Genomic DNA, 115,343 nt, shown 5'->3' with positions numbered 1-115,343 from the left:
GGTCGAGGCGGACGAGAGCGACAGGTCGTTCCTGATCTACCGCCCGTACGTGTCGATCATCACCAACATCGAGGCCGACCACCTGAACACCTACGGCGACCTGGCGACCCTGGAGGCGGCCTTCGCCGAGTTCGCCAGGCTCACCGACCCGGCCGGGTACGTCATCACCTGTGCCGACGACCCGGGCGGACGGCGACTGGCCGAGACGCTGCGCGCCGAGGGCCGGCGGGTCTGGACGTACGGCGAGGCGGCCGACGCCGACCTGCGGCTGTCCGGGATGGCCTCGTCCGCCCAGGGGGTGCGGTACCTGGCCGCGCTCGACGGCCGGTCGCTGGGCGAGATCCGGCTGCCGGTGCCGGGGCGACACATGGGGCTCAACAGCGCCGCGGCGGTGCTCGCCGCCCACCTGCTCGGCCTGCCGGTGGCCGCGGCGGAGGCGGCGCTGGCCGCGTTCCCCGGGGTACGCCGCCGCTTCGAGCGCAAGGGCGTCGCGGACGGGGTGCTGGTCTACGACGAGTACGCCTACCACCCGACCTCGATGACGCTGGCTCTGCAGACGCTGCGCGAGGTGGCCGGCGACGGCCGGCTGATCGTGGTCTTCCAGCCGTACCGGCTCTACCGCACCCGCGACCTCCAGGCGGAGATCGCCGCCGCCCTGGGCATCGCCGACGAACTGGTGCTGCTGGAGGTCTTCGGCCCCGGTGAGCTGCGCCAGCCGGGCGAGGGGTCGGCGGCGTTGCTGGCGGCGGTGGCGCTGGACCCGGCGCACAAGGTCTTCGTGGACTCGTTCGACGACGCGCCGGTGGAGGTGGCCCGCCGGGCCCGCCCCGGCGACGTGGTGGTGACCATGGGCGCTCCGCCGATCTCGCTGCTGGGTGACCAGCTGCTCGACGCGCTGACCGCACGGGCCACCGGGCCGGCGACGGTGTCGGGCCGGGACGGCACGGCCTCCACCGCCGGATGAGTCCGGGCCCGGCCCGGGGCCGGACCGGCCGTGCCACGGGCGCGGACGGCGGCCCCCGACGTGGCCCGGCGCGGCGCTGGCAGCTGGTGCGGGCCGGCAGCGACGCCGTCCCGCCGTCCACCAGGCGGTTCATGGCGCGGGCCCGGCAGCGGCGGATGCGGGCCGCGCTGCCCTGGGCGGTGCTGGCCGGGGTGTTGGTCCTCGCCGCCCTGGCGGCCTGGACGGTGCTCGGCTCCGGCCTGTTCGGGGTGCGCGAGGTCCGGGTGGAGGGGGCCCGGCTGGTCACCCCGGTCGAGGTGCGCGACGCGGCGGCGGTGCCGGACGGGGTGCCGCTGGCCCGGGTGGACCTGGCGGCGACGGCCCGGCGGATCGGCGGGCTGCCCCCGGTGGAGCGGGCCACGGTCCGCCGCGACTGGCCGGACACCCTGGTGGTGACGGTGGTGGAGCGCACCGGGGTGGCGGCGGTGCCGCGTGACGACCGGTTCGTGGTGCTCGACGCCAGCGGGGTGGTGTTCCGCGAGCTGCCCCGCGCCCCGCAGGGGCTGCCGCTGGTGCGGTTGGCCACGCCGGGGCCGGACGACCCGGGCACCCGCGCGGCGTTGCAGGTGCTGGCCGTGCTCACCCCGCAGTTGCGGGCCGTGCTGGTCGAGGTGGGCGTCGAGGGGCTGGCCCGGATCGGGTTGAGGCTGCGCGACGGGCGGACGGTGGTGTGGGGCGACGCGACCCGGGGCGAGGACAAGGCGCGGGTGGCCACGGCGCTGCTCGGTCGGAAGGCCGACACGATCGACGTGAGCGCGCCTGACGTGGTCACCTTCCGGTGAGGTCCGCAGCGAACGTGAGTCGTTACGCTCCCGGCGGCGACACGCCGGTGAGGTCCTTGGCTCTCGGCGTGGGGGCGCTTACGTTGCCCCGAAGAGGATCAGTGGTTGACATAACTGTAAGCCTCTAGTAGAGGGTTAGGGTTCACCGCTGATCCTCGCTGGTGACAGCTCGTCGACCACCGGTCGGGGCCACGCCGTACCGGGGCGCTGCGAGCCAATCTCGAAGGGAAAGGACCGGAGATGACACCTCCGCACAACTACCTGGCGGTCATCAAGGTCGTCGGCATCGGCGGCGGCGGCGTCAACGCCGTCAACCGCATGATCGAGGTTGGGCTCAAGGGCGTCGAGTTCATCGCGATCAACACCGACGCGCAGGCGCTGTTGATGAGTGACGCCGACGTCAAGCTCGACGTCGGCCGGGAGCTGACCCGGGGGCTCGGCGCGGGCGCCAACCCCGACGTCGGCAAGAACGCCGCCGAGGACCACCGCGACGAGATCGAGGAGGTGCTCAAGGGCGCCGACATGGTCTTCGTCACCTGCGGCGAGGGCGGTGGCACGGGCACCGGCGGAGCGCCGGTGGTGGCCAACATCGCCCGTAAGCTCGGCGCGCTGACCATCGGCGTGGTGACCCGGCCGTTCTCCTTCGAGGGCAAGCGCCGCCAGGTGCAGGCCGAGGCGGGGATAGACGAACTGCGCAACCAGTGCGACACGCTGATCGTCATCCCGAACGACAGGTTGCTCGCGCTGGGCGACCGGGGGATCAGCATGATGGACGCCTTCCGCACCGCCGACCAGGTGCTGCTCTCCGGTGTCCAGGGCATCACCGACCTGATCACCACGCCCGGCCTGATCAACCTGGACTTCGCCGACGTCAAGAGCGTGATGAGCGGGGCGGGCAGCGCGCTGATGGGCATCGGCAGCGCCCGGGGCGAGAACCGGGCGGTCGAGGCGGCCGAGGCGGCCATCTCCAGCCCGCTGCTGGAGCAGAGCATGGACGGCGCGCGGGGCGTGCTGCTGTCCATCGCCGGCGGCTCCGACCTGGGCCTGTTCGAGATCAACGACGCCGCGCAACTGGTCACCGACGCGGCCCACCCGGACGCCAACATCATCTTCGGTGCGGTCATCGACGACGCGCTCGGCGACGAGGTGCGGGTCACCGTGATCGCCGCCGGCTTCGACGGCGGCACGCCCGCGTACAAGGCCTCCGAGTCGCCGCGCAAGAGCAACCAGAACCAGCCCACCCCGCAGGCTCCGGCGGTCACCACGCCGGCCGCCATGCCGCCGCCGCAGCAGTCGCCGCGCCGGGTGCTCTTCGACGACGTCGACGTGCCCGACTTCCTCAAGAACGGTTCCTGAGCCCGCCGATGACGGACAACCACGCCACCCCGTCGGGCGGGTCCCCGGCTGGTCGCGTCACCGCGTCGCCGACCGGGCGGCCCGGCCGATGACGGCGGCACCCGATCCGGTGGGTGCGGACCGCCGCGCCGCGCTGGCGGCCGGGCTGGCCGCGGTACGGGCCCGGATCGCCGACGCCTGCGCGGCCGCCGGCCGGGACCCGGCCGGGGTGACGATGATCGCGGTGACCAAGACGTACCCGGCCGGCGACGCGGTCGCGCTGGCCGGGCTCGGGGTCACCGACCTGGGGGAGAACCGGGACCAGGAGGCCGCGCCGAAGGCGGCGGAGGTGGCGGCGGCCGGCGCGGACGTCCGCTGGCACTTCATCGGCCAGTTGCAGCGCAACAAGGCCCGCTCGGTGGTGCGCTACGCCGACGTGGTGCACTCCGTAGACAGTGTCCGGCTGGCCCGCGCGCTGGCCACCGCGGCCGAGTCCGCACGGGACCGTCCGTTGCAGACGTTGGTGCAGGTCAGCCTGGACGGTGACCCGGCGCGTGGCGGTGCCCTGCCGGAGGCGGCCGACCCCGAGCGGGGGCTGCGCCCGGTGGCCGAGGCGCTGGCCGGCGCGGAGGCGTTGCGGCTGGCGGGGCTGATGGCGGTGGCGCCGCTGGGCTGGGAACCGGAGCGGGCGTTCGCCCGGCTGGCCGAGGTGGCGGCGGCCTTCCGGGTCGGGTATCCGACGGCCACCGTGCTCTCCGCCGGGATGAGCGGCGACCTGGAAGCGGCCATCGGGTACGGCGCGACACATGTCCGCGTCGGCAGCGCGTTGCTCGGAATGCGTTCCACGCTGCGGTAGCCTGACCGCGGTAGAAGCAAATTACATCAGTGTTGTTCAGGGGTGGCGCCCCCGGTCGGGGGCCACGACGGGCGAGCCGCGAATCGCCAGTCGGGGATTGCCGCTCTGATCCGGTGGGCATGGATTCCACTCGCGATCATGGCGACACGGCACGGGGGTGCGTGCCGCACGGCGGACGGAAGGGCGCGGGATGGGTGCACTGCGCAAGGCGGGGGTCTGGCTCGGTCTCGTCGAGGAGGACGACGAGCGGGGCTACGACGAGGGCTACGACAAGCCCGGCTACCGCGAGTCGCGGTACCGGTCGAGCCGGTACGCCGAGGAGTTCGCCGACGACGACGAGGACGACGCGGAGGAGCCGCCGGCACCGCGTCCGCGCCTCGGTGACCGGGGTCGGCTGACGGACCGGTCGAGCCGGCTCGCCGAGGCCGACCGGGCCGACGACGAGCGTCCGGAGCGCCCCGAGCGTCCGGAGCGGGCCAGCGTCCGGTCGATCACCCGGTCGGGTGGCACGGACACCTCGGGCGCGCTGAGCTACCACACCCGGGACAATCTGGCGCTGGCGCCGCAGGCGTCGCCCCGGGAGCGGCCGGTGGTGGCCGAGGAGGAGCAGCGCTACCAGATCACCACCCTGCACCCGACCACCTACCGCGAGGCGCGGACCATCGGCGAGCACTTCCGTGACGGCGTCCCGGTGATCATCAACCTCACCGAGATGGACGAGGCCGACGCCCGCCGGCTGGTGGACTTCGCCGCCGGGCTGGCGTTCGGGCTGCGCGGTACGATCGAGCGCGTGACCAACCGGGTGTTCCTGCTCTCACCGGCCAACGTCCAGGTCACCGCGGAGGACAAAGCCAAGATCGCTGAGGGCGGCTTTTTCTCCCTGAGCTAAGTCCACCCGACCGAGGGACGTCGCTGCCGTGTTGTCGATCATGTTCCAGCTGCTCTACCTGATCTTGTACGTCTTTCTTATCGTGCTGTTGGCCCGATTCGTTCTCGGTGCCGTCCTCCAGTACGGTCGTCGGTGGCAACCGGGGCGTGGCGCGTCCGCCGGACTTGAGTCCGTGTGGAGCGTCACTGATCCGCCTCTCAAGGCGTTGAGGCGGGTGATCCCCCCACTGCGAATTGGTACCGTGAGCATCGACCTGGCCTCCCTTGTGCTCCTGGTTATCCTGTTCGTGCTGATGAGGTTTGTGTTAGATCCGCTGATCAGGAACTTCTCCTGACCAGCGCGCGCTTTCGCGGCCGCAACTGACCCGAGGAGTTTCGATGCCGCTGACACCGGCCGACGTGCACAACGTCGCCTTCAAAAAGCCGCCGATCGGCAAGCGGGGGTACGACGAGGAGGAGGTCGACGCCTTCCTGGACGAGGTCGAGCGTGAGCTTGCCCGTCTGATCGAGGAGAACAACGAGCTGCGCGCCCAGGTGGAGCGCGGCGGTCGTGGTGGGGCCCCTGCCGGCCCCGGTGGCGATGCCCGGCTGGCGGCGGAGCTCAACGACGTCAAGGCCCAGCTCGACCGGGTGCAGCGCGACAAGGCCGCCGCCGAGCAGGCCGCCCGCGCCATGCAGGCCGAGCTGGAGCAGGTCCGCAGCACCGGTGGCCCGGCCGTCGGCGGCGACGGCGAGCAGCAGGCGCTGCGGGTGCTGATGATGGCCCAGCGCACCGCCGACGACCACGTCTCCGACGCCCGTCGGGAGGCCGACCAGCTGCTCTCCGAGGCGCGTTCCAAGGCCGAGGAGGTCACCCGCGAGGCGCGGGCCAAGGCCGACGCGCTGGAGCGCGACGCCCGTCAGCGGCACCAGGAGGCCATGGGCGGCCTGGACGCCAAGCGGACCGCGTTGCAGAAGCACATCGAGGAGCTCAAGCAGTTCGAGCGTGAGTACCGCACCCGGCTCAAGGCGTACCTGGAGAGCCAGCTGCGGGACCTCGACGGTCGGGGCCAGGGCCTCGAAGCCGAGATGACCCGCGCCGAGGGCACCCGTGCCGTCGGTGGCAACGGCCTCGCCGCGGCCGGCCTCGCCGGCTCGTACGGCGGCGGTCGCTCCGGCGCCCTCGAAGCAGGTCGCTGATCCACGGTCGGCGGCCGTCCCCCGACGGTCGCCGACCCAGCCACGACCCACGACGCGGCGGGGGTGAGCCGTGCTAGTCGCCAGTCTGCTGCTCATCCTCGTCGCGGTCGTCCTGCTGGCGTTCGGTCTCGTCGACGGCTCCAGCACGCTGTTGACCAGTTCCATCGCGGCCAGTCTGTTGGCCGCCGTCGCGTTGGTGGCCGGTGCCCGCCAGGCAGCCGTCACCCGGGCGAGGGCGGCGGACCGGGCGCAGGCGCGGGGTCGGGGCGCGACGGAGTCCCACCCGACCACCCCGCCGGCCGCGTCCGTGCCGTCGGACGAACCGACGACGTACCCTGCGACGACGTTCGGCACCGGTGACGCCGGGTGGCGGCAACCACCCGGCACACCGGTGACCGGCGATCCCGTCGACGTTTCCACCCGCCCCGACGCCGGTGCCTGGGAGCCCGACGCGGAGGCCCCCTGGGAGCCCGTCGTCGTGTCCTCCGTGCCGGGCCGCACGGGCCCCGACCCGGTGGCCGGGCCCGGCGCGGACCCGGCCACCGACCCTCACCTGCCCGACCCGGACGACCCGCGTCGGGACCCGGCGGACGACCCGGCCTGGGCGGCCGGGGACGATCTCGCGCCGCCCTGGGAGCACTCGGACGACGCCGCGTCGCCGTGGGACCCGCCGGCCCAACGGGTCCCGCCCGCCGATGCCGCCCGGGTGGCCCAGCTCGACGCCGAGGTGCGGGTGGTCGACGGGCATCCCCGCTACCACCTGCTCTCCTGCGCCCACCTGATCGAACGGGACCACGAGCCGCTGCCGGTGCACGAGGCGGTCTCCCTCGGCTTCACCCCGTGCGGCCTGTGCAACCCGGACACCGCCCTGCTCGCCGACACCTACCCCCGCTGAGGTCGGCGTCGATGCCCACTGACGACACGGTGACCGTCGCGGTGCGGGTCAAGCCCGGCGCGTCCCGGCCCCGGGTCGGCGGCTGCTTCACCGGCCCGCACGGGCCCGCCCTGGTGATCGCCGTGACCGCGCCGGCCGTGGACGGCCGGGCCACCGAGGCGGCCCGTCGGGCGTTGGCCGGGGCGCTCGGGGTCCGCCCGGCGGCGGTGGCGCTGCGTACCGGCGCAGCCAGCCGGGACAAACTCTTCCTGGTGGACGGGGTGACGCCGGAGGTCACCGCGCTGCTGCGGCGGCTGCGCGACGGATCGGCCGGGTGACGGTGCCCCGGGTGGGGCGCCCGTGACGCCGGGACTGGATCTGGCCCTGCTCCTGGGGGCGGCCGTACTGCTGGTGGCGATCGGCGCGGTGCGGTTCTCCACCCGGCTGGGCGTGCCGAGCCTGCTGGTCTATCTCGCGCTCGGGGTGGCGATCGGCGAGGCCGGGCTGGGCATCCGGTTCGACGACGCCGAGCTGACCCGGGTGCTGGGGTTCTGCGCCCTTATCGTGATCATCGCCGAGGGCGGGCTCACCGCCCGGTGGAGCACCCTGCGCCCGGTGCTCGGGCTGGCCGGCGCGTTGTCCACCGTCGGGGTGCTGGTCAGCATCGTCGTCGTCGGGCTGGTGGTGCACCTGCTGCTCGGGCTGGACTGGCGGTTGGCGCTGCTCTACGGCGCGGTGCTCTCCTCCACCGACGCGGCGGCGGTGTTCGCCACGCTGCGCCGGTTGCGGCTGCCGCCCCGGCTGGTGGCCGCCCTGGAGGCCGAATCGGGCATGAACGACGCCCCGGTGGTGATCCTGGTGGTGCTGCTGTCGCGCACCGGGCCGGTGGAGCACCCGTGGTGGTTCGAGGTCTTCCTGGTCGGCTACGAGCTGGGGGTGGGTGCGGCGGTGGGGTTGGCCACCGGGCTGGCCGGCCGGTTCGCGCTGCGCCGGGCGGCGCTGCCGTCGTCCGGGTTGTACCCGATCGCCGCGGTCGGGTTCACCGTGCTGGCGTACGCGGCCGGCGCGGTGCTGCACGCCTCCGGGTTCCTCGCCGTCTACGTGGCCGGGGTGCTGCTCGGCAACGCCCGGCTGCCGCACCGGCAGGCCATCCTGGGGTTCGCCGACGGGCTGGCCTGGCTGGCCCAGATCGGGTTGTTCGTGCTGCTCGGGCTGTTGGCCACGCCGGAGCGGCTGCACACCGCGCTGGTGCCGGCGGTGGTCACCGGGCTGGCCCTGCTGCTGGTGGCCCGGCCACTGTCGGTGCTGGTGTCGGCGTTGCCGTTCCGGGTGGGCCTGCGCGAGCAGCTCTTCCTGTCCTGGGCGGGGCTGCGTGGCGCGGTGCCGATCGTGCTGGCCACCATCCCGTTGTCGGCCCGGGTGCCCGGGGCGGACCGGCTGTTCGACGCGGTCTTCGTCCTGGTGGTGATCTTCACGGTGCTCCAGGCGGGCACGCTCGCGCCGGCCGCCCGCCGGTTGCGGGTGACCGCCCCGGCCGAGCCGGCCGAGATCCGGGTGGAGACCGCCCCGCTGGAGCGGATGCGGGCGGACCTGCTCCAGCTGGAGGTGCCGGCGGGGTCCCGGCTGGCCGGGGTGCACGTGGACGAGTTGCGGTTGCCGGTGGGCGCGTCGGTGACCCTGGTGCTGCGCGACGGGGTGGGGTTCGTGCCGGGCGCGGACACCCGGCTCAAGACCGGGGACAGCATGTTGATCGTGGCGACCGCCGGGGTGCGGGACGAGGCGGAGCGGCGGCTGCGGGCGATCAGTCGGCGGGGTCGCCTGGCGAGGTGGTTCGGCGAGTACGGCGAGGATCGGGAGGGCTGATCTGCTAGTCTTCGTTTTGCCCCAATTAGCGGTTATTAGGGGCTGAATAGCGGTACGACAGTGCGGCACGTTGTCGGACGCCTGTACGTTCCGTATTCTTGCCAACCTCCGGAGTGCGCGGCCACCGTTGCCGTGCGCCCGTTTTGTTACCCGGGGACGCCACATCGGCGGACCCTGTCCGGGCACCGCCGAGCGCCGCGTCCCGCGGCTGAGGGAGCTGACGATGGCGAAGCCAGCCGACACCAGGACCGCCGGTCGCAAACCCGCGGCGAAGGCCACCGCGCAGGCCACCCGCAGCGCGGCGGAGACCGAGAAGATCCGGGCGGCCCTGGCAGCCCGACGGGACGAGCTGCGTGCCGAGTACGATCAGACGCTGAGCGAGATCACCGAGCTGCAGCGCGACCGGCTGACCGACTCGGCCGGGGACGACCAGGCCGACACCGGCACCAAGACGTTCGAGCGCGAGCAGGAGATCTCCCTCGCCAACAGCATCCGGGAACGGATCACCCAGGTCGAGCGTGCCCTGGAGCGGCTCGACGAGGGCGGCTACGGATGGTGCGAGCGGTGCGGGAACCCGATCCCGGTCGAGCGGCTCGCCGCCTTCCCGTCGGCGACCCTCTGCGTGACCTGCAAGCAGCTGGAGGAACGGCGCTGACGTCCGCTCCCCGGTGACCTCGCGAGACGGCGGACCTGCGTCGTCGGGACAGTCGATGGGGAGTCGATGACCACAGCACCGACCGCCGGATCCGGCACCACCGAGCCGGCCGGCCGTACGCCCCGCCGCAGGGCGGTCGTGCTCCTCGTGGGCATCGCGCTGCTCGCGCTGCTGACGGATCTGCTCACCAAGCATCTCGCCCTGCAACTGCTCGACGACCGCCCGCCGGTGCGCCTGCTCGGCGGGGCGGTCTACCTCACCCTGACCCGCAACAGCGGCGCGGCGTGGAGCATCGGCGCCGACCACACCTGGGTGTTCCCGCTGATCACCATCGGGGTGGTCGGCTGGATCGCCTGGATGGCGCTGCGGTTGCGCTCGCTGCCCTGGGCGGTCTCGCTGGGGCTGGTGCTGGGCGGGGCGCTGGGCAACCTCACCGACCGGATCTTCCGCGCGCCCGGCCACTTCGTCGGGCACGTGGTGGACATGGTCAGCCTCTTCGACCCGTACGGCCAGGTGTGGCCGGTGTTCAACCTGGCCGACAGCTGCCTGGTCTCCGGGGTGCTGCTGGCCGTGCTGCTGGAGCTGACCGGCCGGCAGCGCGACGGGCGGCGGGTCGGGGCCAAGGGCGACACCGCCACCCCGGCGACGACCGGACCACCCACCGGTCCGGTGTCCGCCGAGACCGCACCGACCGACGCCGAACCCCGGGAGCGGGCATGACCTCCACCTCCACCGCCACCGGTGGCGACCACCGCTCGCTGCCCGTCCCGGACGGCCTCGACGGCATGCGGCTCGACCAGGCGGTGTCCCGGCTGTTCGGGCTCTCCCGCACCGCTGCCGCCGCGCTGGTCGACGCCGGGGACGCCCTGGTCGACGGCGCGGCCCGGCAGAACTCGCACAAGGTACGCGCCGGCTCCTGGCTGGAGGTGACGCTGCCCGCCCCGGTCGCGCCACCGACCGTGGTGCCGCAGGCGGTCCCCGGGCTGACCGTGGTCTACGCCGACGACGACATCGTCGTGGTGGACAAGCCGGTGGGGGTGGCCGCCCACCCCAGCCCCGGCTGGACCGGCCCGACCGTCATCGGCGGCCTGGCCGCGATCGGCCACCGGATCTCCACCAGCGGGGCGGCCGAGCGGCAGGGTGTGGTGCACCGCCTCGACGTGGGCACCACCGGGATCATGGCGGTGGCCAAGAGCGAGCAGGCGTACACCGCGCTCAAGCGGGCGTTCAAGTACCGCGAGGTGGAGAAGCGCTACCACGCGGTGGTCCAGGGGCACCCCGATCCGTCGCGCGGCACCATCGACGCCCCGATCGACAGGCACCCGCACCACGACTACCGCTGGGCGGTGGTCTCCGACGGCAAGCCGAGCATCACCCACTACGACACCATCGAGGCGTTCCCGGCGGCCAGCCTGCTCGACGTCCGGCTGGAGACGGGGCGTACCCACCAGATCCGGGTGCACTTCTCGACCCTGCGGCACCCCTGCGTCGGCGACCTCACCTACGGGGCCGACCCGACCCTGTCGGCCCGGCTCGAACTGCGCCGGCAGTGGCTGCACGCCAGGTCGTTGACCTTCGCCCACCCACGCACCGGCGACGACGTGACCTTCGTCAGCGAGTACCCGGACGACCTGGCCCGCGCGCTGACGATCCTGCGCGACTGACCGTGCGGCACGACCCGTCGGGCGACCCCGGGCCGACCGACGCCCCGGCGGCCGGCGCGCCCCGGCCGGCCCGGTGGCTGGTCACCACGGCGGTGTTCGCCGTCGGCGCGGTGCTGCTCGCCGCCGGCTGGTCGGCCCGCCGGCCGGCACCCGTCGGTGACCGTACGGTCGGGCAGGTGACCCGGGTCGGGGTGCTGCCCGGGGACTCGCTGCCCGGCTACGCCACCGCCAGCCGGGCCGAACTCGCCGCGCTCACCGCCGGGGCGTACGCCCTGGTGAGTTTCGACGGGTACGCCGCGCCGGACCGGCTGCCGGCGCTGCTGGCCGGCGTCGAGGTGGCGGCGGTGGTGGTCCGGGTGCCGCTGCCCGACCGGCAGACCGAGGTGGTCCGGCTGCCGGCGCAGCGGCTGCCGCAGGACGTCACCGCCGGGATGGCCGGTCTCGCCGACCGCAAGGACCGGGAGGCCGCCGACCGGCGCAGCCGGGCCGCCGTCGCCGACGACCCGACGACCCGCCGAGAGTACGAGACCGGGGCGCAGGTCGCCGCGCGGGAGGCGGCCGGCTACCGGTCGGCGTGCGCCTGCGTCTACGCGGCGGTGGTCCGGGCCGAGCCGGCCGCCCTGCGTGCCACGGCCGGGCGGGACGGGGTCCGTACGGTCGACCCGGCCCCGGAGGTGACCCGGCTGGACCGGACGGTCTTCCTGCCGCCGCTGCCGGAGCAGCGGGACGTGGCCCGGCCCCCCGCCGACACCGACCAACCACCCGCCTGACCCCGCTCCCGCCCGCCGGCCGCCCGGCCCGGACGTCCGGCGGTGGGCGATTCGTCGGAAGGAGCACCCCGTGTGATCGTGCCGGTACCCGCACCGACCGGGGTGGGACCGGGCCGGCTGGTGCCGACCCCCGCTCCCACCTCCCCGGACTCCCGTCGCGGTGCGTCGCCCGTCCGATCGCGGTAAGTATTGTCCCCGGCAGATGTGTGCAGACCGGTGTGGTCCGAATAGGGTTTCGTTCGTAGCCTGTCAGGCGGAGATCGACGGCGCGGGAGGGCGAGCCTTGGACGGCACCGAGACCGGCTGGGGCCGGTCGGCCGAACCGGCACCGCGATGGCGGACGCTCTTCGAGCGCGCCCGCCTCGGTGGACGCGCCGCCGAACCGGCGGAGCCGGACCGCCGTGGCGGCGACGCGCCCCGGGAGCCGCTGCCCGGCCGGGCACCCGGTGGCGGCTGGTCCGGCCGGGGGTCGGCCGCCGTGCCGCCACCGCCCGACCCGGGCTACGGCCCCGATCCCGGGTACGGCCCCGATCCGGGCTACCGCCCCGGCGTCAGCTACCCGGTGGACCCGGGCCGTCCGACCGACCAGGGCTACCGGGCTGCCCCGGGCTATCCGGCCGCCCCGGGCCGTCCCGCCGACCAGGGCTATCCGGCCGATCCCGGCTACCGTGCCCCCGGTGGCTACCCGGCCGACCCCGGCTACCTGCCGGAGCCGGCCCGGCCGCCGGAGCCGCCGGTCGTCCCGTCCCGCTACGCGCTGCTCGACAACGGTTACCGGGCCGAGCCGCCGCCCACCGAGTCCCGCTACGCGCTGCTGGACAACGGCTACCGCACGCCCGGCTACGCGCCCCCGGAGCCGACGTACCAGCCGCCGCAACCCGCCTACCCCGAGCCGGCGGCGTATCCCGAGCCCGGATACCCGGCGACGCCGACGTACCAGCCGGAGCCGGTCTACCAGCCCGAACCGACGTACCAGCCCGAGCCCGCCTACCAGCCGGAGCCGACGTACCAGCCGGAGCCGGTGGCGTACCCGCCGGCGGTGACCGCCGACCGGGGCTACCCGGCCCGGATCGAGCCGGCCCGCATCGAGTGGCGTCAGCAGGGTCCCCAGGACGAGCAGGAACGGGCCGCCGGCATCCTCCGCCGCGACCTGGGCACCCCCCGGGTGCTCGCCTTCGCCAACCCCAAGGGTGGGGTGCACAAGACCACCGCCACGGTGCTCGCCGCCGCCACCGTCGGCAGCGTCCGGGGCCGGGGGGTGCTCGCCTGGGACGACAACGAGCTGCGCGGCACCCTCGGGCTGCGCGCCGGCAGCGCCCGACACGCCCGGACGATCAGGCATCTGATCAGCGATCTGGCGCACATCGAGATCCGGGACGGCGCGGAGCTGCTGGAGTCCCTCGACGACTATCTGCGGCACGCCTCCGACGGCTCGTACGACGTGCTGGCCGGGGAGGAGAGCCCCCGGTTCGCCCAGCGGCTCGACCAGTTCACCGTCAAGCGGGTGCTGGAGCTGCTGCGCCGCACCCACGACGTGGTCTGCGTGGACACCGGCAACAACGTGGAGAGCCCCAACTGGCGCACCGTCATGCACGCCGCCGACCAGCTCGTGGTGACCACCGTGCCCCGCGAGGACGCCGCGTTCAGCGCCGACTGGATGCTGGACCTGCTGCACGAGGAGGGCATGGGCGAGCTGGCCGACAACGCGGTCACCCTGATCTCCTGCCCCACCCCCGGCCGGTCCACCCTCCAGGACGACCTGGAGCGGCACTTCGCCACCCGGACCCGGGCCGTCGCCGTCGTGCCGTACGACCCGGTGCTGGAGACCGGCTCGTCGATCGAGTACCACCAGCTCCAGGCGGAGACCCGGGCCGCGTGGCTGCGGGCCGCCTCGGTGATGCTGGAACCGTTCGCCCGGTGAGGGGTGGTACGGGCTCCGCCGCCCCGCCGTGCCACCACGCCTGAGAGGATCATCGGGTGAGCCCGGACACCCCCGATCCGTACCGCCCCGCCGACACCCCGGCGGGTGCCGCGCCCACCCCGCCCGCCGGGCCGTCCGCCGATGGGCCGCCCGCCGCCGAGTCGGCTGCCGCTGAGTCGCGCGGCGACGAGTCGTCTGCCGCCGGAGCACCGGCCGGGCCCGGCCACGACCCCGGTGGGTCGTACCTGCCGTGGCCGCCGCCGTCCGGCTGGCCGGCGCAGCCGGGGGAGCCGGGGGAGCCGCGACCCCGGCACACCCCGGCGGTGGCGGCCGGCCTGGTGCTGGGCCTGACCGCGCTGGGGGTGCCGCTGGGACTGCTCTGGGCCGCGCTGGCCCCGGACACCCCGGTGCTCAAGACCGCCGAGGGCGCCGTCTACGCCCAGCCCCAGCCGGAGCAGCCGATCGCCGCGGACGGCTGGTTCAGCCTGCTCGGGCTCGGGTTCGGGGTGCTCGCCGCGATCGCGGTGTGGATGCTGCTGCGTCGCCGCCGGGGCCCGGTGAACCTGGTCGCGCTGACCGTCGGCGCGCTCGGCACCGCCCTGGTCGCCTGGCAGGTGGGCCGCCGGGTCGGGCTGGACGGCTACCAGCGGCTGCTCGCCACCGCCCCCGCCGGCACGTCCTTCGACAAGCCGGCCGACCTGCGGGCCGGGGGCATCGACCGGCTCTTCGGCGTGCTGCCCGTGCCGTACGGCAACCTGCTGCTGGCCGCGTTCGCCGCCGCCGTCGCGTACACCCTGCTGGCCGGCTGGTCGCGGTGGCCGTCGCTGCGCCCGGAGCCGGAGCCCGGCGGACCCGGCTGGCCGGACGCGTCGGGCGCGGCCGGTGCGCCCGACGGGGGCGGCCCGCCGGGTGCGGTCGGCCCGCCGGGCGAGGTCGGCCCGGCGGGCGGGGTCAGTTGGGGGCCGGCGGGGACGCCAGCTCCGACAGCGGCACCGGAACCGCCCGCACCTGACGCAGCAGGGCCGACTCGCGGTTGAGCAGCCGCAGCTCGGCGCGCAGCCGGGCGGCGGTGTCGTCGATGGCGAGCAGCCGTTGCCGGTCGGCCACGGTCAGCACGGCGGTGGCCGCCACCAGGTGCGACAGCACCGTCGGGTCCTCCGGGAGCTGCTCGGACAGCTCCTGCGGGTCGTCCCGGATCAGGCCCAGGTACTGCCGGAACACCGCGATCACCCGGGCCGCCAGCAGCTCGGCGGCCTCGTCCGGGCCGGTCGGCTCGGGCAGCCACTCGACGTCGGCGGTCAGGTAGGGGGCGGCCTCCCGGTCGACCCCGGCGACCCGGAACCGCCGCCGGCCCACCGTGACGATGTCGAAGCCACCGTCGTCCAGCTCGGTGACCTGACGCAGCTCGGCGGTGCAACCCACCTCGTGCAGGGTCACCTCGCCGCCGCCCGGGGTGGCCCGGCCCCCGGCCGGGGCGACCTCCCAGCCGGAGCGGATGGCCACCACACCGAACTCGCGGGGCATCCCCTCGGGGCGCCCGACCAGGTCCCGTACCAGGTGGCGGTAGCGTTCCTCGAAGATGTGCAACGGCAGCACCAGACCCGGGAAGAGCACCGTTGCGAGGGGAAACACCGGCAGCCGTGCGGTCACGCGTCCGAGCGTAGCCCGATCCGGCGCGGTCGGCGTGTCCCGGCTCACCGTCCCGCGGTACGGGCGGCCCGGGTCGCCCTCCGGGCCGCCGCCTAGACTCGGGGGCGTGTTGAAACGGATCGACCTGCGCGGCGGGGTTTCCGACCCGCGTCGCCTGCTGCCCCGTGCCCAGCTCGACGTCTCCGTGGCGGTCGAGCGGATCCGCCCGCTCGTCGAGGCGGTCCGGGATCATGGGTACCCGGCGATCCGGGAGGCCAGCGAGCGGTTCGACGGCATCTGCCCGCCGGTGCTGCGGGTCCCGACCGAGGCGATCGCCGCGGCCGAGGGGGTGCTCGATCCCGACGTGCGGGCCGCGCTGCTGGAGTCGATCGCCCGCGCCCGCCGGGTGCACGACGACCAGCGCCGCACCGACCACACCACCCAGGTCGTGCCGGGCGGCACGGTCACCGAGCGCTGGGTGCCGGTCGACCGGGTCGGCCTCTACGTCCCCGGCGGGCTGGCGATGTACCCGTCGACCGTGGTGATGAACGTGGTGCCGGCCCAGGCGGCCGGGGTCCGCTCGCTGGTGGTGGCCAGCCCGCCGCAGCAGGACAACGGCGGTCTTCCCGACGCCCGGGTCCTGGCCGCCTGCGCGCTGCTCGGCGTCGACGAGGTGTACGCCGTCGGCGGTGCCCAGGCGGTCGCCATGCTGGCGTACGGGTCGACGGTCGACGCCGCGGGCACCCTGCGCTGCGCGCCGGTCGACATGATCACCGGGCCGGGCAACATCTGGGTGACCGCCGCCAAGCGGCTGCTGCGCGGCGTGGTGGGCATCGACGCCGAGGCCGGCCCGACCGAGATCGCCGTGCTGGCCGACGACACCGCCGACCCGGCGCACGTCGCCGCCGACCTGATCAGCCAGGCCGAGCACGACCCGTTGGCGGCCAGCGTGCTGGTCACCCCGTCGGTCGAGCTGGCCGACGCGGTCGACCGGGAGCTGGCCCGGCAGGTGCCGGCGACCAAGCACGCCGAGCGGGTCGGCACCGCGCTCGGCGGGGAGCAGAGCGGCGTCGTGTTGGTCGACGACCTGGCCGACGGGCTGCGGGTGGTCGACGCGTACGCCGCCGAGCACCTGGAGATCCAGACCCGCGACGCCCGCGACTGGGCGCTGCGGGTGCGCAACGCCGGGGCGATCTTCATCGGGCCGTGGGCGCCGGTGTCGCTCGGCGACTACTGCGCCGGCTCCAACCACGTGCTGCCCACCGGGGGCTGCGCCCGGCACTCGTCGGGGCTGTCCGTGCAGTCCTTCCTGCGCGGGGTGCACCTGGTGGAATACACCCGCGAGGCGCTGCGTGACGTCGCGCCTTACGTGGTGACCCTGGCCACCGTGGAGGACCTGCCGGCGCACGGCCAGGCGGTCGCCGCGCGCTTCGCCGGGGAGGCGTCGTGACCACCCTCGACGACCTGCCGATCCGCGACGACCTGCGGGGCCGCTCGCCGTACGGGGCGCCGCAGCTGGACGTGGCGGTCCGGTTGAACACCAACGAGAACTCCTACGCCGTGCCCGAGCCGGTGGTGGCGGCGATCGGCAAGGCGCTCGCCGCCGAGCTGCGCGGCCTCAACCGCTACCCGGACCGGGAGGCGGTGGCGTTGCGCGCCGACCTGGCCGGCTACCTCGGGCACGGGATCACCGCCGAGCAGGTCTGGGCGGCCAACGGCTCCAACGAGATCCAGCAGCAGCTGCTCCAGGCGTTCGGCGGGCCGGGGCGCAGCGCGTTGGGCTTCGTGCCGGCGTACTCGATGCACCCGTTGCTGTCCCTGGGCACCGGCACCCGGTGGGTGCCGGCGCAGCGGGGGGTGGACTTCGGGTTGACCGCCGACGAGGCCGTCGCCGAGGTCCGGGCGCACCGCCCCGACGTGGTCTTCCTCTGCTCCCCGAACAACCCGACGGGGACCGCGCTCGACCCGGCGGTGGTCGCCGCCGTGCTCGACGTCGCCCCCGGCATGGTGGTCCTCGACGAGGCGTACGCCGAGTTCGCCCGACCCGGCACGGCCAGCGCCCTGGCCCTGCTCCCCGGGCACCCGCGGCTGGTGGTGACCCGGACGATGAGCAAGGCGTTCGGGTTCGCCGGTGGCCGGCTGGGCTACCTGGTCGCCGACCCGGCGGTGGTGGCGGCGGTGCAGCTGGTCAGGCTGCCCTACCACCTCTCGGCGCTCACCCAGGCCGCCGCCCGCGCGGCGCTGGCCCACCGCGACGTCCTGCTGGGCACCGTCGACGCGATCAAGGAGCAGCGGGACCGGATCGTGACGACCCTGCGGGCCCGGGGGCACCGGGTGGCCGACAGCGACGCCAACTTCGTGCTGTTCGCCGTCGGCGACGACCAGTCGGTGGCCTGGCGGACCCTGCTCGACGCCGGGGTGCTGGTCCGGGACGTGGGTCTGCCCGGCTGGCTGCGGGTCACCGCCGGCACCCCCGCCGAGACCGACGCCTTCCTCACCGCGATGGAGAAACTGTCATGAGTCGCACCGCCCGGGTGGAGCGGATCACCAAGGAGACCAAGGTCCTCGTCGAGATCGACCTCGACGGCACCGGCCGGGCCGAGATCAGCACCGGGGTCGGCTTCTACGACCACATGCTCCACCAGATCGCCCGGCACGGCGGCTTCGACCTGACCGTGCGTACCGTCGGCGACCTGGAGATCGACGCCCACCACACGATGGAGGATACCGCGCTGGCCCTGGGGGCCGCGTTCGACCAGGCGCTGGGGGACAAGGCCGGCATCCGGCGGTACGGCTCGGCCACCGTCCCGATGGACGAGGTGCTCGTCCGGGCCGCCGTCGACCTGTCCGGCCGTCCGTACGTGGTGCACGACGAGCCGGCGCTGGCCCCGTACATCGGGCCGGTCTACCCGACCAGCATGACCCGGCACATCTGGGAGTCCTTCGGCCAGGCGGCCCGGGTCACCCTGCACGTCGACGTGCTGCGCGCGGCCCGGCCGGGCGGCCACCCGGATGCGCACCACGTGGTGGAGGCCCAGTTCAAGGCGGTCTCCCGGGCGCTGCGGGAGGCCACCGCGCTCGACCCGCGTAACGCCGGTGTGGTGCCCAGCACCAAGGGCGCGCTGTGAGCGGCCCGGCCCGGGGCGGAGGGCGGCGCTGATGGGCCCGGTGCTGCCGACCCTGCTGCTGATCCTCGCCGGCATCCTGGTCGGTGGGGCCTGGTCGTTGTACCGGCAGGACGCGCCGCGTGGTGCGATCGTGGTCACCGGGCTGCTCGCCGTGCTGGCCACCGCCGGCGGGGTGCTCTGGCTGCTACCCGGGGAGGGCTGATGGGCGCGCACGGCACCGGCAAGCGGATCGTGGTGCTCGACTACGGCTCGGGCAACCTGCGCTCGGCGCAGCGGGCGCTGGCCCACGCCGGGGCGGACGTGACGGTCACCGCCGACCTGGCCGCCGCCGCCGCGGCCGACGGCCTGGTGGTGCCGGGTGTCGGCGCGTACGCGGCCTGCATGGCCGGGATCGAGGCGCTGGGTGCCGGCCCGGTGATCGCCGAACGGGTCGCCGCCGGTCGCCCGGTGCTCGGCATCTGCGTCGGCATGCAGGTGCTCTTCGCGCACGGCGACGAGCACGGCGTGGTGACCAAGGGGCTGGGGCTGCTGCCGGGCGGGGTGACCCGGCTGCCCGCCGAGCGGCTGCCGCACATGGGCTGGAACACCGTCGCCCCGCCGGACGGGTCGGTGTTGTTCGCCGGGTTGCCCGCCGACAGCCGGTTCTATTTCGTGCACTCCTACGGGGTGCTCGACCAGGCGTCGTTGCGTGAGGTGGGCGCCCGGGTGACCACCGCCCACCACGGCACGGACTTCGTCGCGGCGGTGGAGTGGGGTCCGCTGTCGGCGGCCCAGTTCCACCCGGAGAAGTCGGCCGAGACGGGTGCGGTGCTGTTGCGCAACTGGCTGGCCACGGTTGGCTGAGACCCGGGGCGGGGCCGGCCGGCGCGGGCCGGGTGCGCGGTGAGCAAGGAGCGGGCCCGGCGGCGGGCCGCCCGGGAGGCGCAGGCCGCCCGGGAACGGGTCGTTCGGGAACGTCGGATGGCCCGGCGTCGTCGTCGGCGTGCCCTGGTCCGCCGGGTCACCCCGCAGTGGCGGCGGGGCCGGACGGGCCGGCTGGCCCGGCGTACCCGGGGCGAGCGGGCCGCCATCATCGGGTTGACCGCGGCGGCGCTGGCGCTGATCTGGGTTTTCGTCGACGATCTCGCGCTGCGGGTGGCGCTGGTCGTGCTGTTGCTTCTGGTCCTGCCGGCGATCGTGGTGATCGCCCTGGACCGTCGGATCTGAACGAGGAGTAGGAAACGTGACCCTGACCCTGTTGCCCGCCGTGGACGTCGCCGACGGCCAGGCCGTCCGGCTGGTGCAGGGCGCCGCCGGCAGCGAGACCGCCTACGGCGACCCGCTCGACGCGGCGTTGGCCTGGCAGAACGACGGCGCGGAGTGGATCCACCTGGTCGACCTCGACGCCGCGTTCGGTCGGGGCTCCAACGCCGCGCTGCTGGCCGAGGTGGTCGGCAAGCTGGACGTGCGGGTGGAGTTGTCCGGTGGCATCCGCGACGACGCGTCGCTGCGCGCCGCGCTGGCCACCGGGGCGGCCCGGGTGAACATCGGCACCGCCGCGTTGGAGGACCCGCAGTGGTGTGACCGGATCTGCGCCGAGTACGGCGACCGGGTGGCGATCGGCCTGGACGTGCGGGGTCGTACCCTCTCGGCGCGGGGCTGGACCCGTGACGGCGGTGACCTGTGGGAGGTGCTGGCCCGGCTGGATGCCGCCGGCGCGTCCCGGTACGTGGTGACCGACATCACCAAGGACGGCACGATGCGCGGGCCGAACCTGGACCTGCTGGGTGAGGTGTGTGCCCGTACCGACGCCCCGGTGATCGCCTCGGGCGGCGTGTCGACCCTGGAGGACCTGCGCGCCCTGGCGACCCTGGAGGCGGCCGGCGTGGAGGGTGTGATCGCCGGTAAGGCGCTGTACGCGGGCGCGTTCACGGTGGCCGAGGCGTTGGCGACGCTGCGGGCCGCGGGGTGACCGACGCGGCGGACCCGGACGACGGGACCGTCACCCGGCTCGGCTCGGGCGGCCCGTGGGAGGCCCGCTACGGCTACTCCCGGGTGGTCCGGGCCGGCCGCTCGGCCTGGACGTCGGGTTGCACGTCGACGGTCGACGGGGTGGTGACGCACGTCGGTGACGCGGCGGCGCAGACCGCCCAGGCGCTGCGGATCGGCCTGGCCGCGCTGGCCGAGGTGGGTGCGGGTCCCACCGACGTGGTGCGGACCCGGATGTACGTGACCGACCGGCTCTTCGTCGACGAGGTGGGCCGGGCGCACCAGGCGGTCTTCGGTGCGGTCCGGCCGGTCGCCACGATGGTCGTCGTTGTCGGCCTGCTCGATCCGGACCATCTGGTCGAGATCGAGTTGGAGGCGCATCTCCCGCCGTCCTGACCGCCCCGATCCCGGCCAGGCTCGGTCGGGACCGGGAGACGGCTGTCACTCCCGGCCCAGATGAGTTGTGCACAATTGAATTGCGGGCTACCTTTGCCGGGTGAGTGACCATCTGGTGTTGCGCGATCAGGTCTGCTTCGCGCTCTACGCTGCCTCCCGGGCGCTCACCGACGTGTACCGGCCCCTCCTCGACGAGTTCGGGCTCACCTACCCGCAGTACCTGGTGCTGCTGGTGCTCTGGGAGCGCGGCGACGACCCGCCCACGGTCTCCGAGCTGGGGGCCGCGCTCCGGCTCGACTCCGGCACCCTCTCCCCGCTGCTCAAGCGGCTGGCGGCGGCGGGCCTGGTGGTCCGCACCCGCTCGGCGCTCGACGAGCGGCGGGTGGAGGTGGGCCTGACCGCCGACGGCGCGGCCCTGCGCCAGCGGATGGCCGACGTGCCGCTGCGGGTGGCCTGTTCCACCGGCCTCGACGAGACCGAGCTGGTCGCGTTGCGCGACACCCTCACCCGGGTCACCGAGACGATCCACCGACAGAAGGAGCAGTGATCCCCATGCAGGTGCTCTACACCGCCTCCGCGACGGCCACCGGCGACGGGCGCGACGGCCACGTCCGCACCTCCGACGCCACCCTCGACCTCGACCTGGCCGTGCCGAAGGAGATGGGCGGCGTCGGTGGCGCGGCCAACCCCGAGCAGCTCTTCGCCGCCGGCTACGCGGCCTGCTTCCACTCCGCGCTGCGCGTGGTCGCCCGCCGGGCCAAGGCCGACGTCACCGGCTCGGTCGTCGAGGCCGAGGTCGGCATCGGCGCGAACGGCAGCGGCGGCTTCGGTCTGGCCGTCACCCTGGTGGTGGACCTGCCGGCCGTCGAGCGCGCCGCCGCCCAGCAGCTCGTCGAGGCCGCCCACCAGGTCTGCCCCTACTCCAACGCGACCCGGGGCAACATCGAGGTGACCCTCACCGTGCGCGAGGCGGCTGCGGCCTGACCGCCGCACCGGGCCACGACCATCGGGTACGAGAGGACGAAACCGCATGAGCAGCAACCGTGAGATCCACCTGGCCTCCCGCCCACAGGGCTGGCCGACCGCCGACAACTTCCGCCTCGTCGAAACCGGGGTGCCCACCCCCGGGCCGGGGCAGATCGTGGTCCGCAACCAGTACATCTCGGTCGACCCGTACATGCGGGGCCGGATGAACGACGTCAAGTCCTACGTGCCGCCGTTCGCCCTCGACGCGCCGCTCGACGGTGGCGCGGTCGGCGAGGTGGTGGCCGGCGGAGGCGACGGGATCAACGTCGGCGACACCGTGCTGCACGGGCTCGGCTGGCGCGAGTACGCCCTGCTCGACGCCGGGTCCGCCCGCCGGGTCGATCCGGACCTCGCCCCGGTCTCCGCCTACCTGGGGGTGCTCGGGATGACCGGGCTGACCGCGTACGCCGGGCTGCTCGACGTGGCGGCGATGCGGCCGGGGGAGACGGTGTTCGTCTCCGGCGCGGCCGGCGCGGTGGGCAGCATGGTCGGCCAGATCGCCAAGCTCAAGGGGGCCGGCCGGGTGGTCGGCAGCGCCGGCTCGCCGGCCAAGGTGGAGCGGTTGACGGCGCTCGGTTTCGACGCCGCCTTCGACTACCACGACGGCCCGGTCCGCGACGCGCTGAAGGCCGCCGCCCCGGACGGGATCGACGTCTACTTCGACAACGTGGGCGGCGAGCACCTGGAGGCCGCGATCGGGTCGATGAACCTGCACGGCCGGGCCGCCATCTGCGGGATGATCGCGCAGTACAACGCGGCCGAGCCGCCGGCCGCGCCGCGCAACCTGGCGCTGGTCATCGGCAAGCGGCTCACCCTGCGCGGTTTCCTGGTCGGCGACCACGGCGGCCTGCGCGAGCAGTTCGTCACCGAGGTCGCCGGCTGGCTGCGCGAGGGGAAGCTCTCCTACGACGAGACGATCGTCGACGGCATCGAGAACGCCCCCGACGCCTTCCTGGGCCTGCTGCGCGGCGAGAACCTCGGCAAGATGCTCGTCCGCCTCTGACCCACCCCCCACCCCGTCCCGTCCCGCCCGCCCGCCCGCCCGCCCCGTTGACAGTGGTGATCAAGAGGTTTGCGTCAGTTCGATCTCGAAGGATGACGCAAACCTCTTGATCACCGGCGCACCGGCGCACCGGCGCACCCGCGTGGGGGTGGCGGGGTGGGGCGTTGGATAGGCTCGGCGTATGACGGTGGCGGTGCGGGTGATCCCGTGTCTGGACGTGGACGCCGGGCGGGTGGTCAAGGGGGTCAACTTCCTCGACCTGCGCGACGCCGGTGACCCGGTGGAGCTGGCGGCGGCGTACGACCGGGCGGGCGCGGACGAGTTGACCTTCCTGGACGTCACCGCCTCCTCCAGCGACCGGGGCACCATGCTCGACGTGGTGCGCCGCACCGCCGAGTCGGTCTTCATCCCGCTCACCGTCGGCGGCGGGGTACGCCAGGTCGCCGACGTGGACACCCTGCTGCGCGCCGGGGCCGACAAGGTGGGGGTGAACACCGCCGCCATCGCCCGTCCCGAGCTGATCGCCGAGATCGCCGACCGGTTCGGCCGGCAGGTGCTGGTGCTCTCACTGGACGTCCGGCGGGCGCCCGCCGGCACCACCCCCAGCGGTTTCGAGGTGACCACCCACGGTGGCCGCCGGGGCACCGGGCTCGACGCGGTCGAGTGGGCGGCGCGCGGGGCCGAGCTGGGCGCGGGGGAGATCCTGCTCAACTCGATGGACGCCGACGGCACCAAGGCCGGTTTCGACCTGACCCTGATCGAGGCGGTCCGGGCGGTGGTCGACGTGCCGGTGATCGCCAGCGGCGGCGCCGGCCGGGTGGCGCACTTCCCGCCCGCGATCGGCGCGGGTGCCGACGCGGTGCTGGCCGCCAGCGTCTTCCACTTCGGCGAGCTGACCGTCGGCGAGGTCAAGGGCGCCCTGCGCGACGCAGGCCACCCCGTGCGCTGACCCGCGCCCGCGCGGGTGGTTCAGCGCCCGCTCTGCCCCTCCGGGGAGCGGCGGGGGGCCGGAATCGAGCGGACCACGTACTCCTGGACGGCGGCGGCGTGCTCCTCCTCGGCCAGGTGCCAGTCCGCGCTGCCCGGGGCGTGCCGCCGCACCAGCACCCCCTGCATGCTGTCGACCGTGCCACCCACCCCGGCCCGGGGGCGGGTACGCCAGAGCTGCTCACCGTCCGGGGTGATCCGGAACCAGCCGTCGGAGACGGTGACCAGCCCCGCGCCGACCAGTCGCCGGACCGCTGTCTCCACGTCCTGTCGTTCGGGGATCGCCTGGTTGAGGTGGTCGGCGGTGGACAGCACGTCGGTGAGTCGTACCCCCTCCGGGCGGCGGGAGTCCGCCGCCCGCCGGTGCCGTCCGGCCCCGCTGGCGATCACCAGTGACACGAAGATCCAGGCGTCCGTCCAGCGCCACGCGTTCTCCCCCATGCACGAATGATGCCCGTAGGTGTCCGTTGAGGAAACACCTACTTTCCCCCTGTCGTGTCAGCGCAGCTCAGCGTGCCCGGTTCCGGACGCAGCGCCGAACGGCGGGGTGGAAACCGGTGGCGGGGCACCGTTGGCCGGGGTGGTGCGGGCCGTCGCCGGCGGATCGGGGAGGGCGAAGCGGGGGATGAAGAACTGGGCCAGCGGGCCGATGCCGAGCGCGTACGCGACGGTGCCCACGCCGACCGTGCCGCCGAGCAGCCAGCCCAGGGCCAGCACGGTGACCTCGATCACGGTGCGTACGAGCCGGACGGAGCGGCCCGGCCGGCGGGCGACGTATCCGGTCATCAGGCCGTCGCGGGGGCCGGGGCCGAGCCGGGCGCCGAGGTAGAGGCCGGTGGCCGCGCCGTTGGCGACGATTCCGCCGAGCAGCAGGGCGATCCGGGCGGGCAGCGGCCACCCGGCGGGCAGCAGGGCCACCGTGGCGTCCACCACCAATCCGATCACCAGCACGTTGCTCACCGTGCCGAGCCCGGGTCGTTGCCGCAGCGGGATCCAGAGCAGCAGCACCACCGCGCCGACCGCGATGGTCACGGTGCCGAACGACAGGCCGGTCTGCCGGGACAGCCCCTGGTGGAAGACGTCCCACGGGTCCAGCCCGAGCCCGGAACGGATCATCATGGCCATGCTGACCCCGTAGAGGACCAGCCCGGCGTAGAGCTGGGTGAGCCGGCGGCCGGGCCGGTGCCGGAGATTGCCAATCGGAGCCATGCATGCCACCCTAGGGGCCAATATCGCCCACTGAAGAGCCAATTCCGAAGGGGTGGCCGTGACCAGCCAGGTGCGAGGGGTCCAATTGGCGCGGTTGCTCGGGCAGTGGCACGCTCTGCCCGGTCGCCGCCGCAGTCCCGACTACGCCGCCCTCGCCGCCGCCGTCCGGGGCCTGCTCGCCGACGGCCGGCTCCCCCTGGGGGTACGCCTCCCGGCCGAACGGGAGCTGGCCGAGGCGCTGCGGATCAGCCGTACCACGGTCACCGCCGCGTACCGGCAGTTGCGCGAGACGGGCCACCTGGCCAGCCGGCGCGGCGCGGGGAGCTGGACCATGCTGCCCGGCACCCACCGGGTCGCCAGCACCGGCCTGTGGACCCCGCTGGACGACCGCGACATGCTCGACCTCGGGGTGGCCGCGCTGGGCGCCCCGCCCGAACTGGTCCCGGTCGCCCGGGCCGCCGTGGAGGACCTGCCGCGGTACCTGTCCGGCGCGGGCTACCACCCCACCGGCATCATCGAGCTGCGCGAGGCGGTCGCCCGGACGTACACCGCGCGGGGGCTGCCCACCAGCGCCGAGCAGATCATGGTGACCAACGGCATTCAGCACGCCCTGGACCTGGTGCTGCGGCTGGCCCTGGTGCCCGGCGGGAACGTCCTGGTCGAATCGCCCACCTATCCGAACGCGCTGGCCGCGCTGGCCGCCCGGCGGGCCCGGATCACCACCCACGGCCTCGCCGTCGACGGGATCGGGTGGGACGCCGACCTGCTGCTGGGCAGCGTCCGGCAGACCCGGCCCAAACTGGCCTACCTGATCCCCGAGTTCCACAATCCGACCGGGCACCTGATGGCCGCCGAACTGCGGGAGCGGCTGGTCGCCACCGCCCACGCCGCCGGCACGGACCTGGTCGTCGACGAGTCCTTCGTGGACCTGCCGCTGGACGACACACCGCTGCCCCCACCGATGGCCGTGTTCGACAGGCACTCCCGGGTGATCTCCATCGGCGGGATGAGCAAGCCCTTCTGGGGTGGCCTGCGCATCGGCTGGGTCCGCGCCTCCGCCCCGCAGGTGCAGCGGCTCGCCGCCGCCCGGGTCGGGGTGGACATGGCCAGCCCGGTGCTCGACCAACTGGTGGCGGTGCACCTGCTCGCCCAGGCCCCGGCCATCGTCGCGGCCCGCCGGGCACAACTGGTCACCCAACGTGACGCGCTGCTCGCCGCACTCGCCGAACGGCTGCCGGACTGGCGCTTCGACGTGCCCCGGGGCGGCGTCACGCTCTGGGTCGAGCTGGACGGCCCGATCTCCAGCGCGCTGGCCCGGGCGGCCGAGGAGGTCGGCGTACGGCTGGCGCCGGGCCCCCGGTTCGGCCTGGACGGCACCCTGGAACGGTTCCTGCGGCTGCCCTTCACCCTGCCCGCCGCCGACCTGGTCGAGGCGGTCGGCCGGCTGGCCGCGATCCGCTACGACCTCGACCGGGGCGCGGGCCGCCCGCGCTGGCGGGAACCTGCGGTCATCGCCTGAGCCGGCCCGGTCGGGCCGTGACGGTGGCCGGGCCGCAGGCCGCCGCACCGGGCGGGGTGCCCGCCCCGTCGGCCGGGTCGCCGGTCGGGGCGAACCGGCCTGACCGGGCGACCCCGGCTGGGAGACTGCCGGTGTGGGCGGCCCGACGAGCTGGCACGGGGTCCGGCCCGGTGCGCCCGGCTCCCGGACCACCCGGCTGGAACTCTTCTACGACCTGGTCTTCGTCTTCGCGTTCTTCACCGTCACCGCGCTGACCTCGCAGGAGCCCACCGGCGTCAACCTGCTGCGCTGCCTGCTGGTGCTGGGCCTGCTGTGGTGGTGCTGGACCGGTTTCGCCGGCCTGGGCAACGCGGTCCGCGCCGACCAGGGGCCGCTGCCGCTGCTCGGTTTCCTCACCGTCACCGCCACCTTCCTGCTGGCGCTGAGCATGCCGGGGGCGTTCGTCGACGAGCCGGGCGGGTTGGACGGCCCGCTGGTCTTCGCCGGTTGCTACCTCCTCGTCCGGGCCTGTCAGTTGGCGGTCTTCGGCGTGCTGGCCCGGGGCGACCCGGACCGGTGGCGGCGGTGGACCCGGCTCGCGCTGCTGCCGGTGGCCGCCACGGCGCTGCTGGTCGCCTCCGCGCTGCTGACCCGCCGGGTCGCCACGGAGGGCACCGCGACCGCCCTGCAACTCACCCTCTGGACGCTGGCCCTGTTGCTGGAGTACGTGGCCGGGGTACGCCTCGGCGGAACGTACTGGGCGGTGCTCTCCGCCGGGCACTGGGCCGAACGGCACGCCCTGATGGTGCTGATCGCGCTCGGCGAGTCGATCATTGCGCTCGGCGTCGGCCCGAAGTTCGTCACCGGCCTGCCGCTGACCTGGCCGGTGGTGATCGCCGCGGTGCTCGGCATCGCCATCGCGTCGGTGCTGTGGTGGGCCTACTTCGACACCCTGGCGCTCGCCCTGGAACAGGCGTTGCACCGCAGCCGCGACCCGGTGCGCCGGGCCCGGTTGGCCCGCGACGCCTACACCTACCTGCACCTGCCGATCATCGCCGGCGTGATCTTCTTCGCCCTCGGCCTCAAGGACCTGCTCGCCGAGGTGGCCGACCCGGACACCCCGCTCTGGGGGGTGCCGCTGGGCGGCTACTGGGTCCTGGTGCTCTACGGCGGGGTGGGCCTCTACCTGCTCAGCCTCGTCGCCTGCGAGTTGCGGGCGGCCCGGGTGCTGCGCTGGCCGCCGGTGCTGGCGGTGCTGGCCCTGGCGGCGCTCGCCCCGGCCGGGGCCCGGGTGCCCGAGGTGGGCGCGTTGGCCCTGCTGGCGCTGGTCTGCGTCGCCCTGGCCGCGGTGCAGACCAGCGGCCAGGGCCGGCGTCGGCGGCGGGTGCGCCGGCTGGCGCTGGCGCAGGAGGAGGCCGTCGAGGAGGCGCAGAGCCGGTGGCGGCGCGAACACCTGTGACCGGCCGGTGGCCGTGTCCCGGGACGGGAGGACACGGACACCGGCCGGTCGGCGGGGGTCAGATCTCGGCCAGGCTGCCCGCGTACATCCGGTCGATCTCGGCGGCGAAGTTGCTCTCCACACCGCGCCGCTTGATCTTCAGCGAGGGGGTCATCTCGCCGTCCTCGATGGTCAGGTCCCGGGACAGCACGGTCACCTTCTTGATCGTCTCCCAGCGGTTGAGTCTGGTGTTGAGCTGGGCCACGTGCTCCTCGACCATCGCGCGGGCCTCGGGCGAGGCGACGATCTCGGCGTAGTCACGCCCCTGGAGGGGGCCGCCCGCCGCCCAGTCCCGGATCGCGTCCGGGTCCAGGCTGACCAGCATCGTGCAGTAGTTGCGGGCCTGGCCGATGACGATCGCCTGCGAGGTGTACGGGCAGATGGCCTTGAACAGGCCCTCGATGTGCGACGGCGCGATGTACTTGCCGCCGGACGTCTTGACCAGGTCCTTCTTGCGGTCGGTGACGCGCAGGTAGCCGTCGTCGTCGAGGCTGCCGATGTCACCGGTACGGAAGAAGCCGTCCTCGGTGAACGCGGCGGCGGTCTCCTCGGGCAGGTTGTGGTAGCCGCGCATCACCGGCCGGCCGCGGACCAGGATCTCCCCGTCGGTGTCGATCCGGCACTCCAGGTCGCCCATCGCCCGGCCGACCGTGCCGATCCGCAGCCCGTCGGGCGGGTTGATGAAGTTGCCGGCGCTGCTCTCGGTCAGGCCGTACCCCTCGGAGATCGGCAGGTTGGCTGCGGCGAAGAAGGTGGCGATCTCGGCGCTCAGCGGGGCCGCGCCCGAGACGAGCACCCTGATCCGGCCGCCGAGGCGGGCCTGGAGCTTGCTGAACACCAGCTTCTCGGCCAGCGCGTACCGCAGCTTCAGGCCGCCGGGCACCGGCCGGCCGGCCTGCTCCAGGGCGACCTTCTGCTTGCCGACCGCGACCCCCCAGGCGAAGATCTTCGCCTTGACGCCCCCGGCGTCCTGGGCGGTGGTGACCGCCTTGTTGTAGATCTTCTCGTAGACCCGGGGGGCGCCGCACATCAGCGTCGGGCGGATCACCCCGAGCAGGTCGACGAGCTTGTCCACCCGGCCGTCGACGTAGGTGGGCAGCCCGACGTGCGTCGAGCCGCAGAGCAGCGTCTTGCCGAACGAGTGCGACAGCGGCAGCCAGAGGTAGTGCACGTCGTCGTCGCGCAGCAGGCCCGTCTCGGCCTGCACCACCCCCTCCCAGCACCAGCCGCCGTGCAGCAACTCGACCCCCTTGGGCCGGCCGGTGGTGCCCGAGGTGTAGATCAGGGTGGCCAGGTGCTCGGGGCCGACCGGGGCGATCAGCCGGTCCACCAGGCCCGGGTCGGCGGCGAGCGCCCGCGCGCCCTGCTCCTCCAACTCGGCCAGGGTCAGCTGGGGCACGGCGGCGGTCGGGTCGGGGGTGCCGTCGAAGAGCACCACGTGGGTCAGCGCGGGAAGCTGCGCGCCGGCCACCTTCGCCGCCTGGACCGGGTTCTCGGCGAACAGCACCCGGGAGCCGGAGTCGGCGATGATGTATGTCGCGTCCTGCGGCTCGGTGGTCGGGTAGACGGTGGTGGTCGCGCCGCCCGCGCACATGATGCCGAAGTCGGCGAGGATCCACTCCAGCCGGGTGTTGGCCAGGATCGCCACCGGGTCCTCCAACCCGACCCCGAGCCCGTGTAGGCCGGCGGCGACCGCGTCGGCCCGCCGGCCGACCTGCGCCCAGGTCAACCAGACCGGCCCCGAGTCGTCCGCCGCCGGGTGGGCGAAGGCACGTTGGTCGGGGGTGGCGGCCACCCGCTTGCGGAACATATCGGGGATGGAACGGTATGGGACATCGAGAGCCATCGAGGTTGCCGCCTTCGGGGGTGGATGACGTGACGAGGGTCACGTCGCTGTGCGGTTACCGAAGAGTATTGCCTGCACCCGGGCATCGGCTAGCCCTCGAACCTGTGAGGCGGCTGAGTCCCGGCGGACGCCCCGGGCGGGGTGGCGTACCGGTCCGCCCGCATCGACCAGTCGTAGGTGGCGCGCAGCCACGCGCGGCGGGCCGCCAGGTAGGGGGTCACCGCCGGCCCGGCGTGTGCGACGAGCGCCGCCTCCCGCACCAGGTAGCCGGCCAGCCCGTCGTTGAACCAGCCGGCGGCCAGTTGGAAGGCCGACGCCTCGTCCCGCCCGTGCTGCGCGGCCAGGACCGTCACCAGGTTGTGCGGGTCGGCCACCGCGTCCCGTTCCTTGCGGTAGGAGAACAGGTCGTTACACCAGCAGACCAGGTCGACGGCGAGGTCGTCCAACGCGACGAGCGCCGGGTCGACCCGCCGGGCCGGGCCGGGCGGCCGTCCGTACGCCAGGTCGGTCAGGGTGAGGCTGGGGCGTACGCCGCCGGTGTGCCGGCGCATCTGGCGGTACTCGGCGAGCCCGGGGACCCGTCGGCGCTCCCGGTTGGCGGCCTCCCACAGCAGTGCCAGCAGGTACTCCCGCAGTTGGCTCACCAGCCGCAGCAACAGCGTGGGCCGGCGCTGGTCGAGCACCCGCCGGCACAGGTCGGCCAGGGCGACGCCGAGCGCCCCGGCCGGGGTGTCCCGGTCGGCCCGGGGCGCACCGTCGCCGGCCGGCCCGCCGTGGCCGCCCGCCGTCGGAGTGGCGTCCGCCGTCGGAGTGACGCACCAAGCCGCCGTGCCGGCCGGGCCGCCGTGCCGGTCGAGGACGTCCAGCAGCGCGGTGACCGTCGGCGCGAGGGTGGCCGGCGCGCTGCCCAGGCCGTCGTCGTCGCAGACGTCGTCCATCACGAACAGCCAGGAGAACAGGTCGGTGAGCAGGCGCAGCCGGGGCACCGACGCCTGCGGGCAGGCGCGTCCGGCCAGTTCGGCCGCGCCGGCCCGGTGCAGCCGGGAGGCCGACGGTCCGCCCCCGACCAGGCCGTGCCGGCGGGCCCACTCCAGACTCTCCGCCGCCACCCGGTCGGTGGCGACGTGCCGGCGGCTGACGAACGGTGGCTCGTACAGCGCCGAGACGTCGAAGCTTCGCATGGCGTCCCCAGTCGGCCACCCCCCACGAGCGGCGTCGCCGGAGAGTACGGCAAAGAGATCGACACTGGTCGTTGCTGAAGCGGCCGGGGTGACCGATTCCACCCCTGTCGCCAACAGCGACGTCCTTCAGCGCGTCACGTGATCAACCGGCCGCGCAGGGTGTCCGCGCCGGTGGGAACCCGGCGCGCGGTCGGGCTCACAACCCCAGCGCGGCCGTGCGCAGCCGTTCGGTCAGCGCCGGTGGGCCGTCGAGCTGGACCCGGGCCACCCGCTGCCGGCCGGACAGGAAGAGCACCAGCTCACCGGGGGGCCCGACCAGGCGTACCCGGTCACCGCCCCGCCCCGCGGTCAGCTCGCCGTGGCCGGGGGCCTGCACCAGCAGGTCCGCCGGGAAACGCCGGGCCCGGGTGCGGGTCAGCAGGGCCACCGGCTTCCACAGCCGGTCGGCCAGCCCCGCCGGGAGGTCCCGGGGGTGCCAGCCCGGGCGGGCCCGCCGGACGTCCTCGTGGTGGATGAAGAACTCCATCGTGTTGGCCAGCTCGTCGGTCAGCGGGTTGCTGACCGGGCTCCACTTTGGGGGCCGGCGCACCTGTGCGACCAGGTCCGGCCAGGGGCGGGCGGCGACCCGCAGCCGCACCCGCTCGGCGTACCCGTGCAGGGGTGGCAGCAGGATGCCGCCGGCGGCGTCGGGGCGGCGCTCCCGCACCACCAGGTGGGCGGCGAGATCCCGGGCGGTCCACCCCTCGTTGATCGTGGGGGCGTCCGGGCCCACTTCCAGCATCAGGTCGGCGAGCGCCTCGCGCTCCGCTCGGGCGTACCGCGGCATGCAGCGATCGTAGGTCGGCGGGCCGCCATCGGCGCGGCGGGAGACCAGCCGGGCCCGGTTGCGGCAGGCCAGCCGGGCCCGGTCGCGGGCGCGGCCGGGACGTGACGGTGGACATAGGCCGCCGGGCGGCGGCGGTGGCCGGGACCGGTAAGGATAAGGGAGATAATTGCGGCTTACGGCGGGGGAGAGCGTGGCGAGCGGGACGAGTCGGGACGTGATCCGCCGGGGGTTGTGGGTCCTCGGCCGGGCGATCCGGGAACAACCGCGCATCTTCGCGGTCGCGGTCGCCGGCAGCGTGCTCTTCGGCGGGTTGGTGATCGCCAGCGCGTACGTGGTCGGCGCGGTCGTCGGCGACGTGGTGGTGCCGGCGGTCGAGGCCGGCGAGGTCGGCACCGGCACGGTGGCCCTGGCCGCCGTGGCGCTGTTCGGGATCAGCGTGCTGCGGGTGGTCGGCATCTTCGGCCGTCGGCTCGGGGCCGGTTACATGCAGTTCCGCCTCCAGGCCGCCTACCGTCGCCGGGTCACCCGCCGCTACCTGGACCTGCCGCTGGCCTGGCACCACCGCAACGCCACCGGCACGTTGCTGTCCAACGCCAACTCCGACGTCGAGGCGGCCTGGTACCCGATCGCGCCGCTGCCGTTCGCGGTCGGCACGCTGGTGATGCTGGTCGGCGCGGTCGGCTCGCTGTTCGTCACCGACTGGGCGCTCGCCCTGGTCGGGCTGGCAGTGTTCCCCGCCCTGTTCGCGCTCAACGTGGTCTACTCCCGCCGGATGGCCCCCCGCCAGGCCCGCGCCCAGCGGCTGCGGGCCGAGGTCAGCGGCATCGCCCACGAGAGCTTCGACGGCGCGCTGGTGGTCAAGACCATGGGCCGGGAGGCCCAGGAGACCGCCCGGTTCGCCGGCCGGGCCCGGGAGCTGCGGGACTCGCTGATCTCCGTCGGCCGGCTGCGCGGTGTCTTCGACCCGCTGCTGGAGACGCTGCCCAGCCTCGGCACCCTGGCCGTGCTGGTGGTCGGCACGATCCGGCTGCGGCAGGGCGCGATCACCGTCACCGAACTGGTCAGCGTCGCCTTCCTCTTCACCGTGCTGGCCTTCCCGGTGCGGGCGATCGGCTGGGTGCTGGCCGAGCTGCCGCGCAGCGTGGCCGGGTGGGACCGGGTCAGCCGGGTGCTCGACGCCACCGGTGAGATGCCCTACGGCGAGGTCACCCTCGACGACGCCGCCGGCCCGGCGACCCTCGCCTTCGACGGTGTCCACTTCGGCTACGAGCCCGCCGAGGCGCACCTGCCCGGCACGTCCGTGCTCGGCGAGGTCGCCTTCACCGTGCCCGCCGGGCGGACGGTGGCGCTGGTCGGGCCGACCGGCGCCGGCAAGTCCACCATCGCCTCGCTGGCGGTCCGGCTGGTCGACCCGGACTCCGGCACGGTCACCCTCGACGGGGTGGACGTGCGCCGGCTCACCGCCGCGTCGCTCGCCTCGACCGCCGCGCTGGTCGCCCAGGTGCCGTTCGTCTTCGACGACACCGTCCGGGCCAACATCAGCCTGGACCGGCCGGGCATCGACGACGAGGACGTCTGGGCGGCGCTGCGGCTGGCCGAGGCCGACGGCTTCGTCGCCGCCCTCCCCGACGGGCTGGACACGATGGTCGGTGAGCGGGGCACCTCGCTCTCCGGCGGCCAGCGGCAGCGGCTCACCCTGGCCCGCGCCCTGGCCGGCCGGCCCCGGTTACTGGTGCTCGACGACGCCACCAGCGCGGTCGACCCCCGGGTCGAGGCGGCCATCCTGGCCGGGCTGCGCGGCCCGGCACCCGGGCAGCCGGCCGCCGCGTCGATCCTGGTGGTGGCGTACCGGCGGGCCACCATCGCGCTCGCCGACGAGGTGATCTATCTGGAGCAGGGCCGGGTGCTGGCCCGGGGCACCCACACCGAGCTGCTGGCCACCGTGCCCGGCTACGTCGACCTGGTCACCGCCTACGAGCAGGCCGAACAGGAACGCGAACAGAACCGGACGTACGACGAGGTCGCCCCGCTGCCGTCGGGCCTGGAGATCGAGGTGGACCGGTGAGCGCAGCGGAGCCCCGCAGTCGCGAGCGGAAGGGCAATCCGGTGAGCGCGAGGAGTGCAGCGCAGCGGGGTCGTGGGGTCGGGAACGGAAGGTCGACGTCGGTGGGCGAGGGTGGCGGGGACGAGCCGGTCGAGCGGACCGAGGGGACCTGGCAGACGTTGCGGCGGGGGTTGGCGCTCTCGCCCGAGCTGCGTACCGGGTTGGCCGGCACGTTGGCGCTGGCGCTGGTCTACATGGTCGGCCGGGTGGCCGTGCCGGTGGCGGTGCAGCGCGGCATCGACCAGGGGATCGCCGTCCCCGACGGGCCGGATCTCGGGGTGATCGTCACGGTGGTCACCGCCACGGCGGCGGTCCTGGTGCTCACCACCGTCTGCGGTTACCTGATGATGCGGCGGCTGTTCACCGTCAGCGAGACCGCACTGGCCAACGTCCGGACCAGGGCGTTCCGGCACGTGCACGACCTGTCGATGCTGCACCAGCAGTCGGAGCGGCGCGGGTCGCTGGTCTCCCGGGTGACCAGCGACGTCGACCAGATCACCCAGTTCCTCCAGTGGGGCGGGGTCATCCTCATCGTCAACCTGGGCCAGCTCGCGGTCACCACGGCGGTGATGCTGGCGTACTCCTGGCAGTTGACGCTGGTGGTGCTGGTCGCCTTCGCGCCGGCGGTCATGATCATCAGGTTGTTGCAGCGTCGGCTGGCCGGGGCCTACGGGGTGGTCCGGCAGCGGACGGGCACGTTGCTCGGCACGATCGCCGAGAGTGTGGTGGGTGCGCCGGTGATCCGGGCGTACGGGGTTTCCGGGCGGACGGCCCGACGGTTGGACGCGGCGATCGAGGGGCAGCGGTTGGCCCAGCAGCGGGCCATCCGGATCAGCATCATGGGCAGCTCGGTGGGGGAGTTGGCGGCCGGGGTGGCGCTGGCCGGGGTGGTGGTGGTCGGGGTGTCGTTGGGGGTGGACCGGACGCTGTCGGTCGGCCAGCTCACCGCGTTCCTGTTCCTGGTCACCCTGTTCATCCAGCCGGTGCAGATCGCCACCGAGGTGCTCAACGAGGCGCAGAACGCGATCGCCGGCTGGCGGCGGGTGCTCGACGTGCTCGACCTCACGCCGGACGTGGCCGATCCGGGGGAGCAGGGCCGGGACCTGCCGGCCGGCCCGTTGGACATCCGCTTCGCCGACGTGACGTTCGCCTATCCGGGTGGGCCGCCGGTGCTGCACGGCGTCACCCTGGACATCGCGGCGAAGAGCCGGGTGGCGGTGGTCGGTGAGACCGGCAGCGGCAAGACCACCTTCGCCAAGCTGCTCACCCGGCTGATGGACCCGACGCAGGGGCAGGTGCTGCTGTCCGGGGTGCCGCTTGACGAGGTGCGGTTCGACTCGCTGCGTTCCCGGGTGGTGATGGTGCCGCAGGACGGGTTCCTGTTCGACGCCACGGTCGGGGAGAACGTCCGTTTCGCCCGTCCCGAGCTGACCGATGCGGAGTTGACGGCCGCCTTCACCGAGCTGGGCCTGGCCGACTGGTTGGACGGCCTGCCCGGCGGACTGGCCACTGCGGTGGGGGAGCGGGGGGAGGCGTTGAGCGTCGGGGAACGGCAGCTGGTGGCGTTGGCCCGCGCGTACGTGGCCGATCCGGACCTGCTGGTGCTGGACGAGGCGACCAGCGCGGTCGACCCGGCCACCGAGGTACGCCTGCAACGCACCCTGGACGCGGTGACCCGGGGGCGTACGACGCTGGCGATCGCGCACCGGTTGTCCACCGCGCAGGCCGCCGACGAGGTGGTGGTGGTGGACCGGGGTCGGATCGTCCAGCGGGGCCCGCACGAGGAGCTGCTGCGTGATCCCGACTCGGTGTACGCCCTGCTCTACGCGTCGTGGTTGGAGCAGACCCGCTGAACCACCTGTTGCCCACCGGTAGGAGTCACATCTGGTGGACGTGGTCTCCCGGGTGCTCTACTCTGCGGGTTAGGTAAGGCTAACCTTTATCGGAGGTGCCCGTGGCTCCGACCCCTGCTGAGCTGATTCGTACCCTGGTGGCCGGTCGGTTACCCGGCCTGGTGCACCTCGCCCACCGGCCCGGCCCGTTCCACGTCCGGCACGCCACCGACGCGGAGGGGCGGGTGCTGCTGCTCGTCCCGGTCTTCAGCGACCTCGCCGCCGAGCTGGACCCGGCCGCCGCGCGGGACGTCGCCGTGGTGCTCGACGTGCTCGACCTGCCCCCGGCCGCCGGTGCGCCGTCGGCCGGCCGGGCCTGGGTGTCCGGCTGGGCGGTGCCGCTGACCGGTGACCCGGCCCGTCGGGCGGCCGTCGACTTCGCCGCCGTGGACCCCACCGGCGACCTGCTCGACGTCGGGAGCCGGTTCCGGCTGCACCGCTTCGAGGTAGCCGAGGCCCGGCTGGACACCGCCGGCGTGGTGCACCGGGTCGACCCGGGTGAGTACGCCGCCGCCGAACCGGACCCGGTGCACCCCGACGAGGCCGCCCTGCTGGCCGACCTCGCCGACCACCACGGGCCGCAGGTGACGGCGTACCTGCGCCGCCGGCTCGGTCTGGCCGACGGTGAACCGCGGGTGGTCCGCCTCGACCGGTACGGGCTGGTCGTGGCGCTCGGCGGCCCCGGCGACAGGCGTCGCGCCCGCCTGCCGTTCCCGCACCCGGTGACCGACCTGGCGGAGCTGTCCCGGCTGCTGCACCCGCTGCTCTGCACCCGCTCCGCCGCCCACCCCCACTCCCGTCCGCACCGCCATCCCGCCAACACCCGGCCCGACCGCGACTAGCCCCGCCACCCCCACCCCACCCCACCCCCACCCCACCCCCGTCCCGCCTCCACCCACCCACCCCGTCCCGCCCCGGTGATCAAGAGGTTTGCGCCAAATCGATCTCCCGACATGACGCAAACCTCTTGATCACCGGGGCGCAGCGGGAGGCGTGGGAGGCGCAGCGGGAGGCGTGCGAGGCGCGGCGGGAGGTGTGCGAGGCGCGGCGGGAGGTTCGGTGGGGGAGTGGGGGAGGGGGGCGGTGAGGTAGCGGTGGATGGTGGGGCCGAGGGTGGCGGCCAGGGTGTCGGCGGTGGCGGAGGCGACCGGTTCGAGGCGGATGACGTAGCGCATCATGGCCAACCCGATCATCTGGGTGGCGACCAGCCCGCCGCGTAGCGGCAGCTCCGCCGGGTCCAGGTCGAGCTGGTCGAGCACCCGGCGCAGCACCTGGGTGGTCAGGAACTCGCGCATCAGCCGGGCCGTCCACTCGCTCCTGGTCGCCGAGCGCAGCAGGGCCACCGCCGCCCCACCGGCCGGCGAGTCCCAGACGCCGAGGAACGTGCGCACGAGCCGCTCCCCGATCCCGTCCGGGTCGCCGGCCAGCACGGCGGGCAGCAGCACGGCCGGGTCGATCGGGATGTCGACGGTGGCCCGGAACAGCTCCTCCTTGCTGCCGAAGTAGTGGTGCACCAGGGCCGGATCGACCCCGGCGGCGGCGGCGATCTGCCGGATCGAGGCCGCGTCGAAGCCGCGCTCGGCGAACGCCGACCGGGCGGCGGCGAGGATCGCCTCCCGGGTGTCCTGGTTGCCGGGGCGTCGGCCGGTGCGTCGGGCCACCGGGCTCACCCGCTGCGCCGGCGCAGGGTCGCCGCCGCCAGCACCAGGGCCAGCACCGCCGCGCCGGCCACGATCGACACGTCCCGCCACATCAGGCCGGTCGGTGCGGAGTGCGCGCCGACCTCCTGGAGGGCCTCCACCGCGTACGACAGGGGCAGCGCGTCGCTGACCGCCTGGAGCCAGCCGGCCATCTGGTCGCGGGGCACGAACAGCCCGCACAGCAGCAGTTGCGGGGCGACCACGACCGGCATGAACTGCACCGCCTGGAACTCGGTGCGGGCGAAGGCGCTGCAGAACAGCCCGAGCGCGACGGCCAGCACCGCGTTGACCGCGGCGATCAGCACGACCAGCCCGGCCGATCCGGCGGTGGTCAACCCGAGCAGCCGGTACGCCGCGGCGGCGGCGACGGTCGACTGCACCACCCCGGCCAGCCCGAACGCGATGCCGTAGCCGAACAGCAGGTCGAGCTTGCCCAGCGGGGTGGTGAGCAGCCGCTCCAGCGTCCCGCTGGTGCGTTCCCGGAGCATCGCGATGCTGGTCACCAGGAACATGATGATGAACGGGAAGAAGCCCAGCATCACCAGGGCGACCCGGTCGAAGGGGGACGGCGCACCGGGCGGGGTCGGCTGGTCGGCGTACATGAAGTAGACCAGGGTGAGCAGCACCGTCGGCACCACCACCAGCAGCGCCACCGTACGCCTGTCGTGCCGCAGCTGACGCAGGATGCGGCCGGTGGTGGCGGCCAGGATCGTCGGGTTCACGCCGCCTCCCCGGTGCCCGCCGGGTCGGCCCCGCCGGCCCGGATCAGCCGCAGGAACGCCTCCTCCAGGTCGTCCACCCCGGTGGCGGCGCGGACCGCGTCGGGGGTGTCGTCGGCGATCAGCCGGCCGTGGCGGATCAGCAGCAGCCGGTCGCAGCGGGCCGCCTCGTCCATCACGTGGCTGGACACCAGCAGGGTGGTGCCGGCGGCGGCGAGGGCGTGGAACCGGGCCCACAGGTCGGCCCGCAGCACCGGGTCCTGCCCGACGGTGGGTTCGTCGAGGACGACCAGTTCCGGCTCGCCGACCAGCGCGCAGGCCAGTGAGGCCCGGCTGCGTTGCCCGCCGGAGAGGGTGCCGACCAGTTGGCCGGCGGCGGTGGCCAGGCCGACGTCGCCGACCGCCGCGTCGGCGTCGGCGGCGCTGCGCCCCTGGAGGGTGGCGAAGTAGCGGGCGTTCTCCCGGACCGTCAGGTCGGCGTAGACGCTGGGGGCCTGGGTCAGGTAGCCGACCCGGTGGCGTAGTTCGGCCGCGCCGGCCGGATGGCCGAGCACGGTGACGGTGCCGGAGCTGATCGTCTGCACCCCGACGACGGCCCGCATCAGGGTGGTCTTGCCGCTGCCGCTCGGGCCGAGCAGCCCGGTGACCGTGCCGCGCGGCACCGTGCACCCGATGCCGTCCAGCACCCGTCGTCGACCCCGGTCGACGACGAGGTCGCGGACGGCGATGGCCTGGTCCATCGCCCACCTCCCATTAACTCATCGCATGTTGAAATCAACGGTAGTTGAATTCTCCGCCGCCGCGCAACACCCCTGTGGCCGGGGCTGTTCGAGGCGCACCGGTCGGGGTACTGACCCGGGCGGACCCACTGAAGGAGGACTCGAAGTGCGTAACCACGGGATCGACACGTGCCGTCGCCAGGGGGAGGGACGATGATCCGTCGACGGATCGGGGCCAACGGCCCGGAGGTGTCCGCCATCGGACTGGGCTGCATGGGCATGAGCTTCGCCTACGGCGGGCAGGACGACGCCGAGTCGACGCGTACCCTGCACCGCGCCCTCGACCTGGGCGTCAACCACCTCGACACCGCCGACATGTACGGCTTCGGCGCCAACGAGCGGCTGCTCGCCCCGGTGGTGCGGGCCCGCCGCGACGAGGTCTTCCTGGCCACCAAGTTCGGCAACCGGCCGCACGCCGACGGCTCCGGGGCGTACGTCGACAGCAGCGCCGGCTGGGCCCGCGAGGCCTGCGACGCCTCTCTCGGCCGGCTCGGCGTGGACACCATCGACCTGTACTACCTGCACCGCCGGGACCCGGGCACCCCGATCGAGGAGACCGTCACGGCGATGGCCGGGCTGGTCGCGGCGGGCAAGGTACGCCTGCTCGGGCTGTCCGAGGTCAGCCCGGCGACGCTGCGCACGGCCCACGCGGTGCACCCGATCGCGGCCGTGCAGATGGAGTACTCCCTGTTCACCAGGGACGTCGAGGGGGAGATGCTGGACACCTGCCGGGAGCTCGGGGTGGCGCTGGTGGCGTACTCGCCGGTCGGCCGGGGGCTGCTCACCGGGGCGATCACCGGCCGGGACCAGCTCACCGAGGGTGACTGGCGGGCGGCGGCACCCCGCTTCGCGGCGGACAGCCTCGATGCCAACCTGCGGCTGGTGGCCGCCGTCCGGGCGGTGGCCGAGGAGATCGGCTGCACTCCGGCCCAGGCCGCCCTGGCCTGGCTGCTCGCCCAGGGCGAGGACGTGCTGCCGATCCCCGGCACCAAGCGGGTCCGCTACCTGGAGGAGAACGCCGCCGCCGCCGACCTGCGGCTCACCGCCGACCAGCAGGCCCGGCTGCGGGAGGCGGTCCCCGTCGACGCGGTGGCCGGCGAGCGGTATCCGGCGGCCGGGATGCGGACGGTCGGGCACTAGCCCATCGATCGACATCTTCGGACACTTGGCTTCGGACCGGGCGTCAGCCTTCGGACCGGACAGGAAGTCCGCCTTCGGGCATTGCGCCCCGATCGGGCCTACGGCACGATGGCGCGGTGGATCACGCTCCGTTGCCGGAGGCCGCCTTCCTGGCCGACTGGACCGACCGGCTGCGCGCGTCCGCCGAGCGCCCGGTGGTCGGGATCCTGCTGCGGGGCAGCCACGCCCGGCGGGCCGCCACCGCGTACAGCGACGTCGACCTCGACGTCCTGGTGAGCACGACCGGGCCCACCCCGGCGACGACGTCGGGCGGGCCCGGTCCGTGCCGCGCGTCGACCCCGCCTGTGGCACCTGGGCAGCCCTGTGCGGCGGGCCGGTCCGCGCCGGTGGGGCCGTCGGGCCGGGCGGGCGGCGCGCGGCGCGGCGCGACGACCGGCCCGGTCGACCCACCGGCCGGGTCCACCCGCGGCCGGTGGCCGACCGGGACGCCGTACGACGCCCGCCGGGCCTACCTGGCCGAGGTCGACGGGCGGATCGTGCACGTGTCGGTGGCCGCCCGGGACGTCCGCACCTGGGTCGACCGGCTCGGCGAACCCGCCGACTGGGCGTTCGGGCTGCCGGTGACCACCCCCACCCGGCTGCTCTGGGCCGACCCGACCTGGCGTCGCCGGATCGACCTGCCGGTGCTCTGCCAGCCCGCCGACCAGCCCCGCCTGGAGGAGTTGGTGGCCACCCTCGGCAAGGTGGCCGGGGCGCTCGCCGCCGACGACCCGATCGGCGTCCGGCTGGCCGCCGCCGACCTGGCCCGGCTCTGCCCGTCCGTGCTGCGCCCGGCCAACCCGGGGGTGCGGGTGGCGTCCCGCCGGGCCGCCTTCGCCGCCGCCCTGGACCTGCCGGTCGCGCCGGCTGGCTACCGCGACGACATGCTGCTCTGCCTGGGGGTACGCCCCGGCGGCACCGTCGAGGTCGGTGTCGCTGCCGCCCGCCTGGTCAGCGGGGTGCTCCCGCTGGTGCGCCCGTACGCCGACCGGGTCGCCGAGACCGCCGGCCCGGACCTCGCCCGCGCCCTGTGCGACGGTCGGCTGGAGCGGTACGTCGCCCAGCTGTCCCGGGCGGTCGGGGACGCCCCGCAGGTGCCCGCGCCGGGTGCGAGACAATCGGTAACTGTGCCCGTACCTGAATCTTCCCCCCGCGACGGCGGACCCGGCGGCGCGGTCCGCCCCTCCCGTCTCGACCCGGCCGTCGCCGCCCGGCTGCGCCGCACCCCGGACGGCCTGGTCGCCGCAGTCGTGCGCCAGCACGACACCGGTGAGGTGCTGATGGTCGCCTGGATGGACGACGAGGCGCTGCACCGCACCCTCACCACCGGCCGGGCCACCTACTGGTCGCGCAGCCGGCAGGAGTACTGGGTCAAGGGCGCCACCTCCGGCCACCACCAGTACGTCCGCTCGGTCGCCCTGGACTGCGACGGCGACGCGCTGCTGGTCGGCGTGGACCAGGTCGGCGCGGCCTGCCACACCGGCGAGCGCACCTGCTTCTTCACCGAACTCCCGGTGGTGCAGGGGGTCCGACCGTGACCGACGGTGCGCTCAGCCCCGACCTGGCGGGCTTCGTCGAGGCGGCGGCCCGGTGGCGGGTGGTGCCGGTGACCCGTCGGCTGCTGGCCGACGCGGAGACCCCGGTGGGGGTCTACCGCAAGCTGGCCGGCGGGCCGGGCACCTTCCTGCTGGAGTCCGCCGAGCAGGGCGTGGGCTCCGCCGGGATGGCCTGGTCGCGGTACTCGTTCATCGGGGTGCGCAGCAGCGCCACCCTGGTCGAACGGGACGGTGTCGCGCAGTGGACCGGCACCCCGCCGGCCGGCGTGCCGGTCTCCGGCGATCCGGTGCACGTGCTGCGGGAGACCGTCGCGGCGCTCGCCGGGGGGACGCCGGACCCGGCCGCCGGCCTGCCGCCGCTGACCGGCGGCATGGTCGGCTACCTGGGGTACGACCTGATCCGCCGGTTCGAGCGGCTGCCCGAGCTGACCGAGGACGACCTCGGGGTGCCGGAGCTGGGCATGATGCTCGCCACCGACCTGGTGGTGCTCGACCACTACGACGGCTCGGCGATCCTGGTCGCCAACGCGGTCCTGCCGCCGCTGGATGACCCGGACCGGGCCGAGCGGGTCACCGCCGCCTACCACCACGCGGTGGGGCGGCTCGACGCGATGACCACCGCGCTGTCCCGACCGATTCCGCCGATGATCTCGACGGTGGGCCGGCCGCCGGCCGGTGACGTGGTCAGCCGGACCCCGGACGGCGGCTACCCCAAGGCGGTCGAGGCGGCCAAGGAGGCGATCCGGGCCGGCGAGTGCTTCCAGATCGTGCTGGCCCAGCGGTTCGAGCGGGCCACCGACGCCGACCCGCTGGACGTCTACCGGGTGCTGCGCACGACCAACCCGAGCCCGTACATGTACCTGCTCCGCTTCGACGGGTTCGACATCGTCGGTTCGTCCCCGGAGGCGCACCTCAAGGTCAACACCGACGCCGACGGGCAGCGGCGGGCGATGCTGCACCCGATCGCCGGGACCCGGCCGCGCGGGGCCACCCCGGTCGCCGACGCCCGGCTCGCCACCGAGCTGCTGGCCGACCCGAAGGAACGCGCCGAGCACGTGATGCTCGTCGACCTGGGCCGCAACGACCTGGGTCGGGTCTGCCGGCCGGGCACCGTGCAGGTGCCGGAGTTCGCCACCATCGAGCGGTACAGCCACGTGATGCACATCGTCTCCACCGTGGTGGGCACCCTGCGCGACGACCGGACGGCGTTCGACGCGCTGGCCGCGACCTTCCCCGCCGGCACCCTGTCCGGGGCCCCGAAGGTGCGGGCCATGGAGATCATCGAGGGGTTGGAGCCGGTGCGCCGGGGGCTCTACGGCGGCACCGTGGGCTACTTCGGGTTCGGCGGCGACCTCGACATGGCGATCGCGATCCGGACCGCGCTGATCCGCGACGGCCGGGCGTACGTGCAGGCCGGGGCGGGGGTGGTGGCCGATTCCGAGCCGGCCGCCGAGGACCAGGAGACCCGGAACAAGGCCGCCGCCGTGCTGGCCGCGATCGCCGCCGCCGAGACCCTGCGACCGGCGCGGTGAGCGACGCCGGGGCCACCGCGACGACGGCGACCGACGGCCCGTCGACCGGCCGGCGCGAGCTGACGTACGCGGTGCTGCTCTGCCTGGCCGGCGCGGGCCTGGCGGCCTGGGCGGCGACCCGGACCTGGTCGGTGGAGGTGCTCGCCCGGGGTGCGCTGCCGCCGAGCCGGCAGGAGCGGTCCGGGGCGGACCTGCTGCCGTGGCTGTCGGCGTTGGCGCTCGTCGCGTTGGCCGGCGGCGGCGCGGTGCTGGCCACCCGGGGGCGGGTGCGACGGCTGCTGGGTGGCCTGGTCGCGCTGCTCGGCCTGGCGGTCGCGGCCGGCGGCGGCTACGGGCTGGTCGCCACCGGTGGTGTCGGGGCGCACCGGCAGTGGCCGGCGCTCTGCCTGCTCGGCGGGCTGGTGGCGGCCGGCGGTGGGCTGTTCACCGCGCGGCGTGGCGCGACCTGGCCGGCGATGGGTGCCCGCTACGAGCGGCCGGTGCGCGCCGACGGGCCGGCCCGGCCGGGTGGCCGGCCGATCGCGGAGGGGGGCAACCGGGAGGCGTGGGACGCGCTCGACCGGGGTGAGGACCCGACGGTCAGCTGACCGGCTGGGGCGTGCGGGCGGCCTGCCGGTCCCGGGTGGCCAGCTCGGCGACCAGCCGGTCCAGGGTGGCACGCTGGTCGGCGCGGGCCCGGTCGGCGCAGACCGCCTCCCAGGCGTTGCCCCGGGCGGTACGCACCCGGCCCTCGCCCACCACGACGCGTTCGACGGTGTGCACCACCTCGACGGCCAGCGCCGCGACGGTCCGGGAGATGGTGGTGAGTCCGATGCCGGCGTTCGGCCCCGCAGTGCTCATAGGTCACCCCGCACGATGAGATCCGATGGTGGGCAGGCGCATCGTCGAGTCTGCCCGACACCGATGCTGCCGGGCTCACGTTTCGCCCGGGTGACGGCCCGGTCAACGGCCCCCACCTGCGTGGCAGGGCCGCTCTTGAGCTTGGTCACAGCCGTCCGGCCGGACCGCCCGAGCTGCGCTCCGGGCCCGGACGTGATCTCATAGCGTATGGGCATCGATCGATGGTCCGGGGTGTCCCGGACGACGGGTGTCGATGACACCCACCGACGGGCCCGGTGGCGCTGCGTGACATTCCGTTCACCGGAGGTCCGGCATCATGCCACAGCCCATCTCGTGAGGAGCGCCATACCCCCGGCGACTGTCGCCAGGTGGCGCCCCCTAGCATCGGCCCATGACACCCGGAGAGGGGAGTCCGTTGGTGACTGCTGAGCATGCGCACGCAGAGGGGGACGGGGCCGGATCGGCGGCGTCCGCAAGCGTGCTCGACGAGATCCTGGCCGGCGTCCGCGAGGACGTGGCCCGGCGGCAGGAGCAGCTTCCGTTGGAGCGGCTGCGCGAACTGGCCGCCGCCGCGCCGCCACCGCTGGACGCGTACGCGGCCCTGCGTAAGCCCGGCGTGGCGGTGATCGCCGAGGTGAAGCGTTCCTCGCCGAGCCGGGGCCGGCTGGCCGAGATCGCCGACCCGGCCGAGCTGGCCGGGGAGTACGCCTCCGGCGGCGCGCGGGCGATCAGTGTGCTGACCGAGGGGCGCTGGTTCGGCGGTTCCCTCGACGACCTGGCCGCCGTCCGGGCCGCCGTGCAGGTGCCGGTCCTGCGCAAGGACTTCGTGGTCTCCAGCTACCAGGTGCACGAGGCGCGGGCGCACGGTGCCGACCTGGTGCTGCTGATCGTCGCCGCGCTGGAGCAGAACGCCCTGGTCGGCCTGCTGGAGCGGATCGAGTCGCTCGGCATGTGCGCGCTGGTCGAGGTGCACACCGAGGAGGAGGCCGACCGGGCCCTGGAGGCCGGCGCGCAGGTGATCGGGGTCAACGCCCGTGACCTGCGTACCCTGGAGGTCGACCGGTCGGTGTTCGAGCGGATCGCCCCCGGCCTGCCCAGCAGCGTCGTCAAGATCGCCGAGTCGGGGGTGCGGGGTCCGCACGACCTGATCCGGTACGCCTCGGCCGGCGCCGACGCCGTCCTGGTGGGCGAGGGGCTGGTCACCCAGAAGAGCCCCCGCGAGGCGGTCGCCGAGCTGGTCAACGCCGGGAACCACCCGGCGACGCCCCGCCCGACGCGCTGACCCGACGGGCAGATCCGCGCAGCGAGAGGACATCGCGATGAACGAGCGATCCGTCACCGGCGACGCGACGGTGCGTCGGCGCGCGACCGGCCGGGGAGCGGCGGCATGAGCGCCGGGGAGGCGGCCGGGCGGTTCCCCGACTCCGCCGGTCACTTCGGCCGTTTCGGTGGTCGTTTCGTCCCCGAGGCGCTGGTCGCGGCGCTCGACGAGCTGGACGCCGCATACCGCAAGGCGATGACCGACGAGGAGTTCCTCGCCGAGTTCGACGCCCTGCTGCGCGACTACGCCGGCACCCCCTCACTGCTGTACCCCGCCGAGCGGTTCTCCGCCAAGGTCGGTGCCCGGGTGCTGCTCAAGCGGGAGGACCTCAACCACACCGGCGCGCACAAGGTGCGCAACGTGCTGGGCCAGGCGCTGCTCACCAGGCGGATGGGCAAGCGGCGGGTGATCGCCGAGACCGGTGCCGGCCAGCACGGGGTGGCCACCGCCACCGCCGCCGCCCTGTTCGACCTCGACTGTGTGGTCTACATGGGTGAGGTCGACACCGAGCGGCAGGCGCTCAACGTGGCCCGGATGCGGATGCTCGGCGCGACAGTGATCCCGGTGACCACCGGCTCGCGGACCCTCAAGGACGCGATGAACGAGGCGATGCGGGACTGGGTCGCCAACGTCGACGACACCCACTACCTGATCGGCACCGCCGCCGGCCCGCACCCGTTCCCGGAGCTGGTCCGGGACTTCGTGCGCGGCATCGGCGACGAGGCCCGCCGGCAGTGCCTCGACCTCACCGGCGGGCTGCCCGACGCGGTGCTGGCCTGCGTCGGCGGCGGCTCCAACGCGCTGGGCATCTTCCACGCGTTCGTCCCCGACACCGACGTGCGGCTGTACGGCTTCGAGGCCGGTGGCGAGGGCGTGGAGACCGACCGGCACGCCGCCAGCATCACCGGCGGCACCCCCGGGGTGCTGCACGGCGCCCGCACCTACGTGCTCCAGGACGCCGACGGCCAGACCGTCGAGTCGCACTCGATCTCCGCCGGGCTGGACTACCCCGGGGTCGGCCCGGAGCACGCCTGGCTGCACGACACCGGCCGGGCCCGCTACCTGCCGGTGACCGACGCCGAGGCGATGGCCGCGTTCGAGCTGCTCTGCCGTACCGAGGGGATCATCCCGGCGATCGAGAGCGCGCACGCGCTGGCCGGCGCGGTGCAGGTCGCCCCGCAGCTGGCCGCCGAGCTGGGCCGGGAGCCGGTCCTGGTGGTCAACCTCTCCGGTCGGGGCGACAAGGACGTGCACACCGCCGGTGAGTACTTCGGCATCCTCGACAAGGAGCAGTGAGACCGTGAGCCGGATCGGGGTGGCCTTCGACAAGGCCCGTGCCGACGGTCGGGCCGTCCTGGTCGGCTGCATGCCGGCCGGGTTCCCCACCGTCGACGGCAGCATCGCCGCGATGACCGCGATGGTCGAGGCCGGGGTGGACGTCATCGAGGTGGAGATCCCCTACTCCGACCCGGTGATGGACGGGCCGGTGATCCAGAAGGCCAGCGACATCGCCCTGGCCGGTGGCGTCCGCACCGCCGACACGCTGCGCATCGTCGAGGCGGTCGCGGCCACCGGCGCGCCCGTGGTCACCATGACCTACTGGAACCCGATCGAGCAGTACGGGGTGGACGCGTTCGCCAGGGACCTGGCCGCCGCCGGCGGCACCGGCCTGATCACCCCGGACCTGATCCCCGAGGAGGCCGGCGAGTGGCTGGCCGCCTCGGACGCGTACGGCCTGGACCGGACGTTCCTGGTCTCCCCGTCGTCGACCGACGCCCGGCTGCGGATGACCGTCGAGCACTGCCGGGGCTTCGTCTACGCCACCGCCATCATGGGGGTCACCGGGGCCCGGTCGCAGACCTCCGACGCCGCGCCGGTGCTGGTGTCCCGGGTGCGGGAGGCGACCGAACTGCCCGTCGGGGTGGGGCTGGGTGTCGGCACCGGGGCGCAGGCGGCCACCGTCTCCGGGTACGCCGACGGGGTGATCGTGGGCAGCGCGCTGATCCGCCGGCTGCTGGACGCGTCGGACCTCGATGCGGGGCTGGCCGCCCTGCGTACCCTCTCCGCCGAGCTCGCCGAGGGTGTGCGTAACCCGGCCCGCTGACCCGCCGGCCCGTTCCACCCCGCCGTCCGTCGCCGAGGTGCGGGACGGCTCGGGTTGGTCGACGGCTCGGGTTGATCGGCTCGGTGGGGGTGGAACGGCGGTGTCCGCTGCGGCGGAATGCCGCCATTTCGCCGCACGGGTGGCATCCGTCGGGCGACGGGCCGACCGGGTTGCGCCGGGGTGGCGTGGTCCGGTGGCGGGTCTGACCGGACCGGGGTGCCACGGCGGGCGTCCGCAGCGGTAGCCTGTGCACCCGTGACCCTCGTCTCGATGACGCCCCTGGCGGCGCTGCCCAGCCCGAGCACCGCCGTCTGGCAGCTCGGGCCGGTCCCGCTGCGGGCGTACGCCCTCTGCATCGTCGTCGGCATCGTGGTCGCCTGCCTGGTGACCGAGCACCGGCTGCGCCAGCGGGGCGTCGCCCCCGGTGCGGTGCTCGACATCGCGGTGTGGGCGGTCCCGACCGGCATCATCGGTGCCCGGATCTACCACGTCGTCACCTCACCCGAGAAGTACTTCGGCACCGGCGGTGACCCGTGGAAGGCGTTCGCCATCTGGGAGGGCGGTCTCGGCATCTGGGGGGCGGTGGCCGGTGGCGCGATCGGCGCCTGGATCGCCGCCCGGCAGCTCGGCATCCCGCTGACGGTGGTGGCCGACGCGCTGGCCCCGGGTCTGCCGCTGGCCCAGGCGGTGGGTCGGCTGGGCAACTGGTTCAACAACGAGCTGTACGGCGGGCGGACCGACCTGCCGTGGGGCCTCCAGATCCACCGGATGGACCCGGACAACCCGGGCCACGCGCTGCGCGACGACGCCAACCAGCCCATCCTGGAACCCGGCCTCTACCATCCGACGTTCGCCTACGAGGCGCTGTGGAACCTCGGCGTCGCCGGCCTGGTGTTCGCCCTGGACCGGCGGTTCAAGCTGGGACGCGGCCGGGCCTTCGCGCTCTACGTGATGGGCTACACCGCAGGCCGGTTCTGGATCGAGCTGATGCGCACCGACGAGGCGAACCGCATCCTCGGTCTCCGGCTCAACGTGTGGACCGCCGGCCTGGTCTTCCTCGGTGCCTTGATCTACTTCCTGCGGGTGCGGGGCCCTCGCGAGTACCTGGTCCCGCTCGACGTCCCCGCGGCCGTTCCGGTCACCGACGGGGCGGGCAGCGACGTCTCCCAGGTCGACCTCGCCGCCACCGGGAAGGGGTCCCCGACGGCCCCACCGCCGGCGGGGTACCGGGTGGTCGACGAGGAACAGTTCACCGCGTACCGGGAAAGCGGGGTGCTGCCCGACGCACCGGGCGTCCCGGCGGCCGACGACCGGCCCGCCGGGCCGGCGGCCGATGCCCCCGACGCCGACGACAGGCTCTCCGACGCCGACGACGGGCCCTCCGGGGCCGGCGGTGGCGACGGGCCCGCCGGTGCCGAGCGGTCCGCCGGTGCCGCTGGCCGGTCCGTCGACCGGGACAGCTGAGCGGGCGCGGCATGCGCAGCGCGGTGGTGGTCGGGGCCGGCCTCGGCGGTCTGGCGGTGGCCGGCGCGCTGGCCCGCTCCGGCTGGCAGGTCACTCTGCTGGAACGGGCCGACCGGGTACGCCCGGAACCCACCGCCGTGGTGCTGTGGCCCAACGGGGTACGCGCGTTGCAGGTGCTCGGCGTCGGTGCCGGCCTGGACGCCATCGCGACCCCGCTGCCCGACGGCGGTATCCGCCGCCCCGACGGTCACTGGCTGGTGCAGCCCCGGCCCACCCCGGCCGACCGGATGCCGGTGGTCGTACACCGGGAGGACCTGCACGACGCCCTGATCGCCGGCCTCGGTGACCGGGTCGAGCTGCGCACCGGGGTCGCCGTGGACAGCGTCCGGGCCGAGGCCACCGAGCGGCCCGGGGTCGGGTGGAACGGTCAGTTCGTCGAGGCGGACCTGGTGGTGGCCGCCGACGGCACGGACAGCGTGCTGCGCCGCCAGCTCGCCCCCGAGGCCGCCGTGGTCAGCTCCGGCTGCGCCGCCTGGCGGGCGGTGATCCCCTGGTACCGGGCCCCCCTGCCGGCCGACCAGCCGGTCGGGGGGGAGGTGCTGGGCGCCGGCTACCGGTTCGTGGCCGCCTCGCTGGGGGAGCGCGGCTCCTCCGGGGCGTCGCGCCGGGGTGGCGTCTACTGGGTGGCCACCGCCGCCGGAGCGCCCCGGCCGGAACCCCCGCAGACCCAGCTCGCCCTGCTGCAACGCTGGTACGCCGGCTGGCCCGCGCCGATCGGTGAGCTGCTGGCCGCCACCGACCCCGCCGACCTGGTGCAGCAGGAGATCCGTGAGCTGCGCCCGCTGCCCCGGGCGTACGGCTTCCCGGCCGGGCCGGGCGGGGTGGTGCTGCTCGGTGACGCCGCCCACGCCATGCCGCCGCACCTGGGGCAGGGCGCGTGCCTGGCGTTCGAGGACGCGGCCACCCTGTCGTCGTTGCTGCGCGAGTCCCGGCTCCCCGACGCGGTGCTGGCGTACGACCGGGTGCGGCGGCCCCGCGCGGCCACCGTGGTCCGACAGACCCGACGGATGTCGGCGGTGCTCCAGACCCGGGGCCGACTGGCCCTGCGCGCCCGCGACGCGGCCCTCGGCACGATCACCCCCCGCCTGCTCTCCGGCGCCGCCGCCACCGCCGCCACCTGGCGTCCCCCCACCCCCTGACCCACTCTCCCCCCGCCCCGCCGCCCTTCGTGCGGTGGCCGCCCCCGTGCGGTGATCAAGAGGTTTGCGTCACTTGTGTGGTGATCAAGAGGTTTGCGTCACGGTGAGCGCGTGAGGTGACGCAAACCTCTTGATCAAACCGCAAACCTCTTGATCACCAAGGCGAACACCGGGTCGGGGCAGCGCCGGTCGGGGCAACGCCGGGCCGGGTCAGCGCCGGTCGGGGCAGGGCTGGGCCGGGTCAACGCCGGGTCGGGGCAACGCCGGTCGGGGCAGGGCTGGGGCCGGGGAGCGAGGCAGGCGGGCAGGAGAGGGCCGGGGGTCAGATGAGGGCGGTGGGTTCGGCTATGCAGGCGGTGCCGATGCGACGGAAGCCGACGCGCAGGTAGATCCGGGCGACGTCCTCGCTGCCGGCGGAGAGGAAGACCAGGTCGGTGCCGGCGGCGCGCAGGGTGCGGGCCAGGGTGGCGGTGACCGCGGCGGCGAGCCCCCGGCGGCGGGCGGCCGGCAGGGTGGCCACCCCGGCGATCTCGGCGACGTCGTCGACCCGCATCGCCATCCCGCTGGCCAGTGGGCCGTCCTGCGGCGTCCAGGCGACCGCCGACAGGCGTCGGCCGGCGGCGATCGCGGCCCGCTCCTCGTCCAGCGCGGCCACGTCCAGTTCGGTCATCGCGGCGTCCCGTTCGGCCGGGCCGGCGTCGCCGGGGACGGTGCCGGCGGCGGAGAACCCGACCGCGGCGACCGCGCGCCGGGCGGCCACGTCGAGCGCGAAGCCTGGCGCGTCCGGGTCCAGCACCCGCACCGGTACGTCGGTGAGCGTCGTCGGGTCGGGCGGGGTGACCTGCGGGTCGAGCACCATCAGCGGGGCCTCCAGCACGCTCAGGCCGGCGGCCCGGGCGGTGGCGAGCAGGTCCGGGGTGGTCTCGTGCACCCATTCGAACGCCTCGGGCAGGCCCAGCTCACGTTGCCGTTCCCGGACGGTGTGCAGGTCGGCCAGCGAGGGTGGCCCGTCGGCGTCGAGGCGGGGGCGGGCGTAGAACGGCCAACCGGCCCCGTCCCGGGCGAACAGCACCAGACCGCCGTGTTCCTCGGCGCGGGCGGCGTCCCGGGGCACCGCGTCGTAGAAGCGTTCCAACCGGTCGAACAGGTCGCGGTGTGCAGGATCCACCGCGCGAGACTACACGTCCCAGAGTCTGGAAGGTGTGATCAATCTGCACTGGCCCTGCCCGGGTCGCCCTAACGTAGACTCAACAGACCGCCCAGGGCCGACGTCGTCCCGACCATGCAACAACCTGAGTGACGACAGGAGACCCGGTGGCCCTTCCGTACCCGCACAGCCCGCAGCCGGTCCCTTCCGCGACCGGTCTGTACGACCCGGCGCACGAGCACGACGCGTGCGGGGTGGCCTTCGTGGCCGACCTCTACGGGCGGCGCTCCCACGCGGTGGTGGCCAACGGCCTCGGCGCGCTCTGCCGGCTCGACCATCGTGGCGCCCGGGGCGCCGAGCAGAACACCGGCGACGGCGCGGGCATCATGATCCAGGTGCCGGACGCGTTCCTGCGCGCGGTGGTGGACTTCCCGCTGCCCCCGGCCGGCCAGTACGCCACCGGCCTGGTCTTCCTGCCCGACGACGACGGCGGCGAGGCGCGCGCCCGTCAGGTGGTGGAGAAGTACGCCCTCGTCGAGGGGGCCGAGGTGCTCGGTTGGCGCGACGTGCCGACCGACCCGAGCGGGTTGGGCGAGACGGCGCTGGCGGCGATGCCCCGGATCCGGCAGCTCTTCCTGGCCGCGCACCGGCTCACCGACACCCCGGCCGGTCCGGCGGGCTCCCCGCTGGCCGGCATCGACCTGGACCGGGTGGCGTTCTGCGTCCGCAAGCAGGCCGAGCGGGAGACCGCCGAGCGCGGGGTGACGGCCTACTTCCCGTCGCTGTCGGCGCGGACGATGACCTGGAAGGGCATGCTCACCCCCGACCAGCTGCCGGAGTACTTCCCGGAGTTGACCGATGAGCGGGTCGACAGCGCGATCGCCCTGGTGCACTCCCGGTTCTCCACCAACACGTTCCCCTCCTGGCCGCTGGCCCACCCGTACCGGTTCATCGCGCACAACGGCGAGATCAACACGATTCGCGGCAACCGGAACTGGATGCAGGCCCGCGAGGCGCTGCTGCGCAGCCCGCACCTGCCCGGCAACATCCGCCGGGTGTTCCCGGTCTGCACCCCGGCCGCCTCCGACTCGGCCAACTTCGACGAGGTGCTGGAGCTGCTGCACCTGGCCGGCCGTAGCCTGCCGCACGCGGTGCTGATGATGATCCCGGAGGCGTGGGAGAACGACCCGGCGATGCGCCCGGACAAGCGCGCGTTCTACCGGTTCCACGCCAGCCTGATGGAGCCGTGGGACGGCCCGGCGTCGGTCGCCTTCACCGACGGTGAGATCGTCGGCGCGGTGCTGGACCGTAACGGCCTGCGGCCGGGGCGCTGGTGGCGGACCACCGACGGGCTGGTGGTGCTGGGCAGCGAGGCGGGCGTGCTCGACCTGGACCCGGCCACGGTGGTCGCCAAGGGCCGCCTCCAGCCGGGCCGGATGTTCCTGGTCGACACGGTCAACGGCCGGATCGTTTCGGACGACGAGATCAAGACCGAGCTGGCCGCCGCCCAGCCGTACGACGAGTGGCTGCACGCCGGCCTGATCGAGCTGGACGACCTGCCGCCCCGCGAGCACGTGGTCTACACCCACGACTCGGTGCGTCGGCGGCAGCAGACCTTCGGCTACACCGAGGAGGAGCTGAAGATCCTGCTCGCCCCGATGGCCCGTACCGGGGCGGAGCCGCTGGGCTCGATGGGCACCGACACCCCGATCGCGCCGTTGTCGACCCGGCCCCGGCTGCTCTACGACTACTTCCACCAGCTGTTCGCCCAGGTCACCAACCCGCCGTTGGACGCGATCCGGGAGGAGTTGGTGACCAGCCTGGCGTCGACCATCGGCCCGGAGGGCAACCTGCTGGACCCGGGCGCGGCGAGCTGTCGGCAGATCGTGCTGCCCTACCCGGTGATCGACAACGACGAGTTGGCGAAGCTGCTCGACGTCGACGAGGACGGCGACCTGCCCGGCTTCAAGGCGGTCCGGGTGTCCGGGCTCTACCGGATCCGCGACGGCGGGGCCGGGATCAAGGCCCGGCTGACCGAGATCTGCCGGCACGTCTCCGAGGCGATCGAGGACGGCGTACGGATCCTGGTGCTGTCCGACCGGGACTCCAACGCCGACCTGGCCCCGATCCCGTCGCTGCTGCTCACCGCGGCGGTGCACCAGCATCTGGTGCGCGAGCAGACCCGGACCCAGGTGGCGCTGATCGTGGAGTCCGGTGACTGCCGCGAGGTGCACCACGCGGCGGTGCTCATCGGGTACGGCGCGGCGGCGGTCAACCCCTACCTGGCCTTCGAGTCGGTGGAGGACATGATCGCCACCGGGGCGCTGGTCGGGGTGGAGCCGGCGAAGGCGGTCCGCAACTACGTCAAGGCGCTCGGCAAGGGTGTTCTCAAGATCATGTCCAAGATGGGCATCTCGACGGTGTCGTCGTACTGCGGGGCGCAGGTCTTCGAGGCCGTCGGCCTGGACACCCGCCTGGTCGACCGCTACTTCCGGGGCACTCCCAGCACCATCGGCGGGATCGGGCTGGCCGGGATCCACACCGAGGTCGCCGCCCGGCACGGGCAGGCGTGGCCGACGCCCGGCACCGCCGGCTCCGCCCGGCTGGAGGTGGGCGGCGAGTACCAGTGGCGGCGCGAGGGTGAGCTGCACCTGTTCAACCCGGAGACGGTCTTCCTGCTCCAGCACGCCACCCGCAGCCGCCAGTACGACGTGTTCCGCCAGTACACCGCCAAGGTCGACGAGTTGGCCGCCCAGGCCGGTTCGCTGCGCGGGCTGTTCACCCTGCGGACCGGGCTGCGCCCGGCGGTGCCGATCGAGGAGGTCGAGCCGGCCACCGAGATCGTCAAGCGGTTCGCCACCGGCGCCATGTCGTACGGGTCGATCTCGGCCGAGGCGCACGAGACGCTGGCCATCGCGATGAACCGGCTGGGCGGCAAGTCCAACACCGGCGAGGGCGGCGAGGACGTCGACCGGCTGCACGACCCGGCCCGCCGCTCGGCGGTCAAGCAGATCGCCAGCGGGCGCTTCGGGGTGACCAGCGAATACCTGGTCAACGCCGACGACCTCCAGATCAAGATGGCGCAGGGCGCGAAGCCGGGCGAGGGCGGGCAGCTGCCCGGCAACAAGGTCTGGCCGTGGATCGCCCGGACCCGGCACGCCACCCCCGGCGTCGGCCTGATCTCCCCGCCGCCGCACCACGACATCTACTCCATCGAGGACCTCGCCCAGCTCGTGCACGACCTGAAGTGCGTCAACCCGGCCGCCCGGGTGCACGTCAAGCTGGTCAGCGAGGTCGGTGTGGGCACGGTCGCGGCCGGGGTCGCCAAGCTCAAGGCCGACGTCATCCTGATCTCCGGGCACGACGGCGGCACCGGCGCGTCCCCGCTCAACTCGCTCAAGCACGCCGGCACCCCCTGGGAGCTGGGCCTGGCCGAGGCGCAGCAGACGCTGCTGCTCAACAAGCTGCGTGACCGGGTCACCGTGCAGGTCGACGGCCAGCTCAAGACCGGCCGGGACGTGGTGGTGGCGATGCTGCTCGGCGCGGAGGAGTTCGGCTTCGCCACCGCCCCGCTGATCGTCGAGGGCTGCGTGATGATGCGGGTCTGCCACCTGGACACCTGCCCGGTGGGCATCGCCACCCAGAACCCGGTGCTGCGGGAACGCTTCACCGGCCGGCCGGAGTTCGTGGAGAACTTCTTCCTCTTCCTCGCCGAGGAGGTGCGGGGCTATCTGGCCGAGTTGGGCTTCCGCAGCATCGAAGAGGCGATCGGGCAGACCGAGGTGCTCGACGTCGTACCGGCGATCGAGCACTGGAAGGGCCACGGCCTCGACCTGGCCCGGGTGCTGCACACCCCGCAGCTGCCCGAGGGCGCGGCCCGGCGCGGGGTCCGCGCCCAGGACCACGGCCTGGAGCTGGCGCTGGACAACGAGCTGATCGCGCTGGCCGAGCCGGCGCTGCGCGACGGCAGCCCGGTGCGGGTGGAGGTGGCGGTGCGCAACGAGCACCGCAGCGTCGGCGCGATGCTCGGCGGCGAGGTGACCCGCCGGCACGGCGGTGCCGGCCTGCCCGACGACACCGTCGAGTTCGTGCTGCGCGGCACCGCCGGGCAGTCCTTCGGCGCGTTCCTGCCGCGCGGGGTGACCCTGCGGCTGCACGGCGACGCCAACGACTACGTCGGCAAGGGGCTCTCCGGCGGGCGGATCGTGGTCCGCCCGGACGCCGCCGCGCCGTTCGTCGACCCCGAGGCCACCGCCGGGCAGCGCGCCGAGGACCAGATCATCGCCGGCAACACCATTCTCTACGGGGCCACCGGCGGCGAGTTGTTCCTGCGCGGCCGGGTGGGGGAGCGCTTCGCGGTCCGCAACTCGGGCGCGGTGGCCGTCGTCGAGGGCGTCGGCGACCACGGCTGCGAGTACATGACCGGCGGCACGGTGGTGGTGCTCGGCGAGACCGGCCGCAACTTCGCCGCCGGCATGTCCGGCGGTACGGCGTACGTGTACCGGCTCGACACCGGGCGGGTCAACGCGGAGCTGGTCGACCTGTCCCCGCTGCGTGACGCCGAGCGGGAACTGCTGCACGACCTGGTGCAGCGGCATGTCGCCGAGACCGACTCGGCGGTCGGCGCGGAGCTGCTCAAGCGCTGGCCGGAGGCGGTCGGGGAGTTCACGGCCGTGGTCCCGAGGGACTACCGCCGGGTGATGGAGATCATGAAGGCCGCCGAAGCCGCCGGCCGCGACGTCGACGACGCGGTCATGTCTGCGCTGACCGCGTCGGTGCCGCCCGTCCCGCGGGTGGTCGCCCAGGAGGTGGCTCGTGCCTGACCCGAACGGTTTCCTGCGCTACGAACGCCGGTTGCCGGCCCGTCGACCGGTGTCGGTGCGGATCACCGACTGGCGTGAGGTCTACCCGCCCGCCGGGGAGGAGTTGATCCGCGAGCAGGCCACCCGGTGCATGGACTGTGGTATCCCGTTCTGCCACGACGGCTGCCCGCTGGGCAACCGCATCCCGGACTGGAACGACCTGGTCCGCACCGGCAGCTGGGACGCCGCGGTGGAGTCGCTGCACGCCACCAACAACTTCCCCGAGTTCACCGGACGGCTCTGCCCGGCCCCGTGCGAGGCGGCCTGTGTGCTGGGCCTGGGCGGTCAGCAGCCGGTCACCATCAAGCAGGTCGAGGTGGAGATCGCCGACGCGGCGGTGGCCCGGGGCGGGCTGAACCCCCGTCCGGTGCCGGCGTCGACCGGCCGGTCGGTCGCCGTGGTCGGCTCCGGGCCCGCCGGGCTCGCCGCCGCCCAGCAACTCGCCCGCGCCGGTCACGCCGTCACCGTGTACGAGCGGGACGACGCGATCGGCGGCCTGCTGCGGTACGGCATCCCCGACTTCAAGCTGGAGAAGCAGCACATCGACAGGCGGCTGGCCCAACTCGCCGCCGAGGGTGTGCAGTTCCGTACCGGGGTGAACGTGGGCGTCGATGTGACCGCCGAGGAGCTGCGGGCCCGGCACGACGCGGTGCTGCTGGCGTGCGGCGCGCTCCAGGGCCGGGACACCCCGGAGACGCCCGGTCGGCCGCTGCGCGGCATCCACCAGGCGATGACCCACCTGGTGGCCGCCAACCGGGTGGTCGCGGCGGCCGGGGACGGCCGGCCCGCCCCGGCGGAGCTGCCCGACGGTACGCCGATCGACGCGGCCGGCAAGCACGTGGTGATCATCGGTGGTGGCGACACCGCCGCCGACTGCCTGGGCGTGGCCCACCGGCAGGGCGCGGCCGGCGTTCACCAGCTCGACCTCTACCCGGAGCCGCCGCACGGCCGGGACGCCGAGCGGGATCCGTGGCCGACCTGGCCGTGGGTGCTGCGTAACTACCCGGCGCACGAGGAGGGCGGCGAGCGGGTCTTCGCGGTCGCCGTGCAGGAGTTCGTGGACGACGGCACCGGCCAGGTCAAGGGCGTCCGGATCGCCGAGGTGACGGTGGAACGGCGCGACGGCCGGCGGATCGTCACCGCGCTGCCCGGCTCCGAGCGGGAGCTGCCGGCCGACCTGGTGCTGCTGGCCATCGGCTTCGAGGGCACCGAGGAACAGCCGCTGCTGGCCCAGTTCGGGGTGACCCGCAACGCCCGGGGCGCGGTCGACGCCAGGCCCGACTGGCAGACCGACGCCGACGGGGTGTTCGTCGCCGGGGACATGCACCGGGGGGCGTCGCTGATCGTCTGGGCGATCGCCGAGGGGCGGGCCGCCGCGGCGGCGATCCACTCCTACCTGGGTGGGGTGGGTGACCTGCCGGCCCCGGTCGACCCGGCCCGCCAACCCCTCGCCGCCCGCTGATCCCCACCCGCCTGCCGGTCCGTCTGGTCGGCTGGCCCGCCTGACCTGCCGGCCCACCGTATCGGGCAGTTCGATCGGTGGCCGTCAGCCGACCCGGAGACCGGGTCGGCTGACGGCCCGGCCGTGTGGCCCGGCCACCGTCTCGCCCGCTGCGCCCTGCCGGCGCACAGCCGCTTCTGCGGCACCACCTGTCCCGGCCCTGCTGTTGCAGCGTCCCGAGGCGTCGGCACCGGCCCGCCGAGAGTGCGTATCACCACGGAGAGCGGTATGCCTGACAGGCATAGTTATGACTGTCAGGCATACCGCTCTCCGGAACCATCGTTGCGGCCCGACGCCGCCCCGATCGGCACCGACCGGAGCCGGCTCGACCGGACCCGGCCCCCACCAGCCCAGAGTCGGCCCCGGGCCCGGCCAGACCGCGAGCAGACCGGACCCGACCTCGGGCCGAAACCGCGCCGCGACCGAGCCGAGCCGCGCCGCGACCGAGCCGAGCCGCGCCGCGACCGAGCCGCGCCGCGGCCGGCCCGGGTGCCGGAAGGTCACGGTTGCGGGCCGGTTCGGGCTGCCCGCACCGGTGCCGGGGGGCGGGCAGCCCGAACCGGGGTCGGTCAGCGCGCCAGCAGTTGGTGCGCCGCCCGGATCTGGGTCCACGACTTCGGCTGCGCGGGTGCGGTCGTGGTGCGGGTGGCGGCGGCCGGAGTGGGCCGGCCGGGGGTGAACAGCCAGGTGGTGAAGACCGGGTCCAGGTCGAGGCCGGAGATCTGCTCGGCAAGGGCCTGGAACTCGGCGATGGTGCCGTTGCCGTACCGGTGGGCGGCGGTCCAGGCGGGCAGGATCCGGAAGAACGCGTCGTCGCCGACGGCCAGCCGGATCTGGTGCAGCGCCATCGCGCCCCGGTCGTAGACCGCGCCGTCGAAGACCGCGCCGGCACCCGGATTGCCCGGCAGGACCTGCCAGAACGCGTCGTCGGCCGGGTAGTCGGCGTAGGTGAAGTCGAACAGCTCCTGCGCGGTGCCCTCACCCTGCGCCTCCGACCAGAGCCACTCGGCGTACGAGGCGAAGCCCTCGTTCAGCCAGATGTTGCTCCAGTTCGCCACCGAGACCGAGTCGCCGAACCACTGGTGGGCGTTCTCGTGCACCACCACGTACGGGTTGCTGCCGCGTCGCCAGAAGCCGGGCCCGTACACCGGGCGGGTCTGCGTCTCCAGGGCGAAGCCGAGACTGTCGATCGGCGCGGCCACGCCCCCCTGCGCCTCGAACGGGTACGGCCCGAAGATGCCGCTGGCCCAGTCGACGACCTCGGCGGTGCGTTCGATGCTGGCCCGGGCGGCCGGCTTCCGGTCGCCCAGCGTGGTGCTGTAGGCGTTGATCACCTGCTGCCCGTTCGGGGCGGTGTCGGTGACGATGTCGTACTGGCCGATCGCCAGGAACGCCAGGTAGGTGGCCCCGGGCTTGGTGCTGCGCCAGCCCCACCGCATCCGGTTGCCGGCCTCGGCCAGCGGAGGCCGGGGCTGCACGCCGTTGCTGATCACCTCGACGCCGTCGGGCACCGACACCGAGATGTCCCAGGTGGCCTTGTCCAGCGGGTGGTCGTTGGAGGGGAACCACCACCAGGCCGACTCGGGCTCGTTGACGGCGAGCGCGCCGTCGACGGTGCGGGTCCACCCGGAGTAACCGTCCACCAGGGTCTCCGACGGCACCCCGGAGTAGGTGACCACGACGGTCATCGGCTGACCGGTGGTGAGGCCGCGCGGCGCGGTCACCACCAGCTCGTGGACGCCCTCCCGGTCGAACCGGGCGGTCCACCCGTTGACCCGCACCGACTCCACGTCGAGCAGGAAGTCGAGGTTGAACCGGGAGAGGTCCTGGGTGGCGGTGGCCAGGATGGTGGTGGTGCCGCTGAGCCGGTCGGTGGCCGGCTCGTAACGCAGCCGGACGTCGTAGTGGTCGACGTCGTAGCCGCCGTTGCCGTAGTCGGGGAAGTAGGGGTCGCCGAGGCCGGGGCTGCCGGGTTTCGGGGCGGCCGAGACCGCGACCGACCGGCTCTTGCCCGGTCGGGCGTCGGCCTGGCCGGGGGTGCCGGTCACCAGGGTGCCGGCGGTGGTGACGGTCAGGGCGGCGATGGCCGCCGTGAAAACACGTCGCACGGGGTGGACTCCCTCCATCGGGGTGTTCGCACCGACAACCTAATCGACGGCGGTGGAAACGTACGCCCCGGATGGCAGGGATCGGCTGTTCTCATCCCGTCGATGTTTCGCTAGCATTACCGACTAGTAACAACGCCTCACCCCCCTGGCCACGCGCGCGGTCCAGAGGCTTCCCCCGTTGCTGCCCCTGGAGGATCGTCATGCTCCACCGCGCCCTACCCCGCCGCGCTCTGGCCCGGGCCGTCACCGCCCTGGCCGCCGTCCTCGCCACCGTCACCGGCGTCCTGCTCGTCCCGACCGCCGCCCAGGCCGCCACCGTCCACTACGTCGCGCTGGGCGACTCGTACTCCTCCGGTGTCGGCGCCGGGCCGTACGACTTTTCCACCTGCCTGCGCAGTCAGAAGTCGTACGCCCCGCTGTGGGCCGCCGCCAACGCGGTGACCAGCTTCGCCTTCCCCGCCTGCGGCGGCGCGGTAACCGCCGACGTGATCACCAAGCAGGTCGGCTCGTTGAGCGCCACCACCAGCCTGGTCACCATCACCATCGGCGGCAACGACGCCGGTTTCGCCGACGTCATCACCAGCTGCCGGTTCGGCACCACGGCGACCTGCACCGCGGCGGTCGACAAAGCCAAGAGCTTCGCCACCTCGACGCTGCCCGGCCGGCTCGACGCCACCTACGCCGCGATCCGCGACCGGGCCCCGAACGCCCGGCTGGTGGTGCTCGGCTACCCCCGGCTGTTCGAGACCGGCTCCTGCGGCGCGCTGGCGATGAGCAGCTACAAGCGGACCATCCTCAACGAGGCCGCCGACGTGCTCGCCACGGTCACCGCCGCCCGGGCCGGCGCGGCCGGCGCCACCTTCGCCGACGCCCGCCCGTTCTTCGCCGGGCACGGCGTCTGCGCCGCCGCCCCGTGGATCCGTGACGTCAGCGGCGTCATCGAGGCGTACCACCCGAACGCCGACGGCTACCGGTACGGCTACCTGCCGACGCTCACCGCCGCGCTGGGCTGACCGGGCCGGCCGGGTCACCGGCGGCATCCCACCGGACACCCTCGGTTGCCTCCGTCGTCGACAATGGGAACTCTTTCCTGGTTCCTGTCGGCGGCGGAGGTGCCCGTATGCGCGAACCGGTGCCCCCGCCGCAGCCCCGGTCGCCCGCTGTGGACGGCCCCCCGATCGGCGGCACCGAGCTGCTCGCCCTGCTCACCCGGCTGCTGCGCCGGCCGCGTCGGGGCGACCGCCGGTTGCCGGTGCTCTGGCTGGTCCGGGCCGCCACCGGCGGTGACCCGGGTGCCCTGCTGCGCCGTTTCGTCGGGCGGGGCGCGGGTCGCCGGGTCCCGCACGCCGTGCTCGACCTGGCCGCCCGTCCCGACGTCGCCGACGTCCCGGGGGTGCTGCGGGAACTGCATCGGCAGCTGTCGCTGGAGGCGTTCGGGGCGGCCCGGTTGCGGTTCCGCCACTACCCGCTGGCCGACTGGTTGATGCAGCAGACCCTCGACGTGGGCGTCGACGCCGCCGACAGCGGCCGGGCCACCCTGGTCCGTCGGCTGCGCGACTGGCGGGGCCGGCGTCCCGTCGAGGAGCCGCAGGTCGGCGGGGAGTCGGGGGTCGGCACGGCGCTTCAGGTGCTGCTCTGGCTGCTGCGCCGGGCGGTGCCCAGCGTGGTGTTCCGGATCGCCGTCTCCGGCCGGGTGCCGGTCGTCGGCGGCCAGTACCGGTGGTTCATGCGGCAGCAGTATCTTGCCCCCCGCCAGTCGGTGACCTTCCTCGGGTTCGCCGAACGGCTCACCGCCGGCTGGCGCGACGGCGAACAACCCGCCCAGGTGGACAAGCTGCTGCTGCACGCCTTCCTGGAGGACCTGCGGCAGGCGTACCGGCGACGGGCGTGGCGGCCCGGGGACTGGCGGCGCACCGCGTACCCGGTGCTGCTGCTCGACGGGGTGGACGTCGACGGCGTCGGGCACACCCTGGTCCGGCTGCTCACCGACGTGCGTAACGAGACGGGCCGCAACGATCCGCTGCTGGTGGTGGCGCTGGCCGCCGTGCCGCCGCCGGAACTGCCGGGCACCCGACCGCTGCGCGAGGCGGACGACGCCTACGACGAGTGGGCCGAGGCGCTGCCCGAGACCCGGCGGCTGCGGCGGGCCGCCGCCTGGCTGGTGGCGCTGCGCCCCGACGACGAGGACGCCACCCCGCCCCCGGGGGTCGTTCCGCCCGCGCTGGTCGCCCCCGACCCGCCGTGGTGGGCACGGCGGTTCCTGCCGGCGGCGGTGGCGGTGGTCGTGCTGGCCGGGACGGTCGTGTGGGCGGACAGCAGGTGGACGCTGGACTGCCATCCGACGCCGATCGGCCAGGTACGGGTGCAGGTGCTCGCCGGGGAGTGCGTCGGCTACAGCGACACCGCCGCCCAGGTGTTCAACAGCGAACCCGGCCAGGAGCGGCTGCGCGCGGTGCAGCAGCGGATCTTCGCGCAGAACCGGGCCGCCGAGGAGGTGTGGCGGCGTAGCGACCATCGTCGGCCCTATCTCACCCTGGTCTACCTGGGCACCCTCACCGGCAACCGGACCCGGGCCGACGAGGAGTCCTACGTCTCCGAACGCGAGGAGCTGGAGGGCCTGCGACCGCCCAGTACGCCCTGCTCAAGGAGTCCGCGGCAGCCGACGGCGCGGCCCTGCTGCACGTGGTGGTCGCCAACGGGGGCCGGCAGATGCGCCACGCCGGGCCGGCGGTGGCCATGCTGGAACGGCTGGCCCACGACGACCCGACAGTGCTCGGGGTGGTCGGGCTGGTGGAGAGCCGCACCAGCACCGCCGTGGCGTTGCGGGAACTCAACCGGGTCGGCCTGCCGGTGCTCGCCCCCACCCTGTCGGCCGACCGGATGGACCAGAACTCCAGCCTCTACCTGCAGATCTCCGCGCCGAACTCGGCGCAGGCCGCGATGATCGAGACGTACGCCCGGCAGGTGCTGCGGGTGACCGAGGCGCACGCCTACTACACCACCGGCGAGGAGAGCTCGCTCACCGAGGACCTCTACGTCGGCACCCTGGTCGACGGGCTGCGCCAGCGGTTCGGCAGCCGGCTCACCCGGCTCGACGAGTGGGACACCGGGCGTCGGTTGACCGCCGAGTGCGGCTACCGGGGGGTGCTGGTGTTCGCCGGACGCTGGTCGGAGTTCGACGAGTTCCTGCGGGCGTTGAAGGAGTGCGGCAACGATCCGCCCCGGCACCTCGTCGCCGACGACTCGGTCAACCGCTACATGGCCAACCCGGTGCTGCGGGCCAGCGCCCCGGGCAACCTGCCGGTGACGTACGTGTCGAAGGCGGCGCTGGCCACCTGTGCCGCGCTACGGGCCGCGCAGGCCGCCCGGGACGACGCCCGGGACAGCTTCCTGACCTGGGTCGGCGCCGACGACCTGCTGGACCCGCCGCGCTGCCGCGACGGTGCCGGCGCACCCGTCGGCGAGCGGGTCAGCCTCGCCTACGACGCGGCGATGATGATGGTGCGGGCGGTGGAGAGCCTCGCCGCCCGGCTGCGCCACGCCGACACCGGCCGGCGCTGGGAGCCCCGCTCGGTCAACCCGGTCGGCGTGCACGCCGAGGTGTTGCGGCAGAACGCCGCCGCCGGCTACCCGGGGGTCGCCGGGGTGGTCCGGTACGCCCCCGACTCGGGCGAGCCGGTCGCCAAGCGGCTGGCGTTGCTGCGGGTGGAGCGGGTGCCGGAGGTGGCCGCCGAACCGGTCGAGGTGTTCCACTGTGGCGCGGCCGACAGCGGACCGGACCCGGGCTGCCGACCCGTCTGACCCGTGGGCGGGTCGTGCGTGCGGACCCGCCGGGGCGCTAGGGTTCCCTCGATTCGTCCGCACGTGGGTGGGGAGCAGTGGGTGGGCAGGCTCGCATCGGCGTACGGGCAGGCGGTCGCCGCGCACCGGCAGGCCCGGCAGCGGTGGACGGCGGCCCGTGCCCTGCTGGAACGGCTGGCCGGGCAGCCCGTCCCGGAGCGTACCGCCGACCTGGTCGCCCGGCTGGCCCGGCTGGCCGACGCGCTGGCCGTCCCGCCGCCCGGCGGCACCGGCGACGGGCCGGCGGCGGTGCGCATCGGTGAGGCGTCCACGGCGGACGGCCGGTTTCCGCTGCTGCTGCCGTTGGGCGCCGGCCGGCACCTGGCGGTCGACGGCGACGCCCGTGATCCCCGGGTGGCGGTGCTGCTGCGGGTGCTGGTGCTGCGGTTGTTGACCACGGCCGCCCCGGGCAGCGTGCGGGTGGTCGGCATCGACCCGGCCGCCTGGGGGGCCACGTTCATCCCGTTGCGTCCGCTGCGCGACGCCGGGGTGCTCGGCACGGTCGCCACCACCGAGGCCGAGATCGGTGCGTTGCTGGACGCCGCCGAGGCGCACGCCCGCGCGGGGGAGGCCGAGCTGCTGCTGGTGGTGGCCGCGTCCGCGCCCGGCCCGCGTGAGTTGGCCCGGCTCGCCGCGCTCACCCACGCCGGGCCGACCGCCGGGGTGTGCGTGCTGTTCGCCGGGCGCGCGGTGACCGCGCCCGGCCAGGCTCCACCCGTGCTGGGCGGCACCACCGAGGTACGGCTCGACGAACGGTACGCCCGGGTCGGCGATCCGCCGGGGTACCCGTTCAGCGCCGACCGCACCGGGCTGCCGGTGCCGGTGCTGCTCGACGGTGACCCGCCCGCTGCCGCCGTCCAGGCGCTCGCCGACCGGCTGGGCGAGCAGTTACGCCGGGACACCGCCCTGCACCTGGCCGACCTGCTGCCCGAGCACCGCTGGACCGGCTCCGCCCGGGGCGGCCTGTCGACGGTGGTCGGCCGCAGTGGGCGTACCCCGGTCAGTCTGGCCTTCGACGACGCGACGCCGCACTGGCTGGTCGGTGGCCGCACCGGCGCGGGCAAGACGGTCTTCCTGCTCGACGTGCTGTACGGCCTGGCGGCCCGCTACTCCCCGGCGCAGCTGCACCTGTGGCTGCTCGACTTCAAGGAGGGGGTGAGCTTCACCGAGTTCGTCCCCACCGACCGGGACCCGTCGTTCCTGCCGCACGCGCGGGCCGTCGGCGTCGAGTCCGACCGGGAGTACGGCCTGGCCGTGCTCCGCGAACTGCGCCGGGAGTTGGGCCGGCGGGCCGGGCTGTTCAAGCGGCACGGGGTGACCAAGCTCGCCGACCTGCCGGACACCGAACCGGTGCCCCGCACGGTGGCCGTGATCGACGAGTTCCACGTGCTGTTCGCCGGCAACGACAGGCTGGCCCGGGAAGCCGTCGACCTGCTGGAGGAGCTGGCCCGCAAGGGCCGCTCGTACGGTGTGCACCTGGTGCTGGCCAGCCAGAGCACCAGCGGCGTGGAGGCGCTGTACGGCCGGGCCGAGTCGCTGTTCGGGCAGTTCGCGTTGCGGGTGGCGCTGCCCGGCGGTGAGGCGGTGCTCGGCCCCCGGGCGACCGTCGCCGGCCCGACCCGGATCGGCACGGCGCTGGTCAACACCGCCGCCGGGGCGGCCGGCGCGGACACGCTGCTGCGGTTCCCCGATGCGCACGCCGACGCCCGCCAGCTCGCCCGGCTGCGGTACGAGCTGTGGGACGCGCGCCCCGACGACGTCGGCCCGCCCGAGGTCTTCCGGGGTTACGCCACCGCCCACCTGGAGGACGAGCCGACGCCGCCCGTCCCGGCCGGCCGTCGCCCGGCGGTGCTGGTGGGCCGGACGGTCGACGTGGCCGGCAGCACCGCCCGGTTCGACCTGGACGCCTCCCCGGGTCGGCACCTGGCCGTGGTGGGCACCTCGGTCACCGGCGCGCACGTGCTGCGGGCCGCCGCGCTGAGCCTGGCCGGGCAGCACCGTCCCGGGGAGGCCGAGTTCGTGCTGGCCGCGCTGGTGGCCCCGGCCGACGAGCTGGCCGACGACACCGCCGCCGGTCTGAAGGCCGCCGGGCACCCGGTGACCCAGGTCGACGCGGCCGGGCTGCGCGCCCGCGTCGCCGGGCTGGCCGCCGGCCCCGGGGAACGCGGCCGGACCTACCTGGTGGTCTTCGGGGTGGACGCGGCCCACGCGGTGCTCGCCGCCGCCGACCCGGACACGTACCGCACCGGCCACGACGACCTGCGGGCGCTGTTGCGGGCGGGGCCGGGGCACGGGGTGCACCTGCTCGGCTGGTGGCGGGGCCTGCCCCGGCTCGCCGACGACCTCGGCGGCAGCCAGAACCGCGACGACGTGGCCTGCCTGGTGGCGCTGAACGTGCCCGCCGACGATCTCGGGCTCTACCTCGGGGTGACCGACCTGGCCTGGAACCCGCGCCCGGACCGGGCGCTGCTCGTCGACAGGCACGCGCACCGCACCGCGCTGATCGTGCCGTTCGTCCGCCCCGGGTACCGCCCCGAAGAGGAGCGCTGAGTGACCGGCTACGACCAGTACGCGGCGGCGGTCCGGCAGCTCTCCGCCCGGATCCGGGAGGGTGAGCGGGGTGCCGCCGCCGAGGCGGAACGCCGCCGTGACCTGCACACCGGGGTGACCCGGCTCGGTCAGCGGCTGGCCGCCCAGGAACAACGGCTCGGCCAGCTCGGTGCCGCCGCTGGCGTGTCCCCGGCGACCGACCCCGCTCCCGGGTCCGGGGTGGAGGCCGGGGCCGGTGCGGCTGTCGGGTCCGGGGTGGACGGTGATCCGGCGGTGGTGCTGGCCGAGGCGGCCCGGCTGGTCGACGAGGTCGACCGGCTGGGGCAGCAGGCCGAGGCGCTGGCTCAGCGGCCCGCTCTGCTGCCCACCTGGTCGCCGACGGCCCGCGCGGTCGCCGTCTACGTCGGCTGCGCCGCCGTGGGGGTGCTGGCCATGCTGGTGCTGCTGGTCGCCAACGGCATCGGCGTGGTCGACGGCGTGACCCTGGGCGCGCTGACCTGCGCCGGGCTGCCGCTGATCTCCTTCGTCGCCGGCTGGCTGATCCTCGGGCGGTGGGGGCGGCCGGCGCTCGCCGACACCGACCCGCCCCGGTACGCCCCGCTCGGCTTCGTGATCTGCGCCCTGCTGGTGCCGTTGGCGTACTGCGTGACCCTGCTGCTGTTCCGCCTGGTGCGTTGAGTGGGCTCCGGCTTCGCTGGCCTGCCTGCGGCGGTCTGCCCGGCGGGTCAGCGGCGTGGCTCGGTGACGATCAGCGAGGCCCCCGGGCAGCCTTGATCAATCGGGCGTACCGCACCTGCTCGCACGGGTAGTCATCGCCGCAACCGCACACCTTGCGGGTCACCACGTGCGGGGGATGGGCGAAGAGGATGTCGTCGGCGTCCTCGACGTCCTGGTCGGACACGAGCAGGCCGAGGTCCCCGCCGGACTCCGGCGGACTGTCCTCGTCCGAGCGGCGCTCGTGGTACGGGCGCCGGTTGTCGTGGGGGTGCTTGGTGTCGTGCCGGTGCTGGTTGTCCCGATGGTGCTTGTCGTCGTGGGGATGGCGGTTGTCGTGCTGTGGTCGGGTGGGGTGTCGCTCGGGGTGGTGCGGGTCGGGTTGGTCGTCCATCGGGGCAGCTCCTGGTCGAGTTCCGTTGGTGAGGGTGGGGCGGCCGTGATCGGATTGCGATTTCGCGTACTCGCCTCGGCGTGTCGTCTACAAAACTGCAATCTGATCTTGAATTCGCCTGAGTTAAGGGCGTGGTGCGGGCGGGTTGCGGCCCAGGGTGTGTGGGTGGGTGCTGGTGGGTGACCGCGCGCCCGGTCGGGCCGGGGGGATGACCCGACCGGGCGCTCTGTGCGGGTGAGGAACAGACCAACTCCGGGTTTGCAGACCTGGGGAGTAGGTCGAGGGGAGCTTTACACATCTAGTCACACATGGCAAGCACGACAACACGTTACTTGTCACGGGTAGTGACACGTGATCGAATGGCGGGGCAGACCTGGGAGTACACACATGCCCGTCAAACCCAAGTGGCAACAACTGGCGGACCGCATTCGTGGTCAGATCGAATCGGGAGAGCTCGCGCCGGGGGATCAGCTACCCTCCACCATTCAGCTCAAGACCGAGCACGGCGTCTCGACGACAGTCGTTCGGCAAGCCATCCTCGTCCTACAGACGCAGGGATGGGTGCAGGGTGTCCACGGGCTCGGGGTGTTTGTCGCCGAGCGGGAGTGACCGAGGCGGCTTCCCGTCGACGGGCCGTCGGTGGCGGTGACCCTGCCGTTCGGGATGTGGTTCCGTCGGGGGTAGCTGCGGTCGGTGTTCACCTCGTAGGCTCTCGGTGGTCATCGTCGATGCGGCGGGGTGACTGTGGTGTGTCGACAGACCTGGGGAAGTGTGTGTGAGCGCGGTACGCGCGCTGGGAAACTGAGCGGGCGCTCATGACCGGTGTGGTCGACCCGGCGGCGGCCGGACCCGTGTGTACGTGTGATCGTCGACCTACCGGACGGCCGTGTGGGTAACGCGTGTCGACGATGTGACCCGCCGGCTCCGTGGTGCCGATTCATCGCAAAGTCAGTACCACCGCCAGCCCCGGCGCTGGCGGTCGACCAGTTGGACACGATCGAGGCGGTGGGCGATGACGGTGCAGGGGCGTGACGGTGGCGATCTGGACGGCTTCCACATCGGGTGGGTGCCGGAGGATGCGGGCGACCTGGTGTCGGACTTCGCCTCCGAGTGGGACGACGTCACCTTCGCCACCCGGGTCTGGGAACGGGCTGTCGACGACGGCCACCGGGTGGACCTGCGGGTGCACGTGCTGCGCGGCGATCGGCTGACCTCGCTGGTGCAGGTGCGCGAGTTCCTGGCCGGCTACCACGAGCGGGATTCCGCCGAGTGGCCGCTTGCCGAGTTCGGTCGCGCCGAGGGCGTCGGGCTGGCCGGCGGGGGCGAGGCGTTCTGGCTGGTCCGGCCGGGCCTTGCGGTTGACGTGCTGGTGGACGTCGAGCGGTTCGACGGGGAAACCGCGATCGAGGTCGCCAGCTCCATCACGGAGCTGCCCCACGGCTGACCCTGGGCCGGCGGCACCCCGGCGCTCCCGGACGCTTCCCGAGCGCTGTCGGGTTTCCGATAGCTTGCGGGATACCGAAGATGTACGCCCGTTCATATCCTGACGTGTTCACCGTCGCTTATGGACGTGGAGAGTCGTGGATCCTCGACAGGTACGCCGGTTGGCGGAGCAGTCTGCCAACTTCGGGTTCTTGAAGAACCATCCCCTGCTGGTCTGGTACGGCGCAGGGGCCGAGCTGCTCGTCTACGTCGATGCCCAGTCGGCGATGTTCAAGGCTCGCGCGTTCGGCGACGTGCTCGCCCGGGAACTTGTCCGCCGTACCGACGCCACACCGCACGGCAAGAGCTTCTTCCACCAGGTGGAGGTGCTGTATGCCAACGGCGCACTCACCGCCAAGGTCTACGCCGCGTTCGACCGGCTGCGGGACACCGGCAACCAGGCCGTCCACGATCACCTGGGTGAGGTGCGGGAAGCCCTCGAACTGCTGCGTACCTGCTTCGAGTTGGGGCTCTGGTTCCACCGGGCGGTGACCGACGACCGGGCGCCGATCGGGTTCGTGCCACCCACCCCGCCGCAACGGCAGGTGTCGGCCGCTCTGGTGAGCGGCCTCCAGGCCGAGATCGAGCGCTACAAGCAGGAGCTTGCCGAGACGAAGTTGCTGCTGGACGGTCAGCCGTCACTGGCCCTCGCCCAGGCGGCGGCCACGGTCGCCGCCGAGCAGGCGGTACGCGACGCCGACGCCCGACGGCCGCAGGCCGCCGCGCTGCTCGCCAGCCTGGAACCGGCCGCCGAGGCGGCGCAGCAGGCATTTGACAGCGCCAAGCCGGTGAAGGTGTCGGCGGCCAAGCGGGAGGAGTTCATCGCCCGCGCCCGCCGGGCCTCGCACGAGCCGTTGAACGAGGTGCAGACCCGGGTCGAGATCGACCGCCAGCTCACCGCCGCCGGTTGGCAGGTCCAGGACCAGGACCAACTCAACCTGTACGCGGGCGTCGGCGTCGCGGTGCGCGAGGTGACCCTGGCGACGGGCCGGGCCGACTACCTGCTCTACGTCAACCAGCGCCTCGTCGGGGTGATCGAGGCCAAGCGGGAGGGCACCGCCCCGCGCGGGGTGGAGGCGCAGCTCGACCGCTATCTCAACGGGTTGACCGCCGAGCAGCGGCTCAGCGCCTGGCGGCGGGAGGCGGCGCTGCCGTTCGGGTACGTCGCCACCGGCACCGAAACCGCGTTCGTCAACCAGCTCGACCCGTTTCCGCGTACCCGGGAGGTGTTCGCGTTCCATCGGCCGGAGACGCTCGCCCGGTGGATGCGGGAGGCCGACGACGAGCCGGCCGCGCCGACGCTGCGCGCCCGGCTGCGCCGGATGCCGGCGCTGGACCGGCTGGGCCTGCGCCCGGCGCAGATCGACGCGGTCGAGGGCCTGGAACGCTCGCTGGCCGACGCCCGGCCCCGGGCGTTGATCCAGATGGCCACCGGGGCGGGCAAGACGTTCACGGCGGTCACCGCCAGCTACCGGCTGCTCAAGTACGCCCGCGCCCGCCGCATCCTGTTCCTGGTCGACCGGAACAACCTCGGCAAGCAGACCCTGCGGGAGTACGCCGGCTACCAGGCCCCCGACGACGGGCGGAAGTTCACCGAGTTGTACACGGTGGACCGGCTCTCCGGCGGCGGCCTGCTCGACTCGTCGACCGTGGTGATCTCCACGATCCAGCGCCTGTACGGGGCGTTGCGCGGCGACGAGCTGCCCGACGTCGACCTGGACGACCAGGCGTACGACAGCTACGACCTGGACTCCCCGGTCGAGGTGGCGTACCAGCCGCAGCTGCCGCCGGAGACGTTCGACCTGATCGTGGTGGACGAGTGCCACCGCTCGATCTACGGCAAGTGGCGGGCGGTGATCGAGTACTTCGACGCCTTCGTGGTGGGGCTGACCGCGACCCCGGTGAAGCAGACCCTCGGCTTCTTCCGGCAGAACCTGGTGTCGGAGTACACCTACGAGCAGGCGGTCGCCGACGGGGTGAACGTCAACTTCGACGTCTACCGGATCAGGACCGAGATCACCGAGGGCGGGCAGAAGATCGAGGCCGGCACCGTCGTGCCGCTGCGCGACCGGCGGACCCGGGCCGAGCGTTACCAGGAGTTGGAGGACGACTTCACGTACGCGGGCCGCCAGGTCGGCCGGTCGGTGATCTCGAAGGGGCAGTTGCGGCTGGTGCTGGAGACCTTCCGCGACCGGCTGTTCACCGAGATCTTCCCCGGCCGTTCCACGGTGCCCAAGACGCTGATCTTCGCGCGTGACGACAACCACGCCGAGGAGATCGTCACCATGGTCCGGGAGGTGTTCGGGCGCGGCAACCAGTTCGCCAGGAAGATCACCTATTCCTCCCGGCGGGACGGCGACAACCCCGACACCCTCATCCAGGCGTTCCGCAACAGCCCGGAGATGCGGGTCGCGGTCACCGTCGACATGATCGCCACCGGCACCGACGTACGGCCGCTGGAGTGTGTGTTCTTCCTCAGGCCGGTGCGCAGCGCCACCTACTTCGAGCAGATGAAGGGGCGTGGGGCGCGCACCATCGACCCGGCCGACTTCCAGTCCGTCACGCCTGACGCGAGGGTGAAGGACCGGTTCGTCATCGTCGACGCGGTGGGGGTGACCGAGGCCGACCTGGACGAGGCGGTGCCGCTGCAACGGCACAGCGAGCAGCAGATCTCGCTGCGTGACCTGCTACGCAAGGCCGGCGCGTTGACCGCCGACGCCAACGAGGTGGCCACCCTCGCGTCCCGGCTGTCCCGCCTCGACCGGCAGCTCACCGACGACGAGCGCGCCGAGCTGGCCGACCTGGCCGGGCAGCCGCTCACCGGCATCGTCAGGGGCCTGGTCGACGCGGTCGCCCCCGAACAGCTCAACCCGGCGACCCTGGCCGGGCCGGACGCCGTCCGTGACCTGCTGGCCGGTGCGCTGCGCCCGCTGGCCGCGAACCCGCAGCTGCGCGCCCGCATCCTGGAGATCCGCCACACCCACGACGTCACCATCGACGAGGTCAACGCCGACACCCTGCTGTCGGCGGCCGGGGTGCCCGCCGCCGAACGCGCCCAGGTGACCGTGCGGAGCTGGCACGACTACCTCGAACAGCACCGCGACGAGATCACCGCGTTGCAGGTGTTCTACGAGGGCAAGGGCCGGATCAGCTACGACCAGCTCAAGGAGCTGGCGGCCCGGATCGCCAGGCCCCCGCAGGCGTGGACCCCGGATTCGCTGTGGCAGGCGTACGTGCAGCTCGGCCGGACCGTCGAGCAGTCCGGGCCGCGCGGGGTGACCGACCTGGTCGCCCTCATCCGCTACGAACTGGGCCACGACCAGGAACTTCGTCCATTTCGTACGACCACAGAGGAACGCTTCCGTGGGTGGCTGCTGCGGCAACAACAGGCGGGCGCTACCTTCACTGCCGATCAGGTGTGGTGGCTGGAGAGGATCAAGGACGTGATAGCGGTCAGCGTGGAGATCACCCCCGACGACCTGGAAGGGGCACCCTTCACCGAACGCGGCGGCATCGACGGGTACGCGGGCGCCTTCGGCAACCGCGCCGAACCCCTCCTCACCGAACTCAACCAGGAGCTGTCCGCGTGACCGACCTGCCACCGGGTTGGGAATGGTGCACGCTCGGCGACCTGGTGACGCGCATCGAAGCCGGGAAATCGTTCACGTGTCACCCGCGTCCCGCCCGTCATGGTGAGTGGGGCGTGCTCAAGGTCAGCGCGATGACCTGGGGTGAGTTCCGGGAGCAGGAGAACAAAGCGGTTCCCGAAGGTCGGGAGTTCGATCCGAGGTATGAGGTTCGGCCGGGGGACATCCTCGTGAGCCGCGCGAACACGGAACAGTATGTGGGCGCTCCGGTCCTGGTCCGAAACTGCCGTCCCCGGTTGCTGCTCAGCGACAAGAGTCTACGGTTGATTCCGTCTCCCGAGATCGATTCGGCCTGGCTGCTTCGGGTTCTTTCCTCGCCGTCGATCAGGCGTCAGATCTCCACCCGCGCCAGTGGTCAGCAGGACTCGATGCGGAACATCTCCCAACAAGCGCTCCTTTCGTTGGAGCTGCCGGTCCCACCCCGTGCCGAGCAGCGCCGTATCGTTGATGATCTCGGAGTTCACCTCTCTCGGCTCGATAAGGCGGCCGACCTGCTCGTCAAGCAGTCGTTGCGCCTGCGCGCTCTGAAGAAGCGAGTGCTGGTCGACTCTGTGCCGTTCGGTGACGAGACTGGCTGGCGGACCGTGACCGTTGCGGAGGCAGGGCGGGTCGACCTCGGTCGGCAACGGCATCCGGACTGGCACACCGGGGACCACATGCGGCCCTATCTACGCGTCGCAAATGTGTTCGAGGACCGCATCGACACCACCGACGTGATGGAGATGGACTTCCCGCCGGCTGTCTTTGAGAAGTTCAAGCTCGTGCCGGGTGACGTCCTCCTCAACGAAGGTCAGAGCCCCGAGTTGCTTGGTCGTCCAGCGCTGTATCGCGGCGTTCCTGAGGACGTCGCCTTCACCAACAGCCTGTTGCGGTTCCGGGTTGGCCCCGACGTCGATCCGGAGTGGGCGCTGTTGGTCTTCCGACGCCATATGCACGCCGGGCGCTTCTCGCGCGAAGTGAGGATCACCACCAACATCGCCCATCTCTCGGCTACGAGATTCAAGGCGGTGGAGTTCCCCATACCCCCGCTCACCGAGCAGCGGGAGATTGTGGCGCGCACCGCCGACCGCTTGGCGGGGGTGGAACGCCTGATCGCGGAGGTTGAGCACGCTGCCAGGAAGTCAGACGCGCTACGGGCGTCGCTGTTGGCGGAGGCATTTGCGGGGCGACTCGTGCCGCAGGACCCGAACGACGAGCCGGCCGCCGAGCTGCTTGCCCGGATCAGGGCAGAGCGTTCGGCCACCATCCCGAAGCAGCGGACGCGCGCCCGGCGTACCCCGAAAGAGTTGGCGGCACCGCCGACCAGGGTGACCGGCGACGACTACCAGCAGGAGACCTTGCCACTGTGAGCACTGTGGATTCGCGCCGTCTGGTGCAGAAGCTCTGGAACTACTGCGACGTGCTGCGCGACGACGGCGTGTCGACCATCGACTATGTCGAACAGTTGACCTACCTGCTGTTCCTCAAGATGGCCGACGAGCGGGCCAAGCGGACGTTCCGGCCGGAGCAGATCGTGCCCGACGAGCTGAGCTGGCAGACCCTGCTGGACGCCGAGGGTGACGACCTGGAGGTGCAGTACCGGCACATCCTCACCGGGCTGGCCCGGGAGGGCGGCACCCTCGGCACGATCTTCCGCAAGGCACAGAACAAGATCCAGGACCCGGCGAAGCTCAAGCGGCTGATCGTCGACCTGATCGACAAGCAGGAGTGGTCGGGCACCGGGGTCGACGTCAAGGGCGACGCCTACGAGGAGCTGCTGGCCAAGGGCGCGGAGGACGCGAAATCCGGCGCGGGGCAGTACTTCACCCCGCGTGCGTTGACCGTCGCGATGGTCGACTGCATGCTGCCCACCCCCGACGACACGATCACCGACCCGGCCTGCGGCACCGGCGGTTTCCTGCTCGCCGCCTATGACCACATCCAGCGTCACCACGGCAGTACCCTCACCCCCGACCAGCGGCGACGGCTCGCGGGCGGCGCGATCACCGGCACCGAGCTGGTCGACGGCACCGCCCGGCTGGCCGCGATGAACATGCTGCTGCACGGCATCGGCACCCCCAACGGCCCGTCACTGATCGCCGTGCGTGACGCCCTCGGCCGGGAGCCTGACCAGCGGGTCAGCCTGGTGCTCGCCAACCCGCCGTTCGGGCGCAGCTCGTCGATCCGGATGGTGGGGGAGGACGGCCGTTCCTCCCGCGAGGAACGCGAGATCGAACGCGCCGACTTCTGGGCCACCACCGCCAACAAGCAGCTCAACTTCGTTCAGCACATCGCCGCGCTGCTGGAGATCGACGGCCGGGCGGCCGTCGTCCTGCCCGACAACGTGCTGTTCGAGGGCGGCGCGGGGGAGACCATCCGCCGCCGGTTGCTCAAGCAGTACGACCTGCACACCATGCTGCGCCTGCCCACCGGCATCTTCTACGCCGGTGGCGTCAAGGCCAACGTGCTGTTCTTCGAGCGCAAGCGTGCCCGCGAGGAACCCTGGACCCAAAACCTCTGGGTGTACGACTTCCGCACCAACCAGCACTTCACGCTCAAGCAGAACCCGCTGCGCCGGGAACACCTCCAGGACTTCGTCGACTGCTATCTGCCCGGCAAGGACCGCGCCGAGCGGGTGGAGACCGAACGTTTCCGCCCCTTCCCGTACGACGAGTTGATCGCGCGCGACAAGGTGAACCTGGACATCACCTGGCTCAAGGACGCCTCCCTGGAGGACGCCGACGCGCTGCTGCCACCCGAGGTGATCGCCCAGGAGATCGTCGAGGACCTCCAGGCAGCCCTACGCGAGTTCGCCGCCATCGCCGAAGCCCTCGGCGCGACCGGCTCCCGGGCCGACGCCGACTGAGCGAGGCTGACCTGCTTGTGTATACCATCCGCTATACTGCGCTGGTGGTGGCAGAGTGGGACATCTACCTCGTCGATGAGGTGCGCGACCTGATCGACAGCCTTGAGAGAGGTAACCGGCCGTGAGCAGCAACTACGTGCGATGGAACGACATTCGCGCCGAGCATGTGGAACGGGCCGGGGGCGAAGAAGTTGTCGAGGCCGGCAAGCGGGAATTGCTCGCCGAGGTGGTCGGGCACCGCCTCGCCGAGGTACGTCGTGCCCGCAGCCTGACGCAACAGCAGGTCGCCGACCGCATGGGTGTCACCAAGGGGCGCGTGTCCCAGATCGAGCAGGGCAAGATCTCCGGACAGGACGTCCTCGCCCGCTATGCCGCTGCACTCGGCGGACGCCTCCATCAGGCGATCTACTTCGACGACGGGAACATTGCCGCCATCGCGTAGCCCTCACCACTCGGTAGGCCCGACCGGCTTCCGCCACATCGCTCGTATCGGCCACGATCGCGCGTGCGCTGTGGTGCGCCGGTTACTGCCGGGTGTCATTCCCGCCGGGGCGTACTGCTGGAAAAGCCGGGGTGTTCCGGTGGCCCTTCGGGTAGGGTCGCCGTCGCGCCTTGTGGTCGGCCTGTGGTAGCCGTGACCTGCCCGGCTTCCTTCCGGTTGCCGCCAGCCCGCCGTTTCGATGTCGTCGTGCTCAGCCGGAGCCGGAGGTCCCCACCATGGCCGAAAAGACCTACCAGGTCATCGTACGCGGCAGGTTCGCGCCGCTCGGTGACGCGCAGCGTGCTGCGCTGCTCGCCAGGGCGGACGAGCACGATGTGTTCCAGGCGAAGTTCACCGAAGAGGGCACCGTGACCTATGAGCGTTCCCTGCTCGGGTTCACCTTCCGCTGCCTGGTCCCGGCCACCCGGGAGGAGGCGGAAGCGGTGGTGATCGGTAGGGCGGAAGCGCTGGCCGCCACCGCCGTCGCGGAACTCGGTGCCGGCCACCGGGACCTCACGTCGGTCTCCACCGACCTCGACGACATCAAGATTCGCCACCGCGCACGGTCGTAACGGCCGGCCAGCCCTCAACGGCGTCGCCACGCGGCGAGCTGCTGTCTCCTTCGTGGAGAGTTGTTGTCGCCCTGGGCGCAACAAGTCTCCACAAACCTGGGCTGGTTGTCGGTGTGGGCTCCGGCGACCCCACCCAGGAGCAGATTGCCGACCGCCGGGGGTGGCAGAGGTGCGCGTCTCGTACGCGCTCCAGCAGGGCGGCCGGTTACTCCGGGGTGTCGTCCTCGGTGGGGCGCGGGGGCCGGTGCTTCGTGATCCACTCTTCGACGTCCACGGCCAGCCACACCTTCATGCCGCGCAGCTCCTGGTAGGGGCGCGGGAAGGTGGGATGCCGGGTGAGCTGCTGGAACCGCTGCCGCGAGACACCCATCCGCTGGGCGATCTCGTAGGGACCCATCAGCAGTACCGGGTCACGACTCATGTTGCCAAGCGTAGTGATTCGCTGACTTTCCGATCGGCTATTGCCAGCTGACTAAACCTCCACCGAGGACCGTGTCGGTATGTCGCGACGAGTGTCCTACCACGAGTATCTGCTCGCTACGGCGATGACGTTGGCACGGCGGCACCGGCCAGCGTGGTCGTGGCGGCGGTGGCGGTTCGTCTGCCGGTGCGGCAACGAACTGCCCTGCCGCTACCGGCACCGCATCCCGATCAACCAGCGGCACTGGCCGAGCCAGGACGGGCCGCGATGATCGAGCTACGGGCCGGGGTGCTGGTCCAGGTCACGCGGAAGGCGAGCCCGCAGTTCGTCAGGCCGATCCTGTTCCGCCTGATCCGGGTCCGCACCGAGTGGATCACGTACGACGGGTGGGCCTGGCTCGACGGCTACCAGATCGACGCCAAGGGCGACGCGGTGGCCCGCCGCTCGATCTACGTCCAACCCGCCGGACTCCTGCCACCCGAACCAGCGCCGACCCGCCAGCCCGTCCCCGCCTCCCGCGCCGCTACCTCCCGGCGCGCTCCTCCGACCCGACCGCACGCCCGCGTCATCCAGGGTGACAAGGTCGTCGATGAGCTGCCGTGATCATCCCTCCGCATCGGGGAGGGGTTCGCTCGCATCGATGCCGGCAGCCGCACGGTGCAACTCGTCAAGGGTGCGTCTGGCTGCTTGACGGCGTTCCTCGAACGCCGCCGGTTCCACAGCCGCAAGCTCGTCGAAGTAGCGGACACCTTCGGCGGTCAAGGCAATGACCTCATCGGTCACGGTGCCAGCCATGAGCCCGACGTATCCGACACTCCACAGTGATGTCGCGAGGCCGGGGAGGTGGGTGTCGCGGTTGATGGTGGTGAGTTCGCGTCGGAGGTTGAGGGCTTCGTGGCTGGTGGTGAGTGCGTCGGTGTGTCGTCCGGCTTGGGCGAGTCGGACCGCGTGGTTGTTGAGCGACATGGCGAGGTCGGGGAGGTGGGCGTCGCGGTTGATGGTGGTGAGTTCGCGTCGGAGGTTGAGGGCTTCGTGGCTGGTGGTGAGTGCGTCGGTGTGTCGTCCGGCTTCGGCGAGTCGGATCGCGTGGTTGTTGAGTGACATGGCGAGGTCGGGGAGGTGGGCGTCGCGGTTGGTGGAGGCGAGTTCTTGGAAGAGGTTGACGGCTTCGTGGCTGGTGGTGAGTGCGTCGGTGTGTTGTCCGGCTTCGGCGAGTCGGCTCGCGTGGTTGCCGAGCGACATGGCGAGGTCGGGGAGGTAGGCGTCGCGGTTGGTGGTGGTGAGTTCGTGGTAGAGGTTGACGGCTTCGTGGCTGGTGGTGAGTGCGTCGGTGTGTCGTCCGGCTTCGGCGAGTCGGAGCGCGTGGTTGTTGAGCGATGCGGCGAGGTGGGGGAGGTAGGCGTCGCGGTCGGTGGTGGTGAGTTCGCGTCGGAGGTTGAGGGCTTCGTGGCTGGTGGTGAGTGCGTCGGTGTGTCGTCCGGCTTCGGCGAGTCGGAGCGCGTGGTTGTTGAGCGACATGGCGAGGTTGGGGAGGTGGGCGTCGCGGTCGGTGGTGGTGAGTTCTTGGTAGAGGTTGACGGCTTCCTGGCCGGTGGTGAGGGCTTCGGTTCGTCGTCCGACTTCGGCCAGCCGTATCGCGTGCTCGTCCATCCATAACGCCTGAACGTCGGGCGGGGTGTCCGGGGTAAAACCAGTGACGATGCGGGTCGTCAGTGTCACTGCCAGCCGCCCCAACTCCGTCGTCGGATGGGGCACGAGGTCGGCGACCCGCCGCGCCCATCCGAGATCGATGTCCGCATCCGACAGCAGCCGCACCGCGCCCGGCGTGAACACCCCCGGGAACTGCACCCCGACCTGGAGCACCGCCTCGACCATCCGGGGCACGTCCACCCCCAACGCCACCTCGATCAGCGCCGCCGCGTCGGCCTGGTGCGTCCTCGCCCGGCCGAGCACCGTCAACGCCCGTACCGCCTGCGCCACCGTCAGGCCGGTGAACACCCGCGCCCGGTCGGCGGACGGGTAGTCCCGCAGCACCTGTACCGCGAGCGCCTCCGCCAGCAGGTCGGGCTGCACCACGCCGAGCCCGGTGCCGTCGGCGGCCGGATAGAGGTCGGCCAGCCACGCCGCGTACCGGTCCACCCGCTCCGGCTCGGCGGCCACCAGCGCGGGGACCCGCCGGACCAGGCCGGCCACCTCGTCCGGGCCGTCCGCGCCGAGCAGCGCCGCCACCCCGACCACCTGCCGCAGCAGCGCGTCCGACGCCGGGTCGTCGGCGGTCAGCAGGCCCGCCCGCCGGGCCGCGAACCGCCAGTAGCGGGCCTCGTGCCCCAACACCTCGGTCAGCACGTCGTACCGGCCGTGCCGGGCTTGCCCGTCCAGGACGGTCAGCAGCGCCTCGGCGTGCAGGCGCAGCACCGGCGTGTCCGCCGGGCGGTTCCGCGCCTCGACCGCCGGCACCGGTCGCCCGAGGTGGGCGGCGAAGTCCCGCGCCGCGAGGGCGACGATCTCGCTGGGTACGCTCTCCTCGATCCGGGCCGGCAGCTCCACCACCTGCGACCGGCCGGTCACCGCGTCGAGCAACTGCGCCTGCTGCGGGTACGCCGCCGACAGCGTCTCCCACCACAGCCCGGCACCCCGGGCGATCAGCAGCACCCGTACCCGTACCCCGGTGGCCCGCTGCGCCGCGCAGACCAGCGCCGCCACCCCGGCCCGGTCCCGCGTCTCGGCGTAGTCGACCACCACGAGCAACCGCGACGGTACGCCGCCCGAGGCGATCAGGGCGGCCGTCTGCTCCTCGGCCCCGGCGTGGATCCACTCGCACCGCCAACCGGGCAGCCGGCCGGCGTACTCCCGGGCCAACCGGGTCTTGCCCACCCCGCCCGCGCCGGTCAGCAGCCGTACCGCCACCGCGTCGGGGTCGGCCGCCCAGGACTCCAACTGGCGCAGCACCCAGCCGCGACCGAGGAAGTCGACCACCTCCCGGCTCGGGTGCAGCAGCCAGGCCACCGACTCCGGCAGCTCGGCCGACGTCACGCCGCGCAGCGCGTCCTCGCCGCGCCGCCGGGCCTCCCGCCTCGCCGCCAGCCGGTCGGCCACCGTCGGCCCGAAGCCGCCGACCACCCCGGCGGCGGCAGCGGAGACGACGGTCCACCCGGTCTTGTCGTCGGCGACGGCCGCCCACGCGCCGAACCCGGCGACCACGCCCGGGATGCCCACCCACCACGCATGCCGACGCCAGGCACCCCGGTCCATACGCGACACCCTACCGAGGGTCACCAACAGGACACGAAACGATCTTCACGGGTGTCGGGGTGGAGCCGCCGGGTCGACATCGGGAATCGAGAAACATCGATTGACAGAAGTTTGTCCGATCGGGACACTCGATGAAACATAACCGTGCGTGGAAGGCCGTTCCGGGAGGACCAGATGAGGCTCGTACACCGGCGGTCCCTGCTCGCGGGAGCGCTCGCCGCCGCCACCCTGGCCGGCGTCGTCGGCGTCGCCAGCTCGGCCTCCGCCGCCACCGGCTGCCGGGTGACCTACACCGTGACCAGCCAGTGGAGCGGCGGCTTCGGGGCCAACGTCGCGGTCACCAACCTCGGCGACCCGATCAACGGCTGGCAGCTCACCTGGTCGTTCACCGCCGGTCAGCAGGTCACCCAGTACTGGAACGGCACCGCCAGCCAGAACGGCGGCCGGGTCACCGTCGGCAACACCACCTGGAACGCCGCGCTCGGCACCGGGGCGAGCACCTCGTTCGGCTTCAACGGCTCGTGGAACAACGTCAGCAACCCGGCACCTACCGACTTCGCGCTCAACGGCACCCCCTGCACCGGCAGCACGACGCCCACGACACCGACCACACCCACCCCGGGCACCCCGCCCCCCACCACGCCGCCGCCCACCCCGACCACCCCACCGCCGACCACACCGGCACCCACCACCCCACCGCCACCCACCCCGAGCACCACCCCGAGCGGCGCGGAGGCGACCATCGTGCCCGACCCGTCCTGGACCTGCGGCCGGTCCACCGGCCTCGTGCCGCCCACGCGCGGCCGGCTGGTGTTCCGGGCCACCGCCCAACTCGGCGCGATCCGCGACGTCGGCGTCACCCAGTACGGCCACCGCCGCATCCTCGACATCCGGGGCGGCACCATCACCGGCGACCGGATCAACGGCACCATCCTCACCGGCGGCCTCGACCTCGAACTCACCCTCGGCACCGGCGCGACCGAACTGGAACAGGTCGCCATCCTGCGCACCTCCGACGGCACCCCGATCTACCTGCGCACCTGCGGTGTCGCCCCGGCCGGCGACGCCACCGTACGGATCGTGCCCGACTTCGAGGCCCCGAACTCCAGCGCGTACGCCTGGTTGAACACCGGCACCTACGTCGGCACCCGGACCGTCGACACCGCGACCAACACGCTGAACCTGGCCGTCTACGACGTCGCCGGGGTGTCCCCGGCCGACCCGCGCGTGCAACTGCGTGACCCGGCCGGGACGGCCAACCAGCCGTGGGACTGCCTGACCGGCAGCGGCACCCGGGGTGCGGCGGTCTTCACCGAAACCGTCACCCTCGGGGCCAGCGTCTCGGTCGGGGCCAGCAAGCGCGGCACCCGCAACATCATCCCCATCACCGGCGGCACCGTGACCGGCCGGGTGACCGGGACCGTCCTGCCCGGCGGGGCGGACTACCAGCTCATCGGCGCGACCAGCACGCTCGACGCCCGCTATGTGCTGTCCACCAACGACCGGGAACTGATCCTGGTCCGCAACTGCGGGGCGTTCGGCCGGCTGGTACCCACGTTCGAGGCCCGCGCCGCCGGCCCGTACGCCTTCCTCAACGCCAACACCTGGCTGAGTTCCGACCCGGGTTCCGCCCCGGGCGGCGTGAGCATCACCTTCTACGAACGCCGGTGACGTGGGGGAGGGGGCCCGCCCTCCGCCCGGCGTCCGGCCCCGCCCCACGGTCCCGATGCGGCGGGGCCGGGTCGCGTCCGGGCCCGGCCGGTCAGCCGGACAGCGCCAACCAGGCCACCTCGTCGGCGCAGCCCCAGGACAGGGTCACCCCGGCGCCCCCGTGGCCGTACGCGTGCACCAGCCGCTGCCCCGGGGCCGGCCCGGCCTGCACCGCCACCCGCGGCCCGCCGTGCCGGGCCGGCCGCAACCCGACCCGCACCCCGAGGACGGGGGCGTCGGCCAACTCCGGCACCAGCGCCACACACCGGGCCCGGATCGCCGCCGCGGTGTCCGGATCGGGCCCGGTGTCCCGGGCGTCCGGCTCGGAGGTGCCGCCGAGCACCACGTCATGCCGGCGCGGATGCACGTAGGTGATGCCTGCCGGATTCCCCTCGTCGCGCACCGAGGTGGTCAGGCCCGGGTTCGCCACCAGCACCAGCCGCCCGCGTACCGGGTGCACCGCCGGGTCGTCGGCGAGCCGGCCGGCGGCCAGGCCGGTGGCGTTGACCACCGTGGGGGCCAGCGCGAAGCCGTCGTCGAGCCGCTCCAGCCGGCCGGCCACGACCCGCCCGCCGGCCGCCGTGAACCGGTCGACCAGCCAGTCCAGGTACGGCGACATCTCCACCGTCGGCGCGGTGAACCGCAACTCGGTCGCGTACGGCCCGGAGCCGGGGTGGGCGGCCAGGTCACCGACCGCCGCCGCCCACCACGGCGGGCCGTGCCACGGGCGGCGCAGCAGCATCCGGGTCGGCCGGGCCACCACCCCGGGCACTCCCGCGTCGGCCTGCCGGCCCAGTTCCGCGTACGTCCCGGTGGCCCAGCGCAGCACCCGGGGGTCCGCGTCGGTGTGGCTGGGGTACCAGACGGCGGCGGCGACCGCCGACACCGTGTCCCCGGGCGGGTCGGCGGTCAGCAGCGTCACCCGTACGCCGTGCTCCCGTAGCCGCACCGCCGCCGTCAACCCGATGATCCCGCCCCCCACCACCAATACGTCCGTGCCCATCGTCAACCTCCCGTCGGTGCCGCCCGCAGCTCGGGACGACCGGACCTGGATCGTCTCCCCGACCCGACAGTCCGGTCCAAGACGGAATCGGCGGCCGGCGATAAGCGCCGCTTATGCTCCCGGAATGGGGCCACCACCGACCACCGACCTGCGGCGGTGGCGGTACTTCGTGGTGCTCGCCGACGAACTGCACTTCACCCGGGCCGCCGCCCGGCTGAGGATCGCCCAACCGGCGCTCAGCCAGCAGATCCGCGCCCTCGAACGGCAGCTCGGGGTGGCCCTGCTGCACCGGGACAGTCACGGCTGCACGCTGACCGGGGTGGGCGTGCAGGTGGCCGGTGAGGCCCGTCGCCTGCTCGCCGACGTGGACGCCGCCACCGCCCGCATCCGTGACCTGGTCGGCGGGCGTGGCGGTCGGCTGCGGCTGGCGTACACCAGGTCGGCCCGGGGCGGCCGGGTCGACGCGCTGGTGGCCCGGTTCCGGGCGGCGCACCCCGAGGTGGAGGTGGTGCCCGAGACCGGGTGGACGGCGCCGAACGTGACCGGGCTGCTCACCGGCCGGCTCGACGTCGCCTTCGTCCGTCCGCCGCTGCCGGAGGCGGGGCTGACCTGCCGTACCGTCGACCGGGAGGAACTGCTGCTGGCGGTGCCGGCGGGGCATCCGCTGGCGGTCGGCCGGGCCCGGGTGCGCCGGGCCGAGGTGGCCGGTCTGCCCGCGGTGATGTGGCCCCGCGAGAACGGCCCCGGCATGTTCGACCGCACCATCGCCCAGGTCTGGCCCGACGGCGGGTTCCACCTGGTCCGTCAGGAACCCGACGACGAACAGTTGCTGCGCGCGGTGGCCGGCGGCGACGTGGTCGCGGCCGTCCCGGCCGGCCGGGCCCGTGCCCTCAAGGTCCCGGGGGTACGCCTGCGGCGGTTCGCCGCCCCGGTGCCGACGGTCGACGTGGCCCTGGCCTGGCGGACCGACACCACCGACCCGGCGGTCCGTCGGCTCGTCGACCTGCTCGCCACCTGCTGATCCGTCGGGCGTCGTCGGCCCGCCGATCCGGCGGGGTTCCGACCCGTTCGACGGCGCAGTTTCGCCGCCATTGCCCGACGAACCCGGCGTACTCGGACGGATATCCGACAATGGGCCGCCCCGCCGCCTTTCCCGGTGAATATGAATCGCCGAGCGCATTCGCAGCGAGTAATGTGCTGCCTCCCACGGCCCGTACGAACCGCAGTGTTCGTGGAATCGTCCCACCCCGCTCATGGATCATTCGGCCGTGTCCATGGAATCGTCCCGCCGTTTCGGCAGGTGACGCTGTAGTCGAGGAGCCCTGACGTGTCCGACATGGACAGCGCCCCGCAGCGCGGACCCGACCCCGCCCCGGCCGCGCCGGCCGCGCCGGCCGCCCCGCCGGTCACCCCGGCCGCGCCCCCCACCGCACCGCCCGTCACCGCCCCGCCCGCCGACGATGCCGGGGACCGGTTCGCCCACCGCCCGCCCGGCTACCCGAGCGCCCTGGTCTGGCTGCGCGCCGGCATCGTGCGGGACTGGCGGGGTGTGCTCGGCGCCTTCATCGCCACCTGGTTCTACGTACCGTTGGCGCTGGTGGCGGCGGTCTGGGGCGGCCTCGCCCTCGGCCTGTACGGGCTGGTCGCCGGGGGCACCCAGTCCGACGAGGCGGTGCCGGCGCTGCTCCGGGACGCGCCGCTGGTCGGGCCGCTGCTGGAGGCCTTCGCGGCGCAGTCCGGCGGGGTGATCGGCGGGTTCGCCGGGTTCGCGCTCGGTGCCCTGGTCGGCTTCCTGGCCATCCTGGTGCTGCCCTGGCGCAACGCCGTCGACGAACCGGCCAACCTGTTCACCGGCCTGGTCGGGATGGTGGTCGCCGCCGCCCTGGTCGGGGTGCTCTACACCGTCGGGCGGGTACTGCTGGAACCGTGGCTGCTGGGGGTCTCCGGGGCGCGTCGGCTCAGCCGCCGGGAGGCCGAACGGCTGCGTCCGCTGCTGAGCGACTGCGCGGCCCGGCTCGGCCTGCCCGGTGAGCCCCGGCTGCTGATCGAGGACGACCCGGTGCTCACCAACGCCCGCGCGTACGCCAGGCACGTCGTGGTGAGCACCGCCGTGCTCGACTGCACCGACGAGGAGATCGCCGCGCTGCTCAGCCACGAACTGGTGCACTGGCGCACCGGCGACGAGGTGACCAGCGCCTTCATCCGGGGTGTCGGCCTGCCGTTGGTGCTGGTGCACGCGTTGCCGGCCTGGCTGATGCGCCGGTTCCCGCACCCGGCCACCGACTTCGTGGTGTTCCTGTTCTTCTGGCCGGTGCTGCTCACCATGCGCTACCTGGTCGTGCCCTGCCACCGTCGGGACGCCCGGGCCGCCGAGTACCGGGCCGACGCCGGCGCGGTGCTCGCCGGACACCGGGAGGGGCTGCGGTCCATGCTGGAGCGTCGGCGCTCCTTCGAGACCGGCCGCAGCGGCTGGGACGAGGCGGTCTGCGCCACCCACCCCCCGTCCGAGCTGCGCCTGGACCGGCTGGACCGGCCCGTCCCCGACCCGATGACCGACCGCGCGGCCACCGCCCGTGGCCTCGACGAGCTGTTCGGCGGTACGACGATCACGGCGGTCGGCACCCGCCGCGCCCTGCTGCTGGTCGGCGCGCTGGTGCTGGTGAGCTGCCTGGGCGGCGGGCTGACGGCGGCCCAGTGGGCGTTCTTCCGCCCGCAGGCGGCCGTCAGTGACTACTTCGGGGCACTGGCCGACCACGACGGCCGGGAGGCGCTCGAACGGCTCACCCCCGACGTGCGGGCGGAGCTCGGCGACAGCGGGCAGCTCGCCCGAATGGTGGCGGCGAAGGACTACCGCCCGCCCACCGACGTGTCCGTGACGGGTGTGGAACGCGACGGCGACGAGGCGGTCGCCACGGTCGCCTACACCCTCGCCGGGGAGAAACTGACAGCCGAAGTGCCGTTGCGCCGCGACGACCAGGCCACGCTCGGGCTGTTCCACGGCTGGCACATCGACGCGGCCCCGGCGACCCTGACCCTGCCCGGCGGTCCGGCCCCGCTGACCCTCAACGGGGTGCCCGTACCCGCCGGTGAGGACGGGCTGGCGGTGGCGGTGCCGCTGCTGCCCGGGGCGTACACGGTCGCGGGGGAGAGCAACCCGCTCAGCGAGACGCCGGCCCGGGTGCTCTACGTCGTACCCGGGCAGCAGAGCGTGAGCGGCGCGGAGCTGACGCCCACCCTGCGGCCCGAGGCGCAAGCGGCGGCGGAACGCAGCGTACGGTCCTACCTGGACGGTTGCGCGGCGCAGGCGGTGGCCGTCCCGCAGGGGTGCCCGTTCCGCTACTACACCGGCGGCTCGACGGTGAAGAAGATCGCCTGGAAGATCACCCGGTACCCGACGATCGAGCTGACCCTGACCGGCCCGACCACCGCCCGCGTCTCCACCTCGTACGAGGCGCAGGGGTCGGCGCAGGCCACCGGCAGCACGGTCGGCTACTTCGGGACCACCCCGTTCACCGAGAACGAGACGTTCGGGGTCAGCGGGGTGCTGTCGGTGGTCGACGGCACGCTGACCTTCCAACCCGGTGACGACTGATCCGCCCGTCGGCCGGACCGCACCGTGGGCGAACGACCGAGAGGAAGACCGAGATGACCGCGCCCCGTTCCACCGCACCGGCCCGGCTGGTGCTGGCCCCGCGTACCGCGCCCGCCGGCCGTCGCCAGCCGGGGCCGGGCGTCGGCCCGCAGCGGACGACGCTGCTGGCCTGGCTGCACCGCGACCCGCACTACCGGGCCCTGGTTCGTGACGCGGGAGCGGCCGGCGGGGCCGGTGGCCGGGCCGGCTTCAGCGACGCGGTGATCATCGCGGTGGTCGCCCAGGGGCTGCTGCCCGGCCTGTTCAACCTGGTGCAGAGCTGGGTGGACCAGCAGCGGACCGAGGTCAGCATCCGGCTCCAGGTCGGCGACTCCGAGGTGGAGATCCAGGTCAACGGGCGCACCGACGCGGCGAAGCTGTTCGACGAGGCACAGCGGGCCCTGCGTCGGGACGACCCCGGCAACGAGATCACCCCCGCCACCTGACTGACCCCGACGAACCCTCGCGCTCCCGGGTGGGTCGCTCTCCGCGCGACACACCGGGTGCGGAGTGGGCAGGTCAGGCGGCCTTGGCCAGGGCGTCGTACTCGTCGTCGGTGAGCTGCACCTCGGCGGCGGCCACGTTCTCCTCCAGGTGACCGACCGAGGACGTACCCGGGATGGGCAGCATGACCGGCGAGCGGCGCAACAGCCAGGCGAGCGCGAGCTGCGCGGGCGTCGCGTCGTGGCCGGTGGAGATGGCGTCCAGCGGGCCGCCCGGCTTGGCCAGGTTGCCGGTGGCGATCGGGAACCACGGGATGAACGCCAGGTCGTTGCGCTCGCAGTACTCCAGGACGTCCTCGGCGCTGCGGTCGGCCAGATTGTAGAGGTTCTGTACCGACACGATCGGGGTGATCTGCCGGGCCGCCTCGATCTGCGCGACGGTCACCTCGGACAGCCCGATGTGCCGGATCTTGCCCTCCTCCTTGAGCAGGGCCAGCTCGCCGAGCTGGTCCTCCAGCGGCACCTTCGCGTCGATCCGGTGCAGCTGGTAGAGGCCGATGGACTCCAGGCCCAGGTGCCGCAGGCTCAGCTCACACTGCTGGCGCAGGTACTCCGGCCGCCCCACCGGCCGCCAGTCGCCTGGCCCGGAGCGGGTCAGGCCGGCCTTCGTCGCGATGACCAGGTCGTCGGCGTACGGGTGCAGCGCCTCCCTGATCAGCAGCTCCGAGACGAACGGCCCGTACGAGTCGGCGGTGTCGATGAACGTGACGCCCAGCTCGTAGGCCCGGCGCAGCACCCGGACCGCCTCGGCCGGGTCCTTCGGGTCGCCCCACACCCCCGGCCCGGTGATCTGCATGGCCCCGTAGCCGAGCCGGTCGACCTGGAGGTCGCCGCCGATCCGGTAGGTGCCTGACGCCTTCGCGGGCTGACTGGTGGAACCCATGTGCCGTACCCCGATCCTGTTCGTAGTCGTCGGTGGCAAATCTAGCCACCCGTCCCGACGGCTTTCCCGAAGATCGCGGCCGGCAACACCCACGGGCCGAATGTGGGCACCGACACTCAGCCGGCGTGCCGGATGATCACCAGCGCCTGGTCGTCGTCGGAGCCGGAGAGCTTGGTCAGCAGGGTGTCCGCGATGACCTCCACGGGCTGGTCCCGCACCGGCACGAGCACCTCGTGCAGGGCCGTCACCCCGGCGTCGTACGCCTGGTCGCGCCGCTCCACCAGCCCGTCGGTGTACGCCACCAGCAGGTCACCCGGGCCGAACGCCACGGTGGTCACCGGCACCGGGTCGCGGACCAGCCCGAGCGGCAGCGAATGCCCCGTCCAGACCATCTCCGGCGGCCGACCCGCCCGCAGCAGCACCGGATGCGGGTGCCCCACCCGGGCGACCTGCGCCTGCCCGGCCACCGGATCGACCACCATCGCCAGGCAGGTGCCGAGGAAGCCGACCCCGAGCAGCCCGGTCAGCCGGGGGAACACCTCGGCCAGCGGCACCCCGGAGCGGATCAGCGTGTTCACCACCGTCCGTAGCTGCGCCATGTCGGCCGCCGCCTCGACCTGGTGGCCCACCACGTCCCCGACGACCACGGCCAGCCGGCCGTCGTCCAGGTCGACCAGGTCGTACCAGTCGCCGCCCAGGTGCAGGCCGCTCATCGCCGGCTGGTAGCGGGTCGCCAGCTCCAGGCCGGGCGGCCCGATCGTCGCCGAGGTGCGCAGCCGGCCCGCCAGCCGGGTCACCAGGTTGTGCTCGGCGGCGGCCAGCCGGACCCGCTCCAGGGTCTGTTCACACAGGTCGGCGACGGTATCCAGCAGGGCCAGGTCGTCGTCGTGCAGCGCCCGTTCCCGGGGCCAGCCGAACCCCAGCGCGGCGATGGGCCGCCGGGAGGCGTCCAGCAGCGGCAGCACGACGGTGGTCACCATTCCGTACTCGCCCGCCGGGTCGGGCAGGCCGGGATGCCGGGCGGCGAACTCGGCCCGGTTACGCAGGATGATCCGTTCCCCGGTGCGCAGCGCGCGGGCGATCGGCCGGGGATCGTCGATGGTCAGGTCGTCGAACGTGGCGACCAGCCCGCTGGGCAGCTCCGCGTGCCACAGTCGGACCCGTCGGCCCTCGTCGCGCATCGCCAGTCCGGGTAGCGCCGCGCCGAGTGCCATCGGGGCGGCGTCCAGGATCACCTCGATCGTCTCCCCGGTGGAGCGGGTGACGCTGAGCCGGGCGGCGAACTCCGCCATCGCCCGCGCCGACGCGGTCAGCTCGGCCCGCCGCAGCGCCTGGCTGCACAGGCCCGCCACCGCGTCGAGCAGGATGCGGCGGGCCGCCTCGTCGGCGGTCAGGGTGCCCCAGCGCACCTCCAGCGCCCCGAGCACGGTGCCGGTGCCGTCGCGCAGCGGCAGGCAGAGCCCGTCCGGCAGCGGCACGGTCGTCTCCTCGCGTACCGCGCGGGCCAGCGGTTCGTCGTCGGTGACCAGCAGTTCGACGGTGCCCGCGGCGTCGGTCACCGTCAGCTCCCAGGCACCCGCGGTGGCCGCCGCGACCCGGACCCGGTCCGCGCCGACCAGCCCCGGGGTGACCGTGCCGACCACGTCCAGCACCGCGTCCCGGCTGCCGGCGGCGCTGAGCGCCCCGGCGAGCCGGGCCAGCCCCTCGGCCTGACGCAACGCGTGTCGCCGGTCCCCGTCGGCGTCCCCCGGGGGCGCGGGTGCGCCGCCGGGTACGGCGGCGACGGTGGTGAGGACGCCCTGCGGGTGGCCGGCGGCGTCGACCACCGGACCCGACGAGAAGACCGTCCCCGTCCCGTCGTCGCCGTGCCGGCAGGTGACCCGGGTGGCGGTCAGCACCCCGGTCAGCGCGGCCACCGCCTCGGGCCAGACCGCCGAGGCGGGCCGGCCCAGCGCCCGTGTGCCGGCCGGGCCCAGCAGGGCCAGGTAGCCGTCGTTGGCGAGCAGCACCAGCTCCGGCCCCCACCAGAGCGCGGCCGGCGTCGGGCTGTGCAGGCAGACGACCAGGGCGGTACGCAGGCTGGGTGGCCAGTCCGCCAGCGGCCCGAGCGGGGTGCCGGCCCAGTCGTGCCCGACGATCCGGCGGCCGGCCCGGCCGGCGTGGGAGAGCAGCTCGCGCCAGCGGGAGTCGTCCGGCGGCCGGGGGGCGTCGGCGGAGCGAGTCATGTCGGGACCTCCGCTCTGCGGATCGAGCGCCTTCCCCATCAGTCGGACCGTACCAGCGTCGGCTGACCGGCACGTCTACCGATCTGTCGGGGTCTGCCGACCGAAAGGGCGTCGGTGCCGCCTGCCGTGCCCGGTCCACCCCCGGGACGGGCCCGTCCGGCCGGGAGTTGTCCCGACCGGGGGTCAGGGGCGTCCCCACCGTGGGACGCTGGCCGGGTCCGGGGGACACCACCGGCGCGGTGTGGCGCCGACGCGGGGGAGGGGACGCGATGACGGGTACGCCGCAGCTGGACTTCGCACTCGACACGTACGAGTGCATCGTGCTCTATCCGGGCCCGGCCGGTCGGGTGCTGCCGAAGGAGACCGTGCAGCGCCTCCAGGCCGAGCACACCGCGCACATGCGGGCCCTGCAACGGCGGGGTGTGGTGCTGGTGGCCGGCTCGATCGACGGCCCGGCCCGGGAGCCCGCCCCGCCGATCGGCATCGGGCTGGCCCGCACCGGTTCGGTCGAGGACGTACGCAGCGTGATGGAGGCGGACCCGGCGGTGCAGGCCGGCCTCTACATGGTCGACGTGCTGACCTTCCTCTGCCCGGCGGGCTCACTGGAGTTTCCGCTGGTCAAGACCGACAGCTGACCGCCGGGGCGGCGGGCGGGGCGCGGTGGTGACCGACGGTGGCGGCGTCGGTGCACGAGAGCACGGGAGCGCGCAGACGCCGGTTGCCGTCGGGCGGTACGATTCCCGGCGCGCGGTCGCCGATGCCCGCCACTGTCCGACGTACTCCCGGCGCGGCCCGCGTCCCGCCGGCCACGCGCCCACCCCGCGCGTCGTCGGACCCTGTTCCTCAGCCCGCAAGGGGTCGGCCCGCAGGTCGACCCGGAGGAGAGACTAGCCTGATGGGCGTGAACCGCCGCGCGAAGATCGTCTGCACTCTTGGCCCCGCCACCTCGTCCCCGGAGCGGCTCCGGGGCCTCATCGAGGCGGGCATGAACGTGGCCAGGCTGAACTTCAGCCACGGTAGTCACGCCGACCACGAGTCGGTGTACCGGATGGTCCGCGAAGCAGCCGAGGCGGTCGGCGTGCCGGTCGCCATCCTGGCCGACCTCCAGGGCCCGAAGATCCGGCTCGGCAAGTTCGCCGACGGGCCGCACGAGTGGCGTACCGGCGACTCGGTGGTGATCACCAGTGACGACATCCTCGGCACCAAGGAGCGGGTCTCCTGCACCTACCGCAAGCTGCCCCAGGAGGTGAAGCAGGGCGACCGGCTGCTGATCGACGACGGCCGGGTCGCCGTCGAGGTCAGCGACGTCACCGGCAACGACATCAGGTGCCTGGTCACCGAGGGTGGCCCGGTCTCCAACAACAAGGGCGTCTCGCTGCCGAACGTGGCCGTCAGCGTCCCGGCGATGTCGGACAAGGACGCCGAGGACCTGCGCTTCGCCCTCGGCCTGGGTGTCGACCTGATCGCCCTCTCCTTCGTCCGTACGGCGGAGGACATCAAGCTCGTCCACTCGATCATGGACGAGGAGGGTGTACGCCGTCCGGTGCTGGCCAAGGTCGAGAAGCCGGAGGCGGTCGACCACCTGGAGGCGATCGTGCTCGCCTTCGACGGCGTCATGGTGGCCCGGGGCGACCTCGGTGTCGAGATGCCGCTGGACCAGGTGCCGCTGGTGCAGAAGCGGGCCGTGCAGCTGTGCCGGGAGAACGCCAAGCCGGTCATCGTGGCCACCCAGATGCTCGACTCCATGATCGAGAACTCCCGGCCGACCCGCGCCGAGGCCTCGGACGTGGCCAACGCGGTGCTCGACGGCGCGGACGCGGTGATGCTCTCCGGCGAGACCAGCGTCGGCAAGTACCCGGTGCTCACCGTCAGCACCATGGCGAAGATCATCACCACCACCGAGGCCGGCTCGATCGGGGTGCCCCGGCTCCAGCACGACCCGCGTACCCACGGCGGCGCGCTGACCGTGGCCGCGTCCTCGATCGCCCGCGCCATCGGGGCGAAGGCCCTGGTCGCCTTCTCGCAGACCGGTGACACCGTCAAGCGGCTCAGCCGGCTGCACTGCGACCTGCCGCTGCTGGCGTTCACCCCGGTCCCCGAGGTGCGCAGCCAGCTCGCGCTGTGCTGGGGTGTGGAGACCTTCCTGATGCCGTTCGTGCAGCACACCGACGACATGTTCCGCCAGGTCGACCAGGCGTTGCTCGGCCTCAACCAGGCAACCCCCGGCGACTACGTGGTGATCGTCGCGGGCAGCCCGCCCGGCACCCCCGGCTCCACCAACACGCTGCGCGTGCACCAGCTCGGCTCCCTGGTCGACGCCGCCTCCGCCCGGGCGCTCCAGTGAGCACAGGGAGATTTCGGTGAACGGGCGTCCGGCGGCGACCGGCCAGGCCGCGGTCGACCAGCTCCTCGAGGTCCTCGACCTCGACCACACCGGCGCGACGACCTTCCGTGGGGTCAGCCCCGCGGTCGGCCCGCAGCGGGTGTTCGGGGGGCAGGTCGCCGGTCAGGCACTGGTCGCCGCCGGGCGCACCGTCGACCCGGAGCGGTTCGTGCACTCCCTGCACGGCTACTTCGTCCGGCCCGGCGATCCGGCCGAGCCGATCGACTACCAGGTGGAGAACGTCCGGGACGGGCGCTCCTTCTCGGTCCGCCGCTCGGTGGCGTTGCAGCACGACAAGCCGATCTTCTTCATGTCGGCGTCGTTCCAGCGGCAGGAACAGGCCCTGGAGCACCAGGCGCCCACCCCGCCCGACGTGCCCGGCCCGGACGACGTCCCGACGATGTCCGACCGACTGGCCCGCTATCCGGAGCGGCTCGGCATCTGGGGGCAGATCCCCCGCCCGATCGACGTCCGCTACGTCGGCGAGCCCGGCTGGGTACGCCCCGGCGACCGGCCCGCCGACCCGTACCAGCGGGTCTGGATGCGCATCGACGGCAAGCTGCCCGACGATCCGCTGCTGCACGCCTGCGCCCTGACGTACGCCTCCGATCTGACCCTGCTGGATTCGGTGCTGTCGGTGCACGGCGAGGTCTGGGGGCCGGGCGGCCTGGTCGGGGCGAGCCTGGACCACGCGCTGTGGTTCCACAGGTCGTTCCGGGCCGACGAGTGGTTCCTCTACGACTGCTGGAGCCCGTCGGCGTCGGGCGCGCGGGGCCTGGCCACCGGCCGGATGTTCACCCTCGACGGCCGGCACATCGCCAGTGCCGTGCAGGAGGGTCTGCTGCGCCGCGTCGGCGACTGAACGCCCCCCGCCGCCGGGTGCGCGGCGTGGGCGGGCCGGCCTCAGAAGCTGCTGACCACCTTGACCAACGCCTCGTCGATGGTGGCCGGGTTCTTGGCGTCGAACGCCTTGCCCGCCGACGCCTTGGCGATCTGGTCCAGCGCGGCCAGGTCGGAGTCCTGGTCGAAGGCCACGCAGAACACCTTGACCGGCTTGTTCGGGTCCAGCGCGATGTCCCGCAGCAGCCGGTCGAGGTCGCTGTCCTTCTGGTACTCGTTCTTGCCGTCGGTGAGCACCACCACCGCGTTGATCCGGTTCGGGTCGTACCTGTCGAGCAGGCTGCGGTGCGCCGCGCGGACGGTGGCGTACAGGGCGGTGTTGCCGCCGATGCGCAGCCCGGCGAGCTTCCGGTTGAACGCGTCCCGGTTCAGCGGCGCGAGCCGCACCTCCTCGCTGTACGGCCGCTTCGGCCGCTGCGGGGTCTCGCTGGAGAACGACCAGAGCGCCACCTGGTCGGCGGCGTTGAGCAGCCCGATCGCCTTGCTGGCGGCGTCGGTGGCCACCTGGAACCGGGTCCGGTCGCCGACGCCTGCCTGCATCGAGCCGGAGGTGTCCACGGCGAGCAGGATGTTGGCCTTCTTGCGCAGGGTGTCCCAGCTGCCGAGAATCGCGCCGACCACCTCCGGGGTGGGCGGGTCGAAGTAGGTGAGCCGGTCGCCGCCCGGCCCGGCCACCGTGGCCAGCAGAGTCTCGGCGGGCCGGCGCTCGTCGTCCCGGAAACCCAGGGCGGCGAAGCTGCGCTGCTGCGGGCCGTCCTGGAGGAAGGTGAGGAAATCCTCGGCGGCCTCGCGTTGCGCCGGGTCGGCCGAGGGCAGCACCACGTACGGGTGGTCGAGGTTGAAGGTGCCCTCCTTGGGGTGCACCGCCACCAGCGGGACCCGGGGCTTGCTGCCGGTGGGGCTGAGCTGCCCCTGGTTGTAGAGGTAGACCAGCTCCTCCTGCAGGACGATCGCGCTCATGTCGCTCGCCGGGGCGTCCCCGGTGGTGGCGGCGTCGGCCTCGGCGAGGTTGCGCAGCAGGTCCACCGAGTCGTCGCTGTAGTGCGAGACGTTGGCCTCGATCCGCCTGACGAACTGGGTCACCGCCGGCTGGGCGAGGTCCTCACTGGTCAGGTCGCTGGCCCGGTTGACCGCCGCGTAGTAGGTGGCGATGGTGGCGGCCAGACCGGAGGTGGACAGGTGCGGGTTGTCCTTGCCGAAGGTGAACCGGCCCCACTCGGGCTTGCCGAACGCCGCCCAGCCGGTGTCGCCGGAGAGACCGAGCACGTCGGCCCAGCCGAGCGGCCCACGCTGCTGCACCAGCTCACCCCGGTCCCTGGGCATGGCGATGACCAGGGGGCTGTTGGCGATCGACGGGTACTGCCCGGGGGTCTGCGCGGCCCGGCCCGCCGCCTTGTCGAGCAGGCGCAGCTGCCCGGTCCACAGTGACGAGGTGGGCAGCCACACCTGCGGCTCGGCGACCTTCGGCTGGGCGAGCGCCCACCCGCCGGCCAGCGCCTCCATCGCCTCGCCCGAGTTGAGGCCGTGCACGGTCACCTGCGCGCACCGCCCGCCGAAGCGCCGGTCGGCGCCGTTGTACCGCCCGGCGAGCTGGGCGACCAGTTCGCTCTTCTCGGTGGAGGAGCTGACCTCCAGCGGTACGCAGTCCGCCCGGTCCGTGCCGGTCGTCGGCCGGACGTACAGGTACGCCCCGGCGATCACCGCGAGCCCCGCGACGACGGCCACCGCGTGCGGCAGCCACGGTCGGGCGGGACGCTGACCGGCGGCCATCGGCTCCTCCAGGGGGTTCGTTGGGCGGGTCAGGCGTCGGCGCGGGGTGCCGGCACGGGCGGCGCGCCGGGCTGCGGCACGGGGCCGTCCGGCGGGCCGGCCGGGGTCAGCGCGGCGGCGACGAGCAGACGGACACCGTAGACCACGACGAGGGCGAGCAGACCGACGGCGACGGCGGTGCCCACGTCGGTGCTGGCGACGTACCCGGTGGCGAAGCCGACCGCGCCGAGGAGGACCGCGAGGGACATCCCCCACGGGTCGGTCCACTGCCGACGCAGCCGCCGGCCGAAGCCGTCCCGGGTCACCGTGGCCGGCCGGTCCGTGGTGGCGGGCGGGGCGGGGGTCGACCAGGCCGTCGCCGCAGGCGCGGTCGGCGGCTGCGGGGCGGGGTGGGCCGTCGACGTGGCGGGCCACGGCGTCGCCGGCTGGTCGCCGGTCGCCTGCGGGGCCGGGTGGCCGGTCGAGGTGTCCGGCCGGGCGGGCGTCATTCCGGTGGTCGGCCAGGGGTCGACCGCCGCCGCCGTCGTCGGCCACGGGTCGGCCGCCGCGACGGCCGGTGCGGCCGGCGGGGTGGTGGTCACGGTACGCGGGACGTGCCGGGTGGCCGCGGCGTCGGTGCCGGCCCGCAGCACGGTCTGCAACGGCACCTCGCCGCTGGGGTGGGCGTCGCGCCCGAGCAGCCGCAGCAGCACCTCCTGGGCGGTCGGCCGGACCCGGTGGTCCTTGTCCAGGCACTGCCCGATCAGGGTGGCCAGCGGGCCGGTGAGCCCGGTCAGGTCCGGCGGGTCGTGCAGCACCCGGTGCATCACCGCGACGACCGGGCCGGTGCCGAACGGCGGCTGCCCGCCCGCCGCGAAGGCGATCGTCCCGGCCCAGGCGAACACGTCGCTGGCCGGCCCGACCTCGTCGTCGCGGAACCGTTCCGGGGCCATGTAGGTGGCGGTGCCCATGATCCGGCTGGTCATCGTCTCGGTGACGTCGAGCGCCCGGGCGATCCCGAAGTCGATCACCCGGGGGCCGTCCGCCGCCAGGATCACGTTGTCCGGCTTGAGGTCGCAGTGCACCACGTCGGACTGGTGGATCGCGGCGAGCGCGGTGGCGGTGCCCACGGCCAGCCGGTGCAGCGCGTTGCCGGCGACCGGCCCCTGCTCGCGGACGTGCCGTTGCAGGGTGACGCCCTCGATGAACTCGCTGACCACGTAGGGCAGCTCACCGTCGACGTCGGCGAAGAGGATCTGGGCGGTGCAGAACGGGGCGACCCGACGGGCGGCGGCGATCTCCTTGACGAACTGGGCCTTCGCCCGGGGGTGCTGGTGCAGGTCGACGTTGATGACCTTGACCGCGACCCACCGACCCTGCTCGTCGCGGCCCAGGTAGACCACACCCTGACCGCCCGCGCCGAGCCGACCGATCAGCTCGTACGGCCCGGCCTGGCGCGGGTCGCGCGGGTTCAGCGGCGTCACGTCCGGCATCGCTGTCGCTGCCCCTATCGGCCTGTGCTCCGGTGCGCTGATGTCCGCCACCGGCGACCCTGCCGGCGACACGGGTATGGTGCCATGCCCACGCCACCGGGACACCCCACCCCTGGCCGTTCGGTGGAGGGCGGCGGTCCGGCCGGCGGGGCCGGCGACTAACCTTGCGGCCATGCGCCTCTCCGCCCGGGTCGACTACGCACTGCGTGCGGCGGCCGAACTCGCGTCGGTCGCCGACGGCGCGGACTCCGGCCGGTCCCGTCCGGTCACCGCCGAGCAGATCGCCAGGTCGCAGGACATTCCGCCGAAGTTCCTGGAGAGCATTCTGCTTCAGTTGCGTCGGGGTGGCATCGTGCACGCCCAGCGGGGCCCGGAGGGCGGCTACTGGCTGGCCCGGCCGGCGGCCGAGATCTCCCTCGCCGAGGTGATCCGGGTGATCGACGGGCCGCTGGCCCACGTCCGGGGGCAGCGGCCCGAGCAGCTCGGCTACCACGGTGCGGCCCGCGCGTTGCAGGAGGTCTGGATCGCGTTGCGGGCCAGCGAGCGGGCGATCCTGGAGCAGGTCACCATCGCCGACGTGGCGACCGGGGTGCTGCCGGGCCGGATCAGCGAGCTGGCCGCCGACCCCCGCGCCTGGAGCTGACCCGCCGCACCCGGCCTGACCTGGCGCGCGGGGTTCCACCAGGCGTGCCCTGCCGCGCCGACGCGTCCCATTCACCGATCTGGGGGTTGACCGGGGAGCGTCCCGTGCCGCATTCTCGACCAAGTCGATAGGAGATGCCGAAAAGTTCGGAGGGCTCGTGCGCAAGCTTCTGATCCTCGCTCTGGTCGGGTTGGCCGCACAGCTCGTCGACGGCGCGCTCGGCATGGCCTACGGGCTGACCTCGTCGACCCTGCTGCTCTTCGTCGGGGTGGCCCCGGCCGCCGCATCGGCGTCGGTGCACCTCGCCGAGATCGGCACCACGCTCGCCGCCGGCGTCGCCCACTGGCGGTTCGGCAACGTCGACTGGCGGGTGGTGGCCCGGATCGCCCTGCCCGGCGCGGTCGGCGCGTTCGTCGGCGCCACCTTCCTCAGCTCCATCTCCACCGAGAGCGCCGCCCCGTGGATGGCCGGCATCCTGTTCACCCTCGGCGCGTACCTGCTGGTGCGGTTCTCCCGGCCGTTGCGGCAGCGCACCGGCGCGGGTCGGCTACGCGGTCGGTTCCTCGGCCCGCTGGGCCTGGTCGCCGGGTTCGTCGACGCCACCGGTGGCGGGGGATGGGGGCCGGTGGCCACGCCGGCGCTGCTGGTCTCCGGCCGGATGGAACCCCGCAAGGTGATCGGCTCGGTGGACACCGCCGAGTTCGTGGTGGCCGGGGCGGCCAGCATCGGCTTCCTGATCGGCCTGGGCAGCGAGGGCTTCCTGCTGCCGACCGTGGCGGCGCTGCTGATCGGTGGCCTGATCGCCGCGCCGGTGGCCGCCTGGCTGGTGCGGATCGTCCCCGCCCAACTGCTGGGCGCCACCATCGGCGGGGTGATCGTGCTGACCAACGCCCGCATCCTGCTCAACGCCGGTGACGCCGGCTCGACCGTCCGCCCGGCGGTCTACGTGCTGCTCGCCGTAGGCTGGGTGGTCGCCCTGACGTTCGCCGTCCGGGCGTTGCGCCGCACCCGCCGCGCCCGCGCCATCGTCGACGCCGCCACCGCCGACGCCACCGGCACCGAAACCGCCGATGTCACCGCCGCTGCCAGCGACGCCGCGACGCCGTCGCCTGACGTCCCGGCTCCGGCCGTCCCGGCCGGGGTCGTCGCCGGGTCCGCGCCGGCCGGGGCCGACGACCGGCTGGCCGCCGTCGAACGCTGACCCCGGCCGGGGTACGTCGCCCCCGGCACGGTGACCGTCGCGCACCACCGGTTCTCCGGTTACGGGGCGGCGACGGTCACCCCGGGAACGCGTCGCCCGGCGCGGGTCCGCCCGGCGCGGGTTCGATCGGTGCGGGTCCGCCCGGGTCGGGTCGGGTGGGGGCCGGGTCGCCGGCGAGGAGGTCCGTCGCCGCCGCCGACAGCAGCGCCCAGGCCCGGTCCACGTGTTCCGGCCCGGTCAGTGGCGAGCCGACGGCCAGCCGCAGGGTGTACCGGCCGTTGACCCGGGTGTGGGTCAGGTACACCTGTCCGCTGTCGTTGACCCGGGCCAGCAGCGCCGCGCTGGCCTCGTCCCCGGCCCGCAACCGGAACGTGACCAGGGAGAACGGGTGCGGGGCGGTGAGGGCGAACCGGTCGTCGGCGCGTACCCGGTCGGCGAACCGGCCGGCCAGGGAGATCCCTGCGCGCAGGTGCGCGCGCAGCCCTTCGACGCCGTACCAGCGCAGGACGAACCAGAGTTTCAGCGCCCGGAACCGGCGGCCCAGCGGGACCTGCCAGTCCCGGTAGTCGATCACCGCACCGGATTCGCTGGCGGCGTTGCGCAGGAACTCCGGCATGACGGTCAGCGCCTCGATCAGCTCACCCCGGTCGGCCACCCAGAAGGCGTCGCAGTCGAAGCCGGTGAGCAGCCACTTGTGCGGGTCGAAGCAGTACGAGTCGGCGTGCTCCACCCCGGCCTGCGTCCAGCGCAACTCGGGGCAGACCGCCGCCGCCCCGGCGTAGGCGGCGTCGACGTGCAGCCACACGCCGTACCGGGCGCAGATCGCACCGATCTCCGGCAGCGGGTCGACGGCGGTGGTGGAGGTGGTCCCGATGGTCGCCACCACGATGGCCGGCACCACGCCTTCGGCCAGGTCCGCCTCGATCGCCGCGCGCAGCGCCGACGGGCGCATCGCCTGGGTCGTCGGGTCCACCGCGACGGTCCGGACGCCCGCCTCGCCGAGGCCGGCGATGCGGGCCGCCTTCTCGATCGAGGAGTGCCCGTGCACCGAGGTGTACGCCCGGTAGCGGCGGTCGACGCCGGCCTCCCGCCAGCGGCCGCCGCTGGCCCGGTGCAGCGCGACCAGGGTGGCGACCAGGGTCGCCGAGGAGGCGGAGTCCTGGATGACGCCGCCGCCGGTGCCGGTGGATCGCCAGCGCGCCGGCAGGTCCATCAGGTCGGCCAGCCAGTCCAGCACGACCGTCTCCAGTTCGGTGCCGGCCGGGTTGGTGGCCCAGAGCATGCCCTGACTGCCGAGGCCCGAGCTGACCAGGTCGGCCAGCACGCTGGGACCGCTGGTGTTGGCCGGGAAGTAGCCGAAGAAGCCGGGGTGCTGCCAGTGGGTGACCCGGGGCGCGATGATCGCGTCGAGGTCGGCCAGCATCGCCGCGACCGGCTCGCCGTGCGCGGGCGGCCCGGTCGGCAGGGCGGCGGTGACCGTGCCGGGCGGGTCCGGTGGGGTGACCGGGCGGCGGTCCAGCGTCCGCCAGTAGTCGGCGACCCAGTCGACCACCGCGTACCCGGCGCGGCGGAACTCCTCGGGGTCCATGTGCTCAGCCATCCGCCGAGTCGATCAGGTGGGCCGCCCGGGAGCAAGAGTGGGTAGCGCTTGTGCGGGCGGAAAGCGTTGTCCTACGATCCGACTGCGCGGAGCCGAACTATGGATGTCGATGCAAAGGCGTCCGTCACCACCGTCAGCGCGGCGTCATCCCGCCGGTCCGGGCAGGCCGGCGTCGCCACCGTGCGCTGACCTCCGCGAAAGGCGTTTCCGTGCACCTGAGCCCCACCCGTCGTCGCGCCGCGCTGCTCGCCGCCGCCGCGGCCACCACCCTCGCCGCCGGCACCCTCACCGCCGTGACGGCCTCGGCCGCCGCCGCCGGTTGCCGGGTCGACTACAAGATCAGTAGCCAGTGGGGCGGCGGCTTCGGCGCCGACGTCCTCGTCACCAACCTCGGCGACCCGATCAACGGCTGGACCCTGACCTGGTCCTACACCGCCGGCCAGCAGGTCACCCAGGCGTGGAACGCCACGGTCACCCAGTCCGGGGCGCAGGTCAGCGCCAAGGACGCCGGTTACAACGCGGCGCTGGGCACCAACGGCACCGCGAACTTCGGCTTCAACGCGTCGTGGAACAACGCCAGCAACCCGCCGCCGGCGAGCTTCGCCCTCAACGGCACGACCTGCACCGGCGGCACCGCGCCGACCACCGCGCCCCCGACGACACCGCCACCGACCACGCCCCCACCCACCACGCCGCCGCCGACCACCCCGCCCCCGACGACACCGCCGCCGACCACGCCCCCGCCGACCGACCCGCCCGCCGGGGCCAAGCAGATGGAGGATCTCGACCGGGGGTTGATCAGCGTCCGCTCCGGCAACGGGAACCTGGTCTCCTGGCGGCTGCTGGGCACCGAGACCTCCGGGGTGTCGTTCAACCTCTACCGGGGCTCCACCAGGGTCAACGCGTCACCGATCACCGGCGCCACCAACTACCTCGACAGCGGGGCGGCGGCCGGCTCGGCGTACACGGTGCGGGCGGTGGTGGGCGGTGCCGAGCAGGCGGCGTCCGGGCCCGCCCTCCAGTTCGCCAACGGCTACCTGGACGTGCCGATCCAGCCGCCGGCCGGCGGCACCACCCCGAGCGGGGAGGCGTACAGCTACTCGGCCAACGACGCCAGCGTCGGTGACCTCGACGGCGACGGCGACTACGAGATCGTGCTCAAGTGGGACCCGTCCAACGCCAAGGACAACAGCCAGTCCGGCTACACCGGCAACGTCTACGTCGACGCGTACACCCTCACCGGCAGCCGGTTGTGGCGCATCGACCTGGGCCGCAACATCCGCGCCGGTGCCCACTACACCCAGTTCCAGGTGTACGACTACGACGGCGACGGCCGGGCCGAGGTGGCCATGAAGACCGCCGACGGCACCCGCTCCGGCACCGGTCAGCTGATCGGCTCGTCGTCGGCCGACTACCGCAACTCCAGCGGCTATGTGCTGTCCGGCCCCGAGTACCTGACCATGTTCAACGGGCAGACCGGCGCGATCGCCTCCACCGTCAACTACGACCCGCCGCGCGGCACCGTCTCCTCCTGGGGTGACTCGTACGGCAACCGGGTCGACAGGTTCCTCGCCGGCACCGCCTACCTGGACGGGCAGCGGCCGTCGCTGATCATGGCGCGCGGCTACTACACCCGGGCGGTCATCGCCGCCTGGGACTTCCGCAACGGCGCGCTGACCAAGCGGTGGACGTTCGACTCCAACGCCTCGGGCAACTCTGCCGCCGCCGGCCAGGGCAACCACCAGCTCTCCGTGGCCGACGTGGACGCCGACGGCCGCCAGGAGATCGTGTACGGCGCGGCCACCATCGACGACAACGGCCGGCTGCTCTACTCGACCGGCAACGGCCACGGCGACGCCCTGCACGTCGGCGACCTGGACCCGGGCCGGGCCGGCCTTGAGGTCTTCAAGGTCGACGAGGACGGCAGCAAGCCCAGCTCGTACTTCGCCGACGCGCGGACCGGTCAGATCCTCTGGTCCACCGGGGCCAACGGGGACAACGGCCGGGGCGTCTCGGCCGACATCTGGGCCGGCAGCCCGGGGGCCGAGTCGTGGTCGTCGGCGGTCGACGGGCTGGCCAACACCCGGGGGCAGAACATCGGGCGCAAGCCGTCGTCGGCGAACTTCCTCACCTGGTGGGACGGTGACCCGGTGCGTGAGCTGCTCGACGCCACCAAGATCGACAAGTACGGCACCGGCGGCGAGACCCGGCTGCTCACCGGCAGCGACGTGGCCTCCAACAACGGCACCAAGTCGACCCCGGCGCTGTCCGGTGACATCCTCGGCGACTGGCGCGAGGAGGTGATCTGGCGCACCAGCGACAGCCGGGCGCTGCGGATCTACAGCACGCCCACGCCGACCAGCACCCGGATCTACACGCTGATGCACGACGCCCAGTACCGCGCGGCGATCGCCTGGCAGAACACCGCCTACAACCAGCCGCCGCACCCGGGCTTCTTCATCGGTGACGGCATGTCCACCCCGCCCACGCCCAACATCTACCTGCGCTGACGGTGCGGGCCCGGCGGTTCACCGGGCCCCACAAAAGCAGGCACCGGGTCGCCAGCCGCGGAATCCGCTCAGCTGGCGACCCGGTGCACCACACCGCAGCACCCCCGACCCGTCCCGACCGGGAGTGCCGTACCACCACCGGTAATAAAGTTAGGGGTCGTCCGCAACGGTGGGGTGACGTGGCTATGAAGAGCGTGTTTCAGACGCTCCGGGACAGCCCGCCGGCCACCTTCCCGGCCACCAGCTCGAACGAGCGCACCCGGTCGGCCACGTCGTACACCATGGTGGTGAGCATCAGCTCGTTCGCTCCGGTGCGGGCCAGCAGCTCGGACAGCTGCCGGCGGACCGTCTCCGGTGAACCCATCGCCTGACCGTCGCGGCGCTGCCGCACGAACTCCCGCTCCAGCTCCGTGTACGGGTACCGGGCGGCGTCGTCGGGGCTGGCCAGCGGCTCCGGCCGGCCCGAGCGCAGCTTGAGGAACGACAGCCCGGCCGGCCCGGACAGCCACTCGGCGCGCTCGTCGGTGTCGGCGCAGACCACGTTGACCGCCACCATCGCGTACGGTTCGGTCAGCCAGCGTGACGGCCGGAAACTCTGCCGGTAGAGCTGGAGCGCGGGCAGGGTGTGCTGGGAGCTGAAGTGGTGCGCGAACGAGAACGGCAACCCCAGCAGCCCGGCGAGCTGGGCGCTGAACCCGCTGGAGCCGAGCAGCCAGACGGCGGGGGACTGGCCCAGCCCCGGGCTGGCGGTGATCGCGCCCGGGTCGTCGCCGCTGAAGTAGTTCATCAGGTCGGCCAGCTCCCGGGGGAAACCCTCCGCCGACAGCCCCTCCATGGTGCGCCGTAGCGCCAGCGCGGTCCGCTGGTCGGTGCCGGGGGCCCGGCCGATGCCCAGGTCGATCCGGCCCGGGTGCAGCGCCTCCAGGGTGCCGAACTGTTCGGCGACCACCAGCGGCGCGTGGTTGGGCAGCATCACCCCGCCCGAGCCCAGCCGGATCGTGGTGGTGTGCGCCGCCAGGTGGGCGAGCAGCACCGCCGGTGCGGAGCTGGCGATCGCCGGCATGTTGTGGTGCTCGGCCACCCAGAACCGGCGGTAGCCCAGTTCCTCGGTCCGGCGGGCCAGCTCGGTGGTGTGCCCGAGGGCCTCGGAGGCGGTGGCCCCGGCGGCGACCGGAGCAAGATCAAGAACAGACAACGGTACGTCGATCACACCTGGGCCCAACCCGCCCCGGCCCGGACTTGTTCCCTGATCGGGCCCGGTCCCGGTCCCGGGTCAGCCCCGGCCGCGGGCCTGCTCGAAGATCAGGCTGGTCTGGGTGTGCTGCACCGCCGGGTCCACCGCCAACTGGTCCAGGACGAAGTCGCGCAGCGCGTCACCCGACGCCGCCCGGACGTGCAGCACGTAGTCCTCCGCGCCCGCCACGTGGAACACCGACACCACCCCGGGCAGCCGGACCGAGCGGGCCCGGAAGGCGTCCACCGCGGCCCGCTCGTGCGCGGTCAGCCGGACCGACACCAGCGCCTGCAACGGCAACCCCACCGCCGCCGGGTCCACCTCGGCGTGGAAGCCCCGGATCGCCCCGCAGTCCCGCAGCGCCCGGGTTCGGGTCAGACAGGTCGACGGGGCCACCCCCACCCGCTCGGCGAGGGCGTTGTTCGGCAGCCGGCCGTCGGCGGCCAGCTCGGTCAGGATCGCGCGATCGACGTCGTCCAGGGTGGCGAAGGGCCGTACATCGTTCGGTGCGGGGGGCATCCCGGCATTCTCCCGCGAATTCGAGCGTAGGAAAAGCCGCACCGCCAGAATATCGTTCGAAGGTGTTGCCTGTCGTCACGCTGATGTTCGAGGCTTTCCGGCATGACGGCGGCTACGGCACCCCCTACCCCCAGCGTCGGGACGACCCTCGACGACACGTCGGTGGACACCCGGGCCGTGCACGCCGGCCGGGAGGACCTCGCGGCCCTCGGGGTGCACGTACCGCCTATCGACCTGTCCACCACCAACCCGCTGCCGTCGGTCGAGGCCGGCGGCGCGGCCTACGAACTGCTCGCCACCGGTGCCACCCTCGCGCCCGGCGACAGCGCCGTCTACCAGCGGCTGTGGAATCCCACCGTGGCCCGTTTCGAGGCCGCGCTGGCCACCCTCGAAGGCACCCCGGCGGCGGTCGCCTTCGCCAGCGGCATGGCCGCGCTCACCGCGGCCCTGCTCGCGGCCACCCGGGACGGTCGCCGGCACGTCGTCGCCGTCCGTCCCCTCTACGGGGGCACCGACCACGTGCTCGCCACCGGCCTGCTCGGCACCGAGGTCAGTTGGGCCCGTCCCGACGAGGTCGCCGCCGCCGTACGGGCCGACACCGGCCTGGTCGTCGTGGAGACCCCGGCCAACCCCACCCTCGACCTCGTCGACATCGCCGCCCTGGCCGCCGCCGTGGGCGACGTGCCGCTGCTGGTCGACAACACCGTCGCCACCCCCGTGCTCCAACAGCCCGCCCGGCACGGCGCCGCGCTCGTCCTGCACAGCGCCACCAAGAGCATCGGCGGGCACGGCGACGTGCTCGCCGGGGTGGTGGCCTGCGACGCCGACTGGGGCGCCCGGTTGCGTCAGGTGCGTGCGGTCACCGGCGCGGTGCTGCACCCGCTCGGCGCGTACCTGCTGCACCGGGGCCTGCAGACGTTGCCGCTGCGGGTCCGCGCACAGCAGGCCGGCGCGGAGAAACTGGCCCTGCGGCTCGCCGGGCACCCGGCCGTCGCGCGGGTCCACCACCCCTCGGTGCACGACCCGGCCGGGCTGGTCGGCCGGCAGCTCGCCGGCACCGGAAGCCTGCTCGCCGTCGAGGTACGCGGCGGCGCGTCGGCCGCCGCCCGGGTCGCCGGGGCCTGCCGGCTGATCACCCACGCGGTGTCACTGGGCGGGGTGGACACCCTGATCCAGCATCCCGCCTCGCTGACCCACCGGCCGGTGGCCGGGGAGGCGAAACCGGGCGACGGGCTGCTGCGGATCTCGGTCGGCCTGGAGGACCCCGAGGACCTGTGGACCGACCTGGCCCGCGCGCTCGCGGCGGGGTGAGCGTCCGGTGGGGCGGTCGGCCCTGCTGACGGGTCAGTGCTTGGGGCCGACGTGGCCGTCCAGGGTGGCGACCGCCGCCCGCCGCGCCACCGACAGGCAGTTGCGGCGGTTCATCGTCCAGGCGACACCGAGCATGTCGAGTGCCCACTGGCAGAGGCCCATGATGTGGGTGGACTCGTTGCTGAAGTGGTAGCGCGGGTAGACGTACGGTCGGCCCCGCACGGTCACCCGGTTGTCCACCCGGCAGCCGTCGGAGTGGAACAGACCCCGCAGGAAGTCGCCCGGCCGGCGCTGGACGATCTCGCGTTGCCAGTCGGCCAGGCCGATCCGGCGTTCGTGCTTGCGGCCCGGCCCGTGCTGGGGAAACAGGCACGGCCAGTGCCGGCCGTAGCTCTGCACGCGGACGCAGCCCTGCTTGCGCACCCGCTGCACCGTCGTGGCGAGCACGGCCCGCATGGCCAGGTCGCACGCGTCGACCAGCCCCGGCCAGGCGGCGGCACAGTAGATCCGCAGCACCGGCACCCGGGCCGTCGTCACCAGGTGGCCGTCGCCGATGTACAGGCCGAGGAGATAGGCGTAGGCCACCGGGTCGGCCGGACCGTCGAGCCCGTCCCGGCACCGGAAGCACCGCAGCTCGGTGCCCCGCTGCCGCGCCTCGGGACGGTCGTTGCACCAGTGCCAGACGGTGCGGTAGGGAAGGCCGACGGCACGTGCCGCGTCGGCGACCGAACCGCCGGCGCGGTGCACCTGCCGGGCGCGGGCCCGGATCTCTGGTGGATGCACCGGGGCATCATCGAACAGGTGTGTGACAAGGTGCCGGGAGCGGGACTCGAACCCGCACGCCTGTTAAGGCAAATGCTTTTGAGGCATTCATGTCTGCCGATTCCATCATCCCGGCGTCACCCCGAGGGGCGCGTGGCTCACTGTACCCGACTAGGCTCATACGGGAGCATGGGTGGTAGCCGTGTGGGATCGATGGTGGGGGTAGGGCTGGTGGCCGAGACACAGACGGATGCCGAGCGCAGGCGGGTGTTGATCGCCGAGGACGAGGCGCTCATCCGACTGGACCTGGCCGAGATGCTGGTCGAGGAGGGTTACGAGGTCGTCGGCGAGGCCGGTGACGGCGAGACCGCCGTCCGGTTGGCCGAGGAGCTGAAGCCCGATCTCGTCATCCTCGACATCAAGATGCCGATCATGGACGGCCTGGCCGCCGCCGAGCGGATCGCCGGTGCCCGGATCGCCCCCGTGATCATCCTGACCGCGTTCAGCCAGCGTGACCTGGTGGAACGGGCGCGGGCCGCCGGTGCGATGGCCTACCTGGTCAAGCCGTTCCAGAAGAGCGACCTGGTGCCGGCGGTGGAGATCGCGCTGTCCCGCTACTCCGAGATCGCCGCCCTGGAGTCCGAGGTGGCCGGCCTCACCGACCGGCTGGAGATCCGCAAGACGGTCGAACGCGCCAAGGGCGCGCTGATGACGACGTACGGGATGACCGAGCCGCAGGCGTTCAAGTGGATCCAGCGCACCGCCATGGACCACCGGATGACCATGAAGGAGGTCGCCGAGCGGATCCTCGCCGAGACCGCCGGTGGCGAGATCGCCGAGCAGCCCACCTCCTGACCTGTCGGCGCACCGGTCGCCGATCGGTCCGTCTTTCCTCCCCGCCCGGCGGCCCACCCCGTCCGGTCGGCGAGGCGACCCGCTCCGAACAGGCGGACGAATCCGCCCCGACGGCCGTCCGGTTCCGTCCTGACGTCGACCCGTGCGGCGCGGTCCGTCCCGCGCCGGCGGCGACACCACGGCGTACCGGCCGGCGGTCCGCTCGGCCGGTGGACCCCTGCCCCCGATCACCCGGCTCCCGTCTGCGCAGTGATCGATCGGTTCGCCGGGTCGGGCGGCCCGACCCGCCCCCCACGGCGGGGTTCCGCTGCCTAGCATCGATGCATGTCTGCCCGGCGCGTACTCGTGGTGTGCGCTCTGTTGGTCCTGGTGGTCGCCGGCTGCGACCGGCCCGGAAACGACGAGGCCGGGCGCGGTGACGGCCGGTCGACGCCGGTCGAGCCGGCCTGGCGGGAGGCGACCCTGCCGGTGCCGCCCGGTCCGGCCGGCCGGCTGGTGCTGCGCGACGCGGTCTCCTGCGCCGGGGTCTGGTTCCTGGTCGGCGGGGTCGTCGACGCCACCGGTGGCAGCCGCCCGGCGGCCTGGTCCAGCACGGACGGTTCCACCTGGCTGCCGGTGCCGGTCGCGGCCAGCACGTTCTACGGCCGGCAGCACGTGCTCTACGCGGCGGCCTGCGCCGCAGGGCGGGTGGCGGCGCTGGGCGCGAAGAACGGTGGGGTGCACGGCAACCCGCGTACCGGGACCTGGGTCCGCGACGGCGACGGCCCGTTGCGGGAGGTGCCGGCGGCGTTCGAGCTGTTCGGCGGGCCCCGCGCGGTCAGCGTGGCCCGGGTGGCGGCCGGTGCGCAGGGCTGGTTGATCGCGGGTGCCCGGGCCGACGGCGCGGCGGTCTGGACGTCGCCGGACGCGGCCGGGTTCACCCTGGCCGAGGGGCTGCCGGAACTGGCCGGCGACGCCCGGGGACGGACGGCGGCGTACGACGCGGTGGCCCTGCCGGTGGGGTGGCTGGTGGTCGGGTCGCTGCTGCCGGCGGGCGGCACGGCGCTGCGGCCGATGGCCTGGACTTCGGTCGACGGGCGTTCCTGGCGGCGGGCGGAACTGCCGGTGCCCGACGGCCGGGGGCGGGCGGAGCGGGTGGTGCCGCGCGACGGCGGGCCGGTGGCGGTGGGGGCGGTTTCGGATGGTTTCGCCGTGTGGTGGGCCGACGACGGGTCGCGGTGGCGGCAGGTCGGCGGCTTCGGGGCGGCCGGCGCGGGGGTGCTGTCGGTGGTGGGGCTGGCCGTGGTGGGTGGGGCGCTGGTAGCGGTGACCGGTGACGGCGTCGGTCGCGCGGTGTGGGTGTCGACGGACGGTGGGGTGTCGTGGCGCTCCGTGCGGGTGCCGTTGCCGGTGGCCGACGGCGGCGACACCGCGCTGACGGTGGCCGGCGGCGATGGTCGACTGCTGCTGCTGGCCGATGACGGCAGAGGCTCCCATGCCTGGTGGGGGCGGGTTTGAGTGGCTATAGGCGGGGGCGGTGGCCGGTACGGGTGCGCGCCTTCGAATAAAAAGTGAAAGTCTCTCGGAACTGATGGTTCTTACAGCGATCGTTTCGAATCCGCCACGGCGTGTAACGGTTCGATCAACCCCGCTTGCTGGGGCTTACGTCGCAGCTTCCCGGTGGGATAACGTCCCGGCCCAGACCGGCGACGACGGTCTGGTTCGTCCGCCCCCGCAAGGGCCAATAGGCAGCGGGTGGTTCGGACCATGCGACGGAGGAGGGTTCCGGCCTTGAGGCAGAAGCTCGCACGCGTGATCGGTGGAGTCGCCATGCTGGCGCTCGTCGCCGGCGGCACCGCTTGCTCCAGCGGCAGCGACGAGGAGGCGTCCGGTGGGGACGGCTGCGGTAGCAAGATCGCGTTCTTCGGCGCGCTGACCGGCAGCTCGGCGGCGCTGGGCATCAACGAGAAGAACGGCGTCAAGCTCGCCGTCGAGAAGTACAACAAGGAAAACGCCGACTGCAAGGTCGAGTTGGCCGAGCTGGACTCGCAGGGCAGCCCGGACCAGGCGCCCGGTCTGGCCCAGAAGGCCATCGACGACGCCAAGCTCCTGGGCATCGTCGGCCCGGCCTACTCGGGCGAGTCCGAGGCCGCCGGCCCGCTGTTCAACGAGGCCGGGCTGGTCACCATCACCCCCTCCGCCACCCGCCCCAGCCTCGCCCAGCAGAACTGGAAGACCTTCTTCCGGGCGGTCGGCAACGACCTGAGCCAGGGCCCCGCGGCCGGCACCTACATCAAGAACGTGATGAAGGCCGACAAGGTCTACGTCATCGACGACCAGTCCGCCTACGGCGCGGGCCTGGCCGACGAGGTCAAGAAGATTCTCGGCGGCGCGGTCGTCGGCTCGGACAAGGTCCAGGGCGAGGGCAAGCAGACCGAGTTCTCCGGCGTGGTGACCAAGGTCAAGGCGGCCGGCGTCAAGGCCGTCTTCTTCGGCGGCTACTACCAGGAGGCCGGCCTGATCCGCAAGCAGCTCACCGCTGCCGGCGTCACCGCCCCGCTGGTCGTCGGTGACGGCTCCAACGACCCGGCGTACATCACCACCGCCGGTGCCGCCGCCGCCGAGGGCACCATCATGACCTGCCCGTGCGCACCGGCCGCCGAGGCCCGGGGCACCTTCGTCGAGGAGTTCAAGGCCCTCAACGGCGCCGACCCGGGCACCTACAGCGACACCGCCTACGACGCCGCGAACATCCTGCTCGCCGGCATCAAGGCCAAGAAGACCACCCGGGCCGACCTGCTGGAGTTCGTGAAGAACTACAGCGGCGAGGGCGTCGCGTCGAGCTACAAGTTCGTCGAGGGTGGCGAGCTGGACCCGGCGCAGGTCAAGGTCTGGGCGTTCAAGGTCCAGGGCGGCAAGGTCGTCCCCGACCAGGAGATCCCGAAGGCCTGACCACGGTCGCCGAGAGCGATTGACGACAGATCGCGGGTGCGGCCGGGAGCTCGCTCCCGGCCGCACCACCTGTTTCTCCACACCTGACGGAGCGGCCCTCCCGTGAACTTCGACGGACTGTTCTCCAACTTCGGGGAACTCACCACGACCGGCCTGACACAGGGTGCGATCTACGCCCTGGTCGCGCTCGGCTACACGCTGGTCTACGGCGTACTCAGACTCATCAACTTCGCTCACTCCGAGGTCTTCATCGCCGGCGCGTTCGCCGCCATCTGGACCTGGAACGGCTTCGGCCTCAACCAGGACTCCCAGGTCAGCGGGCTCGGCTCGATCCTGTTCTACCTGCTCGTCGCGATGATCGTCGCGGCCATCGCGTCGGCCGGCACGGCCACCGTGATCGAGCGGGTGGCGTACCGCCCGCTGCGCAAGCGCAACGCACCACCGCTGGCCTTCCTGATCACCGCGATCGGCGCGTCCATCGCGATCTCGGAGGCGTTCGGCGTCTACACCCGCCGGCTCCCCGAGAGCGCGCCCAAGCTGGTCAGCTCCGAGCCCGTGTTCCACCTCTTCGGCGTGCCGATCAGCGCGGTGCAGCTGCTCACCCTCGGCGCCGCGCTGGTGATGATGGTCGCCTTGGACCAGTTCATCAACCGCAGCCGGGTCGGCCGGGGCATCCGGGCGGTCGCCCAGGACCCCAACACCGCCGCGCTGATGGGCGTGAACAAGGACCGGATCATCCTGATGGTCTTCATCGCCGGCGGTTCCATGGCCGGCGTCGCCGGCCTGCTCTACGACGTGCGGATCCAGACCCTGACCTACAGCGTCGGCTTCCTGCTCGGCCTCAAGGCGTTCACCGCCGCGGTGCTCGGCGGTATCGGCAACCTGCGGGGCGCCCTGGTCGGCGGCCTGCTGCTGGGTGTGGTGGAGAACTACGCCTCGGGGCTGTTCGGCAGCCAGTGGAAGGACTTCGCCGCCTTCGCCGTGCTGGTGGTGCTGCTGATGTTCCGGCCGACCGGTCTGCTGGGCGAATCGCTGGGAAGGGCACGGGCATGACAACGACGGTTAATCCGCCGACCCCCGAGCAGCAGCAGGGGATCGGGACACGGCTGCGGCACGGCCGCGAGGCCGTCGCGCAGCGCTGGCACGACGCCCCGCGCTGGGTGCGCTGGGTGGCGCTGGCGGCGCTGATCGCGTTCTTCTACGCGCTGCCCAACAAGGAGTTCTACCAGTACCTGGGGCCGATCCCGACCACGGGCTCCAACTTCACCCAGGTGCTCTTCACCGTCTCGATCTACGTGCTGCTCGCGGTCGGGTTGAACATCGTGGTCGGCTTCGCCGGCCTGCTCGACCTCGGCTACTTCGGCTTCTTCGCCGTCGGCGCGTACACCGTGGCGGTGTTGACCTCGCCGAGCAGCGACCTCAAGACGCTGTGGCCGTGGCTGCTGGTGGTGCCGATCGCGATCGCCCTCACCATGGTTTCCGGGGTCATGCTCGGCACCCCGACCCTGCGGCTGCGCGGTGACTACCTGGCGCTGGTGACGCTCGGCTTCGCCGAGATGATCCGGATCGCGGCGACCAGCTCCGAGTTCCTCAAGGGCCAGCGGGGCTTCAACCAGATCCCGCACCCGCCCGGCAAGTACGCCGACGGCAAGCCGTTCTTCGGGGTGCTCGACGCCCGCCCGTACTACTGGCTGGTGCTCACGCTGATCATCCTGGTGGTGATCGGGGTGCGGAACCTGACCCACAGCCGGGTCGGCCGGGCCTGGATCTCGATCCGCGAGGACGAGGACGCCGCCCAGCTGATGGGCGTGCCGACGTTCAAGTTCAAGCTCTGGGCGTTCGCCTCGGGTGCGGCGATCGCCGGCCTCGCCGGTGCGCTCTTCGCCGGCAAGCAGAACTTCGTCAACTCGCAGAACTTCGAGCTGCTCAACTCGATCATCATCCTGGCCGCGGTCATCCTGGGCGGCTCGGGCAACATCGTCGGCGCGATCGTCGGCGGCGGCCTGGTGGCGTACATGATCGAGCGGTTCCGCGGCATCGAGCTGTTCGGCGTGGAGCTGTACGAGTACCGGTTCCTCTTCTTCGGCCTGGTGCTCGTGCTGATGATGATCTTCCGGCCGCAGGGCCTCATCCCGAACCGACGACGGGCGGCGGAGTTCAAGGACCGCCGCAAGGAGGTGATCGTCGGTGAGTGACACCGAACAGACCCCGGCCGTACCGGCCCAGGCGGGCGCGCCCGCCGTCGAGACCATCCCCGGGCGGGAACCGCTGCTGGAGGTCGACCACGTCACGCTGCGCTTCGGCGGCGTGGTGGCGCTCAACGACGTCGACTTCACCCTCTACAAGGGGGAGATCCTCGGGCTGATCGGCCCGAACGGCGCCGGCAAGACCACCTGCTTCAACGCGATGACCGGCATCTACCAGCCCAGCGAGGGTCAGATCCGGTTCCGCGGCGAGAAGATCAGCGGCAAGAAGCGGCACCAGATCACCAAGATGGGCATGGCGCGGACGTTCCAGAACATCCGCCTCTTCCCGGAGATGACCGCGCTGGAGAACGTGCAGGTCGGTGCCGACGCGCACCACAAGACCAGCGTGATCTCGGCGCTGCTGCGGCTGCCCCGGCACTGGCGCGAGGAGCGTGAGGGCCGGGAGAAGGCCGAACGGCTGCTGGAGTTCGTCGGCATCCGGCCCCGGATGCACGAGTTCGCCCGCAACCTGTCCTACGGCGAGCAGCGTCGGCTGGAGATCGCCCGGGCCCTGGCCACCGAACCGGTGCTGCTCTGCCTGGACGAGCCGGCCGCCGGCTTCAACCCGGCGGAGAAGGAGGAGCTGCTCCAGCTCATCCGGCAGATCCGCGACACCGGCGTGACCGTGCTGCTGATCGAGCACGACATGCGCCTGGTCATGGGTGTCACCGACCGGATCGTGGTGCTGGAGTTCGGGAAGAAGATCGCCGAGGGGCTGCCCGCCGAGGTGCGGGACAACCCGAAGGTGGTCGCGGCGTACCTGGGGGTACCGGACGATGCTGCTTGAGATTGACGACGTCAGCCTGCTGTACGGGCGCATCCAGGCGCTGCACGGGATCAGCCTGACCGTGGGGGAGGGCGAGATCGTCGCCCTGATCGGCGCGAACGGCGCCGGTAAGTCCACCACCATGCGGGCGATCTCCGGCATCCGGCCGATCGCCTCCGGGGCGATCCGCTTCGAGGGCGAGGACATCTCCAAGCTCCGGGCGGACCTGCGGGTCCGGCGGGGGCTGTGCCAGGCCCCGGAGGGTCGCGGCATCTTCCCCGGCATGACCGTGCTGGAGAACCTCGACATGGGCGCCTACACCCGGCGGGACCGGGCGGGCATCGCCCAGGACCTCAACCGGGTGCTGGAGCTGTTCCCCCGGCTGGCCGAGCGGCGCAAGCAGGCCGGCGGCACCCTCTCCGGCGGCGAGCAGCAGATGTTGGCCGTCGGCCGGGCGCTGATGAGCCGGCCCAAGCTGCTGCTGCTCGACGAGCCGTCGATGGGTCTGGCCCCGATGCTGATCCAGCAGATCTTCTCCATCATCACCGAGATCAACGAGCAGGGCACCACGATCCTGCTGGTGGAGCAGAACGCGCAGCAGGCGCTCGCCCGGGCCCACCGGGCGTACGTGCTGGAGACCGGCCGCATCGTCAAGAGCGGCACCGGCGCCGACCTGCTGCACGACCCGTCGGTCAAAGAGGCCTACCTGGGCGTGGCCTGACCGTCGCCCCCTCGCAAAGGAGTACACGCATGTTCCACCTCACCCCTGGTCGGCGGGCGGCGTTCGGCGTCGCCGGCGCGACCGCCCTGCTGCTCTCCCTCGCCGCCTGTGGCGAGGAGGAGAGCACCGAGCAGCCCGGCGGCGGTCCCTCGGTCAGCGCGTCGGCCGACACCTCGCTGGCCGACAAGGTCCCGGCGGCCATCAAGGCCGACGGCAAGATCGTCGTGGGCACCGACTCGACGTACGCCCCGGCGGAGTTCCTCGACAGCGACGGCAAAACGGTGATCGGCTTCGACGTGGAGCTGTTCACCGCCGTGGCGGCGAAGCTCGGCCTCAAGGCGGAGTTCGTCTCCGCGCCGTTCGGCGACATCATCTCCGGCGTGAGCACCGGCAAGTACGAGGTGGGCGTCTCGTCGTTCACCATCAACGACGAGCGCAAGCAGCAGGCCAACATGGTCAGCTACTTCCAGGTCGGCACCCAGTGGGTGACCAAGAAGGGCAACCCGGCCGGCGTCACGATCGACGACGCCTGCGGCAAGAAGATCGCCGTGCAGAAGGACACCGTCCAGGTCGAGGACATCCAGAAGCGCTCCAAGACCTGCACCGACGCCGGTAAGCCGGCGATCACCGTCGAGCAGTTCCCCGGCCAGGACGCCGCCACCGCCGCGGTGGTCTCCGGCAAGGACGACGCGATGCTCGCCGACTACCCCGTCGGGGTGTACGCGGTGACCCAGTCCAACGACGCCCTCGAACTGCTCGACAAGCAGTACGAGGCGGCCCCGTACGGCTACGTGGTCGGCAAGGACCAGGCGGCGTTCGCCGAGGCGGTGCGGGACGCGACCAAGGCGCTGATCGCCGACGGGTCGTACAAGTCGGTGCTGGACAAGTGGAAGGTGGCGGACGGCGCGATCACGGACCCCGCGATCAACCCGTAACAGGTCATGGAATCCCACGACACTTCCACCGTACGGGCGCGGCCGGAGCCTCTCCGCGCCGTGCCCGTACGGCACCCGGGGCGCTGGGTCGCGGTCGCCGTGCTGGCCGTGCTGGTCGCCATGTTCGTCCACCTGCTGGTCACCAACGACGCGTTCAACTGGTCGTTCATGGTGGACAAGATGTTCCGTCCGCCGATCATCGAGGGGCTGCTGCGCGGCACGGTGCTGATGACGGTGAGCGCGATGCTCATCGGCGTCACGCTGGGTGTGGTGGTGGCGGTGATGCGGCTGTCGGACAATCCGATCCTGCGCGGGGTCGCCTGGCTCTACACCTGGTTCTTCCGGGCGGTGCCCCGGCTGGTGCTGCTGGCGGTCTTCGGCAACATCGGCATCCTGTGGAGCCGGATCGAGTTCGGGGTGCCGTTCGACACCCAGCTCG

Annotated in this window: 101 protein-coding genes, 1 tRNA gene and 1 pseudogene (2 of these 103 running past the window's edge); 78 read left to right on the top strand and 25 right to left on the bottom strand. The window is 73.4% G+C overall.

From position 1 onward, the window contains the following. The 16 genes from murC to JQN84_RS16525 all read left to right on the top strand — a co-directional run. On the top strand, positions 1-964 hold the 3' portion of the coding sequence (gene murC, locus JQN84_RS16600) for a UDP-N-acetylmuramate--L-alanine ligase (protein WP_204959272.1). The gene continues 509 nt to the left of window position 1, outside the view; the window shows 964 of its 1,473 coding nt (coding positions 510-1,473); its start codon lies off the left edge, out of view; it ends in the stop codon at positions 962-964. Further along, positions 961-1,785, top strand: a complete 825-nt coding sequence (locus JQN84_RS16595; protein WP_204959271.1) for a cell division protein FtsQ/DivIB — start codon at positions 961-963, stop codon at positions 1,783-1,785. Before murC ends, JQN84_RS16595 begins: the two co-directional genes overlap by 4 nt. Positions 1,786-2,025: 240 nt before the next feature. Further along, positions 2,026-3,141 carry a cell division protein FtsZ gene (gene ftsZ / locus JQN84_RS16590; protein ID WP_204959270.1) on the top strand — a complete coding sequence of 372 codons (1,116 nt, stop codon included), beginning with the start codon at positions 2,026-2,028 and terminating at the stop codon, positions 3,139-3,141. Positions 3,142-3,229: 88 nt separating this feature from the next. Further along, positions 3,230-3,976 (top strand): YggS family pyridoxal phosphate-dependent enzyme, encoded by a 747-nt coding sequence (locus tag JQN84_RS16585; protein WP_204959269.1) that lies wholly within the window; start codon positions 3,230-3,232, stop codon positions 3,974-3,976. A gap of 190 nt (positions 3,977-4,166) precedes the next feature. After that, positions 4,167-4,865, top strand: coding sequence for a cell division protein SepF (locus tag JQN84_RS16580; RefSeq protein ID WP_204959268.1), 699 nt, complete (start codon positions 4,167-4,169; stop codon positions 4,863-4,865). 28 nt (positions 4,866-4,893) lie between these two features. Beyond that, a complete protein-coding gene (locus JQN84_RS16575) occupies positions 4,894-5,199 on the top strand; it encodes a YggT family protein (protein ID WP_088643046.1) in 306 nt (101 codons plus the stop codon). A gap of 43 nt (positions 5,200-5,242) precedes the next feature. Then, the gene (locus tag JQN84_RS16570) at positions 5,243-6,043 is read left to right on the top strand and encodes a DivIVA domain-containing protein (RefSeq protein WP_204959267.1); all 801 of its coding nucleotides are present in this window, start codon (positions 5,243-5,245) and stop codon (positions 6,041-6,043) included. A gap of 70 nt (positions 6,044-6,113) precedes the next feature. Beyond that, on the top strand, positions 6,114-6,938 hold the full coding sequence (locus JQN84_RS16565) for a hypothetical protein (protein WP_204959266.1): 825 nt from the start codon (positions 6,114-6,116) through the stop codon (positions 6,936-6,938). Positions 6,939-6,949: 11 nt separating this feature from the next. Then, positions 6,950-7,255: a DUF167 domain-containing protein gene (locus JQN84_RS16560; protein ID WP_204959265.1), complete on the top strand. Its 306-nt coding sequence runs from the start codon at positions 6,950-6,952 to the stop codon at positions 7,253-7,255. A gap of 22 nt (positions 7,256-7,277) precedes the next feature. Continuing rightward, positions 7,278-8,780: a potassium/proton antiporter gene (locus JQN84_RS16555; protein ID WP_204959264.1), complete on the top strand. Its 1,503-nt coding sequence runs from the start codon at positions 7,278-7,280 to the stop codon at positions 8,778-8,780. A 223-nt stretch (positions 8,781-9,003) separates the two neighbouring features. Beyond that, on the top strand, positions 9,004-9,435 hold the full coding sequence (locus tag JQN84_RS16550; RefSeq protein WP_204959263.1) for a TraR/DksA family transcriptional regulator: 432 nt from the start codon (positions 9,004-9,006) through the stop codon (positions 9,433-9,435). A gap of 66 nt (positions 9,436-9,501) precedes the next feature. Further along, positions 9,502-10,155 (top strand): signal peptidase II, encoded by a 654-nt coding sequence (gene lspA, locus JQN84_RS16545; protein WP_204959262.1) that lies wholly within the window; start codon positions 9,502-9,504, stop codon positions 10,153-10,155. Beyond that, complete coding sequence (locus JQN84_RS16540) at positions 10,152-11,099, top strand: RluA family pseudouridine synthase (protein WP_204959261.1); 948 nt, start codon at positions 10,152-10,154, stop codon at positions 11,097-11,099. Before lspA ends, JQN84_RS16540 begins: the two co-directional genes overlap by 4 nt. 2 nt (positions 11,100-11,101) lie before the next feature. Next, positions 11,102-11,869, top strand: coding sequence for a hypothetical protein (locus tag JQN84_RS16535; RefSeq protein ID WP_204959260.1), 768 nt, complete (start codon positions 11,102-11,104; stop codon positions 11,867-11,869). A gap of 283 nt (positions 11,870-12,152) precedes the next feature. Beyond that, positions 12,153-13,790, top strand: a complete 1,638-nt coding sequence (locus JQN84_RS16530; protein WP_204959259.1) for a MinD/ParA family ATP-binding protein — start codon at positions 12,153-12,155, stop codon at positions 13,788-13,790. A gap of 56 nt (positions 13,791-13,846) precedes the next feature. Then, a complete protein-coding gene (locus JQN84_RS16525) occupies positions 13,847-14,827 on the top strand; it encodes a DUF2567 domain-containing protein (protein ID WP_307821254.1) in 981 nt (326 codons plus the stop codon). Here JQN84_RS16525 and JQN84_RS16520 read toward each other — a convergent pair. Next, a complete protein-coding gene (locus JQN84_RS16520; protein ID WP_204959258.1) occupies positions 14,742-15,440 on the bottom strand; it encodes an LON peptidase substrate-binding domain-containing protein in 699 nt (232 codons plus the stop codon). The two genes, JQN84_RS16525 and JQN84_RS16520, sit on opposite strands and share 86 nt — an antisense overlap. Before the next feature lie 106 nt (positions 15,441-15,546). Between JQN84_RS16520 and hisD the strand changes: the two genes are divergently transcribed. The 12 genes from hisD (at position 15,547) to hisF (ending at position 23,889) form a co-directional block, all read left to right on the top strand. Continuing rightward, positions 15,547-16,869: a histidinol dehydrogenase gene (gene hisD / locus JQN84_RS16515; RefSeq protein WP_204959257.1), complete on the top strand. Its 1,323-nt coding sequence runs from the start codon at positions 15,547-15,549 to the stop codon at positions 16,867-16,869. After that, entirely contained in the window at positions 16,866-17,939 is a 1,074-nt protein-coding gene (locus tag JQN84_RS16510) for a histidinol-phosphate transaminase (protein ID WP_204959256.1), read from the top strand. Before hisD ends, JQN84_RS16510 begins: the two co-directional genes overlap by 4 nt. Then, complete coding sequence (gene hisB, locus JQN84_RS16505; protein ID WP_204959255.1) at positions 17,936-18,547, top strand: imidazoleglycerol-phosphate dehydratase HisB; 612 nt, start codon at positions 17,936-17,938, stop codon at positions 18,545-18,547. The genes JQN84_RS16510 and hisB overlap by 4 nt, the downstream gene beginning before the upstream one ends. Before the next feature lie 31 nt (positions 18,548-18,578). Further along, positions 18,579-18,749, top strand: a complete 171-nt coding sequence (locus tag JQN84_RS16500; RefSeq protein ID WP_204959254.1) for a CG2302 family histidine operon protein — start codon at positions 18,579-18,581, stop codon at positions 18,747-18,749. Continuing rightward, positions 18,749-19,390 carry an imidazole glycerol phosphate synthase subunit HisH gene (hisH, locus tag JQN84_RS16495; RefSeq protein ID WP_204959253.1) on the top strand — a complete coding sequence of 214 codons (642 nt, stop codon included), beginning with the start codon at positions 18,749-18,751 and terminating at the stop codon, positions 19,388-19,390. Before JQN84_RS16500 ends, hisH begins: the two co-directional genes overlap by 1 nt. 39 nt (positions 19,391-19,429) lie before the next feature. Next, positions 19,430-19,753, top strand: coding sequence for a hypothetical protein (locus JQN84_RS16490; RefSeq protein WP_204959252.1), 324 nt, complete (start codon positions 19,430-19,432; stop codon positions 19,751-19,753). Positions 19,754-19,769: 16 nt separating this feature from the next. Next, on the top strand, positions 19,770-20,498 hold the full coding sequence (gene priA / locus JQN84_RS16485) for a bifunctional 1-(5-phosphoribosyl)-5-((5-phosphoribosylamino)methylideneamino)imidazole-4-carboxamide isomerase/phosphoribosylanthranilate isomerase PriA (protein WP_204959251.1): 729 nt from the start codon (positions 19,770-19,772) through the stop codon (positions 20,496-20,498). Next, entirely contained in the window at positions 20,495-20,911 is a 417-nt protein-coding gene (locus tag JQN84_RS16480; RefSeq protein ID WP_204959250.1) for a RidA family protein, read from the top strand. Before priA ends, JQN84_RS16480 begins: the two co-directional genes overlap by 4 nt. A gap of 100 nt (positions 20,912-21,011) precedes the next feature. Next, complete coding sequence (locus JQN84_RS16475; protein WP_204959249.1) at positions 21,012-21,458, top strand: MarR family winged helix-turn-helix transcriptional regulator; 447 nt, start codon at positions 21,012-21,014, stop codon at positions 21,456-21,458. Positions 21,459-21,463: 5 nt separating this feature from the next. After that, a complete protein-coding gene (locus JQN84_RS16470) occupies positions 21,464-21,895 on the top strand; it encodes an organic hydroperoxide resistance protein (RefSeq protein WP_239485624.1) in 432 nt (143 codons plus the stop codon). A gap of 46 nt (positions 21,896-21,941) precedes the next feature. Next, a complete protein-coding gene (locus tag JQN84_RS16465) occupies positions 21,942-22,940 on the top strand; it encodes an NADP-dependent oxidoreductase (protein WP_204959247.1) in 999 nt (332 codons plus the stop codon). Between the two features lie 181 nt (positions 22,941-23,121). Further along, the gene (hisF, locus tag JQN84_RS16460) at positions 23,122-23,889 is read left to right on the top strand and encodes an imidazole glycerol phosphate synthase subunit HisF (protein WP_204959246.1); all 768 of its coding nucleotides are present in this window, start codon (positions 23,122-23,124) and stop codon (positions 23,887-23,889) included. A gap of 20 nt (positions 23,890-23,909) precedes the next feature. Here the strand turns inward: hisF and JQN84_RS16455 are convergent, their stop codons facing one another. Both JQN84_RS16455 and yczE read right to left on the bottom strand, forming a co-directional pair. Then, a complete protein-coding gene (locus JQN84_RS16455) occupies positions 23,910-24,368 on the bottom strand; it encodes a hypothetical protein (protein WP_204959245.1) in 459 nt (152 codons plus the stop codon). Between the two features lie 57 nt (positions 24,369-24,425). Then, complete coding sequence (gene yczE, locus JQN84_RS16450; RefSeq protein WP_239485520.1) at positions 24,426-25,136, bottom strand: membrane protein YczE; 711 nt, start codon at positions 25,134-25,136, stop codon at positions 24,426-24,428. A gap of 58 nt (positions 25,137-25,194) precedes the next feature. Here yczE and yczR point away from each other — a divergent pair, with 58 nt between their 5' ends. After that, entirely contained in the window at positions 25,195-26,655 is a 1,461-nt protein-coding gene (gene yczR / locus JQN84_RS16445) for a MocR-like transcription factor YczR (RefSeq protein WP_204959244.1), read from the top strand. A 133-nt stretch (positions 26,656-26,788) separates the two neighbouring features. Next, positions 26,789-28,093, top strand: coding sequence for a low temperature requirement protein A (locus tag JQN84_RS16440; RefSeq protein ID WP_204959243.1), 1,305 nt, complete (start codon positions 26,789-26,791; stop codon positions 28,091-28,093). Between the two features lie 58 nt (positions 28,094-28,151). Here JQN84_RS16440 and JQN84_RS16435 read toward each other — a convergent pair whose 3' ends face one another. From JQN84_RS16435 to JQN84_RS16425, 3 genes are all read right to left on the bottom strand, one after another. Beyond that, positions 28,152-29,978, bottom strand: coding sequence for an AMP-dependent synthetase/ligase (locus tag JQN84_RS16435; RefSeq protein ID WP_204959242.1), 1,827 nt, complete (start codon positions 29,976-29,978; stop codon positions 28,152-28,154). An 89-nt stretch (positions 29,979-30,067) separates the two neighbouring features. Further along, positions 30,068-31,159: a terpene synthase family protein gene (locus JQN84_RS16430; protein ID WP_204959241.1), complete on the bottom strand. Its 1,092-nt coding sequence runs from the start codon at positions 31,157-31,159 to the stop codon at positions 30,068-30,070. Positions 31,160-31,355: 196 nt separating this feature from the next. Then, positions 31,356-31,985 (bottom strand): TIGR03085 family metal-binding protein, encoded by a 630-nt coding sequence (locus JQN84_RS16425; protein WP_204959240.1) that lies wholly within the window; start codon positions 31,983-31,985, stop codon positions 31,356-31,358. Between the two features lie 190 nt (positions 31,986-32,175). On the opposite strand from JQN84_RS16425, the gene JQN84_RS16420 reads away from it, so the two are divergent. The 3 genes from JQN84_RS16420 (at position 32,176) to JQN84_RS16410 (ending at position 36,823) form a co-directional block, all read left to right on the top strand. Then, positions 32,176-34,050: an ABC transporter ATP-binding protein gene (locus JQN84_RS16420; protein ID WP_204959239.1), complete on the top strand. Its 1,875-nt coding sequence runs from the start codon at positions 32,176-32,178 to the stop codon at positions 34,048-34,050. A gap of 101 nt (positions 34,051-34,151) precedes the next feature. Then, positions 34,152-35,942 (top strand): ABC transporter ATP-binding protein, encoded by a 1,791-nt coding sequence (locus tag JQN84_RS16415; RefSeq protein WP_204959238.1) that lies wholly within the window; start codon positions 34,152-34,154, stop codon positions 35,940-35,942. A 101-nt stretch (positions 35,943-36,043) separates the two neighbouring features. Continuing rightward, a complete protein-coding gene (locus JQN84_RS16410; protein WP_204959631.1) occupies positions 36,044-36,823 on the top strand; it encodes a DUF2470 domain-containing protein in 780 nt (259 codons plus the stop codon). Positions 36,824-36,952: 129 nt separating this feature from the next. Here the strand turns inward: JQN84_RS16410 and JQN84_RS16405 are convergent, their stop codons facing one another. From JQN84_RS16405 to JQN84_RS16395, 3 genes are read right to left on the bottom strand one after another with little or no spacing between them, the layout of a single operon-like run. Beyond that, the gene (locus tag JQN84_RS16405) at positions 36,953-37,642 is read right to left on the bottom strand and encodes a TetR/AcrR family transcriptional regulator (RefSeq protein WP_204959237.1); all 690 of its coding nucleotides are present in this window, start codon (positions 37,640-37,642) and stop codon (positions 36,953-36,955) included. Positions 37,643-37,647: 5 nt separating this feature from the next. Continuing rightward, the gene (locus tag JQN84_RS16400) at positions 37,648-38,403 is read right to left on the bottom strand and encodes an ABC transporter permease (protein WP_204959236.1); all 756 of its coding nucleotides are present in this window, start codon (positions 38,401-38,403) and stop codon (positions 37,648-37,650) included. Next, on the bottom strand, positions 38,400-39,140 hold the full coding sequence (locus JQN84_RS16395) for an ABC transporter ATP-binding protein (RefSeq protein WP_204959235.1): 741 nt from the start codon (positions 39,138-39,140) through the stop codon (positions 38,400-38,402). The genes JQN84_RS16400 and JQN84_RS16395 overlap by 4 nt, the downstream gene beginning before the upstream one ends. Before the next feature lie 192 nt (positions 39,141-39,332). Here JQN84_RS16395 and JQN84_RS16390 point away from each other — a divergent pair, with 192 nt between their 5' ends. The 5 genes and pseudogenes from JQN84_RS16390 to JQN84_RS16375 all read left to right on the top strand — a co-directional run bounded on the left by JQN84_RS16390 (position 39,333) and on the right by JQN84_RS16375 (position 44,033). Then, entirely contained in the window at positions 39,333-40,319 is a 987-nt protein-coding gene (locus JQN84_RS16390; RefSeq protein WP_204959234.1) for an aldo/keto reductase, read from the top strand. A gap of 116 nt (positions 40,320-40,435) precedes the next feature. Then, positions 40,436-41,305 (top strand): annotated as a pseudogene (locus tag JQN84_RS32585) (hypothetical protein); the annotation flags it as partial. A gap of 147 nt (positions 41,306-41,452) precedes the next feature. Further along, positions 41,453-41,896 (top strand): phosphoribosyl-AMP cyclohydrolase, encoded by a 444-nt coding sequence (hisI, locus tag JQN84_RS32580; protein WP_372445994.1) that lies wholly within the window; start codon positions 41,453-41,455, stop codon positions 41,894-41,896. Further along, positions 41,893-43,446 (top strand): anthranilate synthase component I, encoded by a 1,554-nt coding sequence (locus tag JQN84_RS16380; protein ID WP_204959232.1) that lies wholly within the window; start codon positions 41,893-41,895, stop codon positions 43,444-43,446. Before hisI ends, JQN84_RS16380 begins: the two co-directional genes overlap by 4 nt. After that, positions 43,443-44,033, top strand: a complete 591-nt coding sequence (locus JQN84_RS16375; RefSeq protein WP_204959231.1) for a Trp biosynthesis-associated membrane protein — start codon at positions 43,443-43,445, stop codon at positions 44,031-44,033. Before JQN84_RS16380 ends, JQN84_RS16375 begins: the two co-directional genes overlap by 4 nt. Here JQN84_RS16375 and JQN84_RS16370 read toward each other — a convergent pair. After that, a complete protein-coding gene (locus JQN84_RS16370; RefSeq protein WP_204959230.1) occupies positions 44,026-44,286 on the bottom strand; it encodes a hypothetical protein in 261 nt (86 codons plus the stop codon). The genes JQN84_RS16375 and JQN84_RS16370 overlap by 8 nt on opposite strands. Before the next feature lie 478 nt (positions 44,287-44,764). Between JQN84_RS16370 and trpC the strand changes: the two genes are divergently transcribed. From trpC to JQN84_RS16345, 5 genes are all read left to right on the top strand, one after another. Further along, a complete protein-coding gene (gene trpC, locus JQN84_RS16365) occupies positions 44,765-45,568 on the top strand; it encodes an indole-3-glycerol phosphate synthase TrpC (RefSeq protein ID WP_204959630.1) in 804 nt (267 codons plus the stop codon). A 105-nt stretch (positions 45,569-45,673) separates the two neighbouring features. Beyond that, positions 45,674-46,903 carry a tryptophan synthase subunit beta gene (gene trpB, locus JQN84_RS16360; protein WP_204959229.1) on the top strand — a complete coding sequence of 410 codons (1,230 nt, stop codon included), beginning with the start codon at positions 45,674-45,676 and terminating at the stop codon, positions 46,901-46,903. A 4-nt stretch (positions 46,904-46,907) separates the two neighbouring features. Continuing rightward, on the top strand, positions 46,908-47,711 hold the full coding sequence (gene trpA / locus JQN84_RS16355) for a tryptophan synthase subunit alpha (RefSeq protein WP_204959228.1): 804 nt from the start codon (positions 46,908-46,910) through the stop codon (positions 47,709-47,711). Positions 47,712-47,966: 255 nt separating this feature from the next. Further along, entirely contained in the window at positions 47,967-49,175 is a 1,209-nt protein-coding gene (lgt, locus tag JQN84_RS16350) for a prolipoprotein diacylglyceryl transferase (RefSeq protein ID WP_204959227.1), read from the top strand. 11 nt (positions 49,176-49,186) lie between these two features. Further along, a complete protein-coding gene (locus tag JQN84_RS16345) occupies positions 49,187-50,374 on the top strand; it encodes an FAD-dependent oxidoreductase (RefSeq protein ID WP_204959226.1) in 1,188 nt (395 codons plus the stop codon). A gap of 322 nt (positions 50,375-50,696) precedes the next feature. On the opposite strand, the gene JQN84_RS16340 is transcribed toward JQN84_RS16345, so the two are convergent. Continuing rightward, the gene (locus tag JQN84_RS16340; RefSeq protein ID WP_204959225.1) at positions 50,697-51,542 is read right to left on the bottom strand and encodes a GNAT family N-acetyltransferase; all 846 of its coding nucleotides are present in this window, start codon (positions 51,540-51,542) and stop codon (positions 50,697-50,699) included. A gap of 146 nt (positions 51,543-51,688) precedes the next feature. On the opposite strand from JQN84_RS16340, the gene gltB reads away from it, so the two are divergent. Both gltB and JQN84_RS16330 read left to right on the top strand, forming a co-directional pair. Then, the gene (gene gltB, locus JQN84_RS16335; protein ID WP_204959224.1) at positions 51,689-56,344 is read left to right on the top strand and encodes a glutamate synthase large subunit; all 4,656 of its coding nucleotides are present in this window, start codon (positions 51,689-51,691) and stop codon (positions 56,342-56,344) included. Further along, on the top strand, positions 56,337-57,845 hold the full coding sequence (locus tag JQN84_RS16330; RefSeq protein ID WP_204959223.1) for a glutamate synthase subunit beta: 1,509 nt from the start codon (positions 56,337-56,339) through the stop codon (positions 57,843-57,845). The genes gltB and JQN84_RS16330 overlap by 8 nt, the downstream gene beginning before the upstream one ends. A gap of 608 nt (positions 57,846-58,453) precedes the next feature. Here the strand turns inward: JQN84_RS16330 and JQN84_RS16325 are convergent. Next, on the bottom strand, positions 58,454-59,992 hold the full coding sequence (locus tag JQN84_RS16325; RefSeq protein WP_204959222.1) for a M1 family metallopeptidase: 1,539 nt from the start codon (positions 59,990-59,992) through the stop codon (positions 58,454-58,456). Positions 59,993-60,192: 200 nt separating this feature from the next. Between JQN84_RS16325 and JQN84_RS16320 the strand changes: the two genes are divergently transcribed. The 4 genes from JQN84_RS16320 to JQN84_RS16305 all read left to right on the top strand — a co-directional run bounded on the left by JQN84_RS16320 (position 60,193) and on the right by JQN84_RS16305 (position 67,060). Further along, complete coding sequence (locus tag JQN84_RS16320) at positions 60,193-61,005, top strand: SGNH/GDSL hydrolase family protein (RefSeq protein ID WP_204959221.1); 813 nt, start codon at positions 60,193-60,195, stop codon at positions 61,003-61,005. Positions 61,006-61,112: 107 nt separating this feature from the next. Then, positions 61,113-62,936, top strand: coding sequence for a hypothetical protein (locus tag JQN84_RS16315; RefSeq protein ID WP_239485516.1), 1,824 nt, complete (start codon positions 61,113-61,115; stop codon positions 62,934-62,936). 938 nt (positions 62,937-63,874) lie between these two features. Then, positions 63,875-66,382 carry an FtsK/SpoIIIE domain-containing protein gene (locus tag JQN84_RS16310; RefSeq protein WP_204959220.1) on the top strand — a complete coding sequence of 836 codons (2,508 nt, stop codon included), beginning with the start codon at positions 63,875-63,877 and terminating at the stop codon, positions 66,380-66,382. Then, positions 66,383-67,060 carry a hypothetical protein gene (locus JQN84_RS16305; RefSeq protein WP_204959219.1) on the top strand — a complete coding sequence of 226 codons (678 nt, stop codon included), beginning with the start codon at positions 66,383-66,385 and terminating at the stop codon, positions 67,058-67,060. It begins immediately after the preceding gene. A gap of 70 nt (positions 67,061-67,130) precedes the next feature. Here the strand turns inward: JQN84_RS16305 and JQN84_RS16300 are convergent, their stop codons facing one another. After that, positions 67,131-67,490: a hypothetical protein gene (locus JQN84_RS16300; protein ID WP_204959218.1), complete on the bottom strand. Its 360-nt coding sequence runs from the start codon at positions 67,488-67,490 to the stop codon at positions 67,131-67,133. 387 nt (positions 67,491-67,877) lie between these two features. Here JQN84_RS16300 and JQN84_RS16295 point away from each other — a divergent pair, with 387 nt between their 5' ends. The 7 genes from JQN84_RS16295 to JQN84_RS16265 all read left to right on the top strand — a co-directional run bounded on the left by JQN84_RS16295 (position 67,878) and on the right by JQN84_RS16265 (position 76,517). Further along, on the top strand, positions 67,878-68,099 hold the full coding sequence (locus tag JQN84_RS16295; protein ID WP_204959217.1) for a winged helix-turn-helix domain-containing protein: 222 nt from the start codon (positions 67,878-67,880) through the stop codon (positions 68,097-68,099). A 403-nt stretch (positions 68,100-68,502) separates the two neighbouring features. Further along, complete coding sequence (locus JQN84_RS16290) at positions 68,503-68,934, top strand: hypothetical protein (protein ID WP_204959216.1); 432 nt, start codon at positions 68,503-68,505, stop codon at positions 68,932-68,934. Positions 68,935-69,070: 136 nt separating this feature from the next. Further along, positions 69,071-72,562 carry a DEAD/DEAH box helicase family protein gene (locus JQN84_RS32290; protein ID WP_204959215.1) on the top strand — a complete coding sequence of 1,164 codons (3,492 nt, stop codon included), beginning with the start codon at positions 69,071-69,073 and terminating at the stop codon, positions 72,560-72,562. After that, positions 72,559-73,968: a restriction endonuclease subunit S gene (locus JQN84_RS16280; RefSeq protein ID WP_204959214.1), complete on the top strand. Its 1,410-nt coding sequence runs from the start codon at positions 72,559-72,561 to the stop codon at positions 73,966-73,968. Before JQN84_RS32290 ends, JQN84_RS16280 begins: the two co-directional genes overlap by 4 nt. A gap of 5 nt (positions 73,969-73,973) precedes the next feature. Then, positions 73,974-75,464 (top strand): type I restriction-modification system subunit M, encoded by a 1,491-nt coding sequence (locus tag JQN84_RS16275; protein WP_204959213.1) that lies wholly within the window; start codon positions 73,974-73,976, stop codon positions 75,462-75,464. Between the two features lie 121 nt (positions 75,465-75,585). After that, positions 75,586-75,906: a helix-turn-helix domain-containing protein gene (locus JQN84_RS16270; RefSeq protein WP_204959212.1), complete on the top strand. Its 321-nt coding sequence runs from the start codon at positions 75,586-75,588 to the stop codon at positions 75,904-75,906. Between the two features lie 275 nt (positions 75,907-76,181). Further along, positions 76,182-76,517, top strand: coding sequence for a DUF6204 family protein (locus tag JQN84_RS16265; RefSeq protein WP_204959211.1), 336 nt, complete (start codon positions 76,182-76,184; stop codon positions 76,515-76,517). 205 nt (positions 76,518-76,722) lie between these two features. On the opposite strand, the gene JQN84_RS16260 is transcribed toward JQN84_RS16265, so the two are convergent. Next, a complete protein-coding gene (locus JQN84_RS16260; RefSeq protein WP_231932565.1) occupies positions 76,723-76,938 on the bottom strand; it encodes a helix-turn-helix transcriptional regulator in 216 nt (71 codons plus the stop codon). A gap of 79 nt (positions 76,939-77,017) precedes the next feature. Here JQN84_RS16260 and JQN84_RS16255 point away from each other — a divergent pair, with 79 nt between their 5' ends. Both JQN84_RS16255 and JQN84_RS16250 read left to right on the top strand, forming a co-directional pair. Beyond that, positions 77,018-77,209, top strand: coding sequence for a hypothetical protein (locus tag JQN84_RS16255; protein ID WP_084261485.1), 192 nt, complete (start codon positions 77,018-77,020; stop codon positions 77,207-77,209). Further along, positions 77,206-77,541: a hypothetical protein gene (locus JQN84_RS16250; protein WP_239485515.1), complete on the top strand. Its 336-nt coding sequence runs from the start codon at positions 77,206-77,208 to the stop codon at positions 77,539-77,541. Before JQN84_RS16255 ends, JQN84_RS16250 begins: the two co-directional genes overlap by 4 nt. On the opposite strand, the gene JQN84_RS16245 is transcribed toward JQN84_RS16250, so the two are convergent. Further along, positions 77,542-80,199 (bottom strand): tetratricopeptide repeat protein, encoded by a 2,658-nt coding sequence (locus tag JQN84_RS16245; RefSeq protein WP_204959210.1) that lies wholly within the window; start codon positions 80,197-80,199, stop codon positions 77,542-77,544. A 165-nt stretch (positions 80,200-80,364) separates the two neighbouring features. Between JQN84_RS16245 and JQN84_RS16240 the strand changes: the two genes are divergently transcribed. Beyond that, entirely contained in the window at positions 80,365-81,861 is a 1,497-nt protein-coding gene (locus JQN84_RS16240; RefSeq protein ID WP_204959209.1) for a DUF3237 family protein, read from the top strand. Between the two features lie 91 nt (positions 81,862-81,952). Here the strand turns inward: JQN84_RS16240 and JQN84_RS16235 are convergent, their stop codons facing one another. Further along, positions 81,953-82,903, bottom strand: coding sequence for an FAD-dependent oxidoreductase (locus JQN84_RS16235; RefSeq protein ID WP_204959208.1), 951 nt, complete (start codon positions 82,901-82,903; stop codon positions 81,953-81,955). Positions 82,904-83,027: 124 nt separating this feature from the next. Here JQN84_RS16235 and JQN84_RS16230 point away from each other — a divergent pair, with 124 nt between their 5' ends. The 3 genes from JQN84_RS16230 to JQN84_RS16220 all read left to right on the top strand — a co-directional run bounded on the left by JQN84_RS16230 (position 83,028) and on the right by JQN84_RS16220 (position 86,980). Then, positions 83,028-83,924: a LysR family transcriptional regulator gene (locus JQN84_RS16230; RefSeq protein WP_239485514.1), complete on the top strand. Its 897-nt coding sequence runs from the start codon at positions 83,028-83,030 to the stop codon at positions 83,922-83,924. A gap of 315 nt (positions 83,925-84,239) precedes the next feature. Next, a complete protein-coding gene (locus JQN84_RS16225) occupies positions 84,240-86,495 on the top strand; it encodes a M48 family metalloprotease (RefSeq protein ID WP_239485606.1) in 2,256 nt (751 codons plus the stop codon). A gap of 53 nt (positions 86,496-86,548) precedes the next feature. Then, the gene (locus JQN84_RS16220; protein WP_204959206.1) at positions 86,549-86,980 is read left to right on the top strand and encodes an effector-associated constant component EACC1; all 432 of its coding nucleotides are present in this window, start codon (positions 86,549-86,551) and stop codon (positions 86,978-86,980) included. A 73-nt stretch (positions 86,981-87,053) separates the two neighbouring features. Here JQN84_RS16220 and JQN84_RS16215 read toward each other — a convergent pair whose 3' ends face one another. After that, positions 87,054-87,920 (bottom strand): aldo/keto reductase, encoded by an 867-nt coding sequence (locus tag JQN84_RS16215; protein ID WP_204959205.1) that lies wholly within the window; start codon positions 87,918-87,920, stop codon positions 87,054-87,056. A 116-nt stretch (positions 87,921-88,036) separates the two neighbouring features. Next, on the bottom strand, positions 88,037-90,145 hold the full coding sequence (locus JQN84_RS16210; RefSeq protein WP_204959204.1) for a GAF domain-containing SpoIIE family protein phosphatase: 2,109 nt from the start codon (positions 90,143-90,145) through the stop codon (positions 88,037-88,039). A gap of 269 nt (positions 90,146-90,414) precedes the next feature. Here JQN84_RS16210 and JQN84_RS16205 point away from each other — a divergent pair, with 269 nt between their 5' ends. The 3 genes from JQN84_RS16205 to JQN84_RS16195 all read left to right on the top strand — a co-directional run bounded on the left by JQN84_RS16205 (position 90,415) and on the right by JQN84_RS16195 (position 93,390). Further along, positions 90,415-90,780 carry a YciI family protein gene (locus JQN84_RS16205; RefSeq protein WP_204959203.1) on the top strand — a complete coding sequence of 122 codons (366 nt, stop codon included), beginning with the start codon at positions 90,415-90,417 and terminating at the stop codon, positions 90,778-90,780. A gap of 260 nt (positions 90,781-91,040) precedes the next feature. Next, the gene (gene pyk / locus JQN84_RS16200) at positions 91,041-92,489 is read left to right on the top strand and encodes a pyruvate kinase (protein ID WP_204959202.1); all 1,449 of its coding nucleotides are present in this window, start codon (positions 91,041-91,043) and stop codon (positions 92,487-92,489) included. Between the two features lie 16 nt (positions 92,490-92,505). After that, positions 92,506-93,390, top strand: coding sequence for an acyl-CoA thioesterase (locus JQN84_RS16195; protein WP_372445988.1), 885 nt, complete (start codon positions 92,506-92,508; stop codon positions 93,388-93,390). A gap of 41 nt (positions 93,391-93,431) precedes the next feature. Here the strand turns inward: JQN84_RS16195 and JQN84_RS16190 are convergent, their stop codons facing one another. Both JQN84_RS16190 and JQN84_RS31410 read right to left on the bottom strand, forming a co-directional pair. Continuing rightward, positions 93,432-95,198: a vWA domain-containing protein gene (locus tag JQN84_RS16190; RefSeq protein ID WP_239485513.1), complete on the bottom strand. Its 1,767-nt coding sequence runs from the start codon at positions 95,196-95,198 to the stop codon at positions 93,432-93,434. Between the two features lie 29 nt (positions 95,199-95,227). Next, complete coding sequence (locus tag JQN84_RS31410; protein WP_239485512.1) at positions 95,228-96,670, bottom strand: serine/threonine protein kinase; 1,443 nt, start codon at positions 96,668-96,670, stop codon at positions 95,228-95,230. 172 nt (positions 96,671-96,842) lie between these two features. On the opposite strand from JQN84_RS31410, the gene JQN84_RS16185 reads away from it, so the two are divergent. After that, a complete protein-coding gene (locus JQN84_RS16185) occupies positions 96,843-97,313 on the top strand; it encodes an RrF2 family transcriptional regulator (RefSeq protein WP_204959200.1) in 471 nt (156 codons plus the stop codon). Positions 97,314-97,470: 157 nt separating this feature from the next. Next, positions 97,471-98,514: a sulfite exporter TauE/SafE family protein gene (locus JQN84_RS16180; RefSeq protein ID WP_204959199.1), complete on the top strand. Its 1,044-nt coding sequence runs from the start codon at positions 97,471-97,473 to the stop codon at positions 98,512-98,514. Positions 98,515-98,590: 76 nt separating this feature from the next. Here the strand turns inward: JQN84_RS16180 and JQN84_RS16175 are convergent, their stop codons facing one another. Next, on the bottom strand, positions 98,591-100,114 hold the full coding sequence (locus JQN84_RS16175) for a pyridoxal-dependent decarboxylase (protein ID WP_239485511.1): 1,524 nt from the start codon (positions 100,112-100,114) through the stop codon (positions 98,591-98,593). 209 nt (positions 100,115-100,323) lie between these two features. On the opposite strand from JQN84_RS16175, the gene JQN84_RS16170 reads away from it, so the two are divergent. Continuing rightward, the gene (locus JQN84_RS16170) at positions 100,324-102,624 is read left to right on the top strand and encodes a rhamnogalacturonan lyase family protein (RefSeq protein ID WP_204959198.1); all 2,301 of its coding nucleotides are present in this window, start codon (positions 100,324-100,326) and stop codon (positions 102,622-102,624) included. A 199-nt stretch (positions 102,625-102,823) separates the two neighbouring features. Here the strand turns inward: JQN84_RS16170 and JQN84_RS16165 are convergent, their stop codons facing one another. Continuing rightward, complete coding sequence (locus tag JQN84_RS16165; protein ID WP_307821251.1) at positions 102,824-103,834, bottom strand: LLM class flavin-dependent oxidoreductase; 1,011 nt, start codon at positions 103,832-103,834, stop codon at positions 102,824-102,826. A 63-nt stretch (positions 103,835-103,897) separates the two neighbouring features. Then, positions 103,898-104,377, bottom strand: a complete 480-nt coding sequence (locus JQN84_RS16160; RefSeq protein WP_088643109.1) for an Lrp/AsnC family transcriptional regulator — start codon at positions 104,375-104,377, stop codon at positions 103,898-103,900. Positions 104,378-104,479: 102 nt separating this feature from the next. On the opposite strand from JQN84_RS16160, the gene JQN84_RS16155 reads away from it, so the two are divergent. Beyond that, positions 104,480-105,688: a trans-sulfuration enzyme family protein gene (locus JQN84_RS16155; RefSeq protein ID WP_204959196.1), complete on the top strand. Its 1,209-nt coding sequence runs from the start codon at positions 104,480-104,482 to the stop codon at positions 105,686-105,688. 33 nt (positions 105,689-105,721) lie between these two features. On the opposite strand, the gene JQN84_RS16150 is transcribed toward JQN84_RS16155, so the two are convergent. Both JQN84_RS16150 and JQN84_RS16145 read right to left on the bottom strand, forming a co-directional pair. Then, positions 105,722-106,471 (bottom strand): transcriptional regulator, encoded by a 750-nt coding sequence (locus JQN84_RS16150; RefSeq protein WP_204959195.1) that lies wholly within the window; start codon positions 106,469-106,471, stop codon positions 105,722-105,724. Positions 106,472-106,502: 31 nt separating this feature from the next. Beyond that, a tRNA-Leu gene (locus JQN84_RS16145) sits at positions 106,503-106,586 on the bottom strand. 95 nt (positions 106,587-106,681) lie between these two features. Between JQN84_RS16145 and JQN84_RS16140 the strand changes: the two genes are divergently transcribed. The 9 genes from JQN84_RS16140 to JQN84_RS16100 all read left to right on the top strand — a co-directional run. Continuing rightward, a complete protein-coding gene (locus JQN84_RS16140) occupies positions 106,682-107,305 on the top strand; it encodes an ANTAR domain-containing response regulator (protein ID WP_088643111.1) in 624 nt (207 codons plus the stop codon). 324 nt (positions 107,306-107,629) lie between these two features. Next, positions 107,630-108,802, top strand: coding sequence for a beta propeller repeat protein (locus JQN84_RS16135; RefSeq protein WP_204959194.1), 1,173 nt, complete (start codon positions 107,630-107,632; stop codon positions 108,800-108,802). 273 nt (positions 108,803-109,075) lie between these two features. After that, positions 109,076-110,236 carry a branched-chain amino acid ABC transporter substrate-binding protein gene (locus JQN84_RS16130; protein ID WP_204959193.1) on the top strand — a complete coding sequence of 387 codons (1,161 nt, stop codon included), beginning with the start codon at positions 109,076-109,078 and terminating at the stop codon, positions 110,234-110,236. Positions 110,237-110,338: 102 nt separating this feature from the next. Further along, positions 110,339-111,289, top strand: coding sequence for a branched-chain amino acid ABC transporter permease (locus tag JQN84_RS16125; RefSeq protein ID WP_204959192.1), 951 nt, complete (start codon positions 110,339-110,341; stop codon positions 111,287-111,289). Next, the gene (locus JQN84_RS16120; protein ID WP_204959191.1) at positions 111,286-112,431 is read left to right on the top strand and encodes a branched-chain amino acid ABC transporter permease; all 1,146 of its coding nucleotides are present in this window, start codon (positions 111,286-111,288) and stop codon (positions 112,429-112,431) included. The genes JQN84_RS16125 and JQN84_RS16120 overlap by 4 nt, the downstream gene beginning before the upstream one ends. Continuing rightward, positions 112,424-113,269: an ABC transporter ATP-binding protein gene (locus JQN84_RS16115; protein WP_372445987.1), complete on the top strand. Its 846-nt coding sequence runs from the start codon at positions 112,424-112,426 to the stop codon at positions 113,267-113,269. The genes JQN84_RS16120 and JQN84_RS16115 overlap by 8 nt, the downstream gene beginning before the upstream one ends. Further along, entirely contained in the window at positions 113,259-113,969 is a 711-nt protein-coding gene (locus tag JQN84_RS16110; protein ID WP_204959190.1) for an ABC transporter ATP-binding protein, read from the top strand. Before JQN84_RS16115 ends, JQN84_RS16110 begins: the two co-directional genes overlap by 11 nt. Before the next feature lie 29 nt (positions 113,970-113,998). Next, positions 113,999-114,904, top strand: a complete 906-nt coding sequence (locus JQN84_RS16105; protein ID WP_204959189.1) for an ABC transporter substrate-binding protein — start codon at positions 113,999-114,001, stop codon at positions 114,902-114,904. 6 nt (positions 114,905-114,910) lie between these two features. Continuing rightward, positions 114,911-115,343: the 5' portion of an amino acid ABC transporter permease gene (locus JQN84_RS16100; protein ID WP_204959188.1), read on the top strand. The gene runs 557 nt beyond the window's last position; the window shows 433 of its 990 coding nt (coding positions 1-433); the start codon lies at positions 114,911-114,913; the stop codon falls past the right edge of the window.

The sequence above is a fragment of the Micromonospora humidisoli genome (assembly GCF_016900955.1).
Lineage (GTDB): Bacteria > Actinomycetota > Actinomycetes > Mycobacteriales > Micromonosporaceae > Micromonospora > Micromonospora wenchangensis.
The sequence above is the reverse complement of the archived record's forward strand: the minus strand, read 5'-3'. Positions and strand labels throughout refer to the sequence as shown.

What these genes read in the sequence shown, in the direction of transcription:
- JQN84_RS16595 (WP_204959271.1), top strand. Translation starts at nt 961, where the DNA reads ATGAGTCCGGGCCCGGCCCGGGGCCGGACCGGCCGTGCCACGGGCGCG.
- ftsZ (WP_204959270.1), top strand. Translation starts at nt 2,026, where the DNA reads ATGACACCTCCGCACAACTACCTGGCGGTCATCAAGGTCGTCGGCATC.
- JQN84_RS16585 (WP_204959269.1), top strand. Translation starts at nt 3,230, where the DNA reads ATGACGGCGGCACCCGATCCGGTGGGTGCGGACCGCCGCGCCGCGCTG.
- JQN84_RS16580 (WP_204959268.1), top strand. Translation starts at nt 4,167, where the DNA reads ATGGGTGCACTGCGCAAGGCGGGGGTCTGGCTCGGTCTCGTCGAGGAG.
- JQN84_RS16570 (WP_204959267.1), top strand. Translation starts at nt 5,243, where the DNA reads ATGCCGCTGACACCGGCCGACGTGCACAACGTCGCCTTCAAAAAGCCG.
- JQN84_RS16560 (WP_204959265.1), top strand. Translation starts at nt 6,950, where the DNA reads ATGCCCACTGACGACACGGTGACCGTCGCGGTGCGGGTCAAGCCCGGC.
- JQN84_RS16550 (WP_204959263.1), top strand. Translation starts at nt 9,004, where the DNA reads ATGGCGAAGCCAGCCGACACCAGGACCGCCGGTCGCAAACCCGCGGCG.
- lspA (WP_204959262.1), top strand. Translation starts at nt 9,502, where the DNA reads ATGACCACAGCACCGACCGCCGGATCCGGCACCACCGAGCCGGCCGGC.
- JQN84_RS16540 (WP_204959261.1), top strand. Translation starts at nt 10,152, where the DNA reads ATGACCTCCACCTCCACCGCCACCGGTGGCGACCACCGCTCGCTGCCC.
- hisB (WP_204959255.1), top strand. Translation starts at nt 17,936, where the DNA reads ATGAGTCGCACCGCCCGGGTGGAGCGGATCACCAAGGAGACCAAGGTC.
- JQN84_RS16500 (WP_204959254.1), top strand. Translation starts at nt 18,579, where the DNA reads ATGGGCCCGGTGCTGCCGACCCTGCTGCTGATCCTCGCCGGCATCCTG.
- hisH (WP_204959253.1), top strand. Translation starts at nt 18,749, where the DNA reads ATGGGCGCGCACGGCACCGGCAAGCGGATCGTGGTGCTCGACTACGGC.
- JQN84_RS16470 (WP_239485624.1), top strand. Translation starts at nt 21,464, where the DNA reads ATGCAGGTGCTCTACACCGCCTCCGCGACGGCCACCGGCGACGGGCGC.
- JQN84_RS16465 (WP_204959247.1), top strand. Translation starts at nt 21,942, where the DNA reads ATGAGCAGCAACCGTGAGATCCACCTGGCCTCCCGCCCACAGGGCTGG.
- hisF (WP_204959246.1), top strand. Translation starts at nt 23,122, where the DNA reads ATGACGGTGGCGGTGCGGGTGATCCCGTGTCTGGACGTGGACGCCGGG.
- JQN84_RS16455 (WP_204959245.1), bottom strand. Translation starts at nt 24,368, where the DNA reads ATGGGGGAGAACGCGTGGCGCTGGACGGACGCCTGGATCTTCGTGTCA.
- yczE (WP_239485520.1), bottom strand. Translation starts at nt 25,136, where the DNA reads ATGGCTCCGATTGGCAATCTCCGGCACCGGCCCGGCCGCCGGCTCACC.
- JQN84_RS16435 (WP_204959242.1), bottom strand. Translation starts at nt 29,978, where the DNA reads ATGGCTCTCGATGTCCCATACCGTTCCATCCCCGATATGTTCCGCAAG.
- JQN84_RS16430 (WP_204959241.1), bottom strand. Translation starts at nt 31,159, where the DNA reads ATGCGAAGCTTCGACGTCTCGGCGCTGTACGAGCCACCGTTCGTCAGC.
- JQN84_RS16425 (WP_204959240.1), bottom strand. Translation starts at nt 31,985, where the DNA reads ATGCCGCGGTACGCCCGAGCGGAGCGCGAGGCGCTCGCCGACCTGATG.
- JQN84_RS16395 (WP_204959235.1), bottom strand. Translation starts at nt 39,140, where the DNA reads ATGGACCAGGCCATCGCCGTCCGCGACCTCGTCGTCGACCGGGGTCGA.
- JQN84_RS16390 (WP_204959234.1), top strand. Translation starts at nt 39,333, where the DNA reads ATGATCCGTCGACGGATCGGGGCCAACGGCCCGGAGGTGTCCGCCATC.
- JQN84_RS16370 (WP_204959230.1), bottom strand. Translation starts at nt 44,286, where the DNA reads ATGAGCACTGCGGGGCCGAACGCCGGCATCGGACTCACCACCATCTCC.
- trpB (WP_204959229.1), top strand. Translation starts at nt 45,674, where the DNA reads ATGAGCGCCGGGGAGGCGGCCGGGCGGTTCCCCGACTCCGCCGGTCAC.
- JQN84_RS16345 (WP_204959226.1), top strand. Translation starts at nt 49,187, where the DNA reads ATGCGCAGCGCGGTGGTGGTCGGGGCCGGCCTCGGCGGTCTGGCGGTG.
- JQN84_RS16320 (WP_204959221.1), top strand. Translation starts at nt 60,193, where the DNA reads ATGCTCCACCGCGCCCTACCCCGCCGCGCTCTGGCCCGGGCCGTCACC.
- JQN84_RS16315 (WP_239485516.1), top strand. Translation starts at nt 61,113, where the DNA reads ATGCGCGAACCGGTGCCCCCGCCGCAGCCCCGGTCGCCCGCTGTGGAC.
- JQN84_RS16300 (WP_204959218.1), bottom strand. Translation starts at nt 67,490, where the DNA reads ATGGACGACCAACCCGACCCGCACCACCCCGAGCGACACCCCACCCGA.
- JQN84_RS16295 (WP_204959217.1), top strand. Translation starts at nt 67,878, where the DNA reads ATGCCCGTCAAACCCAAGTGGCAACAACTGGCGGACCGCATTCGTGGT.
- JQN84_RS16290 (WP_204959216.1), top strand. Translation starts at nt 68,503, where the DNA reads ATGACGGTGCAGGGGCGTGACGGTGGCGATCTGGACGGCTTCCACATC.
- JQN84_RS16265 (WP_204959211.1), top strand. Translation starts at nt 76,182, where the DNA reads ATGGCCGAAAAGACCTACCAGGTCATCGTACGCGGCAGGTTCGCGCCG.
- JQN84_RS16260 (WP_231932565.1), bottom strand. Translation starts at nt 76,938, where the DNA reads ATGAGTCGTGACCCGGTACTGCTGATGGGTCCCTACGAGATCGCCCAG.
- JQN84_RS16255 (WP_084261485.1), top strand. Translation starts at nt 77,018, where the DNA reads ATGTCGCGACGAGTGTCCTACCACGAGTATCTGCTCGCTACGGCGATG.
- JQN84_RS16250 (WP_239485515.1), top strand. Translation starts at nt 77,206, where the DNA reads ATGATCGAGCTACGGGCCGGGGTGCTGGTCCAGGTCACGCGGAAGGCG.
- JQN84_RS16240 (WP_204959209.1), top strand. Translation starts at nt 80,365, where the DNA reads ATGAGGCTCGTACACCGGCGGTCCCTGCTCGCGGGAGCGCTCGCCGCC.
- JQN84_RS16235 (WP_204959208.1), bottom strand. Translation starts at nt 82,903, where the DNA reads ATGGGCACGGACGTATTGGTGGTGGGGGGCGGGATCATCGGGTTGACG.
- JQN84_RS16230 (WP_239485514.1), top strand. Translation starts at nt 83,028, where the DNA reads ATGGGGCCACCACCGACCACCGACCTGCGGCGGTGGCGGTACTTCGTG.
- JQN84_RS16225 (WP_239485606.1), top strand. Translation starts at nt 84,240, where the DNA reads ATGGACAGCGCCCCGCAGCGCGGACCCGACCCCGCCCCGGCCGCGCCG.
- JQN84_RS16220 (WP_204959206.1), top strand. Translation starts at nt 86,549, where the DNA reads ATGACCGCGCCCCGTTCCACCGCACCGGCCCGGCTGGTGCTGGCCCCG.
- JQN84_RS16215 (WP_204959205.1), bottom strand. Translation starts at nt 87,920, where the DNA reads ATGGGTTCCACCAGTCAGCCCGCGAAGGCGTCAGGCACCTACCGGATC.
- JQN84_RS16210 (WP_204959204.1), bottom strand. Translation starts at nt 90,145, where the DNA reads ATGACTCGCTCCGCCGACGCCCCCCGGCCGCCGGACGACTCCCGCTGG.
- JQN84_RS16205 (WP_204959203.1), top strand. Translation starts at nt 90,415, where the DNA reads ATGACGGGTACGCCGCAGCTGGACTTCGCACTCGACACGTACGAGTGC.
- pyk (WP_204959202.1), top strand. Translation starts at nt 91,041, where the DNA reads ATGGGCGTGAACCGCCGCGCGAAGATCGTCTGCACTCTTGGCCCCGCC.
- JQN84_RS16190 (WP_239485513.1), bottom strand. Translation starts at nt 95,198, where the DNA reads ATGGCCGCCGGTCAGCGTCCCGCCCGACCGTGGCTGCCGCACGCGGTG.
- JQN84_RS31410 (WP_239485512.1), bottom strand. Translation starts at nt 96,670, where the DNA reads ATGCCGGACGTGACGCCGCTGAACCCGCGCGACCCGCGCCAGGCCGGG.
- JQN84_RS16185 (WP_204959200.1), top strand. Translation starts at nt 96,843, where the DNA reads ATGCGCCTCTCCGCCCGGGTCGACTACGCACTGCGTGCGGCGGCCGAA.
- JQN84_RS16175 (WP_239485511.1), bottom strand. Translation starts at nt 100,114, where the DNA reads ATGGCTGAGCACATGGACCCCGAGGAGTTCCGCCGCGCCGGGTACGCG.
- JQN84_RS16160 (WP_088643109.1), bottom strand. Translation starts at nt 104,377, where the DNA reads ATGCCCCCCGCACCGAACGATGTACGGCCCTTCGCCACCCTGGACGAC.
- JQN84_RS16155 (WP_204959196.1), top strand. Translation starts at nt 104,480, where the DNA reads ATGACGGCGGCTACGGCACCCCCTACCCCCAGCGTCGGGACGACCCTC.
- JQN84_RS16135 (WP_204959194.1), top strand. Translation starts at nt 107,630, where the DNA reads ATGTCTGCCCGGCGCGTACTCGTGGTGTGCGCTCTGTTGGTCCTGGTG.
- JQN84_RS16120 (WP_204959191.1), top strand. Translation starts at nt 111,286, where the DNA reads ATGACAACGACGGTTAATCCGCCGACCCCCGAGCAGCAGCAGGGGATC.
- JQN84_RS16110 (WP_204959190.1), top strand. Translation starts at nt 113,259, where the DNA reads ATGCTGCTTGAGATTGACGACGTCAGCCTGCTGTACGGGCGCATCCAG.
- JQN84_RS16105 (WP_204959189.1), top strand. Translation starts at nt 113,999, where the DNA reads ATGTTCCACCTCACCCCTGGTCGGCGGGCGGCGTTCGGCGTCGCCGGC.